General features: G+C 72.1%; 119 protein-coding genes, 4 tRNA genes and 1 pseudogene (1 of these 124 only partly in view). 23 read left to right on the top strand and 101 right to left on the bottom strand.

Annotated features, from left to right (window positions below; genetic code table 11):
- Positions 1–73: 73 nt before the first annotated feature.
- The 57 genes from rpsD to CLT75_RS20855 all read right to left on the bottom strand — a co-directional run bounded on the left by rpsD (position 74) and on the right by CLT75_RS20855 (position 41,793).
- Positions 74–700: a 30S ribosomal protein S4 gene (rpsD, locus tag CLT75_RS20580; RefSeq protein WP_073828936.1), complete on the bottom strand. Its 627-nt coding sequence runs from the start codon at positions 698–700 to the stop codon at positions 74–76.
- Between the two features lie 14 nt (positions 701–714).
- Positions 715–1,122, bottom strand: coding sequence for a 30S ribosomal protein S11 (gene rpsK / locus CLT75_RS20585; RefSeq protein WP_013288613.1), 408 nt, complete (start codon positions 1,120–1,122; stop codon positions 715–717).
- Positions 1,123–1,140: 18 nt separating this feature from the next.
- Positions 1,141–1,521, bottom strand: coding sequence for a 30S ribosomal protein S13 (gene rpsM / locus CLT75_RS20590; protein ID WP_013288614.1), 381 nt, complete (start codon positions 1,519–1,521; stop codon positions 1,141–1,143).
- 211 nt (positions 1,522–1,732) lie between these two features.
- Positions 1,733–1,846, bottom strand: coding sequence for a 50S ribosomal protein L36 (gene rpmJ, locus CLT75_RS20595; RefSeq protein WP_012184307.1), 114 nt, complete (start codon positions 1,844–1,846; stop codon positions 1,733–1,735).
- Between the two features lie 91 nt (positions 1,847–1,937).
- Complete coding sequence (gene infA, locus CLT75_RS20600) at positions 1,938–2,159, bottom strand: translation initiation factor IF-1 (protein WP_007073013.1); 222 nt, start codon at positions 2,157–2,159, stop codon at positions 1,938–1,940.
- A 232-nt stretch (positions 2,160–2,391) separates the two neighbouring features.
- Positions 2,392–2,919, bottom strand: a complete 528-nt coding sequence (locus CLT75_RS20605; RefSeq protein WP_135244077.1) for a DUF1707 SHOCT-like domain-containing protein — start codon at positions 2,917–2,919, stop codon at positions 2,392–2,394.
- A gap of 90 nt (positions 2,920–3,009) precedes the next feature.
- Positions 3,010–3,861: a type I methionyl aminopeptidase gene (gene map / locus CLT75_RS20610; RefSeq protein ID WP_013288617.1), complete on the bottom strand. Its 852-nt coding sequence runs from the start codon at positions 3,859–3,861 to the stop codon at positions 3,010–3,012.
- A gap of 97 nt (positions 3,862–3,958) precedes the next feature.
- Positions 3,959–4,612, bottom strand: coding sequence for an adenylate kinase (locus tag CLT75_RS20615; RefSeq protein ID WP_013288618.1), 654 nt, complete (start codon positions 4,610–4,612; stop codon positions 3,959–3,961).
- Positions 4,613–5,941 (bottom strand): preprotein translocase subunit SecY, encoded by a 1,329-nt coding sequence (gene secY, locus CLT75_RS20620; protein ID WP_135242069.1) that lies wholly within the window; start codon positions 5,939–5,941, stop codon positions 4,613–4,615.
- Positions 5,942–6,177: 236 nt separating this feature from the next.
- A complete protein-coding gene (gene rplO, locus CLT75_RS20625; protein ID WP_018784561.1) occupies positions 6,178–6,621 on the bottom strand; it encodes a 50S ribosomal protein L15 in 444 nt (147 codons plus the stop codon).
- Positions 6,621–6,803 (bottom strand): 50S ribosomal protein L30, encoded by a 183-nt coding sequence (gene rpmD / locus CLT75_RS20630; protein WP_013473693.1) that lies wholly within the window; start codon positions 6,801–6,803, stop codon positions 6,621–6,623. The genes rplO and rpmD overlap by 1 nt, the downstream gene beginning before the upstream one ends.
- A complete protein-coding gene (gene rpsE / locus CLT75_RS20635; protein ID WP_135242070.1) occupies positions 6,803–7,417 on the bottom strand; it encodes a 30S ribosomal protein S5 in 615 nt (204 codons plus the stop codon). The genes rpmD and rpsE overlap by 1 nt, the downstream gene beginning before the upstream one ends.
- 33 nt (positions 7,418–7,450) lie before the next feature.
- Positions 7,451–7,840, bottom strand: a complete 390-nt coding sequence (gene rplR / locus CLT75_RS20640) for a 50S ribosomal protein L18 (protein ID WP_135242071.1) — start codon at positions 7,838–7,840, stop codon at positions 7,451–7,453.
- A complete protein-coding gene (rplF, locus tag CLT75_RS20645) occupies positions 7,837–8,379 on the bottom strand; it encodes a 50S ribosomal protein L6 (protein ID WP_013288623.1) in 543 nt (180 codons plus the stop codon). Before rplF ends, rplR begins: the two co-directional genes overlap by 4 nt.
- A 16-nt stretch (positions 8,380–8,395) precedes the next feature.
- Positions 8,396–8,803: a 30S ribosomal protein S8 gene (rpsH, locus tag CLT75_RS20650; protein WP_013288624.1), complete on the bottom strand. Its 408-nt coding sequence runs from the start codon at positions 8,801–8,803 to the stop codon at positions 8,396–8,398.
- A 98-nt stretch (positions 8,804–8,901) separates the two neighbouring features.
- Positions 8,902–9,087, bottom strand: a complete 186-nt coding sequence (locus CLT75_RS20655) for a type Z 30S ribosomal protein S14 (protein ID WP_007073023.1) — start codon at positions 9,085–9,087, stop codon at positions 8,902–8,904.
- Between the two features lies 1 nt (position 9,088).
- Positions 9,089–9,658, bottom strand: a complete 570-nt coding sequence (gene rplE / locus CLT75_RS20660) for a 50S ribosomal protein L5 (protein ID WP_135242072.1) — start codon at positions 9,656–9,658, stop codon at positions 9,089–9,091.
- On the bottom strand, positions 9,658–9,978 hold the full coding sequence (gene rplX, locus CLT75_RS20665; RefSeq protein ID WP_013288626.1) for a 50S ribosomal protein L24: 321 nt from the start codon (positions 9,976–9,978) through the stop codon (positions 9,658–9,660). Before rplX ends, rplE begins: the two co-directional genes overlap by 1 nt.
- Positions 9,975–10,343 carry a 50S ribosomal protein L14 gene (gene rplN, locus CLT75_RS20670; protein WP_007073026.1) on the bottom strand — a complete coding sequence of 123 codons (369 nt, stop codon included), beginning with the start codon at positions 10,341–10,343 and terminating at the stop codon, positions 9,975–9,977. The genes rplX and rplN overlap by 4 nt, the downstream gene beginning before the upstream one ends.
- A 98-nt stretch (positions 10,344–10,441) precedes the next feature.
- On the bottom strand, positions 10,442–10,717 hold the full coding sequence (rpsQ, locus tag CLT75_RS20675; protein ID WP_135242073.1) for a 30S ribosomal protein S17: 276 nt from the start codon (positions 10,715–10,717) through the stop codon (positions 10,442–10,444).
- Positions 10,714–10,950, bottom strand: a complete 237-nt coding sequence (gene rpmC, locus CLT75_RS20680; RefSeq protein WP_013288628.1) for a 50S ribosomal protein L29 — start codon at positions 10,948–10,950, stop codon at positions 10,714–10,716. The genes rpsQ and rpmC overlap by 4 nt, the downstream gene beginning before the upstream one ends.
- Positions 10,950–11,375 carry a 50S ribosomal protein L16 gene (rplP, locus tag CLT75_RS20685; protein WP_007465292.1) on the bottom strand — a complete coding sequence of 142 codons (426 nt, stop codon included), beginning with the start codon at positions 11,373–11,375 and terminating at the stop codon, positions 10,950–10,952. The genes rpmC and rplP overlap by 1 nt, the downstream gene beginning before the upstream one ends.
- A gap of 3 nt (positions 11,376–11,378) precedes the next feature.
- On the bottom strand, positions 11,379–12,266 hold the full coding sequence (gene rpsC / locus CLT75_RS20690; protein WP_013473694.1) for a 30S ribosomal protein S3: 888 nt from the start codon (positions 12,264–12,266) through the stop codon (positions 11,379–11,381).
- On the bottom strand, positions 12,266–12,715 hold the full coding sequence (rplV, locus tag CLT75_RS20695) for a 50S ribosomal protein L22 (protein WP_013288630.1): 450 nt from the start codon (positions 12,713–12,715) through the stop codon (positions 12,266–12,268). Before rplV ends, rpsC begins: the two co-directional genes overlap by 1 nt.
- Before the next feature lie 40 nt (positions 12,716–12,755).
- A complete protein-coding gene (gene rpsS, locus CLT75_RS20700; RefSeq protein ID WP_007073032.1) occupies positions 12,756–13,037 on the bottom strand; it encodes a 30S ribosomal protein S19 in 282 nt (93 codons plus the stop codon).
- Between the two features lie 12 nt (positions 13,038–13,049).
- Entirely contained in the window at positions 13,050–13,889 is an 840-nt protein-coding gene (gene rplB, locus CLT75_RS20705; protein WP_013288631.1) for a 50S ribosomal protein L2, read from the bottom strand.
- Positions 13,890–13,901: 12 nt separating this feature from the next.
- Positions 13,902–14,204 (bottom strand): 50S ribosomal protein L23, encoded by a 303-nt coding sequence (rplW, locus tag CLT75_RS20710; protein WP_013288632.1) that lies wholly within the window; start codon positions 14,202–14,204, stop codon positions 13,902–13,904.
- The gene (gene rplD, locus CLT75_RS20715; protein WP_135242074.1) at positions 14,201–14,866 is read right to left on the bottom strand and encodes a 50S ribosomal protein L4; all 666 of its coding nucleotides are present in this window, start codon (positions 14,864–14,866) and stop codon (positions 14,201–14,203) included. The genes rplW and rplD overlap by 4 nt, the downstream gene beginning before the upstream one ends.
- Complete coding sequence (gene rplC / locus CLT75_RS20720; RefSeq protein ID WP_135242075.1) at positions 14,863–15,528, bottom strand: 50S ribosomal protein L3; 666 nt, start codon at positions 15,526–15,528, stop codon at positions 14,863–14,865. The genes rplD and rplC overlap by 4 nt, the downstream gene beginning before the upstream one ends.
- Before the next feature lie 11 nt (positions 15,529–15,539).
- Complete coding sequence (gene rpsJ / locus CLT75_RS20725) at positions 15,540–15,848, bottom strand: 30S ribosomal protein S10 (RefSeq protein WP_007073037.1); 309 nt, start codon at positions 15,846–15,848, stop codon at positions 15,540–15,542.
- 355 nt (positions 15,849–16,203) lie between these two features.
- Positions 16,204–17,397, bottom strand: coding sequence for an elongation factor Tu (tuf, locus tag CLT75_RS20730; RefSeq protein ID WP_013288635.1), 1,194 nt, complete (start codon positions 17,395–17,397; stop codon positions 16,204–16,206).
- Between the two features lie 223 nt (positions 17,398–17,620).
- Positions 17,621–19,717, bottom strand: a complete 2,097-nt coding sequence (gene fusA, locus CLT75_RS20735; RefSeq protein WP_128137685.1) for an elongation factor G — start codon at positions 19,715–19,717, stop codon at positions 17,621–17,623.
- Between the two features lie 75 nt (positions 19,718–19,792).
- Positions 19,793–20,263, bottom strand: coding sequence for a 30S ribosomal protein S7 (gene rpsG / locus CLT75_RS20740; RefSeq protein ID WP_013288637.1), 471 nt, complete (start codon positions 20,261–20,263; stop codon positions 19,793–19,795).
- A gap of 1 nt (position 20,264) precedes the next feature.
- Positions 20,265–20,639 carry a 30S ribosomal protein S12 gene (rpsL, locus tag CLT75_RS20745; protein ID WP_007465318.1) on the bottom strand — a complete coding sequence of 125 codons (375 nt, stop codon included), beginning with the start codon at positions 20,637–20,639 and terminating at the stop codon, positions 20,265–20,267.
- A gap of 500 nt (positions 20,640–21,139) precedes the next feature.
- The gene (locus CLT75_RS32890; protein ID WP_194801541.1) at positions 21,140–21,511 is read right to left on the bottom strand and encodes a hypothetical protein; all 372 of its coding nucleotides are present in this window, start codon (positions 21,509–21,511) and stop codon (positions 21,140–21,142) included.
- A gap of 345 nt (positions 21,512–21,856) precedes the next feature.
- Complete coding sequence (locus tag CLT75_RS20755) at positions 21,857–22,225, bottom strand: hypothetical protein (protein WP_167796934.1); 369 nt, start codon at positions 22,223–22,225, stop codon at positions 21,857–21,859.
- A 97-nt stretch (positions 22,226–22,322) separates the two neighbouring features.
- The gene (locus tag CLT75_RS20760; RefSeq protein ID WP_135242077.1) at positions 22,323–26,210 is read right to left on the bottom strand and encodes a DNA-directed RNA polymerase subunit beta'; all 3,888 of its coding nucleotides are present in this window, start codon (positions 26,208–26,210) and stop codon (positions 22,323–22,325) included.
- A gap of 80 nt (positions 26,211–26,290) precedes the next feature.
- The gene (gene rpoB / locus CLT75_RS20765) at positions 26,291–29,722 is read right to left on the bottom strand and encodes a DNA-directed RNA polymerase subunit beta (RefSeq protein ID WP_013288641.1); all 3,432 of its coding nucleotides are present in this window, start codon (positions 29,720–29,722) and stop codon (positions 26,291–26,293) included.
- 575 nt (positions 29,723–30,297) lie between these two features.
- On the bottom strand, positions 30,298–30,684 hold the full coding sequence (rplL, locus tag CLT75_RS20770; protein ID WP_135242078.1) for a 50S ribosomal protein L7/L12: 387 nt from the start codon (positions 30,682–30,684) through the stop codon (positions 30,298–30,300).
- Between the two features lie 54 nt (positions 30,685–30,738).
- Complete coding sequence (gene rplJ, locus CLT75_RS20775) at positions 30,739–31,284, bottom strand: 50S ribosomal protein L10 (RefSeq protein WP_018784544.1); 546 nt, start codon at positions 31,282–31,284, stop codon at positions 30,739–30,741.
- Between the two features lie 332 nt (positions 31,285–31,616).
- On the bottom strand, positions 31,617–32,306 hold the full coding sequence (locus CLT75_RS20780; protein WP_135242079.1) for a hypothetical protein: 690 nt from the start codon (positions 32,304–32,306) through the stop codon (positions 31,617–31,619).
- Positions 32,303–33,190, bottom strand: a complete 888-nt coding sequence (locus CLT75_RS20785) for an ATP-binding cassette domain-containing protein (protein WP_135242080.1) — start codon at positions 33,188–33,190, stop codon at positions 32,303–32,305. Before CLT75_RS20785 ends, CLT75_RS20780 begins: the two co-directional genes overlap by 4 nt.
- A gap of 82 nt (positions 33,191–33,272) precedes the next feature.
- Positions 33,273–33,989 carry a 50S ribosomal protein L1 gene (gene rplA, locus CLT75_RS20790; RefSeq protein WP_135242081.1) on the bottom strand — a complete coding sequence of 239 codons (717 nt, stop codon included), beginning with the start codon at positions 33,987–33,989 and terminating at the stop codon, positions 33,273–33,275.
- A gap of 88 nt (positions 33,990–34,077) precedes the next feature.
- A complete protein-coding gene (rplK, locus tag CLT75_RS20795) occupies positions 34,078–34,509 on the bottom strand; it encodes a 50S ribosomal protein L11 (RefSeq protein WP_013288647.1) in 432 nt (143 codons plus the stop codon).
- Between the two features lie 187 nt (positions 34,510–34,696).
- Positions 34,697–35,419, bottom strand: coding sequence for a transcription termination/antitermination protein NusG (gene nusG, locus CLT75_RS20800; RefSeq protein WP_135242082.1), 723 nt, complete (start codon positions 35,417–35,419; stop codon positions 34,697–34,699).
- 35 nt (positions 35,420–35,454) lie between these two features.
- Positions 35,455–35,847: a preprotein translocase subunit SecE gene (gene secE, locus CLT75_RS20805; RefSeq protein ID WP_013288649.1), complete on the bottom strand. Its 393-nt coding sequence runs from the start codon at positions 35,845–35,847 to the stop codon at positions 35,455–35,457.
- A gap of 213 nt (positions 35,848–36,060) precedes the next feature.
- Positions 36,061–36,133: transfer RNA gene (locus CLT75_RS20810), tRNA-Trp, on the bottom strand.
- 127 nt (positions 36,134–36,260) lie between these two features.
- Complete coding sequence (locus CLT75_RS20815) at positions 36,261–36,653, bottom strand: MaoC family dehydratase (RefSeq protein WP_091426432.1); 393 nt, start codon at positions 36,651–36,653, stop codon at positions 36,261–36,263.
- A 4-nt stretch (positions 36,654–36,657) separates the two neighbouring features.
- Positions 36,658–37,104: an FAS1-like dehydratase domain-containing protein gene (locus CLT75_RS20820; RefSeq protein ID WP_135242083.1), complete on the bottom strand. Its 447-nt coding sequence runs from the start codon at positions 37,102–37,104 to the stop codon at positions 36,658–36,660.
- A gap of 119 nt (positions 37,105–37,223) precedes the next feature.
- Positions 37,224–37,391: a 50S ribosomal protein L33 gene (rpmG, locus tag CLT75_RS20825; protein ID WP_013288652.1), complete on the bottom strand. Its 168-nt coding sequence runs from the start codon at positions 37,389–37,391 to the stop codon at positions 37,224–37,226.
- Positions 37,392–37,523: 132 nt separating this feature from the next.
- Positions 37,524–37,596 (bottom strand) — tRNA-Met (locus tag CLT75_RS20830).
- 25 nt (positions 37,597–37,621) lie between these two features.
- Positions 37,622–37,694, bottom strand: a tRNA-Thr gene (locus CLT75_RS20835).
- A gap of 96 nt (positions 37,695–37,790) precedes the next feature.
- On the bottom strand, positions 37,791–40,313 hold the full coding sequence (locus tag CLT75_RS20840; RefSeq protein ID WP_135242084.1) for a bifunctional diguanylate cyclase/phosphodiesterase: 2,523 nt from the start codon (positions 40,311–40,313) through the stop codon (positions 37,791–37,793).
- Positions 40,314–40,363: 50 nt separating this feature from the next.
- Complete coding sequence (locus tag CLT75_RS32710; protein WP_162959301.1) at positions 40,364–40,501, bottom strand: hypothetical protein; 138 nt, start codon at positions 40,499–40,501, stop codon at positions 40,364–40,366.
- Positions 40,502–40,922: 421 nt separating this feature from the next.
- Positions 40,923–41,180 carry a hypothetical protein gene (locus CLT75_RS20845; RefSeq protein ID WP_486485233.1) on the bottom strand — a complete coding sequence of 86 codons (258 nt, stop codon included), beginning with the start codon at positions 41,178–41,180 and terminating at the stop codon, positions 40,923–40,925.
- A gap of 63 nt (positions 41,181–41,243) precedes the next feature.
- Complete coding sequence (locus tag CLT75_RS20850) at positions 41,244–41,603, bottom strand: hypothetical protein (RefSeq protein ID WP_135242085.1); 360 nt, start codon at positions 41,601–41,603, stop codon at positions 41,244–41,246.
- A 106-nt stretch (positions 41,604–41,709) separates the two neighbouring features.
- A tRNA-Tyr gene (locus CLT75_RS20855) sits at positions 41,710–41,793 on the bottom strand.
- A gap of 147 nt (positions 41,794–41,940) precedes the next feature.
- On the opposite strand from CLT75_RS20855, the gene CLT75_RS20860 reads away from it, so the two are divergent.
- The 5 genes from CLT75_RS20860 (at position 41,941) to CLT75_RS20880 (ending at position 45,690) form a co-directional block, all read left to right on the top strand.
- Entirely contained in the window at positions 41,941–42,435 is a 495-nt protein-coding gene (locus CLT75_RS20860) for a YajQ family cyclic di-GMP-binding protein (RefSeq protein ID WP_135242086.1), read from the top strand.
- Positions 42,436–42,657: 222 nt separating this feature from the next.
- Positions 42,658–43,101, top strand: a complete 444-nt coding sequence (locus CLT75_RS20865; RefSeq protein ID WP_135242087.1) for a YunG family protein — start codon at positions 42,658–42,660, stop codon at positions 43,099–43,101.
- Between the two features lie 120 nt (positions 43,102–43,221).
- Complete coding sequence (locus CLT75_RS20870) at positions 43,222–44,622, top strand: MFS transporter (RefSeq protein WP_135242088.1); 1,401 nt, start codon at positions 43,222–43,224, stop codon at positions 44,620–44,622.
- Positions 44,623–44,687: 65 nt separating this feature from the next.
- Positions 44,688–45,194, top strand: coding sequence for a SigE family RNA polymerase sigma factor (locus tag CLT75_RS20875; RefSeq protein ID WP_135242089.1), 507 nt, complete (start codon positions 44,688–44,690; stop codon positions 45,192–45,194).
- Positions 45,175–45,690 (top strand): hypothetical protein, encoded by a 516-nt coding sequence (locus CLT75_RS20880; protein WP_135242090.1) that lies wholly within the window; start codon positions 45,175–45,177, stop codon positions 45,688–45,690. Before CLT75_RS20875 ends, CLT75_RS20880 begins: the two co-directional genes overlap by 20 nt.
- Before the next feature lie 4 nt (positions 45,691–45,694).
- On the opposite strand, the gene CLT75_RS20885 is transcribed toward CLT75_RS20880, so the two are convergent.
- Positions 45,695–46,954, bottom strand: coding sequence for an MFS transporter (locus tag CLT75_RS20885; RefSeq protein ID WP_135242091.1), 1,260 nt, complete (start codon positions 46,952–46,954; stop codon positions 45,695–45,697).
- A gap of 193 nt (positions 46,955–47,147) precedes the next feature.
- Here CLT75_RS20885 and CLT75_RS20890 point away from each other — a divergent pair, with 193 nt between their 5' ends.
- Both CLT75_RS20890 and CLT75_RS20895 read left to right on the top strand, forming a co-directional pair.
- Complete coding sequence (locus tag CLT75_RS20890) at positions 47,148–47,519, top strand: hypothetical protein (RefSeq protein ID WP_135242092.1); 372 nt, start codon at positions 47,148–47,150, stop codon at positions 47,517–47,519.
- The gene (locus CLT75_RS20895; protein WP_135242093.1) at positions 47,516–48,706 is read left to right on the top strand and encodes an MFS transporter; all 1,191 of its coding nucleotides are present in this window, start codon (positions 47,516–47,518) and stop codon (positions 48,704–48,706) included. The genes CLT75_RS20890 and CLT75_RS20895 overlap by 4 nt, the downstream gene beginning before the upstream one ends.
- A 102-nt stretch (positions 48,707–48,808) precedes the next feature.
- Here CLT75_RS20895 and htpX read toward each other — a convergent pair whose 3' ends face one another.
- From htpX to CLT75_RS20935, 8 genes are all read right to left on the bottom strand, one after another.
- Positions 48,809–49,687 (bottom strand): zinc metalloprotease HtpX, encoded by an 879-nt coding sequence (htpX, locus tag CLT75_RS20900; protein ID WP_135242094.1) that lies wholly within the window; start codon positions 49,685–49,687, stop codon positions 48,809–48,811.
- 149 nt (positions 49,688–49,836) lie between these two features.
- Positions 49,837–51,303, bottom strand: coding sequence for a proton-conducting transporter transmembrane domain-containing protein (locus CLT75_RS20905; RefSeq protein ID WP_135242095.1), 1,467 nt, complete (start codon positions 51,301–51,303; stop codon positions 49,837–49,839).
- The gene (locus CLT75_RS20910) at positions 51,300–52,805 is read right to left on the bottom strand and encodes an NADH-quinone oxidoreductase subunit M (RefSeq protein ID WP_135242096.1); all 1,506 of its coding nucleotides are present in this window, start codon (positions 52,803–52,805) and stop codon (positions 51,300–51,302) included. The genes CLT75_RS20905 and CLT75_RS20910 overlap by 4 nt, the downstream gene beginning before the upstream one ends.
- Positions 52,802–54,727, bottom strand: a complete 1,926-nt coding sequence (locus CLT75_RS20915; RefSeq protein ID WP_135242097.1) for an NADH-quinone oxidoreductase subunit L — start codon at positions 54,725–54,727, stop codon at positions 52,802–52,804. Before CLT75_RS20915 ends, CLT75_RS20910 begins: the two co-directional genes overlap by 4 nt.
- A complete protein-coding gene (gene nuoK, locus CLT75_RS20920) occupies positions 54,724–55,104 on the bottom strand; it encodes an NADH-quinone oxidoreductase subunit NuoK (protein WP_135242098.1) in 381 nt (126 codons plus the stop codon). Before nuoK ends, CLT75_RS20915 begins: the two co-directional genes overlap by 4 nt.
- Positions 55,101–55,649: an NADH-quinone oxidoreductase subunit J gene (locus CLT75_RS20925; RefSeq protein WP_135242099.1), complete on the bottom strand. Its 549-nt coding sequence runs from the start codon at positions 55,647–55,649 to the stop codon at positions 55,101–55,103. The genes nuoK and CLT75_RS20925 overlap by 4 nt, the downstream gene beginning before the upstream one ends.
- On the bottom strand, positions 55,646–56,236 hold the full coding sequence (locus CLT75_RS20930) for a NuoI/complex I 23 kDa subunit family protein (protein WP_013473729.1): 591 nt from the start codon (positions 56,234–56,236) through the stop codon (positions 55,646–55,648). Before CLT75_RS20930 ends, CLT75_RS20925 begins: the two co-directional genes overlap by 4 nt.
- Before the next feature lie 73 nt (positions 56,237–56,309).
- A complete protein-coding gene (locus CLT75_RS20935; protein ID WP_135242100.1) occupies positions 56,310–56,732 on the bottom strand; it encodes an ester cyclase in 423 nt (140 codons plus the stop codon).
- A gap of 95 nt (positions 56,733–56,827) precedes the next feature.
- Here CLT75_RS20935 and CLT75_RS20940 point away from each other — a divergent pair, with 95 nt between their 5' ends.
- Entirely contained in the window at positions 56,828–57,874 is a 1,047-nt protein-coding gene (locus CLT75_RS20940) for a glutathione S-transferase family protein (RefSeq protein WP_486485234.1), read from the top strand.
- A 177-nt stretch (positions 57,875–58,051) separates the two neighbouring features.
- On the opposite strand, the gene nuoH is transcribed toward CLT75_RS20940, so the two are convergent.
- Together nuoH and CLT75_RS20950 are read right to left on the bottom strand one after the other, a co-directional pair.
- Positions 58,052–59,014, bottom strand: a complete 963-nt coding sequence (gene nuoH, locus CLT75_RS20945) for an NADH-quinone oxidoreductase subunit NuoH (protein WP_013288672.1) — start codon at positions 59,012–59,014, stop codon at positions 58,052–58,054.
- The gene (locus tag CLT75_RS20950; RefSeq protein ID WP_135242102.1) at positions 59,014–59,922 is read right to left on the bottom strand and encodes an NADH-quinone oxidoreductase subunit C; all 909 of its coding nucleotides are present in this window, start codon (positions 59,920–59,922) and stop codon (positions 59,014–59,016) included. Before CLT75_RS20950 ends, nuoH begins: the two co-directional genes overlap by 1 nt.
- Positions 59,923–60,025: 103 nt before the next feature.
- On the opposite strand from CLT75_RS20950, the gene CLT75_RS20955 reads away from it, so the two are divergent.
- Entirely contained in the window at positions 60,026–61,072 is a 1,047-nt protein-coding gene (locus CLT75_RS20955; protein ID WP_209310361.1) for a glucose 1-dehydrogenase, read from the top strand.
- A gap of 31 nt (positions 61,073–61,103) precedes the next feature.
- Here the strand turns inward: CLT75_RS20955 and CLT75_RS20960 are convergent, their stop codons facing one another.
- A complete protein-coding gene (locus CLT75_RS20960) occupies positions 61,104–62,420 on the bottom strand; it encodes a DUF2252 domain-containing protein (protein WP_135242104.1) in 1,317 nt (438 codons plus the stop codon).
- A gap of 36 nt (positions 62,421–62,456) precedes the next feature.
- Entirely contained in the window at positions 62,457–63,017 is a 561-nt protein-coding gene (locus tag CLT75_RS20965) for an NADH-quinone oxidoreductase subunit B (protein ID WP_013288676.1), read from the bottom strand.
- Positions 63,018–63,194: 177 nt separating this feature from the next.
- On the opposite strand from CLT75_RS20965, the gene CLT75_RS20970 reads away from it, so the two are divergent.
- On the top strand, positions 63,195–64,121 hold the full coding sequence (locus tag CLT75_RS20970) for a hypothetical protein (protein ID WP_135242105.1): 927 nt from the start codon (positions 63,195–63,197) through the stop codon (positions 64,119–64,121).
- A 52-nt stretch (positions 64,122–64,173) separates the two neighbouring features.
- On the opposite strand, the gene CLT75_RS20975 is transcribed toward CLT75_RS20970, so the two are convergent.
- The 3 genes from CLT75_RS20975 to CLT75_RS20985 all read right to left on the bottom strand — a co-directional run bounded on the left by CLT75_RS20975 (position 64,174) and on the right by CLT75_RS20985 (position 68,741).
- Positions 64,174–65,751 (bottom strand): D-glucuronyl C5-epimerase family protein, encoded by a 1,578-nt coding sequence (locus CLT75_RS20975; protein WP_135242106.1) that lies wholly within the window; start codon positions 65,749–65,751, stop codon positions 64,174–64,176.
- A gap of 105 nt (positions 65,752–65,856) precedes the next feature.
- Entirely contained in the window at positions 65,857–67,335 is a 1,479-nt protein-coding gene (locus tag CLT75_RS20980; protein ID WP_135242107.1) for a pyridoxal phosphate-dependent decarboxylase family protein, read from the bottom strand.
- Between the two features lie 32 nt (positions 67,336–67,367).
- Positions 67,368–68,741: an MFS transporter gene (locus CLT75_RS20985; RefSeq protein ID WP_135242108.1), complete on the bottom strand. Its 1,374-nt coding sequence runs from the start codon at positions 68,739–68,741 to the stop codon at positions 67,368–67,370.
- A 122-nt stretch (positions 68,742–68,863) separates the two neighbouring features.
- On the opposite strand from CLT75_RS20985, the gene CLT75_RS20990 reads away from it, so the two are divergent.
- Both CLT75_RS20990 and CLT75_RS33405 read left to right on the top strand, forming a co-directional pair.
- Complete coding sequence (locus CLT75_RS20990) at positions 68,864–69,220, top strand: hypothetical protein (protein WP_135242109.1); 357 nt, start codon at positions 68,864–68,866, stop codon at positions 69,218–69,220.
- Positions 69,220–69,354, top strand: coding sequence for a hypothetical protein (locus CLT75_RS33405; RefSeq protein ID WP_486485235.1), 135 nt, complete (start codon positions 69,220–69,222; stop codon positions 69,352–69,354). The genes CLT75_RS20990 and CLT75_RS33405 overlap by 1 nt, the downstream gene beginning before the upstream one ends.
- 47 nt (positions 69,355–69,401) lie before the next feature.
- On the opposite strand, the gene CLT75_RS20995 is transcribed toward CLT75_RS33405, so the two are convergent.
- Together CLT75_RS20995 and CLT75_RS21000 are read right to left on the bottom strand one after the other, a co-directional pair.
- Positions 69,402–69,713 carry an MGMT family protein gene (locus CLT75_RS20995; RefSeq protein WP_135242110.1) on the bottom strand — a complete coding sequence of 104 codons (312 nt, stop codon included), beginning with the start codon at positions 69,711–69,713 and terminating at the stop codon, positions 69,402–69,404.
- 21 nt (positions 69,714–69,734) lie between these two features.
- A complete protein-coding gene (locus tag CLT75_RS21000; RefSeq protein ID WP_135242111.1) occupies positions 69,735–71,174 on the bottom strand; it encodes a D-glucuronyl C5-epimerase family protein in 1,440 nt (479 codons plus the stop codon).
- Positions 71,175–71,323: 149 nt separating this feature from the next.
- Between CLT75_RS21000 and proB the strand changes: the two genes are divergently transcribed.
- Positions 71,324–72,481, top strand: a complete 1,158-nt coding sequence (proB, locus tag CLT75_RS21005; protein WP_013288683.1) for a glutamate 5-kinase — start codon at positions 71,324–71,326, stop codon at positions 72,479–72,481.
- Between the two features lie 26 nt (positions 72,482–72,507).
- Positions 72,508–73,749: a glutamate-5-semialdehyde dehydrogenase gene (locus CLT75_RS21010; RefSeq protein ID WP_135242112.1), complete on the top strand. Its 1,242-nt coding sequence runs from the start codon at positions 72,508–72,510 to the stop codon at positions 73,747–73,749.
- Positions 73,750–74,191: 442 nt separating this feature from the next.
- Here the strand turns inward: CLT75_RS21010 and CLT75_RS21015 are convergent.
- From CLT75_RS21015 to CLT75_RS21040, 6 genes and pseudogenes are all read right to left on the bottom strand, one after another.
- Positions 74,192–75,109, bottom strand: a pseudogene (locus tag CLT75_RS21015) (hypothetical protein); the annotation flags it as partial.
- Between the two features lie 58 nt (positions 75,110–75,167).
- Positions 75,168–76,415, bottom strand: a complete 1,248-nt coding sequence (moeZ, locus tag CLT75_RS21020) for an adenylyltransferase/sulfurtransferase MoeZ (protein ID WP_030269268.1) — start codon at positions 76,413–76,415, stop codon at positions 75,168–75,170.
- Positions 76,416–76,456: 41 nt separating this feature from the next.
- On the bottom strand, positions 76,457–77,284 hold the full coding sequence (locus tag CLT75_RS21025) for a DUF3152 domain-containing protein (RefSeq protein WP_135242114.1): 828 nt from the start codon (positions 77,282–77,284) through the stop codon (positions 76,457–76,459).
- 78 nt (positions 77,285–77,362) lie between these two features.
- Positions 77,363–78,226 carry a DUF3152 domain-containing protein gene (locus tag CLT75_RS21030; protein ID WP_135242115.1) on the bottom strand — a complete coding sequence of 288 codons (864 nt, stop codon included), beginning with the start codon at positions 78,224–78,226 and terminating at the stop codon, positions 77,363–77,365.
- 5 nt (positions 78,227–78,231) lie between these two features.
- Positions 78,232–79,311 carry an alpha/beta fold hydrolase gene (locus CLT75_RS21035; RefSeq protein WP_135242116.1) on the bottom strand — a complete coding sequence of 360 codons (1,080 nt, stop codon included), beginning with the start codon at positions 79,309–79,311 and terminating at the stop codon, positions 78,232–78,234.
- Positions 79,312–79,351: 40 nt separating this feature from the next.
- Positions 79,352–82,216 (bottom strand): hypothetical protein, encoded by a 2,865-nt coding sequence (locus CLT75_RS21040; protein ID WP_135242117.1) that lies wholly within the window; start codon positions 82,214–82,216, stop codon positions 79,352–79,354.
- A gap of 149 nt (positions 82,217–82,365) precedes the next feature.
- Between CLT75_RS21040 and CLT75_RS21045 the strand changes: the two genes are divergently transcribed.
- Entirely contained in the window at positions 82,366–83,004 is a 639-nt protein-coding gene (locus CLT75_RS21045; protein ID WP_013288691.1) for a TetR/AcrR family transcriptional regulator, read from the top strand.
- Positions 83,005–83,069: 65 nt separating this feature from the next.
- Positions 83,070–83,297, top strand: a complete 228-nt coding sequence (locus CLT75_RS21050; protein ID WP_013288692.1) for a DUF3107 domain-containing protein — start codon at positions 83,070–83,072, stop codon at positions 83,295–83,297.
- A 46-nt stretch (positions 83,298–83,343) separates the two neighbouring features.
- On the opposite strand, the gene CLT75_RS21055 is transcribed toward CLT75_RS21050, so the two are convergent.
- Entirely contained in the window at positions 83,344–83,985 is a 642-nt protein-coding gene (locus CLT75_RS21055; protein WP_135242118.1) for a ferritin-like fold-containing protein, read from the bottom strand.
- 282 nt (positions 83,986–84,267) lie between these two features.
- On the opposite strand from CLT75_RS21055, the gene CLT75_RS21060 reads away from it, so the two are divergent.
- Positions 84,268–85,938, top strand: a complete 1,671-nt coding sequence (locus CLT75_RS21060; RefSeq protein WP_135242119.1) for a DEAD/DEAH box helicase — start codon at positions 84,268–84,270, stop codon at positions 85,936–85,938.
- A gap of 198 nt (positions 85,939–86,136) precedes the next feature.
- On the top strand, positions 86,137–87,285 hold the full coding sequence (locus CLT75_RS21065; protein WP_135242120.1) for a class I SAM-dependent methyltransferase: 1,149 nt from the start codon (positions 86,137–86,139) through the stop codon (positions 87,283–87,285).
- Positions 87,286–87,321: 36 nt separating this feature from the next.
- Here the strand turns inward: CLT75_RS21065 and CLT75_RS21070 are convergent, their stop codons facing one another.
- On the bottom strand, positions 87,322–87,750 hold the full coding sequence (locus CLT75_RS21070) for a hypothetical protein (RefSeq protein ID WP_135242121.1): 429 nt from the start codon (positions 87,748–87,750) through the stop codon (positions 87,322–87,324).
- Positions 87,751–87,930: 180 nt separating this feature from the next.
- Here CLT75_RS21070 and CLT75_RS21075 point away from each other — a divergent pair, with 180 nt between their 5' ends.
- Positions 87,931–88,350 carry a helix-turn-helix domain-containing protein gene (locus tag CLT75_RS21075; protein ID WP_026268433.1) on the top strand — a complete coding sequence of 140 codons (420 nt, stop codon included), beginning with the start codon at positions 87,931–87,933 and terminating at the stop codon, positions 88,348–88,350.
- 20 nt (positions 88,351–88,370) lie between these two features.
- On the opposite strand, the gene CLT75_RS21080 is transcribed toward CLT75_RS21075, so the two are convergent.
- From CLT75_RS21080 to CLT75_RS21095, 4 genes are all read right to left on the bottom strand, one after another.
- Positions 88,371–89,429, bottom strand: coding sequence for a hypothetical protein (locus CLT75_RS21080; protein ID WP_135242122.1), 1,059 nt, complete (start codon positions 89,427–89,429; stop codon positions 88,371–88,373).
- A complete protein-coding gene (locus CLT75_RS21085) occupies positions 89,422–89,652 on the bottom strand; it encodes a heavy-metal-associated domain-containing protein (RefSeq protein WP_135242123.1) in 231 nt (76 codons plus the stop codon). Before CLT75_RS21085 ends, CLT75_RS21080 begins: the two co-directional genes overlap by 8 nt.
- A gap of 164 nt (positions 89,653–89,816) precedes the next feature.
- Positions 89,817–91,934 carry a DEAD/DEAH box helicase gene (locus CLT75_RS21090; RefSeq protein ID WP_209310363.1) on the bottom strand — a complete coding sequence of 706 codons (2,118 nt, stop codon included), beginning with the start codon at positions 91,932–91,934 and terminating at the stop codon, positions 89,817–89,819.
- Positions 91,931–93,760, bottom strand: coding sequence for a BTAD domain-containing putative transcriptional regulator (locus tag CLT75_RS21095; RefSeq protein ID WP_135242124.1), 1,830 nt, complete (start codon positions 93,758–93,760; stop codon positions 91,931–91,933). Before CLT75_RS21095 ends, CLT75_RS21090 begins: the two co-directional genes overlap by 4 nt.
- Before the next feature lie 180 nt (positions 93,761–93,940).
- Here CLT75_RS21095 and CLT75_RS21100 point away from each other — a divergent pair, with 180 nt between their 5' ends.
- Positions 93,941–94,726 (top strand): hypothetical protein, encoded by a 786-nt coding sequence (locus CLT75_RS21100; protein ID WP_486485236.1) that lies wholly within the window; start codon positions 93,941–93,943, stop codon positions 94,724–94,726.
- 58 nt (positions 94,727–94,784) lie between these two features.
- Here CLT75_RS21100 and CLT75_RS21105 read toward each other — a convergent pair whose 3' ends face one another.
- The 8 genes from CLT75_RS21105 to CLT75_RS21140 form a co-directional block, all read right to left on the bottom strand.
- Entirely contained in the window at positions 94,785–95,534 is a 750-nt protein-coding gene (locus tag CLT75_RS21105) for an SDR family oxidoreductase (protein ID WP_135242126.1), read from the bottom strand.
- Positions 95,535–95,678: 144 nt separating this feature from the next.
- Complete coding sequence (locus tag CLT75_RS21110; RefSeq protein ID WP_135242127.1) at positions 95,679–96,797, bottom strand: branched-chain amino acid ABC transporter permease; 1,119 nt, start codon at positions 96,795–96,797, stop codon at positions 95,679–95,681.
- A complete protein-coding gene (locus CLT75_RS21115; RefSeq protein WP_135242128.1) occupies positions 96,794–97,684 on the bottom strand; it encodes a branched-chain amino acid ABC transporter permease in 891 nt (296 codons plus the stop codon). The genes CLT75_RS21110 and CLT75_RS21115 overlap by 4 nt, the downstream gene beginning before the upstream one ends.
- A complete protein-coding gene (locus CLT75_RS21120; protein WP_120573026.1) occupies positions 97,681–98,409 on the bottom strand; it encodes an ABC transporter ATP-binding protein in 729 nt (242 codons plus the stop codon). Before CLT75_RS21120 ends, CLT75_RS21115 begins: the two co-directional genes overlap by 4 nt.
- Complete coding sequence (locus tag CLT75_RS21125; RefSeq protein ID WP_013288706.1) at positions 98,410–99,153, bottom strand: ABC transporter ATP-binding protein; 744 nt, start codon at positions 99,151–99,153, stop codon at positions 98,410–98,412. It lies immediately after the preceding gene.
- 3 nt (positions 99,154–99,156) lie between these two features.
- The gene (locus CLT75_RS21130; RefSeq protein WP_135242129.1) at positions 99,157–100,359 is read right to left on the bottom strand and encodes a substrate-binding domain-containing protein; all 1,203 of its coding nucleotides are present in this window, start codon (positions 100,357–100,359) and stop codon (positions 99,157–99,159) included.
- Positions 100,360–100,575: 216 nt separating this feature from the next.
- Positions 100,576–100,821, bottom strand: a complete 246-nt coding sequence (locus CLT75_RS21135) for a hypothetical protein (RefSeq protein ID WP_064446649.1) — start codon at positions 100,819–100,821, stop codon at positions 100,576–100,578.
- The gene (locus CLT75_RS21140; protein WP_135242130.1) at positions 100,818–101,120 is read right to left on the bottom strand and encodes a DivIVA domain-containing protein; all 303 of its coding nucleotides are present in this window, start codon (positions 101,118–101,120) and stop codon (positions 100,818–100,820) included. Before CLT75_RS21140 ends, CLT75_RS21135 begins: the two co-directional genes overlap by 4 nt.
- Positions 101,121–101,403: 283 nt before the next feature.
- Between CLT75_RS21140 and CLT75_RS21145 the strand changes: the two genes are divergently transcribed.
- The gene (locus tag CLT75_RS21145) at positions 101,404–101,631 is read left to right on the top strand and encodes a GntR family transcriptional regulator (RefSeq protein WP_013288708.1); all 228 of its coding nucleotides are present in this window, start codon (positions 101,404–101,406) and stop codon (positions 101,629–101,631) included.
- 279 nt (positions 101,632–101,910) lie between these two features.
- On the opposite strand, the gene CLT75_RS21150 is transcribed toward CLT75_RS21145, so the two are convergent.
- Positions 101,911–103,068: a glycerophosphodiester phosphodiesterase gene (locus tag CLT75_RS21150; protein WP_135242131.1), complete on the bottom strand. Its 1,158-nt coding sequence runs from the start codon at positions 103,066–103,068 to the stop codon at positions 101,911–101,913.
- Between the two features lie 106 nt (positions 103,069–103,174).
- Here CLT75_RS21150 and CLT75_RS21155 point away from each other — a divergent pair, with 106 nt between their 5' ends.
- Together CLT75_RS21155 and CLT75_RS21160 are read left to right on the top strand one after the other, a co-directional pair.
- A complete protein-coding gene (locus CLT75_RS21155) occupies positions 103,175–104,509 on the top strand; it encodes a potassium transporter TrkG (protein WP_135242132.1) in 1,335 nt (444 codons plus the stop codon).
- Complete coding sequence (locus CLT75_RS21160; RefSeq protein ID WP_135242133.1) at positions 104,499–105,167, top strand: potassium channel family protein; 669 nt, start codon at positions 104,499–104,501, stop codon at positions 105,165–105,167. Before CLT75_RS21155 ends, CLT75_RS21160 begins: the two co-directional genes overlap by 11 nt.
- 86 nt (positions 105,168–105,253) lie before the next feature.
- Here CLT75_RS21160 and CLT75_RS21165 read toward each other — a convergent pair whose 3' ends face one another.
- From CLT75_RS21165 to CLT75_RS21185, 5 genes are all read right to left on the bottom strand, one after another.
- On the bottom strand, positions 105,254–106,873 hold the full coding sequence (locus CLT75_RS21165; RefSeq protein ID WP_135242134.1) for a serine/threonine-protein kinase: 1,620 nt from the start codon (positions 106,871–106,873) through the stop codon (positions 105,254–105,256).
- Between the two features lie 71 nt (positions 106,874–106,944).
- Positions 106,945–108,501 (bottom strand): fused MFS/spermidine synthase, encoded by a 1,557-nt coding sequence (locus CLT75_RS21170; protein ID WP_135242135.1) that lies wholly within the window; start codon positions 108,499–108,501, stop codon positions 106,945–106,947.
- A gap of 36 nt (positions 108,502–108,537) precedes the next feature.
- Positions 108,538–109,575 (bottom strand): VldE C-terminal domain-containing protein, encoded by a 1,038-nt coding sequence (locus CLT75_RS21175; RefSeq protein ID WP_135242136.1) that lies wholly within the window; start codon positions 109,573–109,575, stop codon positions 108,538–108,540.
- 184 nt (positions 109,576–109,759) lie between these two features.
- Positions 109,760–110,569, bottom strand: coding sequence for an inositol monophosphatase family protein (locus CLT75_RS21180; RefSeq protein ID WP_135242137.1), 810 nt, complete (start codon positions 110,567–110,569; stop codon positions 109,760–109,762).
- A protein-coding gene (locus CLT75_RS21185) for a response regulator (protein WP_135242138.1) crosses the window boundary here: on the bottom strand, positions 110,562–110,695 show its final stretch. Its footprint extends 319 nt past the window's final position; 134 of the gene's 453 nt are visible here — the last part of the coding sequence; its start codon lies beyond the right edge, outside the window; the stop codon is at positions 110,562–110,564. Before CLT75_RS21185 ends, CLT75_RS21180 begins: the two co-directional genes overlap by 8 nt.

The following is a 110,695-nucleotide window of genomic DNA, read 5'->3' on the forward strand; positions in this document are numbered from 1 at the left end:
GCCCGCTATTTGACGCCCACGACACAACTGTTCCGGTGGCCCGCCCCGGAGGACGGGCCACCGCAACGAGCCCTTACTTGGAGTAGAGCTCGACGATCAGCTGCTCCTGGACCTGGGTGTCGATCACCTGGCGGGCCGGGAGCGAGTGCACGAGGATCTTCATCTGGCTCGGGATCGCCTCCAGCCACGCCGGAACGGTCCGCGAGCCGGCCTCACCCTGCGCCACGAGGAACGGGGTGAGCTCCTTGCTCTTCGCACGCACCTCGACGATGTCGTGCTCCTTGACGCGGTACGACGGGATGTCGACCTTCTTGCCGTTCACCGTGAAGTGGCCGTGCTTGACCAGCTGACGGGCCATGTCCCGGGACTTGGCGTAGCCGGCCCGGTAGACCACGTTGTCCAGCCGCGACTCGAGGATCTGCAGCAGGACCTCGCCGGTCTTGGCCTCCTTGCTCACGGCCTCTTCGTAGTAGCCGCGGAACTGCTTCTCCAGCACGCCGTAGACACGACGGGCCTTCTGCTTCTCACGGAGCTGGAGCAGGTACTCCGTCTCCTTCGTGCGGCCGCGGCCGTGCTGCCCGGGCGGGAACGGCCGGGACTCGAACGGGCACTTCGGACCATCGCACTTGCTGCCCTTGAGGAACAGCTTCATCTTCTCCCGCCGGCAACGGCGGCAGTCAGCACCGGTGTAACGAGCCATCTCTCTCTAACCTCTCAGACCCGGCGACGCTTCGGCGGACGGCACCCGTTGTGCGGCTGCGGCGTGACGTCGGAGATCTGCCCGACCTCGAGGCCGACGGCCTGCAGCGAACGGATGGCGGTCTCCCGGCCGGAGCCGGGGCCCTTGACGAACACGTCGACCTTGCGCATGCCGTGCTCCATCGCGCGGCGCGCGGCGGCCTCGGCGGCGAGCTGCGCGGCGAACGGAGTCGACTTGCGGGAGCCCTTGAAGCCCACCTGGCCGGACGAGGCCCAGGAGATGACCGCACCGGTCGGGTCCGTGATGGACACGATGGTGTTGTTGAAGGTGCTCTTGATGTGCGCCTGCCCGTGGGCGACGTTCTTGCGTTCCTTGCGCCGGACCTTCTTGACGGCGGCTCCGGCACGAGCCTTCGGTGGCATAAGTCTGTGCGCTCCTAGTTACTTCTTGCCGGGCTTCTTCTTGCCGGCCACGGTCCGCTTCGGGCCCTTCCGGGTCCGCGCGTTGGTCTTGGTGCGCTGGCCACGCACGGGCAGACCGCGGCGGTGCCGGATACCGGCGTAGCAGCCGATCTCGACCTTGCGGCGGATGTCAGCGGCGACCTCGCGGCGCAGGTCGCCTTCAACCTTGTAGTTGCCCTCGATGTGGTTCCGGAGCTCGACGAGCTCCTCGTCCGTGAGGTCCCGAACGCGCTTGTCCGGCGAGATGCCGGTCGCGGCGAGCGTCTCCAGGGCGCGGGTGCGACCGACCCCGAAGATGTAGGTGAGCGCGATCTCCATCCGCTTCTCGCGGGGGAGATCCACGCCGACTAGACGTGCCATGTGCGGGCGTACTCCTCGTGATGTTGTGGCGGAGGTGTGGACCCGTCCCACCCCGCTACCGGCCGTCCCTGTCCTTCCGGCGTCAAGAACGCCGGCGACCGGGATCGGTCGCTGCCCGAGCGGGCCCCGGCCTCCGACCGGGGGTCAACCACGAGGGGGTACGCGCTGCGCACCCGACCGCGGCTGGGACGAGCTGGTGATGTGTGGGGCGTCAGCCCTGGCGCTGCTTGTGGCGCGGGTCGGTGCAGATGACCATGACCCGGCCGTGCCGGCGGATCACCCGGCACTTGTTGCAGATCCTCTTGACGCTCGGCTTGACCTTCACGGTTGCCTTACTTCCCATCTGGCCCGACCCGCGACACAGCGCGACCCGGACGTCGAAGACGGACACGGAAACGTCCCGGCCGCCGTCAGGCTTACTTGTAGCGGTAGACGATGCGCCCGCGGGTCAGGTCGTACGGCGAGAGTTCGACGACGACCCGGTCCTCCGGCAGGATGCGGATGTAGTGCTGCCGCATCTTGCCGCTGATGTGAGCCAGCACCTTGTGACCGTTCGCGAGCTCCACCCGGAACATGGCGTTCGGCAGGGGCTCGATGACCCGACCCTCGATCTCGATGGCTCCGTCTTTTTTCGGCATGTCCTCCGCTGTCCTGACGTCGGTTACTCCGGACGGCCCACAACGTCTTACACGGGTGAACTGACCAAGATCAGGAAACCCGCGCCAGCCGCGGCTCCGACTCCCACCGAAGCGCAGGGTGGGCATGGCGGAGTGGACGCTGTGCGCCGATCAGAAAGTGTACGCCGACCCGCACGTGCTCGCCAAACCGACCGGCGCGACAGTCACCCGGACGGCTCGGATATGACGCAGGTCACGTCTCCGGAAGCTCGCGCTTCGCCCGCCGGCGGGCCTCCCGCTCGACCCGCTTGCGCCGCCGGCGCTCGGCGTCCTTCTCCGGTGCGCCGGACGCCAGCCCCTGGACTGTCTGGTAGAGCACCACCGCGCCCCACGGGCCGAGCACCCAGATCGGCCAGTAGTCGTCGAACTCGAACTCGCCCTCACCCAGCTGCGAGACGAACCAGATCGCGGTGAGGATCAGGGCCACCTTCAGCCAGGGGCCCCAGACCCCCAGCAGCCAGGCGCTGCGCGCCCCGCTCACGACCTCCGGGCCCGGGACCGCCACCCCGCCCTCCCCGGCCGCGCGCGGCGCCGGCAGGGGGCGCCCGGCCGGTCCGGTGCCGGGCAGGTCGGTCAGCAGCTCGTCCAGCTCGCCGTAGGTCTTCGACCCGTACGCCCGGCGCAGCCGGTCGTCGTACTCGTGCAGGTCGAGCCGGCCCTCGTTCAACGCCGCCCGGAGTCGCTCCGCGGTGGCCTCACGGTCCGCGTCGGCCGCCCGCATGCGGTTGCGCTCCTCCATGGGAGCAAGCATGTCACCCGATCGCCAGCCCGGCACGGCGTGGCCGGTCATCCGGCGCGGCCGGGGCCCCGATCAGGCCGGGGAGTCCACCGACGTCTGCCGCTTGGTCACCAGGTCGCCCAGGCGGGCCCGTCCGCCGTCCTCGGCGGTCAGCACCCACACGCCGTCGTCCAGCAGCGCCATCGAGTGCTCGACGTGCACCGCCATCGACCCGTCCCGGGTCACCACGGTCCAGCCGTCGGACAGCTCGACAGTACGCGGCGAGCCCATCGTGATCATCGGCTCGATGGCGAGCGCCAGGCCCGGCACCAGGCGCGGCCCCTTGCCGGGACGCCCGTGGTTGAGCACGTGCGGGTCCTGGTGCATCTCGGTGCCGATGCCGTGGCCGCCGTAGCCGTCGACGATGCCGTACCGGCCGCCCTTGCGGACCGCCGTCTCGACCGCGTGGGAGATGTCGGTGAGCCGGCCCTTGCCGGAGGCCGCCCCGCGCGCCGCGGCAGCGATCCCGGCCCACATGGCGTCCTCGGCCACCGCCGTCATCCTCAGCAGCGCCGGGTCGACCTCGCCGACCGGCACCGTGACCGCCGCGTCGCCGTGCCAGCCGTCCAGCACCGCGCCGCAGTCGATGGAGATCAGGTCGCCCTCGCGCAGCACCTGCTCGGCCGACGGGATGGCGTGCACCACCTGCCGGTTGACCGAGGAGCAGATCGACGCCGGGAAGCCGTGGTAGCCCTTGAACGACGGCACGGCACCCGCCTCGCGGATGGTCGACTCGGCGATCGCGTCCAGGTCGGCCGTCGACACGCCCGGCGCCACCGCCTCCCGCATCCGGCGCAGGGCGCGGGCGACGACCAGACCGGCGGCCCGCATCAGCTCGATCTGCTCGGGGGTCTTCAGCTGGATGTCCAGCTGGGGACGGCGCATGGTGGTGGTTACCTTTCGTCACGCGTACGCGGAGCAGCGGGGCACGTCGCACGTACCCCGCTGTTCGCACTCTATCCGCCGGGTGGCGGGTCGGACCTCAGCCGCCGTACGAGCGCAGCGCGTCGATGGCGCGGACGGTGACGTCCTCCACCGGGCCGGTCGCGTCGATGCCGACCAGCTTGCCTTGGGCGCCGTAGTAGTCCACGAGCGGCGCGGTCTTCTCGGCGTACTCCCGCAGCCGGGCGGCGATGGTCTCCGGCTTGTCGTCGTCGCGCTGGAACAGCTCGGCGCCGCAGCGGTCGCAGACGCCCTCCCGGCTCGGCGAGTCGAACTCGACGTGCCAGATCTTGCCGCAGCCGCGGCAGGTGCGCCGGCCGGACAGCCGCCGGATCACCTCGTCGTCGTCGACGACCAGCTCCAGCACCAGGTCCAGCGCGGTGCCGAGGTCGGCGAGGAGCTTGTCCAGCGCGGCGGCCTGCGGAGTGGTCCGCGGGAAGCCGTCGAGGAGGAAGCCCTCGCTCGCGTCCGGCTCGGCGAGCCGGTCCCGCACCATGTTGATGGTGACCTCGTCCGGGACCAGCTTGCCGGCGTCCATGTACCGCTTGGCCTCGACGCCCAGCGGCGTGCCCTGGGAGACGTTCGCCCGGAAGATGTCACCGGTCGAGATCTTCGGCACCGAGAGGTGCGCGGCGACGAACTCCGCCTGTGTGCCCTTGCCCGCGCCCGGCGGGCCAACCAGAACGAGTCGCATCTACCGCAGGAACCCTTCGTAGTTCCGCTGCATGAGTTGGCTCTCGATCTGCTTCACGGTCTCCAGACCGACGCCGACCATGATGAGCACAGCGGTGCCGCCGAACGGAAAGTTCTGGAACTGCTGGTTGTCGAGCCAGATGAAGAAGAAGTTCGGCAGGATCGCGACGATGCCCAGGTAGAGCGCGCCCGGCAGGGTGATCCGGCTGAGGATGAAGTCGAGGTACTCGGCGGTCGGCTTGCCGGGGCGGATGCCCGGCACGAAGCCGCCGTACTTCTTCATGTTGTCCGCGACCTCGGTCGGGTTGAACGTGATCGACACGTAGAAGTACGTGAAGAAGATGATCAGCAGGAAGTAGATCGCGATGTGCTCCGGCGCGCTCGCCTTCACGATGTGGTTCTGGATCCACGCCTGGACCTTGCCCGGGTCGGTCTGATCGAAGAACTGGAGCGCGAGCTGCGGCAGGTAGAGCAGCGACGAGGCGAAGATGACCGGGATGACACCCGCCTGGTTCACCTTCAGCGGGATGTAGGTCGACGTCCCGCCGTACATCCGCCGGCCGATCATGCGCTTGGCGTACTGCACCGGGATGCGGCGCTGCGCCTGCTCGATGAAGGTGACAGCGGTGATGACCAGCAGCACCAGGGCGATGACGAGGAGGAACATCCCCCAGCCCTTTGTGGTCTTGATCTTCCAGCCCTCGCTGGGGAGCCGGGCCGCGATCGAGGTGAAGATCAGCACGGACATGCCGTTGCCGACGCCCCGGTCGGTGATCAGCTCACCGAGCCACATCACGACGCCGGTGCCGGCGGTCATGGTCATGACGAGGATGGTCAGGGTCAGCCAGTCCGGGATGCCGGTGCCCTGGGGCACGATCGGGAACTGGTCGCACTGGTTGTTGAACAGCTGGCCGGAGCGGGCCAGCGCCACGAACGCCGAGGACTGGAGGATGCCCAGGCCCAGCGTCAGGTAGCGGGTGTACTGCGTGATCTTGGCCTGCCCGGCCTGGCCCTCCTTGCGGAGCTGCTCCAGGCGCGGGATCACCACCGTCAGCAGCTGCAGGATGATCGACGCGGTGATGTAGGGCATGATGCCCAGCGCGAAGACCGAGAGCTGGAGCAGCGCGCCACCGGAGAAGAGATCCAGCAGGTTGAGCACACCGGTGCTTCCACCCTGGATCGTGTCGAGGCACTTCTGCACGTTGCCGTACGAGACGCCCGGGCTGGGCAGCGTGGCGCCCAGCCGGTAGACCGCGATGATGCCTACTGTGAACAGCAGCTTCTTGCGCAGGTCAGGCGTACGGAACGCACTGAGAAAGGCGGACAGCAACTTCTTCCTCCTGCGCGACGCGGGCCGCCGGTGACGAATCCCTGGCGGGGCGGGGTGGTGCCGGACGGAGTGCCCGGTATCCATGGCTGGGAACGGACTCTAACAGCCCTGTCCCCGTCCGGGCAGATGCGCCCGGCTACATAAAACGAATCCGATGTTACCCGGCGCACACGTGGCCGGTAGACCATGGCGCCCGCCCAGTTGCGAACAACTGAGCGGGCGCCATGAACTTCGCCTTACAGCTCGGTGACCGAGCCACCGGCGGCGGTGATCTTCTCCTTGGCCGACGCGCTGAACGCGTGCGCCGACACCTGGAGAGACACGCCGCCGAGGTCGCCGGTGCCGAGCACCTTGACCGGGTGGCCCTTGCGGACCGCACCGGCCTCGACCAGCTCGACCGGGCCGACCTGGCCGCCGTTGGGGAACAGTTCGGCCAGCCGGTCCAGGTTGACCACCTGGAACACGACCTTGAACTTGTTCTTGAAGCCCTTCATCTTCGGCAGGCGCATGTGGATGGGCATCTGCCCACCCTCGAACGCCGGCGAGATGTTCTTCCGGGCCTTGGAACCCTTGGTACCGCGACCGGCCGTCTTGCCCTTCGAGCCCTCACCGCGACCCACACGGGTCTTGTCGGTCTTGGCGCCGGGAGCCGGACGCAGGTGGTGCACCTTGATCGTCATTACTCGACCTCCTCGACCTTCACGAGGTGGTTGACCGTGAAGATCATGCCGCGGATCTCCGGCCGGTCCTCCTTGACCACCACGTCGTTGATCCGCTTGAGACCGAGGGAACGCAGCGAGTCACGCTGGTTCTTCTTGGTCCCGATCTCGGACCGGACCTGGGTGACCTTCAGGCGTGCCATCAGGACGCCACCCCCGCCCGCGACGCCAGCATGGCGGCCGGCGCGACGTCCTCGACCGGCAGACCACGACGGGCCGCGACCTGCTCCGGGGACTCGAGCCCCTTCAGGGCCGCCACCGTGGCGTGCACGATGTTGATCGGGTTGGACGAGCCGAGGCTCTTGGAGAGCACGTCGTGGATGCCCGCGCACTCCAGCACGGCACGCACCGGACCACCGGCGATGACACCCGTACCGGCGGAGGCCGGCTTGAGCAGCACCACACCGGCCGCCGCCTCACCCGTCACCGGGTGCGGGATGGAGGACGCGATGCGCGGCACCTTGAAGAAGTGCTTCTTGGCCTCCTCGACACCCTTGGCGATCGCCGCGGGCACCTCCTTGGCCTTTCCGTAGCCCACACCGACGGTGCCGTCGCCGTCGCCCACGATCACCAGGGCGGTGAAGCTGAAGCGACGACCACCCTTCACGACCTTGGCGACGCGGTTGATCGCGACGACCCGCTCGAGGTGCGGGGTCTTCTCGACGGGCGCGTTTCCGCGGCCGCCCTCACGGCGGTTGTCGCGGCGACCACCCTCGTTGCCACCGGACCCGCCGCCACGGCGCTGTTGACCTGGCATCAGCAGCCTTCCTTCTCTCTCGTGACGGGGTTTCTAGAACTCGAGCCCGGCTTCGCGGGCGGCGTCGGCAAGCGCGGCGACACGCCCCGCGTACCGGTTGCCACCGCGGTCGAAGACGACCTTCGAGACGCCGGCGGCCTTGGCGCGCTCGGCGAGCAGGGCGCCGACCTTGCCGGCCAGGGCGCTCTTGTCGCCCTCGGCGCCGCGCAGCGAGGCGTCCATGGTCGAGGCCGACGCCAGGGTGTGACCCTTGGTGTCGTCCACGATCTGGGCCACCACGTGGCGCAGGGAGCGGGTGACGACCAGGCGGGGACGCTCGGCGGTGCCGCTGACGTTCTTGCGGACCCGGAAGTGCCGACGCGCACGCCCGACGGCACGCTTGGCGGCGACGCCGCGGCGGCGCTTGAGCAGCGTGGCGCTCACTTCTTACCTGCCTTTCCAGCCTTGCGGCGGATGACCTCGCCCTGGTACTTCACGCCCTTGCCCTTGTAGGGCTCCGGCGGACGGATCTTCCGGATGTTGGCGGCGACCTCGCCGACCTGCTGCTTGTCGATGCCGGCCACGTGGAACAGCGTCGGCTTCTCGACCGTGAAGGTGATGCCCTCCGGCGCCGGCACCAGGACCGGGTGCGAGAACCCGAGCGCGAACTCGAGGTCCTTGCCCTTGGCGGTCACGCGGTAACCGGTACCGGCGATCTCCAGGCTCTTGCGGTAGCCCTCGGTGACACCGACGATCATGTTGGCCACCAGCGTACGGCTCAGGCCGTGCAGCTCCTTGGCCTTGCGCTCGTCGTTGGGCCGGTTGACGTGCAGCTCGCCGTCCTCGCCCCGCTCCGCCGTGATCGGCTCGGCCAGCACGTGGCTCAGTTCGCCCTTGGGGCCCTTGACCTTGACGGTCCGGCCGTCGATCGTGATGTCGACGCCGGCAGGCACCGGGATCGACTTACGTCCAATACGCGACATTTCTACCTGTCTCCCGTTACCAGACGAAGGCGAGGACTTCCCCGCCAACGCTCCGCTTGCGGGCCTGCCGGTCGGTGAGCAGCCCCTGGGACGTCGAAATGATCGCCACGCCCAGCCCGCCGAGCACCCGCGGGAGCCCGTCCGACTTGGCGTACACCCGGAGACCGGGCTTGGACACGCGCTTGATGCCGGCCAGGCTCCGCTCGCGGTTCTGGCCGTACTTCAGCTCGACGACCAGTCGCTTGCCGACGGCGCCCTCCTCGGGCTCCTCGACCGACCAGGTGGCGATGTAACCCTCGGCCTTGAGGACCTCGGCGATGTTCGCCTTGATCTTCGAGTAGGGCATCGTCACCCGGTCGTGGTACGCCTGGTTGGCGTTACGCAGACGCGTGAGCATGTCTGCGATCGGGTCGGTCATCGTCATGAAAACTCGTCAACCTTTCTCGCCGGGGTTCCCCGGGCCAGGCCCGGGGCCTACGGCGAAGAGACAGTTCAGCTGACGCGCCGGAGCGCGCCGGGCTATTACCAGGAAGCCTTGGACACGCCGGGCAGCTCACCGCGGTGGGCCATCTCCCGGATGCACACCCGGCAGAGACCGAACTTGCGGTAGACCGCCTTCGGACGCCCGCACCGCTGGCAGCGGGTGTACGCGCGAACCGAGAACTTCGGCTTCGCGGCCGCCTTGAGGATCAGCGCCTTCTTGGCCATCTCAGTTCTCCTTGAACGGGAAGCCCAGGAGCTTGAGCAGCGCCCGGCCCTCGTCGTCGGTCGTGGCGGTCGTGACCACCGTGATGTCCATGCCCCGCTGGCGATCGATCTTGTCCTGATCGATCTCGTGGAACACCGACTGCTCGGTCAGGCCGAACGTGTAGTTGCCGTGCCCGTCGAGCTTGCGCCCGTCCAGGCCGCGGAAGTCACGGATACGCGGCAGCGCGATCGAGAGCAGCCGGTCCAGGAACTCCCACATCCGGTCGCCGCGAAGGGTGACCTTCGCGCCGATCGGCATGCCCTCGCGGAGCTTGAACTGCGCGATGGACTTGGTGGCCCGCCGGACCTGCGGCTTCTGGCCGGTGATGGTGGCCAGGTCGCGGACTGCCCCGTCGATCAGCTTGGCGTCGCGAGCGGCCTCGCCGACACCCATGTTGACGACGATCTTGACCAGCCGCGGCACCTGCATCGGGTTGCCGAACTCGAACTGCTTCTGCAGCTCGGCCACCACCTCGTTGCGGTACCGCTCCTTGAGGCGCGGCAGGGTCTTGGTTTCGGTAGCCGTGGTCATCAGAGGTCCTTACCGGTGCTACGCGCGATGCGGACCTTCTGGCCGTTGTCGTCGATCCGGTAGCCGACGCGGGTCGGCTTGCCGTCGGAGTCCAGGACCATCACGTTCGAGACGTGGATCGGGGCCTCCTGGGTGACGATGCCACCGGTCTTGGCGCCACGCTGGGTGGTGCTGATACGGGTGTGCTTCTTGACCCGGTTCACGCCCTCGACCAGGACCTTGTCCTGCCGCGGGTAGGCCGCGATGACCTTGCCCTTGGCACCCTTGTCCTTGCCGGCGATGACGACGACCGTGTCGCCCTTCTTGACCTTCACGGTCACAACACCTCCGGCGCGAGAGAGATGATCTTCATGAACCGCTTGTCCCGCAGCTCCCGGCCCACCGGGCCGAAGATACGGGTACCGCGCGGGTCCCCACCGTCCTTGATGATGACGGCGGCGTTCTCGTCGAAGCGGATGTACGACCCGTCCGGCCGCCGCTTCTCCTTGGCGGTCCGAACGACGACGGCCTTGACGACGTCGCCCTTCTTCACACCGGCACCGGGGATCGCGTCCTTGACGGTCGCCACGATGACGTCGCCGATGCTCGCGTAGCGCCGACCGGAGCCGCCGAGCACCCGGATGCACAGGATCTCCCGGGCACCCGTGTTGTCGGCGACGCGCAGTCGCGACTCCTGCTGAATCACGTCTATCTCCTATGTCTGCCGGTTCTCCGGCCGCTCGGGGCGGCCGGAGCCTGGCGGAACCTGCGCCCGACCGAGACCCGGCCGAGCTCGAGCCTTCGCTACTTGGCCTTCTCGAGGATCTCCACGAGCCGCCAGCGCTTGGTGGCGGACAGCGGCCGGGTCTCCATGATCAGGACCCGGTCGCCGATGCCGGCCGAGTTCTGCTCGTCGTGCACCTTCAGCTTGCGCGTACGGCGCATGATCTTGCCGTACAGCGCGTGCTTGACGCGGTCCTCGACCTCGACCACGACGGTCTTGTCCATCTTGTCGCTGACCACGAGGCCCTCGCGAACCTTGCGGCGGGCCCGCGCGGGGGCGGTGGTGTTCTCACTCATGATGCAGTCACCTCAGTCGGCGCGGCCGAGAGACCCAGCTCACGCTCACGCATGATCGTGTAGATCCGGGCGATCTCCCGACGGATGACCTGCAGCCGCCGGTTGTTGTCCAGCTGCCCGGTTGCGGCCTGCACGCGGAGGTTGAACAGCTCCGCCTTCGCCTCGCGCAACTTCGTGACCAGCTCCTCCTCGGAGAGCTCACGCAGCTCGGAGGGCTTGACGCCCGCTGCCATCAGGATTCACCCACTTCGCGCGTAACAATGCGGCACTTCATCGGGAGCTTGTGGATCGCGCGACGCATCGCCTCTCGCGCGATCTGCTCGTTGGGGAAGGACATCTCGAAGAGAACCCGCCCCGGCTTCACGTTGGCGACCCACCACTCGGGCGAACCCTTACCGGAACCCATCCGGGTCTCGGCCGGCTTCTTGGTGAGGGCCTGGTCCGGGAAGATCGTGATCCAGACCTTGCCGCCACGCTTGATGTGGCGGGTCATCGCGATACGCGCCGACTCGATCTGGCGGTTGGTCACGTACGCCGGCTCGAGAGCCTGGATCCCGAACTCGCCGAACACCACCCGGTTACCACCCTTGGACGCGCCACTGCGGTCCGGGTGGTGCGGCTTGCGGAAGCCCTTCGGGGGCTTGCGCGGCATCAGCATCTGTCAGCCCTCCTGCTGCGTTTCTGCCGGCTGGTTACCGACCGGAGCCGAGGCGGCGGCGGCGACAGCGCTGCTGTCGACCGGCTCACCGGCCGGCGTCTCCGCCTGCTGCGCGATGGTGGTCGCGGCAGCCCGGCCGGCCTCGGTGCCACCGGCGGTCGTACCGGACGAGCCCGAGCGGCCACGGCGCGGCCGGTCCGGCCGGTCGCCACGGTCACGGCGCGGGCCGCGCGACGGGGCAGCCTCGGCCGGGGCCTCGCGGCCCGGGACGGCGTCGCCCTTGTAGATCCAGACCTTCACGCCGATCCGGCCGAAGGTGGTACGGGCCTCGAAGAAGCCGTACTCGATGTTGGCCCGCAGCGTGTGCAGCGGAACCCGGCCCTCGCGGTAGAACTCGGTCCGGCTCATCTCGGCGCCGCCCAGACGGCCCGAGACCTGAACCCGGATGCCCTTGCAGGCGGGGTTCTTCATCGCGGACTGCATCGCCTTGCGCATGGCCCGACGGAAGCTGACCCGGCTGGACAGCTGCTCGGCGACGCCCTGGGCGACCAGCTGCGCGTCCGACTCGGGGTTCTTCACCTCGATGATGTTCAGCTGGACCTGCTTGCCGGTGAGCTTCTCCAGCTCGCCGCGGATCCGGTCGGCCTCCGCACCCTTACGGCCGATGACGATGCCCGGCCGGGCGGTGTGGATGTCGACGCGGACCCGGTCGCGGGTGCGCTCGATGTCGACCTTGGAGATGCCGGCGCGCTCGAGGCCCTTGGACATCATGCGGCGGATCTTGACGTCCTCGCCGATGTAGTCCTTGTAGAGCTTGTCCGCGAACCAGCGGGACTTCCAGTCGGTCGAGATGCCGAGCCGGAACCCGGTCGGGTGAACCTTCTGACCCATTACTCGGCACCCTCCGTCGTGCTCTGCTCCTCAGCGGCCGGCTTGGCCGGAGCGGCCTTCTTCGCCGACTTCTTCGGCGTGGCCGCCGCGACCGCCTCGACCGCCACGGTGATGTGGCACGTGCGCTTGCGGATCCGGTACGCCCGGCCCTGCGCCCGCGGCCGGAACCGCTTCATGGTCGGGCCCTCGTCGACGAACGCCTCGCTGACGAGCAGCGCGTCGGGGTCCAGCCGCTCGTTGTTCTCCGCGTTGGCGATCGCGCTCGCGAGCACCTTGTACACCTGCTCGCTCGCAGCCTGCGGCGCGAACTGCAGCACCGTGAGCGCCTCCTTCGCGGGCAGGCCGCGGACGAGGTTGACCACCCGGCGCGCCTTCATCGGCGAGATGCGCACGTGCCGCGCAACCGCCCGCGCGCCCGGAAGCACCGGAGCGTCGCCCTTTCCTGGCATCGCTGTAACCCCTTGTTCCTCTATCCGTATGCCCGCGGCGTCAGCGCCGGCGGCTCTTCCGGTCGTCCTTCTCGTGACCCTTGAACGTGCGGGTCAGCGCGAACTCGCCGAGCTTGTGCCCGACCATGGCCTCGGTCACGAAGACCGGGACGTGCTTACGTCCGTCGTGCACGGCGATCGTGTGACCCAGCATCTCCGGGATGATCGTCGAGCGGCGCGACCAGGTCTTGATGACGTTCTTCGAGCCCTTGTCGTTCTGCGTCTCCACCTTCTTGAGCAGGTGGTCGTCGACGAACGGGCCCTTCTTCAGGCTGCGAGGCATGTCTTATCTCCCTCAGCCGCGCTTACGCGTGGCGTAGCGGCGGCGGACGATCAGCCGGTCGCTCGGCTGGCCCTTACGACGGGTGCGGCCCTCGGGCTTACCCTGCGGGTTGACCGGGTGGCGACCACCGGAGGTCTTACCCTCACCACCACCGTGCGGGTGGTCGACCGGGTTCATCGCGACACCACGGACGGTCGGGCGCTTGCCCTTCCACCGCATCCGGCCGGCCTTACCCCAGTTGATGTTCGACTGGTCGGCGTTGCCGATCTCGCCGATGCTGGCGCGGCAGCGCACGTCCACACGCCGGATCTCACCGGACGGCATACGCAGGGTCGCGTACGCGCCCTCACGGCCGAGCAGCTGGATGCCGACGCCGGCCGAGCGGGCCAGCTTGGCGCCGCCACCCGGACGCAGCTCCACGTTGTGGATGGTGGTACCGACCGGGATGTTGCGCAGCGGCAGGTTGTTGCCCGGCTTGATGTCGGCGCCCGGACCGGACTCGACGCGGTCGCCCTGCTTCAGGTCCTTCGGCGCGATGATGTAGCGCTTCTCGCCGTCGGCGTAGTGCAGCAGCGCGATGCGCGCGGTGCGGTTCGGGTCGTACTCGATGTGAGCGACCTTCGCCGGCACGCCGTCCTTGTCGACCCGCTTGAAGTCGATCAGACGGTACTGGCGCTTGTGGCCGCCACCGTGGTGCCGCGTGGTGATCCGGCCGTGGGCGTTGCGTCCGCCCTTCTTCGGCAGCGGAGCCAGCAGCGACTTCTCGGGCGTCGACCGGGTGATCTCGGCGAAGTCGGCAACGCTCGAGCCACGCCGGCCCGGCGTCGTCGGCTTGTACTTACGGATAGCCATTGTCTACACCCCTCAGCTGACCGGGCCGCCGAAGGCCTCGATACGGTCACCGTCAGCCAGCTTCACCATCGCGCGCTTGGTGTCCTTGCGCTTGCCGAACCCGGTACGGGTCCGCTTGCGCTTGCCCTCGCGGTTGAGCGTGTTGACCGTCAGGACGCGGACGTTGAAGATCTGCTGGATAGCGATCTTGATCTCGGTCTTGTTGGCGTCCGGGTGCACCAGGAAGGTGTACCAGTTGCGGTTCAGCTCGCTGTAGCTCTTCTCCGAGACGACCGGCGCGACGATGACGTCACGCGGATCGGCGATCGTGCTCACTTGCCATCCTCCTCGGTGGTCTCGGCGGGAACGCCCAGGAACTCGTCCAGGGCCTCCTTGGTGAAGACCACGTCGTCGGCCACCAGCACGTCGTAGGTGTTGAGCTGGCCGGCCTCGATCAGGTGCACCCGGCTGTCCCGCGCGTTGCGCAGGTTCCGCAGCGACACCCAGTTCAGCTCGTCGGTGCTGCTCAGCACGACCAGGACCCGACGGGCCTCGGTGAGCTTGGTCAGCGTGGCCAGGGCCGCCTTGGTGGACGGCTTCTCGCCGGAGACGAACGCCTCGACGACGTGCACCTGGCCGGCGCGGGCCCGGTCGGAGAGGGCGCCACGCAGGGCGGCGGCCTTCATCTTCTTCGGGGTGCGCTGGCTGTAGTCGCGCGGCACCGGGCCGTGGACCACGCCACCGCCGGCGAACTGCGGCGCGCGGGTCGAGCCCTGGCGGGCACGACCGGTGCCCTTCTGCTTGTACGGCTTCTTGCCTCCACCGGAGACCTCGCCGCGGGTCTTCGTCTTGTGCGTACCCTGACGGGCCGCCGCGAGCTGGGCCACCACGACCTGGTGCATCAGGGCGATGTTGGCCTGCGCGTCGAAGATGTCGGCCGGCAGCTCGACGGAGCCGCTCTTGGCGCCTTCGACGTTGATGACGTCAACGGTGGTCACTTGGCCGCACCGCCCTTCTTCACCTTCGCCTTGGCCGCAGTGCGGACCAGGACCAGCGCGCCCTTCGGGCCGGGGATGGCGCCGCGGACGAGCAGGAGGTTGTTCTCGGTGTCGACCGCCTGGACGGTCAGGTTCTGGACGGTGTAGCGCACGCCACCCATCCGGCCCGCCATCCGGGTGCCCTTGAAGACGCGACCCGGGGTCGCGCAGGCGCCGATCGAGCCGGGCGAGCGGTGCTTGCGCTCGACACCGTGGCTGGCACGCAGACCGTGGAAGCCGTGCCGCTTCATCGGGCCGGCGTAGCCCTTGCCCTTGGTCTTGCCGGTCACGTCGATCACGACGCCGGCCGGGAACTCCTCGACCGTGACCTCCTGGCCCGGCGCGTAGTCCGTGGCGTCGGAGGTGCGCAGCTCGACGATGTGCCGGCGCGGCGCGACGTCCGCCTTGGCGTAGTGCCCGGCGAGCGGCTTCTTGACCTTGCGCGGGTCGATGACCCCGTACGCCAGCTGGACCGCGGAGTAGCCGTCCTTGTCGGCGCTACGAACCTGGCTCACGACGCACGGGCCGGCCTGAACCACGGTCACGGGCACAACCTTGTTGTTGTCCCAGACCTGGGTCATGCCGAGCTTGGCGCCCAGGATCCCCTTGACTTGCCTGTCCATTTGTCCGGTCCCTACAGCTTGATCTCGATGTCGACGCCAGCCGGCAGGTCGAGGCGCATGAGCGAGTCGACCGTCTTCGGGGTCGGGTCGATGATGTCGATCAGACGCTTGTGCGTACGCATCTCGAAGTGCTCGCGCGAGTCCTTGTACTTGTGCGGCGAGCGGATGACGCAGAAACGGTTGATCTCCGTGGGCAGCGGCACCGGGCCAGCGACCTGCGCCCCGGTACGCGTCACCGTCTCGACGATCTTCCGAGCCGAGGAGTCGACGACCTCGTGGTCATAGGCCTTGAGCCGGATGCGGATCTTCTGTCCCGCCATGGTGGCTTCTGTTCCTTCTCTCGATGCCGCTGTGTTGCGGGCGGCTGTACCGGCTGGCACAGGCCCACTTCCGCCGACCCCCGCGGTCGGGCGTGTCGCGCCCGTGGGCCAGGCTCCGCCCCGGGACTCCGGAGCGATTCTCTGACCGCGCGGTGGGTCATGGCGCCGATCGCGGGGACCGCGACCTGGACGCCGCGCGAGGGTGGTTGACCGCCGATGGCGATCAACCACCCTACGCGAGACAGTCTGACTCCCGGAGGTCCAGCCTCAACCGGACGCAGGCGACCGACCGTCGTTACGCAACCTGACTAGTATGCCGCACGACCGGCGGCGACGCTAATCGGGGTTACCCAGCTCACTTGATGATCTTGGTGACGCGACCCGCGCCGACCGTACGACCACCCTCGCGGATCGCGAACTTCAGGTTCTCCTCCATGGCGATGGGCTGGATCAGCTTCACCGTCATCGAGGTGTTGTCGCCCGGCATGACCATCTCGGTGCCCTCGGGCAGCGTGACGACGCCGGTGACGTCCGTGGTCCGGAAGTAGAACTGCGGGCGGTAGTTCTGGAAGAACGGGGTGTGCCGGCCGCCCTCCTCCTTGGAGAGGATGTAGACCGTCGCCTCGAACTCCGTGTGCGGGGTCGTGGTGCCCGGCTTGATGACGACCATGCCGCGCTCGACGTCCTCGCGCTTGATGCCGCGCAGCAGCAGACCGACGTTCTCACCCGCGCGGGCCTCGTCGAGCAGCTTGCGGAACATCTCGATGCCGGTGCAGGTGGTCTTCATCGACTTCTCACGGATGCCGACGATCTCCACCTCCTCGTTCGGCTTGAGGATGCCGCGCTCGGCGCGACCGGTCACCACGGTGCCGCGACCGGTGATCGTGAAGACGTCCTCGATGGGCATGAGGAACGGCTTCTCGGTCTCGCGCTCCGGCTGCGGGATCGCGGTGTCCACGGCGTTCATCAGGTCCAGGAGCTTCCCGGTCCACTCCGGGTCGCCCTCGAGGGCCTTCAGCGCCGAGACCCGGACGACCGGCAGGTCGTCACCCGGGTACTCCTGCGAGGAGAGCAGCTCACGGACCTCGAGCTCGACGAGCTCCAGGAGCTCCTCGTCATCGACCATGTCGCTCTTGTTGAGCGCCACGACGATGTACGGCACACCGACCTGACGGGCCAGCAGCACGTGCTCGCGGGTCTGCGGCATCGGGCCGTCGGTCGCCGCCACCACCAGGATCGCGCCGTCCATCTGCGCGGCACCGGTGATCATGTTCTTGATGTAGTCGGCGTGACCGGGGCAGTCGACGTGCGCGTAGTGACGCGCCTCGGTCTGGTACTCGACGTGCGCGATGGAGATCGTGATGCCGCGGGCCTTCTCCTCCGGCGCCTTGTCGATCTCGTCGAACGGCGTGTACGGGTTCAGGTCCGGGTACTGGTCGTGCAGGACCTTGGTGATGGCCGCCGTCAGCGTCGTCTTACCGTGGTCGATGTGACCAATGGTGCCGATGTTGACGTGCGGCTTAGTCCGCTCGAACTTCGCCTTCGCCACTGGTGTCCTCCTGTGGACTTTCTTGGTTCGTTCGCCCCGGCGCGCCGTTCGGCGCTTAGGACTCTGTCGACAGCCTTTCCGGCCGGAAGGCCGGAGAGCTTTTGTGGGTTCTGCGGCGATGAAGCCTACAGGCCCGGTCTCACGCAACCCGATCGAGGTGGCCGCGGGCGGGAGAACCCTCCCGCGACCGCCCTCGCGTCATCGGATCAGCCGAGGGTGAGTGTCACTCACCCGTCGACTTGGCGATGATCTCCTTGGCCACCGAGGCCGGAACCTCGGCGTAGGAGTCGAACTGCATGCTGTAGCTAGCCCGGCCCTGGGTCTTCGACCGCAGGTCGCCGACGTAGCCGAACATCTCCGACAGCGGCACCAGAGCCCGGACGACGCGAGCGCCGCTGCGCTCCTCCATCGCCTGGATGATGCCACGCCGGGAGTTGAGGTCGCCGATGACGTCACCCATGTTCTCCTCAGGAGTGGTGACCTCAACGGCCATCATCGGCTCGAGGAGAGCGGGGTCGGCCTTGCGGGCCGCCTCCTTCATCGCCATCGAGCCGGCGATCTTGAACGCCATCTCCGACGAGTCGACCTCGTGGTACTGGCCGTCCACCAGGGTGAGCTTGACGCCCACCAGGGGGAAGCCGGCGAGGATGCCGTACTGCATGGCGTCCTGCGCGCCCGCGTCCACCGAGGGGATGAACTCCCGGGGGATGCGGCCACCGGTCACCGCGTTGGCGAACTCGTACGTCGGGGCGTCGTTGCCCAGCGGCAGCGGCTCCACGCTGATGATCACGCGGGCGTACTGGCCGGAACCACCGGTCTGCTTCTTGTGGGTGTACTCGACCTTCTCCACCTTGCGGCGGATGGTCTCGCGGTACGCCACCTGCGGCTTACCGATGTTCGCCTCGACGTTGAACTCGCGGCGCATCCGGTCGACCAGGATGTCCAGGTGCAGCTCGCCCATGCCGGAGATGACCGTCTGACCGGTCTGGTCGTCCAGCTTGACGCGGAAGGTCGGGTCCTCCTCGGCCAGCCGCTGGATGGCGGTGCTGAGCTTCTCCTGGTCGGCCTTGGTCTTCGGCTCGATGGCCACCTCGATGACCGGCTCCGGGAAGGTCATCGACTCCAGGATGACCGGGTTCGCCGGGTCGCACAGGGTGTCACCGGTGGTGGTCTGCTTCAGACCCTGCACCGCGATGATGTCGCCGGCCTGGGCGGAGCTGCGCTCCTCCCGCTTGTTGGCGTGCATCTGGTAGATCTTGCCGATCCGCTCCTTGCGGTCCTTGGTGGAGTTGATCACCTGAGAACCGGACTCGAGCGTGCCGGAGTAGATCCGGACGTACGTCAGCTTGCCGAGGTGCTTGTCGGTCTGGATCTTGAAGGCCAGGCCGGAGAACGGCTCGGAGACCGAGGGCTTCCGCTGCAGCGGGGTCTCGCCGTCGGTGGCCGTACCCTCGATCGCCGGGATGTCCAGCGGCGAGGGCAGGTACGCGACGACCGCGTCCAGCATCGGCTGGATGCCCTTGTTCTTGAAGGCGGTACCGGTGAGGACCGGGTTGGCCTTGCCGGCGATGGTGGCCCGGCGGATGGCGGCCTTGATCTCGTCGACCGAGATCTCCTCGCCCTCGAGGTACTTCTCCATCACCGAGTCGTCGACGTCGGCGAGGGTCTCCATCAGCTTCTCGCGCCACTCGGCAGCCGAGTCGGCGAGGTCGGCCGGGATCTCCTCGACCGCGTAGTCCTCGCCCTTCTGGGTCTCGCCGCGCCAGGTCAGCGCACGCATCTCGACCAGGTCGACCACGCCGATGAAGTCGGACTCGGCGCCGATCGGGATCTGGAGGACCAGCGGGGTGGCGTTGAGCCGGTCGATCATCATCTGCACGCAGCGGAAGAAGTCGGCGCCGGTCCGGTCGAGCTTGTTGACGAAGCACATCCGGGGGACGTTGTACTTGTCCGCCTGCCGCCAGACGTTCTCCGTCTGGGGCTCCACGCCGGCCACGCCGTCGTAGACCGCGACCGCACCGTCCAGAACACGCAGCGACCGCTCGACCTCGACCGTGAAGTCGACGTGGCCGGGCGTGTCGATGATCTGGATCGTGTGGCCCTTCCACTCGCACTTGGTGGCGGCGGAAGTGATGGTGATACCGCGCTCCTGCTCCTGCTCCATCCAGTCCATGACGGCGGCGCCCTCGTGGACCTCACCGATCTTGTACGTGATGCCGGTGTAGAACAGGATTCGCTCGGTGGTAGTGGTCTTACCGGCATCGATGTGGGCCATGATGCCGATGTTGCGTACGTTGGCGAGCGCGTCTGCGGCGGCCACTTCAATCCCTACTTATCGTCGTCTCGACACAACTGGTGGCGGTTCCGGCGCCGGTGGGCGCCGGAACCTCAGGTGTTACCAGCGGTAGTGCGCGAAGGCCTTGTTCGACTCGGCCATCTTGTGCGTGTCCTCACGCCGCTTGACGGCGGCGCCGAGGCCGTTGCTCGCGTCCAGCAGCTCGTTCATCAGCCGCTCGACCATGGTCTTCTCGCGCCGCGCCCGGGAGTAGGTCACCAGCCAGCGCAGACCGAGCGTGGTCGCGCGGGACGGCCGGACCTCGACCGGAACCTGGTAGGTGGCGCCACCGACACGGCGGCTGCGCACCTCGAGGGTCGGCTTGACGTTGTCCATCGCGCGCTTGAGCGTGACGACGGGGTCGGTGCCGGACTTCTCGCGGCAGCCCTCCAGGGCGGCGTACACGATGCGCTCGGCGAGCTGACGCTTGCCGCGCAGCAGGATCTTGTTCACCAGCTGGGTGACCAGGGGCGAGTTGTACACCGGGTCAGCGACCAGCGGCTTCCGCGGAGCGGGTCCCTTACGCGGCATGTCAGCTCTTCTCCTTCTTCGCGCCGTAGCGGCTGCGAGCCTGCTTGCGGTTGCGGACACCCTGGGTGTCCAGCGAACCGCGCACGATCTTGTACCGCACGCCCGGGAGGTCCTTCACACGACCGCCGCGCACGAGCACGATCGAGTGCTCCTGGAGGTTGTGGCCGACGCCCGGGATGTAGGCGGTCACCTCGATCTGGCTGCTGAGCTTGACACGAGCGACCTTGCGCAGCGCCGAGTTCGGCTTCTTCGGGGTGGTGGTGTACACACGGGTGCACACGCCGCGCCGCTGGGGAGACCCCTTGAGCGCCGGGGTCTTGGTCTTGGTCGTCTTGGCCTGACGGCCCTTTCGGACCAACTGCTGAATGGTGGGCACCGGGTTTCTCCGCTCCCTTCGGCCGCTGCGAGGCGACCGCGCCGTCTGCTCCAGCCGTCCGGATGGGCGGCTCTCCTACATTCCAACCAGGGCCGCCTGACGGCTCCCCAGCACCCGCGGTCGGGCGTGTCGCCCGAGTCACGGTTCCGGTGCCGGCCGCTGACGCGTCGTACCGGATCTTCTGGTCTTGGTGGTGCGACCGCGCGATCACCGGTTGACCGGTTCCAGCGCACGCACGCATTGCCCGGGCGGGCCCGGGCACAAGGGGAAAGAGTACCTACCACAGCCGCGCCGGTCAAAACGGATGGGTCGGGAAGGACCGCTGTGCGGTCCGCCGCCCGGTCTCCGGGTCGCCGATGCGCCGGTGATGGGCACCTACAGTGACAAGTGTACCGGCTCGTCCGCCGCGCGACCCGGCGGCCCCGACACCGCCCGGCCTTCGGGCACCCGGACATACCGCACAAACCATGTCACCGGCCGCAGGCGTCGCAGACGCGGCGTCACGTGATCTGCACCACCAGGGCCAGCGCGAGCCCGATCAGTCCGAACAGCAGGCCCGCCGCGCCACAGGAGATCCCCGCCACGGCCAGGCCGGCGCCGGTGAACCGGACCGACGGCGGCGGCGCCGGGCGCCGGATCTGCCGCCGGGCGAGCAGCCCGGCCACCATCGCGCCGACGCCGATCAGCCCGCCCAGCACGGTGAACGCGCCCGCCGCCCAGGCGCCGCCGACGTTGCGGCCGGCCAGGCCGAAGCACAACACCAGCAGCGACACCCCGATCGCGGCGATGCCGGCGACGAGCGACCCGATCGCCAGGCCGGAGGTGACAGGCGGCACGTCGAGGTGGACCACGCCGAACGGCGTACCCGGCACCGCGTCGACCCGCTTCGGCGGCCGCGGCGTCTCGGCCGGCGGCGGCGGAAGCGCCGGCCCGCCGTGCGGACCCCAGCCGCCGTGGCCGGGCGCGCTCCCCGGCGCCGGCCACCCGCCGCCGTGCGCCGGCGGACTCCCCGGGTACGCCCCGAACGCCGGCCCGTGCGTCGGCGCGGACGCGGGACCCGGCGGGTACGGCCCGGGGCGGGTCGGGTCGCCTCCCGGCGCGGCCGGTTCCGTCACGGGGTCCTCCTGTCCACACGCCCGCCGCGCGGCGGACACCGGCCAGGCTACCGCCGCCGATCACGGCGGGGCGGGCGGGCGCGGGCCCGCTCCCCCACCGGGTCAGTCGAAGTTCGGCGCGAAGTCGTGGCCGAACGAGGCGTCAGCGGCCCGGACCACGCCGATCACCACCGCCGCGACCACCGCGGCGGCGGTCAGCACCAGGCCGGTCCGCGCCATCTGCTCGCCGCGCCGCAGCCAGTCCGCGCCGGTGAGATAACCACCCGACGCGTACGCCTCCCGGCGGGCCTGCCGAGCGAGCACGAGCGCGATGGTGGCCGGTACCGCCCCGCCGATGAAGAACCCGGTGAGCGCGCCGATCAGCCCGAGCGCGAAGACGGCGCGGGCCTTCGTGGAGCGGACCGGTTCCGGATCGTGCGGATGGCGGTACGCCTGCGGCACGACGGGCGCCTGCCCGGGCACGGTCGTCATGCCCTCCATCATGCCCCGGATCCGCTCCCCCGGTCCCGGCACTCCGGACGCGACGAGGCCCCCGGCGGATGCCGGGGGCCTCGTCGTTGCCTACTGCTTAGCGGTACGACCCGAAGTCGAAGTCGTCCAGCGGAACCGCCTGGCCGCTGGCCGGCCCGAAGCCGTAGTCGGTCTCCGGGTAGCCGGTCATCGAGTAGACCTTGGCCTTCGCCTCCTCGGTCGGCTCGACCCGGACGTTGCGGTACTTGCTGATGCCCGTACCGGCCGGGATGAGCTTACCGATGATCACGTTCTCCTTGAGGCCGATCAGCGAGTCGCTGCGGGCGTGGATCGCCGCGTCCGTCAGCACCCGGGTGGTCTCCTGGAAGGAGGCCGCCGACAGCCAGGAGTCAGTGGCCAGCGAGGCCTTGGTGATACCCATCAGCACCGGGCGACCGGCGGCGGGCTCGCCACCCTCGCCGACGAGCCGGCGGTTCTCCGACTCGAACAGCGCCCGGTCGACGAGCACACCCGGCAGGAACTCGGTCGAGCCGGAGTCGATCACCGTCACCCGCTTGAGCATCTGGCGGATGATGATCTCGATGTGCTTGTCGTGGATGAGCACACCCTGCGAGCGGTAGACCTCCTGGACCTCCTGGGTCAGGTGGACCTGGACCGCGCGCGGGCCGAGGATGCGCAGCAGCTCGTGCGGGTCGATGGTGCCCTCGGTGAGCTTCTCGCCGACCTCGACGTGGTCGCCGTCGTGCGCCCGGAGCCGGACCCGCTTCGAGATCTTGTCGTAGACGATCTCGTCGCTGCCGTCGTCCGGGATGACCACGATCTTGCGGGACCGCTCGCCGTCCTCGATCCGGATGCGACCCGGGGTGTCGGCGATGGGCGCCTTACCCTTCGGCACCCGGGCCTCGAAGATCTCCTGGACACGGGGCAGACCCTGGGTGATGTCCTCACCCGCGACACCACCGGTGTGGAAGGTACGCATCGTCAGCTGCGTACCCGGCTCACCGATCGACTGGGCGGCGATGATGCCGACCGCCTCGCCGACGTCCACGGTCTTGCCGGTCGGCAGCGAGCGGCCGTAGCACGCACCGCAGACGCCCAGCTTCGACTCGCAGGTGAGCACGCTGCGCACCCGCACCGTCTCGGTACCGGCGGCGACGATCGCGTCCACCAGGATCGAGTTGATGTCCTGGCCGCGGTGGGCCACCACGGTGCCGTCCGGGCCCTTGATGTCGTCGGCGAGCGTCCGGGCGTGCACGCTGGTCTCGGCGTGCTCGTGCACGACCAGCTTGCCGTCGATGCGCTCACCGATCTGCATCGGGATGGCGCGGTCGGTGCCGCAGTCCTCCTCGCGGATGATGACGTCCTGCGAGACGTCCACCAGACGCCGGGTCAGGTAACCCGAGTCGGCGGTACGCAGGGCGGTGTCCGCGAGACCCTTACGGGCACCGTGCGTGGAGATGAAGTACTCCAGCACGGACAGACCCTCCCGGTAGCTGGCCTTGATCGGCCGCGGGATGATCTCGCCCTTCGGGTTGGCCACCAGACCACGGATCGCCGCGATCTGCCGGAGCTGGAGCAGGTTACCGCGGGCACCCGAGTTGATCATCTTCCACAGCGGGTTCTCCTGCGGCAGCGCGGTGTCCATCTCCTTGGCGACCTCGTTGGTCGCCTTGGTCCAGATCTCGATGAGCTCGCCGCGGCGCTCCTCGGCGGTCATCAGACCACGCTGGTACTGCTTGTCGATCCGGTCGGCTTCCTTCTCGTACCGCTCCAGGATCTCCCGCTTGCGCGGCGGAGCGATGACGTCCTCCATGCCGATGGTGACGCCGGACCAGGTGGCCCAGTGGAAACCGGCCTCCTTGAGCCCGTCCAGGGTGGCCGCCAGGGCCACCTTCGGGAAGCGCTCGGCGAGGTCGTTGACGATCGCGGAGAGCTGGCCCTTGCGGATCTCGTAGTTCACGAAGCGGTAGCCCGGGGGCAGCGTCTCGTTGAACAGGACCCGGCCCAGCGTGGTCTCCACGGTCACCGGCTCGCCCTCGGTCCACCCCTCGGGGGCGGTCCACGGCTCGGCGCCGGCGCCGTTGTCCACACCGACCACGTCGCGCAGCCGGATCCGGACCGGAGCCTGCAGGTGCAGCTCGCCGTTGTCGTACGCCATCCGCGCCTCGGCGTCCGAGCTGAACGCCCGGCCCTCGCCCTTGCCACCCGGAGTGAGGTGGGTCAGGTGGTAGAGACCGATGACCATGTCCTGGGTGGGCATGGTGACCGGCTTGCCGTCGGCCGGCTTGAGGATGTTGTTCGACGACAGCATCAGGATCCGCGCCTCGGCCTGGGCCTCGGCGGACAGCGGCACGTGGACCGCCATCTGGTCACCGTCGAAGTCGGCGTTGAACGCGGTGCAGACCAGCGGGTGGATCTGGATGGCCTTGCCCTCGACCAGCTGCGGCTCGAAGGCCTGGATGCCCAGACGGTGCAGGGTCGGCGCGCGGTTCAGCAGCACCGGGTGCTCGCCGATGACCTCTTCCAGCACGTCCCACACGACCGGCCGCTGCCGCTCGACCATCCGCTTGGCGGACTTGATGTTCTGCGCGTGGTTGAGGTCGACCAGCCGCTTCATCACGAACGGCTTGAACAGCTCCAGCGCCATCTGCTTGGGCAGGCCGCACTGGTGCAGCTTGAGCTTCGGGCCGACCACGATGACCGAACGGCCGGAGTAGTCGACGCGCTTGCCCAGCAGGTTCTGGCGGAACCGGCCCTGCTTGCCCTTGAGCATGTCGGACAGCGACTTCAGCGGCCGGTTACCCGGGCCGGTGACCGGACGACCACGGCGGCCGTTGTCGAACAGCGCGTCGACGGCCTCCTGGAGCATCCGCTTCTCGTTGTTGACGATGATCTCGGGCGCGCCGAGGTCGATCAGCCGCTTGAGGCGGTTGTTCCGGTTGATCACACGCCGGTACAGGTCGTTCAGGTCGGAGGTCGCGAAGCGGCCACCGTCGAGCTGCACCATCGGGCGCAGGTCCGGCGGGATGACCGGGACGCAGTCCAGCACCATGCCGAGCGGCGAGTTGCGGGTGTTCTGGAACGCCGCGACGACCTTGAGCCGCTTGAGCGCCCGGATCTTCCGCTGGCCCTTGCCGGAGCGGATGGTCTCGCGCAGGTTCTCCGCCTCGGCCTCCAGGTCCATGTTCTGGACCAGGGCCTTGATCGCCTCGGCGCCCATGCTGCCGGTGAAGTACTCACCGAAGCGGTCGCGCAGCTCGCGGTAGAGCAGCTCGTCGGTGACCAGCTGCTTCGGCTCCAGCTTGCGGAAGGTGTCGAGGACCTCGTCGAGGCGGTCGATCTCGCGCTGGGCCCGGTCGCGGATCTGGCGCATCTCGCGCTCTCCGCCCTCCTTGACCTTGCGCCGGACGTCCGCCTTCGCGCCCTCGGCCTCCAGCTCGGCCAGGTCGGCCTCCAGCTTGGCGGCCCGCTTCTCGATCTCCGAGTCGCGGCTGTTCTCGGCCTGCCGCTTCTCGGCCAGGATCTCGTTCTCGATGGTCGAGAGGTCGCGGTGACGCGCTTCGGCGTCCACGCTCGTCACGACGTACGAGGCGAAGTAGATGATCTTCTCGAGGTCCTTCGGGGCGAGGTCCAGCAGGTAGCCCAGCCGGCTCGGCACGCCCTTGAAGTACCAGATGTGGGTCACCGGAGCGGCCAGCTCGATGTGACCCATCCGCTCCCGGCGAACCTTGGAGCGGGTCACCTCGACGCCGCAGCGCTCGCAGATGATGCCCTTGAAGCGGACCCGCTTGTACTTACCGCAGTAGCACTCCCAGTCCCGCTGCGGACCGAAGATCTTCTCGCAGAAGAGCCCGTCCTTCTCCGGCTTGAGGGTGCGGTAGTTGATGGTCTCGGGCTTCTTGACCTCGCCGTGGGACCACTGACGGATGTCGTCAGCGGTGGCGAGGCCGATGCGCAGCTCGTCGAAGAAGTTGACGTCGAGCACTATGTCCCCTATGTCGTCGTCTGTACTGCTAGCTAACGAGTGGGATCCGGGGCAGGGTGACCCTGCCCCGGATCACCACCTCAGACCTCTTCGACCGAGCTCGGCTCGCGCCGGGACAGGTCGATGCCCAGCTCCTCCGCCGCCCGGAACACCTCGTCGTCGGTCTCGCGCATCTCCAGGGCCACACCGTCGCTGGAGAGCACCTCGACGTTGAGGCACAGCGACTGCAGCTCCTTGAGCAGCACCTTGAACGACTCCGGGATGCCCGGCTCGGGGATGTTCTCGCCCTTGACGATCGCCTCGTAGACCTTGACCCGGCCCAGGACGTCGTCGGACTTGATGGTCAGCAGCTCCTGCAGGGCGTAGGCGGCGCCGTACGCCTGCATGGCCCAGCACTCCATCTCACCGAAGCGCTGGCCACCGAACTGCGCCTTACCACCCAGCGGCTGCTGCGTGATCATCGAGTACGGGCCGGTCGACCGGGCGTGGATCTTGTCGTCGACCAGGTGGTTGAGCTTCAGGATGTAGACGTAGCCGACCGCGATCGGGTCGGGCAGCGGCTCGCCGGAACGACCGTCGAACAGCTGCGCCTTGCCGCTGCCGCCGATGAGCTGGTTGCCGTCCCGGTTGGGCAGGGTCGACGCCAGCAGACCGGAGATCTCCTCCTCGCGGGCACCGTCGAAGACCGGAGTGGCCACGTTGGTGTCCGGCTCGGACTCGTGCGCGTTGATCGAGCGGAGCTGGCGCTTCCACTCGGCGTCGTCGCCGTCCACGCTCCAGCCGGTCTTGGCCACCCACCCGAGGTGGGTCTCCAGGACCTGGCCGATGTTCATCCGGGACGGCACACCGAGCGGGTTCAGCACGATGTCGACCGGGGTGCCGTCCTCCAGGAACGGCATGTCCTCGATCGGCAGGATCTTGGAGATGACGCCCTTGTTGCCGTGGCGGCCCGCGAGCTTGTCACCGTCCTGGATCTTGCGCTTCTGGGCCACGTAGACCCGGACCAGCTCGTTCACGCCCGGGGGCAGCTCGTCGCCGTCCTCGCGGGAGAAGGTACGCACACCGATGACCGTGCCGGTCTCGCCGTGCGGCACCTTCAGCGAGGTGTCCCGGACCTCGCGCGCCTTCTCGCCGAAGATCGCGCGGAGCAGCCGCTCCTCGGGGGTCAGCTCGGTCTCACCCTTCGGGGTGACCTTGCCGACCAGGATGTCGCCGGGGACGACCTCGGCGCCGATCCGGATGATGCCGCGCTCGTCGAGGTCCGCGAGCATCTCCTCGCTGACGTTCGGGATGTCGCGGGTGATCTCCTCCGGGCCGAGCTTGGTGTCCCGGGCGTCGACCTCGTGCTCCTCGATGTGGATCGAGGTGAGCACGTCCTGCTGCACGAGGCGCTGCGACAGGATGATCGCGTCCTCGTAGTTGTGGCCCTCCCAGCACATGAACGCCACCAGCAGGTTGCGTCCGAGCGCCATCTCGCCCTCGTCGGTGCACGGACCGTCGGCGATGACCTGACCGGCCTCGACGCGGTCGCCCTCGAAGACGACCGGCTTCTGGTTGACGCAGGAGCCGGCGTTGGAGCGGCGGAACTTGTGCAGCAGGTACGTCCGGCGGTGGCCGTCGTCCTGGTGGACGGTGATGTAGTCCGCGCACAGGTCCTCGACCACACCGCCGACCTCGGCGACGACGACGTCACCGGCGTCGACCGCGGCGCGGTACTCCATGCCCGTACCGACCAGCGGGGCCTCGGCCTTGACCAGCGGCACCGCCTGACGCTGCATGTTCGCGCCCATGAGCGCGCGGTTGGCGTCGTCGTGCTCCAGGAACGGGATCATCGCGGTGGCGACCGAGGTCATCTGCCGCGGCGACACGTCCATGTAGTCCACGGCGCCCGGCGCGACGTCCTCGGTCTCGCCGCCCTTACGGCGGACCAGGACGCGGTCCTCGGCGAAGGTGCCGTCCGACTTCAGCGGGGCGTTCGCCTGCGCCTTGACGAACCGGTCCTCCTCGTCCGCGGTCAGGTAGTCGATCTGGTCGGTGACCCGGCCGTCGATGACCTTCCGGTACGGCGTCTCGATGAAGCCGAACGGGTTGACCCGGGCGAACGTGGACAGCGCGCCGATCAGGCCGATGTTCGGGCCTTCCGGCGTCTCGATCGGGCACATCCGGCCGTAGTGGGACGGGTGCACGTCGCGGACCTCGAAGCCGGCCCGCTCGCGGGACAGACCACCCGGGCCGAGCGCGCTCAGCCGGCGCCGGTGGGTCAGGCCCGCCAGCGGGTTGGTCTGGTCCATGAACTGGGACAGCTGCGACGTACCGAAGAACTCCTTGATCGCCGCCACCACCGGGCGGATGTTGATCAGGGTCTGCGGCGTAATCGCCTCGACGTCCTGGGTGGTCATCCGCTCGCGGACGACCCGCTCCATCCGGGAGAGACCCACCCGGACCTGGTTCTGGATCAGCTCGCCCACGGTACGCAGGCGACGGTTGCCGAAGTGGTCGATGTCGTCGGCCTCGTAGCCCTCCTCACCGGCGTGCAGCCGGCAGAGGTATTCCACGGTGGCGACGATGTCGTCCTCGGTGAGCGTGCCGGTGGTGATCGGCACGTCCAGCTCGAGCTTCTTGTTGAACTTGTAGCGCCCGACCTTGGCGACGTCGTACCGCTTCGGGTTGAAGAAGAGGTTGTCGAGCAGGGTCTGGGCGTTCTCACGGGTCGGCGGCTCGCCAGGGCGGAGCTTCCGGTAGATGTCGAGCAGGGCCTCGTCCTGGCCGGCGATGTGGTCCTTCTCGAGCGTGGTCATCATGAGCTCGGACCAGCCGAACTTCTCACGGATGCGCTCGGCGGACCACCCGATGGCCTTGAGCAGGACGGTGACGGCCTGGCGGCGCTTGCGGTCGATGCGAACGCCGACCGTGTCGCGCTTGTCGATGTCGAACTCCAGCCAGGCACCCCGGCTCGGGATGACCTTGACGCTGGAGAGGTCGCGGTCGGAGGTCTTGTCCGGCTGCTTGTCGAAGTACACGCCCGGCGAGCGGACGAGCTGGCTGACCACGACGCGCTCGGTGCCGTTGATGATGAAGGTGCCCTTCGGCGTCATCATCGGGAAGTCACCCATGAACACCGTCTGGCTCTTGATCTCGCCAGTGGTGTTGTTGGTGAACTCCGCGGTCACGAACAGCGGCGCGCAGTAGGTCAGGTCCTTCTCCTTGCACTCCTCGATCGAGGCCTTGACCTCGTCGAAGCGCGGAGCCGAGAAGGAGAGCGACATGGTGCCGGAGAAGTCCTCAATGGGACTGATCTCGTCGAGGATCTCCGCGAGACCCGAGCGTGCGTGCGGGTCGTCCGCCGACCGGCCCTGCCAAGCCTCGTTGCCGACGAGCCAGTCGAAGGACTCGTTCTGGATGGCGAGGAGGTTGGGGACCTCGAGGTGTTCGGTGATCCGACCGAAAGAAACTCGGCGGGGCGCGAATGCGCTCGACGTACGACTGGTCTTCGCAGGGCGGGAAGCTGCCAAGATGCGTCCTTCCGAGGACCGGTGCTGCAGAACGGCTGGTACGCGTGCACTCCAATGACCCCACCAGAAATATCCACAATCGGACATTTCCGAGCAGGGGTCAAGTCGGAAGGCAGCGCAAACTAGCAGTGTAGCCGAGAGGCTAACCGCTGTCCAGCCCACCCCGCAGGTCGTCGCGGAACAAGCCCTGGGACCTCGAAAAACCGGGTCGACCGGGCCGCTCGGAACGCGACGCTCCTGCCGGTCCGCTCGGGAGCCGCGGCGGCGGTGCTGCCGTTGCCCTTACCCGAGAGGCGGCCGTTGCAAGCGCGGAAGGTCTTGCTGATGTTCAGCGTGCCTGGCAGGCCGGTGCCGCGTCAAGGGCCGGTTACCGCTCGGGGTGTCTTTCCCACCGACGGGCTACCGACAGACGTCGCTGACCGGCCGATGAGAGGACGCTGTACGCCCTGCTCACGCCGTTCGCCGGTGGGTGGCACCAACACGGCGGGCGGTGACCCGGTCTCCCGGATCACCGCCCGCCGCGACGCGATGTGCCCCGGCTCACGTGAGCCGGACGCGCGTCAGGTGGAGCAAGGTCACTTGAGGGTGACCTTGGCGCCCTCGCCCTCGAGCTTGGCCTTGGCCTTCTCGGCGGTCTCCTTGTTGGCCTTCTCCAGGACGGCCTTCGGAGCGGCCTCGACCAGGTCCTTGGCCTCCTTGAGGCCCAGGCCGGTCAGCTCGCGCACGACCTTGATGACCTGGATCTTCTTGCCACCGTCGGCGTCGAGGATGACGTCGAACTCGTCCTTCTCCGGCTCGGCCTCGGCGGCCGGGGCACCCGGACCGGCCGGGCCGGCCATGGCGACCGGAGCGGCGGCGGTGACCTCGAAGGTGTCCTCGAACTGCTTCACGAACTCGGAGAGCTCGATCAGCGTCATCTCCTTGAACGCGTCGAGCAGCTCTTCGGTGCTGAGCTTCGCCATGTCTGGCGTCCTTTCTCGCAATGAAAACTAAGAACGTGGGTGCGCCGGGTGGCCTCAGGCCGCCTCGGCGCCCTCCTTCTCGCGCTTGTCCTGCAGGGCGGCCGCCAGACGCGCGGTCTTGGCGAGCGGAGCCTGGAACAGGGCCGCGGCCTTGCTCAGGTTGCCCTTCATGGCGCCGGCCAGCTTGGCCAGCAGCACCTCGCGGGACTCCAGGTCGGCGAGCTTCGTGACCTCGGCCGCGGAAATGGCCTTGCCCTCGAAGACACCGCCCTTGATGACGAGCTTCGGGTTGGCCTTCGCGAAGTCGCGAAGCCCCTTCGCCGCCTCGACGACGTCGCCCGAAACGAAAGTCAGCGCGGTAGGACCGGAGAACAGCTCGTCGAGCCCGGAGATGCCCGCATCGGCCGCGGCACGCTTCGCCAGCGTGTTCTTCGCGACCGTGTAGCTGGTCTCCTTGCCGAGCGAGCGCCGCAGCTGGGTGAGCTGCGAAACCGTGAGCCCGCGGTACTCGGTCAGCACGGTCGCTCCCGCGTTGCGGAAGCTCTCGGTCAGCTCGGCGACGGCCGTGGCCTTGTCGGCCCGGATCGGCTTGTCCGCCATGTCCCTCCTCTCTCGTTGCTCGGAGCTGGTACGCCGGCGGCGAGCCGAGGCTCGACGACGGCGGCGGAGGCATCACGACAACGAAAAAGCCCCGGCGCAGGGCGCACGGGGCGAGGGCCGGGACACGGGCACAGTCGGCGGACCGTGCGTGACACCGAGTTTCGCTTACCGCCCTGCGCGGGTCGCCCGTCGTCGCGGGACCTTCGACCGTGCCGGAGCACGGTGACCAGCGGTCTTTGGGTGGAACTACCGCACCAGGTTACGCGACGTACGCCGCAGCACCAAATCGCGCCGAGTGCTCCCGGTCACCCACCGCTCAGGTCACCCACCGGTCACGGCCGGGTACGCCGCGCCCAGGCGTAGCCGGTCAGCGCCACCGCCGCCCAGAGCGCCGCCCAGCCGGTCAGCAGCAGGCCCTCGCCGGCCGCGACCGGCCCGGTGAGCGCCCGCGCGGTCGCCATCACCGGCGGGGCCAGCCACGGCACGACCGAGCCGGAGAGCCCGAGCACCACGACCCCGACCGCGCCGGTGACCAGCACCGCCACCCCGTAGCCGGCGCTGCGCGTCACCGCCCGGCTGGCGAGCGCGCCGAGCGCCACCGCCGCCGGCAGCGCGAGCAGGTGCGCCCAGAGCCCCAGGGCCACCCCGGCGAGCACCGGCCGCTCCCCCGGCCCGACGGCAGCGGTGACCCCGCCCAGCGCCCACGGCAGGGCCAGCGCGAGCAGCACCACGGCGAGCCCCGCCACCAGCGCCGCGATCAGCCCGGCCGCCCGTTCCCGGGCCGGGCCGGCCACCACCCGGGCCATCCGGCGCTGCACGTCGGGTTCCACGTCCAGCAGGATCTTGGTCTGCCAGGCCAGCACCGGGAACAGCACCACGGCGGAGACGCCGTAGGCCTCCGCCGGCCGGGCCCGGCCGCCGCCGTAGAGGACGCCGAGGACGAGCAGGCCGGCCAGCACCGGCGCCAGCGCCCGTCCGGTACGCACGAAGCCGGCCAGCCGCAGCCGGACCAGCGCGATCACCGGGCCACCTCCGGTGCCGGCCCGGGGCGGGCGGAGTCCCCGGCCTCGGCAGCGGCCTGGTCCGGGGAGCCAGCGGCGGACGCGCCGCCCGGCCCGCCGGTGCCCGACGGGCCGGCGGAGGCCGGCACCGGGTGCGTGGCCGGGGGCGGGACGGCGTGTTCGCGTACCCGAAGGATCTGGTGGCCGTCGGCGCGCAGGCGGGCGACGGCGGCGGCCAGCCCGGCGGCCGGCACCGCCAGCTCGACCACGGCGACGGCCGCGCCGCCCGACGACGCCTCCTCGGTCACCGTGCCGTCGGTGACCGACAGGTGCCGGGCGCCCGGGAGCCGGACCGTCTCGCCCCGGTGGTCGCTGACCAGCACCGCGCCGCCGCCGGCCAGCACCTCGCCGATGATCTCGGGGACCGCCTCGCGGGCGGTGGCGTCCAGCCCCTCCCAGGGCTCGTCGAGCACCAGCAGGCCGGGCGGGCGCAGCAGCGCCTGCGCCAGGCCGACCTTCTGCGCGGTGCCCTTGGACAACCGCGGCAGGCGTACGCCGTGGAAGGGAGTCAGGCCCAGCCGCTCCACCCAGTGGCGCACCGCCCGGTCGGCGGCGGGACCGGGCACGCCGGCGACGCGGCCCATCGCGGACAGGTAGGCCCCGACGGTGAACGGCTGGTCGGCGGGGAAGCGCTCCGGCACCCAGCCGACGACCGGCGGCCGGTCGGTCACCCGGCCCCGGCTCGGGCGCAGCACCCCGGCGGCGAGCTGGAGCAACGTGGACTTGCCGGCGCCGTTGCGGCCGAGCACCACCGCCGCCTCACCCGGGCCGATCGCGACGTCGACCTGCCGCAGCACCCACGGGCTGTGCCGGTGGTAGCGGAGCCAGACGCCGTCGAGCCGCATGCGCCCGAGCGTGCCACACCGGACGGACGGACGGGGCCCCGCCACAACGTGGTGGCGGGGCCCCGTCCGGGAGTACGCGTGCTCAGCCCTCGGCCGAGCCCTCCTGGAAGTTCTTCACGACCTTCGGGTCGACCGGGACGCCCGGGCCCATCGTGGTGGTGAGGGTGACCTTCTTGAGGTACGTGCCCTTGGCCGCGGACGGCTTGGCCCGCAGCACCTCGTCCAGCACCGCGGCGTAGTTGTCCACCAGCTGGTTCTCCGAGAAGGAGGCCTTGCCGATGATCAGGTGCAGGTTGGAGTGCTTGTCCACCCGGAAGGTGATCTTGCCGCCCTTGATGTCCGAGACGGCCTTGGTGACGTCCATGGTCACGGTGCCGGTCTTCGGGTTCGGCATCAGACCGCGCGGGCCCAGGATCCGCGCGATCCGGCCGATCTTGGCCATCTGGTCGGGCGTGGCGATCGCCGCGTCGAAGTCCAGCCAACCGCCCTGGATACGGGCGACCAGCTCGTCGGTGCCCACCTCGTCCGCACCCGCGGCGACGGCCTCCTCGGCCTTCGCGCCGGCGGCGAAGACGATCACGCGGGCGGTCTTACCGGTGCCGTGCGGCAGGTTGACCGTGCCGCGGACCATCTGGTCCGCCTTGCGGGGGTCGACGCCGAGGCGCATCGCGACCTCGACCGTGGCGTCGAACTTGGTGTTGGTGGTGTCCTTGGCCAGCTTGACGGCCTCGACGGGGGTGTAGAGCTTCGACCGGTCGATGACCTCGGCGGCCTTGCGGTAGCTCTTGCTGCGCTGCATTTCTGGTGACTCCTGTGGTCTCTGGCGGGCGCGCGGCGTGCGCGGCCCTCCCACGAACAGAAAGATCGGGTGGAGCGGTGGAGCGAGATCAGTCGGCGACGGTCAGGCCCATCGACCGGGCGGTGCCGGCGATGATCTTCTCGGCCTGGTCGATGTCGTTGGCGTTGAGGTCCGCCATCTTCTTCTCGGCGATCTCGCGCAGCTGAGCGCGGGTGACCGAGCCGACCTTCTCCTTGTGCGGGACGCCCGAGCCCTTCTGCACACCGGCGGCCTTGATCAGCAGCCGGGCGGCGGGCGGGGTCTTCAGCACGAAGGTGAACGTGCGGTCCTCGTAGACGCTGATCTCGGCGGGGACGATGTCGCCCCGCTGGGACTCGGTCTGCGCGTTGTAGGACTTGCAGAACTCCATGATGTTCACGCCGTGCTGGCCGAGCGCGGGGCCGACCGGCGGCGCCGGGGTGGCCTGGCCCGCCGGGAGCTGAAGCGTGAACGTCTTGACGAGCTTCTTCTTCGGAGGCATGTCTCTTCCTGGGGCTTGGAACTGGGATTCTCGCCGGTCCGCGGGCGCGCACGGTCAGCACGGTGCGGACAGCCGACGTTCTAGGGTAGCGCAGCCGTCGGCCACCCTCCGCGCCGAGGTCGGCGGGCGGCGAAACGGCGCACCGGCGGCCACCCCCGGAGGGGCGGGCCGCCGGTGCCGACGTACGTCAGATCTTGGCGACCTGGTTGAAGTTCAGCTCGACCGGCGTCTCCCGGCCGAAGATCGACACCAGCACCTTGAGCTTCTGCTGGTCGGCGTTGATCTCGCTGATCGTCGCCGGCAGCGACGCGAACGCGCCGTCGGTGACGGTGACCGAGTCGCCGACCTCGAAGTCGAGGACCTTGATCTCGGGCTTGGCCTTCTTCTGCTCGGTCTCGACCGCCGGGGCCAGCCACTTGAGAACCTCGTCGAGGCTCAGCGGCGCCGGCCGGTCGGCCCGGTCGGTGGCGCCGACGAAGCCGGTGACCCCGGGGGTGTTCCGGACGCAGGAGTAGGACTCGGCGGTCAGCTCCATCCGGACCAGGATGTAGCCCGGGAAGACCTTCGCCTGGACCTGCGACCGCTTGCCGTTCTTGACCTCGACCTCTTCCCGGGTCGGCACCTCGACCTGGTAGATGAAGTCCTCCATGTCGAGGGAGGTGATCCGGGTCTCGAGGTTGGTCTTGACCTTGTTCTCGTAGCCGGCGTACGAGTGCACCACGTACCAGTCGCCGGGCGCGTAGCGCAGCTTCTGGCGCAGCTCGGCGACCGGGTCGAAGTCCTCGTCCGGGGCCGGCTCGGTGGTCGGGAACTCCGGCTCGCTGGCGGCCTCGACCGACTCGTTGTTGGCCGCCGTCGCCACCGTGGACTGGTCGTCCGGGGTTCCGGCGGTCTCGTCGTACTCAGGCACGCTCGCTCACTTCCGTCAGTATCGCTGTCCGCAGGTCAGCTGGACTCGCCGAAGACCCACAGCACCGCCTTGGCGAAGCCGTAGTCCAGGCCGGCCACGATCGCCAGCATCACCGCGACGAAGGTGACCACCACGGCCGTGTAGGTCAGCAGCTCCTTGCGGGTCGGCCAGATGACCTTACGCAGCTCGGCCACGACCTCGCGGAAGAACCGCGCGATGCGGGCGAACAGCCCGATCCGCTCGGTGTCCTTGCGGGTCTTCCGGCCCTCGGCCGGCTCGGCCTGCGCCCGCTTACGGGTCGCGGTGCCACCCCGGGCGACCGGCTCGTCCGCGTCGGTGGCGTCGTCGTCGGCCACGTCGTCGACGGTCGCGTCGTCGTTCAGACGCTCGTCGCCGTCGTCCTCGCCGCGGCGCTTGCTCTCGGCCACTTCGCCCTCCGTGCGGGTATGGGGTCGCACGCCGGGCGGCGTGCGCGGCGTGTTGGTCACGCCGGCCGGACCAACCGTCCCGCGACGGGCCGCGGCCGGCGGACCGGCCGGGAGGGCCCGAACGCCTCGGAACCACCCCACCGGTGCCACCACCACGGGCCGGACGCCACCGGTGAGGGTGGCGCGACCCACGGAACGGTCAGGCCTGAGGCGCAGGGGTGACAGGACTTGAACCTGCAGCCTGCGGTTTTGGAGACCGCTGCTCTGCCAATTGAGCTACACCCCTGTGCGGCAACTCACCTCCACCCGGACACGCTGTGCCGAGCGGGGGTCACTTGCCCCACGGCGGACCAGTGTACGGGTAGTCGTGCGACTTTCCCAACCGGTCTGCCCCTCGCGCGTCGGGCGAACCCTCAGCGCGTCGCGCGGATCAGTGCCCGAGCCTGCGACAGCACCTTCTCGCCCTGGCAGGTGGCGGTGATGTCGAGCCTGGTCAGGCCCTCTTCGGTGACCTCCTTGACCACCGCCGACACCTCGATCTCGGTGCCCTCGTCGGTGTCCGGGACGACCACCGGGCGGGTGAACCGGACGCCGAAGTCGACCACCGCGTCCGGCGCGCCGGCCCAGCCGGCCACCGCCCGGCCGACCAGCGCCATGGTGAACATGCCGTGGGCGATGACGCCCGGCAGGCCCACGCCGGTGGCGGTGCGGTCGCTCCAGTGGATCGGGTTGAAGTCGCCCGAGGCGCCCGCGTAGCGGACCAGGTCCGCGCGGGTCACCCGGTACGTCTGGGTGGGCAGCTCCATGTCCTCAGCCCTCTCCGCGTACGACGATCTTGGACCACACGGCGACCACCGGCTCACCGTCCACGGTGCTCACGTCCGTGCGGGTGGTCAGGAAGCCGTGCCCGCCCCGGGTGGTGACCTCCTCGATGGTGTTCACGCACACCAGCTCGTCCCCGGCCACCACCGGCCGGGTGTACGCGAACCGCTGGTCGCCGTGCACCACACGGCTGTAGTCGACGCCGAGCGCCGGATCCTCGACGATCTGCCGGTTCGCCGCCATCGTGACGACCACGGGGAACGTCGGGGGCGCCACCACGTCGCGGTGGCCCAGCGCCCGGGCCGCCTCGGGGTCGTGGTGGGCCGGTTCGGTGGCACCGACGGCGGTGGCGAACTCGCGGATCTTTTCTCGGCCCACCTGATAGGGGGCGGTCGGCGGGTACGTCCGGCCGACGAAGGACGGGTCCAGGGACATGCCGCCGAACCTACACGGAAAACACGAACGCCGATCCGCCCGGTCGGGCGGCCCGGAGGCCACCCGTCAGGTGGATCGGCGTTCGAGAAGCTGCTGCGAACCGGCTGCGCCGGCAGCGGTCAGCGGGTCTCGCGGTGGACGGTGTGCTTGCCGTCCCGGGGGCAGAACTTCTTCAGCTCGATGCGGTCCGGGTCGTTACGGCGGTTCTTGCGCGTGATGTAGTTGCGCTCCTTGCACTCCACACACGCCAAAGTGATCTTCGGCCGGACATCGGTCGCCTTCGCCACGGCGGAGTGCCTTCCTCGCTCACGGATATCAACTACGGCGTGTCAGCGTACGCGCTGACGACGCGGACATGCAAAGTGGGCGCCTGTGGCGCCCATCCCACCGGCCACCGGGCTGGGCCCGGAGGACGAGAGTAGCGGTGGCCGGACTTGAACCGGCGACACAGCGATTATGAGCCGCTTGCTCTGCCATCTGAGCTACACCGCCGTGGCGGGTCCAGCCGGACCCTCTGAGCCCCCTTACGGAATCGAACCGTAGACCTTCTCCTTACCATGGAGACGCTCTGCCGACTGAGCTAAGGGGGCCTGCCCGATCACCCCGGGGGGTGTCGCGCAGGGGAAACAGTACACGACCGCGTCGCGCAGGTGAAATCGGATCCCCCGGGTGCGTGTCCGCCCTGGTCAGGGCACCACTCGCAGGCGCGGCAGCTCCCCCGCGACCACCGTCTCCGGGTCGATCTGGGCGCCGAACCAGGCCTCCAGCCGCTCGTACGGCAGAGGGCGGCTGAACAGGAAGCCCTGGCCGATCTCGCAGCCGATGTCCTGGAGCAGCTCCAGCGTCAGCTCACTCTCCACGCCCTCGGCCACCACCGCCAGGCCGAACTGCTGGGACAGCGTCACCACCGCGTTGACGATCGCCAGGTCGCCCGGGTCGGTCGCCATGCCCTGCACGAACGACCGGTCCACCTTCACCTCGTGCACCGGCAACCGGCGCAGTTGCGCCAGCGACGAGTTACCGGTGCCGAAGTCGTCCACCGAAAGGCGGACACCGAGGTCACGGAGGCTGCGCAGGGTCGGTATGGGACGTTCGGTCCCGTCCAGGACACCCGCCTCGGTGACCTCCAGCGTCAACCGCTGCGGCGGTACGCCGTACTCGGCCAGCAGATCGCGTACCAGCGCCGGGAAGTGCTGGTCGGTGAGCGTACGCGCGGCGAGGTTGACCGCGACGGACAGCGGCTGTTCGCCGTGGCTCCAGTCGCGGCTGCGCCGCAGGCTCTCCCGGAGCACGAACTCGGTGAGCCGGCCGAGCTGGCCGGTGTGCTCGGCCACCGCCACGAAGTCGTCCGGGGCGACCGTGCCGTGCGCCGGGTGCTCCCACCGGGCCAGGCACTCCACGCCCACCAGGCGGCGGTCCCGCAGCGTGACCTTGGGCTGGAAGTAGACCTCCAGCTCGCCCTCGTCCAGCGCCCGTTGCAGGTCGCCGGCGAGGCCGAGCCGCCGCAGTGACCGCGATTCCAGCGCCGGGCTGTAGAGCTGGATGCTGCCGGGTACCGACTTCGCCGCGGTGGCGGCCAGGTCGACGCGTTGCAGCAGCGCCACCGCGTCACTGCCGTGATCCGGGTGGACGGCCACCCCGACGACAGTGTCCACGTCCAGGGTGAGCGCGTCGAAGACCATCTCGTCGCGGATCTGCTCCCGGATCTGGTTCGCCAGCTCCAGGGCCGCCTCGGTGCTCTCCAGCCGGAGCGTCACCAGGAACTCGTCACCGCCGGCCCGGCCGACGAGTGCCGAGGAGGGCGCGCAGGCGCGCAGCCGCTCGGCCACCTCGACAAGCACCTTGTCACCCGCGGCGTGGCCCAGCGACTCGTTCACCTGGCGGAGCCGGTCGACGTCGAAGAGCAGCAGCGCCACCACCTCACCCGGGGCGCGGATCTTGACCGCCTCCGCCACCGACGAGGTGAGGCGCCGCCGGTTGGGCAGCCCGGTGAGCGCGTCGTGGTCGGCGTCGTGCCGCAGCCGGTCGACCAGGCGGGAGTTCTCCAGCGCCACCGCGGCGTGCGCGGCCACCGTCTCGAAGACGGGGATGTCGCCGGGGGCGAAGTGACCGATGTCGCTGAGCCGGTTGGTCACCTCGAGCGTGCCGATCACGGCCTGGCCGGAACGCAGCGGCACGACGATGGCGTCCTTGACCCGCTCCTCCCCCGCGGCCTGCCGCAACGCGGGATCGCCGCCGAGCCAGCGGCCGATCGAGAGGGTACGACCCTTCTTGCGCACCTGCTGCCGCAGGCTCGCCGGGGTCGGCGCCAGGTCCAGCAGACCGGGGGTGTCCACCCGGGCGGTGAGCAGCACCTCGGGATGCCGGCCCTGGGCGGGGAGCCAGAGCGTCGCGTACTCGGCCTGCATCAGCGCGCGTACCCGGTCGAGCAGGATGTCGGCGAGCGACCGCTCGGTGCCGGAGGCGAGGAGACGGGTGAGCTCGTACATCCCGGCCAGCGTCCGATGCTGGCGGAAGAACTGGGAGTAGGAGCGGTAGACCAGGACCAGGCCGCTGAAGAGGGCGGCGAGCAGCAGGGCCGACCACCACGTCGTCTTCAGGGCGATCAGGACGAGCAGGCCGATCGCCACGTTGATGGCGGCGGTGAGCAGCGCGGTCGGCATGCTGCGCAGCGCGTCCCGCCCGGCCTGCCAGCCCTGGAGCAGCACGTGCACACCGACCACGCTCACGAGGCTGACCAGCGTCACGACACAGACGGCGAGGAACAGGGAGCCCCAGGTCCCCGGCCCGACACCATCCAGCGGTGGCAGCGCCAGGAGCACGAGGCTGGCCAGCGAGGTGGCGGCAGCGGCCTTGGCGGCGTTGAACCAGAGCTTCGCCGCGCCGAAACGGTGCGAGGCGCTCCAGATCAGCACCGAGAGTGTGTAGATCAGGACGACACTCAACGGGGGCAGGAAGTAGAGCGCCACGATGAGTGGCACCTCGGTCAGCGTCACGCCCACCGACTGGCGCCGGACGTAGACGTTCAGCACCGCGAAGCTGATCCCCGCCATGACGACGAAGAACGCGAAGGCGAGCGGCCACTTGCCGAACGGTTGATCGGCAACCAGCGCGACGCAGGTGCTGCAGACCACCGCCAGCAGCGCCAGAGGGGCGGTGACGAGCCAGGCACGTTCCGTCGACCTACGAGGTCGGCCCTGGCCTGCCATGCCCCTCCTACCCGAGACGCCGTCCGCCGGGCGGCGGACGGCTCGATGATTCAGCGTGGGGCGTCCATCGTCCAGACGATGTCGGCGAGTTGCGCGCTACCAGTGCCGGGGATGATGCCGAAGGCGCCTGCGATGGCGGCGAGCACGAGGAGCGAGCCAAACAGCCGGCCCAGCGTTCGACCAGACATGATTGCTCCTGTCGGGAGATTGCCACAGGGATGGTGAAGGTTTCCCGATCGTGCCACAACGCCGGGGAGCAGAAAAGCGGAGAGGACCCGCCCAGCCCGAGTAGCTGTCAGGTTCCGCCGTTCGGCCCGGCCACCCACGACACGCAGCCAGGTCATGGGGGTGAAGGGACATCCGACGGTTCGTCCACTGCGGATTCCCACCTTCACCCACGAAGGGGATCAAGTCACGCGAAACCCCATCCCACCTACCCCGGGCCACCCGGCCGGCTCCGCCGGGCCGAGCCGTCCGGTGGATCGCCACCGGACCCGCGGGCATTGACCACCATACCTGCCCCTGTCATGAACGCCAGAGGATGATTCCCTCATTCACGCCGGAACAGCTCAGTGGGCTCACCAGGGGCCTCCAGCGCCTCGGCGTACGTCACCTGAGCATGTCCGCCTCGCCGGTGTCCGGGTCGACCGCCACGCTGAGCTTGAAGTGTCCCCGGGCTCGGGCCTCGCCACGGGGGACGAAGTCGACGACCAGCAAGCGCTCGGTTCCGCGGAGTCCTCGCACCTGCGCTTCGTACGGCTCGGAGATCTGCCAGTCGTCGAGTTGGAACCCGCCTCGGGGCTTGCCGGCGCGCATCCGTCTGGTGAACTCGGCGGTCGCCAGCACCCGAACCTCATCCTGATCCACGACCCAGTATCGATCTACTGTCCCGTCCGCCGGAGGACGCGGCCCGGCGGACCGGTCGCGCGGCTACTGGCCGAAGGTGTACCGCAGATTCGCGTTGATCAGCTCGTTCAGCCGCTTACGCAGATGCCCGATCAGCGAGGGATCAGGTAGAGGCTCAGCGAGCAGCAGCGTCCACCGAAGCAAGGTGCCCTGATGCCCGTCGGACGCAAGATCGAAGCGCACCTGCGCGTCGGGGCGCTTCGACCACAGCGATGACCAGACGACCAGGTTCGGGCGTTCGCGGCGCAGGATCTGCGGTCGCTGTTCGTCGTCCAGCAACCGCAGCCACGGGCGTGCCGGGTCGCGATCGGGCTCGCTCAGCGCCTCGAAGACGACGGCCGGCGGAGGCGCTTGGCCGCGCATGCGGCTGCCCGCTTCGATCATGGCTCAGCTTAACGGCGCAAGCCGACAGGGCTGACGAGTACCGCACCGCCTGAACGAGAATGGCCCCGGAGCGCGTTTTCGCAGCTCACGGGGCCGTTCTTGCACCTGGTGGCGGGTAGAGGATTCGAACCTCTGTAGCTTTCGCGACGGATTTACAGTCCGCTCCCATTGGCCGCTCGGGCAACCCGCCAGGGCACACCACCGCGTCGCAACGCGGCGGCGGAAGCAAGGATAGCGGTTGCCCCCGGCACTGCCGCAACCGGGTACCGTCAGGAGGTCCCACGCTGGTCAGCGCGGGACGGACCAGGACAGACCGCCGGACAGCAGGAGCATGAGCATGGCAGCGAACCCGTCGTTCGACATCGTGAGCAAGGTCGACCGGCAGGAGGTCGACAACGCCGTCCGCCAGTCGGAGAAGGAGCTCGCGACGCGGTTCGACTTCCGCGGCACCGGCGCGGAGATCTCCTGGTCGGGGGAGGAGGCGATCAGCCTCCAGGCGGAGACCGAGGAGCGCGTTCGGGCCGCGCTGGACGTCTTCAAGGAGAAGCTGGTCAAGCGGAACATCTCGCTGAAGTCGCTCGACGCCGGCGAGCCCCGGCAGTCGGGCAAGATCTTCAAGATCGACGCCAAGGTGGTGCAGGGCATCGACTCGGACAAGGCGAAGGCGATCAGCAAGAAGATTCGCGACGAGGGCCCGAAGGGCGTGCAGGCGCAGATCCAGGGCGACCAGCTCCGCGTCACCGGCAAGAAGAAGGACGACCTCCAGGCCGTCATCGCCCTGCTCAAGGGCGAGGACTTCGGGCTGGCCCTCCAGTTCACCAACTACAGGTAAGGCTCGGCCATCCGGGCAGGTCAGGGATACGGTCACGCCTTCTGGCCTCGCGCGCCTCGTCGCCATGGTCGTCGTTCGTCACTACCGTGTGGCGGCCGACGGCCGGGCGACGGCCCGGCACGCACCGACTCGGGTAAACCGATTCGGCCGACTATCGGTTCTACGTTCGGCTGGCGGACTGGCTCTTGACTCTCGACCCGGTCGAGGGCTGACCCTTCCCGGATGACGCCTGAAGAGCCCGCCCAGCAATCAGCCCTGCTCGCGATCGACCTGGAGATGCTGCGGCCGGTACTTCGCAGCGGCTGGGGAGCGGACACCTGCGACCCAGTTGATGTGCAGGATTGGCACGCCGGCAACCCGGCCCGTGGTCAATGCGGAGTGACCGCCTTGATCATTCAGGACCTGCTCGGCGGAGAGCTGATCCTGGGCGAGGTCCTCGCCGGAAACGCCAAGATCGGCTACCACTACTGGAATCGACTGGTCGACGGGCGCGAGGTCGACCTGACATCTGACCAGTTCCAGCCGCCGGAAGTCGTCGTCGGCGGTCAGGTCCAGCAACGCCCGCCGGGCCCACCTGGGCGATGCCGCCGGCAGTACGAGATTCTGCGGCACCGCGTCTTCGCAGCCCTCTACGGCGGCGAACCGACCCGGCCCACTCAACCGTGACGGTGGGCGTCGCGACAGACCGCGGTCCAGCCACGACCGGCGGGCCGGAACGCCGCGGCGTCTTCTGCCGTCAGGCGACTTCCTTGGGGTACGGGCCGGTCGTGAGGTCGGCTGGGAACCATGACCTGCGCGATGCTCCTCCCCTATCGCCCGGTGCTCGGTCAACCGGTACTGCGTCGGCTGCTGCCCGGGCTCGCGACCTCCGCTCTCGGTGACGGGCTCGCCCTTGTCGCGGTGACGTGGCTGGCTCTGCAACTCGCCCCCGCCGGGCAGCGCGGCACCTGGACCGCGTTCGCGGTGGCCGCGTACACGCTGCCGGGCGCGGCCGGCACGCTACTGCTCGGGCGGTGGCTTGGTGGACGGAGCGGGGCCCAGCTCGCCGGCTGGGACGCGACGGTGCGGGCCGCCGCGTTGGGGGCGATCCCCGTCGCCCACCTCGCCGGGGTGCTGGACGTCGGTCTCTACGTCGCCTTGCTCGCGGTGTCCTCGCTGCTGCACCCGTGGGGGTCGGCCGGTCGCTTCACGCTCGTGGCGGAACTTCTGCCGCAGCGGCACCACCTGGCCGCGAACGCGCTGCTCGGCGTGTTCGGCCAGGCCGCGACGATCGTCGGCCCACCGCTGGCCGGCGTCCTCATCGCCTGGATCGGCCCGGTGTGGGTGATCGCCGTCGACGCCGCGAGCTTCGCCGTGCTGGCCGCCAGCTACCGCCTGGTCGTCCGCGATCGAGAAGCCGCGGCCGTCCGGTACCGGAACGCCCCGGCCGGGTCGCGGCCGTCGCGTACGTCGGGATTCCGGATCATCGGGCGGGACCGGTCGCTGCTCGGACTGCTGGCGCTGACCTTCGCGTTCTTCTTCCTCTTCGGACCGTTCTACGTCGCCATGCCGGTGCACGTCACCGAGGATCTGCACGCCTCCGCCGGGACGCTCGCGGCCTACTACACCGCGTTCGGCGTCGGCTCGCTGCTCGGCGGGCTGTTCACCGGTCACCTGCGCGGATGGCCGCTGCGGACCACGCTCGCCGGCATCGTCGCGCTGTTCGGCGCCGCGCTGCTCCCGCTCGGCCTGGGCGCGCCGGTCGTCCTGTCGCTGCCCGCGTTCGCGCTCGCCGGTCTGGTCTGGGCGCCCTACCAGCCGACCGCGACGGCGTTGTTCCAGCGCCGCGCCGGCGCCGTGGACCTCCCCCGCGTGCTGGCGGCGAACGGGGCGGTCACCGTGCTCGCGGTGCCGCTGGGCACGATGCTCGGCGGTCCGGCGACCGCCGCGTTCGGGGCACGCCCCACGCTCCTGGCGTGCGCGGTGGCGATCCTCGCGCTGGGTCTGGTCGCCGCAGCGTCCGCCGCGCGCCCCGGCCCCGGAGCGCGGAACACAGAGCGGACCGGGCCGGCGGGCCCGCACGACCAGCCCGGCCCGCACGACCAGGCCGAACCGCACGACCAAGCCGAACCGCACGACCAGGACGGACCGCACGATCGGCCCGGCCGGGTGAAGGCGCCCGATCGGGTACGACCCGGAGCGACCTGATCCGGGTGCAACCGGCGGAGTCGCATCGGGGTGTCGTGTGGTGAGAGCGGACACGGGAGGTGGGCATGGACGGCCCCGAGGACTTCGACGCCTTCTACACGGCGACCGCGCGGCGGGTCGTGCACCACGTCTACGCCCTCTGCGGCGACCTGGCCGAGGCCCAGGACGTGACGCAGGAGGCGTACGCGCGGGCCTGGCAGCGCTGGTCGGCAGTCGGGGCGTACGAGGATCCGGAGGGCTGGGTGCGGACGGTGGCCTGGCGCCTGACGGCCAACCGGTGGCGCGGCCTGCGGCGTTGGTTCGCCGCGCGGGCCCGGCTGGGCCGGGAGACTCCGGCGCCCGGGCCCAACCCGGACCGGGTGGCGTTGCTGGCGGCGTTACGGCGACTGCCCGACGCGCAACGGCTGGTCGTCGTCCTGCACCACCTCCACGACCTGCCGGTGGCGGAGATCGCCCGGACCACCGGCATGCCGGAGGGGACTGTCAAGTCGTACCTGTCCCGGGGCCGCGCCGCGCTCGCCGTTCTACTGACCGACGACAAGGAGGAAGTCGATGTCGGCACGCATTGGTGAGGCTCTGCGGGAGTTGGAGCAGGACATGACCGGGCTGCGGCTCAGCCCAGCGGCCGAGGTGCGCGCACGGGGGCGCGCCAGGAGCCGGCGACGGGCCGCGGTTCTGGCGGGGGTGGCCGCGGTGACGGTCGCCGGCGGCGCCGCGACCACGGCGGCGCTGTCCGGACCGGCGACGCCGATGCCGGCCGCCGGCGGCGCGGCCACCCCGTCCGCCACGGCGCCGGCCACGTGTCAGGCCGACCCTCCGGTACGGCTGGACGTCGTCTTCCGGCCGGGCGCCGGCTCGCCGCAGATCGGGGAGGTCGACTACCGGATCGGGCAGGCGCGCGGGGACACCGGGCTGCGCTGCGGTGGCAGGACGGTCGCGGCCCGGCCGGACGGCGACGGCCGGGTCGTCCTGTCGGTGCTGCTGGCGCAGGGTGAGGACCCGGCGCCGATCCGGGCCGCCGTGGAGAAGCTGCCCGGGGTGGAGCGGGTGGTGACCGCCGGCGGGTGAGCGGTCAGGCGGCGAGCGTCTGCTCGGCGCGTACCGCTATGGCCTCGGCCCGGGCGATCGGGCCGCCGGGCAGCGCGGCGACCGCGGCCCCGACGGCGACCGCCACCCCGGCGAAGACGAACGCCCAGGGGACGCCGCCGGCGTGGTCGATGATCAGGCCGGCGATCGAGCCGCCGGCGGCGCTCGCCGCGACCGACATGGTCACCACCCAGGTGTACGCCTCGTTCAGCATGCCGGCCGGGGTGATCCGCCCGACGAGCGTGTTCTCCAGGGTGAGCGCGGGGGCGATGGCCGCGCCGCCGAGCACCAGCGCGACGCCGAGCGCGGCCGGGCCGGGCATCACCGCGAAGACGGCGAAGCTGGCCGCGACGGTGCCGAGCAGCCAGGCGAACTGGCGGGTCATGTTGGCGGCGGGCTTGCGTACGCCGAACCAGAAACCACCGATGGCGCTGCCGATGCCCCAGACGGCGAGCAGCACGCCGGCCAGGCTCTCCGGGTCGTCGGCGCCGGAGTTCCCGGCGAAGGCCGGGACGATGACGCCGGAGGCGCCGAACGCGATGCCGAGGCTCGCCACGCAGAGCAGCAGCGCGGGGAAGCCGCCGAGCCGCAGCGGGCCGAGGCCCCGGGCGTGGTGCTCGCGCGCGTGCGGGCGCCAGCCGCGCATGACCCGGCCGAGCGCGACGGTGGCGGTGCCGACCAGGGTGACCACCGCGGCGCCGACGAGCGCGGCGGAGGCGTCGGCGAACAGTACGAAGCCGGCCACCAGCAGCGGGCCGATCACGAACACGACCTCGAAGAGGGTGGTCTCGGCGGCGAGCGCGGTGTTGCGCAGGTGCGCCCGGCCGGTGGCGGGGGCGGTGAGGTCGTTCCAGGCGCCCCGGATCGCGGCGGTGAGCGGCGGGTACGTGGCTCCGGCGACGCCCGAGGCCAGGTAGATCAGCCCGAGGTTGCCGCTGTCGGAGCGGGTGGCGACGAGCAGCCCGATCAGGGCGAGCGGGTGGGTGACCGCGGTGAGCAGCAGGACGGGGGTGGGTCCGACCCGGTCGGCGATCCGGCCGGCGACCGGGCTGAGCGCGGCGCCGGAGAGCGCGTAGATGCCGCCGGCGACGGCGGCCAGGGAGTACCGGCCGGTGACCTGCTCGACGACGAGCAGCAGCGCCAGCGGGGTCATGCCGATCCCGAGCCGGCCGATGATGCCGAGGACCAGCAGCATCGGCGCGCCGGGGATCCGCCAGACGCCCTGGTACTGGCGCAGTGCGGCCACTGTGTGCACCTCCGGGAAGTAACGAGTGAGTCAGCCTTCGACCCTAACGCTCCTGCTGGGCGGGGCGGTGGTCGAGTCGGTCACATCGGGCTGCCGGCGCGGGGCTGCCTTACCCGCCGTTAACGAGTAGGTTCGGTGATCGAACGGAGTCCATGCCTACGGCGGGTCGGCCGCCGCCGTGATCGGAGGTCGGATGAGCGGCATGGCTGTCGCGCCGCTACGGGTCGAGATCTACTCGCTGTACGGCGACGCCCGGCCCGCCGAGCCCGCGTCCGCCACCCTCCGGGGTTCACTGCCGGTCCGCGCGGTCCAGCAGTGCCCACCGGTGGCCGCCGGTTCCGGTCTCGGGTGGTACGTCTACCCGCCCGCCGACGCCGAGCTGGTCACCGGGCAGGGTGTCGCGGAGTGGCCGGACGACCTGTGGGAGGACCTGGTGGCGCTGCGCCGCCGCCGGCAGGATCCGCAGATCCGCAGCAGCTACCGGCGGGAGCAGGCTCGCCGGAGACGTGAACGGGCCGACTACGAGCCGGTCGGCGTCGAGGAAACGGACCCGTCGGATCGATGACCGAGACCGCGACGCCCGCGCCCGGCTACCGGGCCCTGTTCCGGCATCCGGTCGCGGCCCGGTTACTCGTCGCCCGGGGTGTCTCCGAGCTGGGTGACTTCGTCGGGCTGGCGGCCCTGCTGCTGCTCGCGTACGACCGGACCGACTCGGTCCTCGGCCCGGCCGCCGTGTACGCCGCCCGCACGGTGCCCGCCCTGCTCGTCGCGACGGCGTTCAGCGGCTGGCTGGACGTGCCGGCCCGGCGCACCATGCTGGTCGGGCTCTCGCTGGCCGGTGCGGTGCTCATCGCCGTACCGGCGGCGGTGCCCGAGCCGGTGCCGGCGATCGTGGCGGCCGGGCTGCTCGGCGCGGTCCGGGCCGCGTACGCGAGCGTGCACGTGGCGATCACGGCCGAGGCGGTGGAGCCGCCGCTGCGGCTGCCGCTGTTCGGGCTCTCCGCGTTCGCCAATCAGAGCGGTCAGGTCGTCGGCCTGCTCGCCGGCGCCGGTGTGACGGTGGCGCTCGGTCCCCGGGTGGCGCTCGTGATCGACCTGGTCTCGTTCCTGCTCGCGGCGGTGGTCCTCGCCGGCCTTCCGGTACGCCGGCAGGAGCACCGGGGTCCACGGCCGCCCGCGACCGCCGGTATCCGGATCATCGCCGCCCATCCGGTGCTGCGGGGTGTGGCGCTGCTGACCCTGGCCACCGTCGTGTCCGGCGGGCTGCCGGAGACGCTCGCCCCGGACCTGGCCGCCGGGGGGTGGCGGCCGGTCGTGCTGGCGGCGTCGTCGTTCGGCGGCGCGGTGTTCGTGCTCGTGGTCGGGCGGCGCGGCTGGCTGGCCCGGGTGACCGGTCAGGTGGTGGCGGCGAGCGCGCTGGGCGCCGCGCTGCTGCTGGCCGGTCTGCTGGTGGCCCTCGACGCCCCGGCGTGGGCGCTCGCCACAGCGAACGCGCTCGTCGGCGCGGGCGGCGGGTGGCTGATCGGCGCCCAGGCCACGTTCGCGCGGCTGGCGCCGCGGGAGCGGATGGGGCAGGTGGAGGCGACGATCGTGGCCGGCAACATCGTGCTGTCCGGGGTCGGGATCTTCCTGCTCGGCGGTGTGGCCGTACTGCTCGGCCCGGCCGCCGCGTACCTGGCGGCGGGGGCGGTCCTGCTCGCCGTGGTACTGGCCGTCCGGCCGGACCGGGTGCCTGAGCCGGCCGCGTCCTGACGCCCGGCCGGAGCCGCCCGAGCCGGCGGGGCCTGAAGCAGTGCGCAGACACGAACGCCGCCCGCGTCCGGGTGGACGCGGGCGGCGTTCGTGTCACGCGGGTCAGCGCTGGAACTGCACCGGCCCGGAGTTGCGGGCCATCTGCTCCAGGCGGGCCACCCGCTGCTCCATCGGCGGGTGGGTGGCGAACATCGCGGCGATGCCGCCGCCCCGCTTGAACGGGTTGTCGATCATCAGGTGGGCGGTGCTGGCGAGCTGGCCCTGCGGCGCCAGCGGACGCGCCTGCGTACCCAGGTGGATCTTGCGGAGGGCACTGGCCAGGGCCAGCGGGTCGCGGCTCAGCTCGGCGCCGGACTGGTCGGCCTGGAACTCCCGGCTCCGGCTGATCGCGAGCTGGATCACCGTGGCGGCGATCGGGCCGAGGATCAGCGTGAGCAGCAGCACGGCCGGGTTCGGGCCGTCCTCGTCGTCCGACGAGCCCAGCGGGATGAACCAGGCGAGGTTCGCCAGCATGGTGATGATGCCGGCCAGGCCGGCCGCCACGCTGGAGATCAGGATGTCCCGGTTGTAGACGTGGGACAGCTCGTGGCCGATCACGCCACGCAGCTCCCGGTAGTCCAGGATCTCCACGATGCCCTGGGTGACGCAGACCGCCGCGTGCTCCGGGTTACGACCGGTGGCGAACGCGTTGGGCTGCGAGGTCGGGCTCACGTAGAGCCGGGGCATCGGCTTGCCGGCCTGCGTGGAGAGCTCCCGCACCATCTGGTACAGCTCGGGGAACTGTGCCTCGCTGACCGGTTGCGCCTTCATCGAGCGCAGTGCGAGCTTGTCGGAGTAGAAGTAGGTGACGCCGTTCATCAGCAACGAGACGACGACGGCGATGACGAGACCGCCGCTACCGCCGAACCAGTAGCCGATCGCGAGGATCAGCGAGGTCAACAGGCCGAGCAGCGCTGCGGTCTTGAGACGGTTGTGATGCACGATCTCTCCTTCGGTGCACGGGCCCTTGCGGGAGGCCCGCTGACCGGTTCAACACACCGGTACCCGTCAACCATCCGGCTCATGGCTGAAAGTTGGCTGGATGTTGCTGTGCGCAGGCTGAAGCGGTCGCCCATCCGGGCAGGAACCGGTCAGCGCGCCGCCACGTCCAGCACGAGCTGCGGTGCGAGACCGATCACTACCGCGGCGACCGTGGCCACGCCGAGCGCCAGCACCACGGTCCGGGCGGGCCGGACCGTCGCCACGCCGGTCGGCGTCGCGTAGAGCGAGGCGGTGACCCGCAGGTAGTACGCCAGGCCGATCACCGCGTTCAACGCCACCACCAGCGCCAGCCACCCCGCGTGCCCGGCCAGCAGCGCGCGTACCACTGTCACCTTGGCGAACAGCCCGGCCAGGCCCGGCGGCAGCCCGGCCAGCCCGATCAGCGCCAGCGCGAACGCGCCGCCCACCCAGGGGTGCCGCCGCGCCGCGCCGTGCAGGTCGGCGAGCGTGCCGCCGTCGCCGTCCGCCGGGCGCAACGCCACCACAGCGGCGAACGCGGCCAGCTCCAGCAGCACGAAGAAGATCGCGTACGCGACTGCTGCGGCGTACGCGGCCGCCCGCGCGTCGCCGGTGCGGCCCGCGGTCAGCGCCAGCGCGCCCAGCGGGGCCAGGATGTACCCCGCCTGGGCCACCGACGACCAGGCGAGCAACCGCACGGTACGCCGCTGACGCAGCGCCACCAGGTTGCCGACGGTCATGGTCAGCACCGCCAGCGCCGCCAGCACCGGACCGGTCAGGTCACCCGGCAGCGCCCGCTGCACCACCGCCAGCAGCGCCACCACGCCACCGAGCTTCGAGGCGGTCGACAGGTACGCGGCCACCGGCAGCGGCGCGCCGTCGTACGTGGCGGGGGCCCAGGCGTGGAACGGCACGGCGGCGACCTTGAACGCCAGCCCGGCCACCACGAGCGCCACCGCGACTGTGGTCAGCGGCAGATCGGTCAGGTCGTCGCGGGCGGCCAGGGTGGCGCCGAGCCGGTCCAGGTGCAGCGTGCCGGTGACCGCGTAGAGCAGCGCCGCGCCGAGCAGCGTCACTGTGGTGGCGACCACGCTGACCACGAAGAACGTCACCGCCGCCTCGGCGCCGGCGAGGCTGCCCCGGCGCAGGCCGACCAGCACGTACAGCGGAAGCGTCAGCGTCTCCAGCGCCACGATCAGCGTGATCAGGTCACCGGCGGCGCCGAGCACCACGCCACCCGTCATCGCGCAGGCGAGCAGGAAGCAGTACTCGCCGACCGGGGTCCGCCCGGCACGCAGCAGCGGGCCGGACAGCGCCAGCACGCCGAGCGTGAGCAGCGCGATCACGGCCCCGACCAGCGCGGCCCGGCCACCCCACACCCAGGAACAGTCCGCGCCCACGCAGAACGTGCGCCGCTCACCGGCCGCCCCGACCAGTGCCGCGCCGGCCGCGGTGCCGGCCGCGCCGAGCGCCGCCACCGCCACCGTGACGGCGGGCCGGGCCACCAGCAGGTCGAACAGGAGCACCAGCACGGCCGTGCCGGCGGCCAGGTACGCAGGCAGCATCGCCAGGTTGTCGACAGGCTGCACCAGGCTCATGGGACGACCCCCAGCAGCGCCTCCACCGGACCGGAGGCGTACGACAGCACGAGCGCCGGGGCCAGGCCGACCGCGAGCGCGAGCAGCACCAGCGGCGCCCAGGCGGTCAGTTCCGCCCCGGCCAGCCCGGGTGCGAGCCCCGCCACCGCCGGGCTGGGCCGCCCGTGGGTGACCCGGCGCAGCAGCCGCAGGAAGTACGCGGCGGTGAGCGCCCCGCCCAGCGCGGCCAGCACGGCGAGGGTCAGCCAGAGCGGGCCGCCCCGCTGCACGGCGGCGACCACGGCGAACGCCTCACCCCAGAACCCGGCCAGACCGGGCAGCCCCAGCGAGGCGACAGCCGCGAAGCCGAGCAGCCCGGCCAGCCGGGGCGCGGTCTCCCGCAGCCCGGACAGCTCAGCCAGCGAGCCGGTGTGCGCGCGGTCCTTGACCGCCCCGGCCAGGAAGAACAGCAGGCCGGTGATGACGCCGTGGGCGATGTTGCCGATCAGCGCGGCCTGGATCCCGGTGGCGGTGAGCGTGGCGACCCCGAGCAGCACGAAGCCCATGTGCCCGACGCTGGAGTACGCGATCAGCCGCTTCAGGTCGTCCTGCGCCAGGCAGACCAGGCCACCGACCAGGATCGCGGCGACGGCGAGCACGCCGAGCACCGGCGCGGCCCAGCGGGCGCCCTCCGGGGCCACCCCGACGGCGACCCGGATCAGCCCGTACGTGCCCATCTTGAGCAGCACCCCGGCGAGGATCACGCTGCCGACGGTGGGCGCCTGGGTGTGCGCGTCGGGCAGCCACGAGTGCAGCGGCCAGAGCGGGCTCTTCACCGCAAACGCGAGCGCCAGCAGCGTGAACGCGGCGAGCTGCGTGCCCCGGGACAGCCCGGCACCGCCGGTGAGCGCAACCAGGTCGGCGGTGCCCGCGGCGGCCACCACCACGTAGACGCCGACCAGCAGCAGCACCGAGCCGAACAGCGTGTAGAGCGCGAACTTGCGGGCCGCCCGACGACGGTCCGCGCCGCCCCAGCCGGCGATCACCGCGTACATCGGCAGCAGGACGACCTCGAAGAACAGGAAGAACAACACCAGGTCGAGCGCGAGGAACGTGCCGAGGATGCCCACCTCGACCACCAGCAGCAGCGCCACGAGCGCCCGCCCGCTGCCGCCGCCGGACGGCACCCGCCACAGCGTGTACGCGCAGCACAGCAGCGTGAGCAGCGCGGTCAGCACCACCAGCGGCCAGGAGATGCCGTCCACGCCGAGGTGGAAGCGCAGGTCGAGCCCGGGCACCCACTGCAGGTCGAGCTGGTGCCACGGCTGCACCGCCGGGCGTGGCCCGTACCCGAACCAGCCGTGGTCGCCGGCGACCAGCGGCAGCGCCGCCAGCAGCGTCACCGCGGCGGCGACGGTGCCGACCACCCGGCCGGCCCGGTCACCCGGCACGAGGGCGGTGGCCAGCGCGCCGAGCGCCGGCACCGCGACCACCGCGACCAGCAGGACCTGCCCGAACGTCATGAGGTCACTCCGATCAGCGCGACCGCGAGGCCGATCAGCAGCGCGCCGGCCAGCACGCCGGCCGCCGCGCGCGGCAGCGCCGCCCGGTGCAGCGCGGCCAGGCCGCCGCCCACCTCGACCGCCGCCCGGCCGCTGCCCTCGACCAGCCCGTCCACGCCGAGTTCGTCACCGGTACGCACGACCCGCGCGAGCGCGCCCGCCGGGCGTACGACGAGGGTGTGCTGGACGTCGTCGAGCCGGAACGCGCGGGCGAACACCGGCCGCAGCGGACCCAGGAAGCGGGCCGGGTCGGCGGCCGGGTCGCGGCGCCAGCCCGCCCAGGCGACGCCCGCGCCGACCAGCAGCAGCAGGAACGGCAGGATCAGGTTCGGCGCGAGGTGCACCAACTCGACCGCCTCGGCGGTGTCGTCGCCCGGCACGCGCAGCCGGTCGGCGAACCAGGGCGCGAACGCGGCCAGGCCGAGCAGCGCGGCCGGGACCGCGAGCAGCAGCACCGGCAGGCGCAGCAGCGCGGGCGGGTCGTGCGGACGCAGCAGCGGCGTACGCGTCCGGCCGAGGAACGTGCGCAGCAGGAGGCGGGTCGCGTACCAGGCGGTCACCGCGACGCCGACCAGCCCGGCCAGCCAGACCAGCCAGCCCACCCAGGCCGCGCTCGGCCCGGCGCCGTCGAGCGCGGCCGCCTCGGCGGCGGCGAGCACGCCGTCCTTGCTCCAGAAACCCGAGAGCGGGGGTACGCCGGCGAGCGCGCCCAGGCCGACCACCATGCACCAGAACGTCACCGGCATGGCGGTACGCAGGCCGCCCATCCGGGACATCAGCGTGGTGCCGACGGCGTGGATCACCGCACCGGCGGCGAGGAACAGCAGCGCCTTGAACGCGGCGTGGGTGAGCAGGTGGAACAGCGCGGCGGCGGGTGCGCCGACCGCCAGCGCGCCGGTCATGTAGCCGATCTGGGACACCGTCGACCAGGCGAGCACGCGCTTGATGTCGTCCTGCGCGGTCGCGGCGAACGCGCCGAGCAGCATCGTGATCGCGGCCATCACGCCCAGCACAGCGAGCGCGGCCGGTGCGCGCTCGAACAGCGGGAACAGCCGGGCCACCGCGTACACCCCGGCGGCGACCATCGTGGCGGCGTGGATCAGCGCGGACACCGGCGTGGGACCGGCCATCGCGTCGGGCAGCCAGGTGTGCAGCGGGAACTGGGCGCTCTTGCCGGCCACCCCGGCGAGCAGCAGCAGGCAGGCCGCGGTGAGCGTGCCGGTGCCGTAGTCGTGGGCCAGCACGTCGGCGATCCGGAAGCTGCCCGCGCCCACGCCCAGCAGCGCGATGCCGAGCAGGAAGCCGACGTCACCCACGCGGGTGACCAGGAACGCCTTCACCGCCGCGCCGGGTGCCTCGGGCAGCCGCCGGTCGTGGGCGATGAGCAGGTACGAGCAGATGCCCATCACCTCCCAGCCGACCAGCAGCATGATCAGGTCGCCGGACACCACCACCGTGAGCATGGCGGCGGTGAAGAGGCTCAACTGCGCCGCGTACGGCGGGTAGCGGTGGTCGACGTCCACGTCGTCGTGGGGGCCCCGGCGCAGGTAGCCGATCGAGTAGACCTGCACGGCGAGCGCCACAGCGGAGACGGCGGTGGCGACGAGCACCGCGACGCCGTCCAGGCGCAGGCCCAGCGTGACCCGCAGCCCGCCCAGGTCGACCCAGGTGGTGGACGCCTCGACCGGGGCGTCCACGCGGACCAGCAACGCCAGCGCCGCCAGCAGCGACACCGCCGCCCCGGCCACGCCCAGCGCGACAGCCGACCGCCGGGCCGTCGCCCGGTCCTGACCCGGGGCGGGCGGCAGCAGCAGGCCGAGCAGCCCGGCGACCAGCGGCGCCGCCGGCAGCACCGCGGCGAGCCACAGCGTCGGCGTGCTCACCGGACCGCTCCTTCCGTGCCCGGCGCCTGCGGCGTCGGCAGCCCGACCGGGGCCGCCGCGACCACGGGTGCCGGCTCGGCCAGCGGCACGTCGTCGACTGTGACGCTGGCGCGCAGCCGGTAGAGCTGGAGCACGATGGCGAGCCCGACACCGATCTCGGCAGCGGCCAGCACGATCACGAACAGCGCGAACACCTGCCCGGAGTGCGGCAGCACGGCCTTGACGGTGGTGTCGGCGGTGACCAGCACCAGGTTCACCGCGTTCAGCATCAGCTCCACCGCCATCAGCACCAGGACGGCGTTGCGGCGGCGCAGCACGCCGTACACGCCGAGGCCGAACAGCAGCGCGGCGGTGACGTACGGGATGACCGGCCTCACGGGCGCCCGCCCTCGTCGGCTGGTTGCGCGGCGCTGGTGTCGGTGGACCGGCGGCCGATGTCGGGGCGGGAGAGCACGATCGCGCCGACCAGCGCGGCCAGCAGCAGCACCGACAGCACCTCGAACGGCAGCACCCACGAACGGAACACCTGCTCCCCGAGGCGCTCGGCGGTGCCGGCGGCGGGCAGGTCCACCCGGGACCAGCGGAACGCGTCGATCAGCAGCACCGCCAGGCCGAGGCCGCTGCCCGCGCCGACGAGCGCGGCGGCCCAGCCCGGCCGGTCCAGGTCGTCCGACGGGCCGATCGGCGCGCGGGTCAGCATCACCGCGAACAGCAGCAGCACCACCACCGCGCCGACGTAGATGAGCACCTGCACCCAGGCCACCAGCTCGGCGGTCAGCACCAGGTAGTCACCCGCGAGCGCGCCCAGGCAGACCACCAGCCACAGCCCGGCCCGGACCAGGTGACGGGTCGCGACCACCAGCGCACCAGCGCCCACCGCCACCGCGCCCAGCGCCAGCAGCAGGACGTCCGCACCGGTCATGAGGCGGTGCCTCCGCCCGGATCGGTGGCGGCGTCGGGGCGTACCCGGGAAGGAGCCGGACGGGCCGACGGACCCGCCGCCTTCCGGGCGGCGGTGGTCTCCTCCTTGGAGGGGTCGCCGAGCGGGTCGTGGGCCGGCGGCGGCGGCACGGTGGCCATCCACTCGCCCAGGTGGTCCTTGTCGTGCAGCAGGTTCTTGATGTCGTACTCGGCGTACTCGAACTCAGGTGACCAGTAGAGCGCGTCGAACGGGCAGACCTCGACGCAGATGCCGCAGTACATGCAGAGCGAGAAGTCGATGTCGAACTTGTCGAGCACGTTGCGCTGGCGGGGGCGGGCGGCGCCGGGCACCGCCACCTCCTCCTTGTGCGAGTCGATGTAGATGCACCAGTCCGGGCACTCGCGCGCGCAGAGCATGCAGACGGTGCAGTTCTCCTCCAGCAGCGCGATCACGCCACGGGAGCGGGGAGGCAGCTCAGGCTCGACATCCGGGTACTGCTGGGTGGTCGAGCGGCGGGTCATCGTCTTCAACGTGACCGCCAGGCCCTTCACCAGGCCCCCGCCGGGCACTCCACCGTGCTCGCTCATGCCGCCCATCCTGCCCTGTGGCCCGGGCGCGCGCGACCACCACCCGGCGCTTTGGCCCGCGCGGGCGGCCGGATCACGCCTCGCCGGGTGTGAGCGGGGGAAGCATCTCCACGCCGAGCTGCTGGAGCATCTGGAACAGCTCGTTGACACTCCACACGTCCACGACCCGCCCGTCGTCGTCGAAGCGCAGGAACGTCGCGCCCGAATAACTGACCACGCGGCCGGTCGCCGGCACCGGGCCGAACTGCCCGGCCTGGGTGCCGGCGGCCCGCCAGCGCACCGCCACCCGCGTACCTGTCGCCACCACGTCGACGATCTTGTAGCGCAGGTCGGGGAACGACGCCCGCCGGTCCCGGTGCCACGCCAGCATCGCCGCCGGGCCGGTGCCGCCCAGACCCGGGCAGTCCGCCGCCACCAGCTCGTACGCGCTCTCCTCGCGCCCCGCGTTCCACACGTCGGCGACGAAACGCCGGGCTGCCGCCTCCACATCGGTCACGGCGGGCAGCCTATGCCCCTCTCCGGGGTACTCGCCCTGCCGGGAGCCGCCGGAGCGACCATGATGGGAACGAGAAAGCGAACTCGGAGGTGGGTGTGGGCGGCAGCGACGACGAGGTCCTGGACCGGACCGGCGGCAAGTACGTGGAGCCGGGTGGCGAGTTCACCCGGGACCAGCGCTACATCGCCACCCGGATCACCGCGGACGAGCGGGACGGCTGGCCGGTGGAACCGGGGCGCTACCGGCTGGCGGTCAGCCGGGCCTGCCCCTGGGCCAACCGGCTGATCATCGTCAGGCGCCTGCTCGGGCTGGAGGACGCCATCTCGATGGCCGTGGCCGGGCCGACCCACGACAAGCGGAGCTGGACGTTCGACCTCGACCCGGACGGCAAGGACCCGGTGCTGGGCATCGAGCGTCTGGCCGATGCGTACTTCGCCCGCTTCCCCGGCTACGAGCGCGGCATCACCGTGCCGGCGCTCGTCGACGTGCCCACCGGCCAGGTGGTGACGAACGACTACGCGCAGATGAGCCTGGACCTCACGACCGAGTGGACGGCGCACCACCGGCCGGGCGCGCCGGACCTCTACCCGGAACCGCTGCGCGCCGAAATCGACGAGGTCAACCAGGTCGTGTTCGCCGACGTCAACAACGGGGTCTACCGGTGCGGCTTCGCCGGCAGCCAGGAGGCGTACGACAAGGCGTACCACAGGCTGTTCGACCGGCTGGACTGGCTGAGCGAGCGGCTCGCCGGGCAGCGGTACCTGGTCGGCGACACGATCACCGAGGCGGACGTACGGCTGTTCACCACGCTCGTCCGCTTCGACCCGGTCTACCACGGGCACTTCAAGTGCAACAGGCAGAAGCTCAGCGAGATGCCGGTGCTGTGGGCGTACGCGCGGGACCTGTTCACCACGCCCGGCTTCGGCGACACGATCGACTTCGACCACATCAAGCGGCACTACTACGAGGTCCACCGGGACATCAATCCGACGGGCATCGTGCCGCTCGGCCCCGACCTGAGCAACTGGCTGATCCCGCACGGCCGCGAGGAGTTGGGCGGCCGCCCCTTCGGCGACGGCACCCCACCCCCGCCCCCACCCGAGTCCGAGCGGGTAGACCCGACCCACACCCCCTTGCGCTGACCCCGCCCCCGCCCCCGCCCCCGCCCCCGCCCCGGCCCCGGCCCCGGCCCCGGCCCCGGCGATCTTGCACTTTGGGTCCTGAACCTGGACGCTTTGCCCCTTTCGCCGGGGCAGAAAGTGCAAGATCGCCGGGGAGAGGGGGCGGGTGGGGACGGGGAGGGAGGGACGGCGGGTGGGCTACAGGGCCAGGCGGACTGCGGCGGTCAGGACGAGCTGGGCCAGGGCCAGGGGGACCAGGACCAGCCAGCAGAGGCGCTGGAGCTGGTCCTCGCGAAGCCTCGGGTAGCTCACCCGCAGCCAGATGATCACGAAGGCGACGGCGAAGACCTTGAGCAGCGTCCACAGCCAGCCGAGCTGCGCGTCGGCGAACGGGCCCTGCCAGCCGCCGAGGAACAGCACAGTGGTCAGCGCCGCGATCACCACGATGCCCACGTACTCGGCGAGCAGGAAGAACGCGAACCGCAGGCCGGTGTACTCGGTCATGTAGCCGAAGACCAGCTCGGAGTCGGCCACCGGCATGTCGAACGGCGGGCGGCGGATCTCCGCCAGCCCGGCCACGAAGAAGATCACCATGGCCGGCGCCTGCCACAGCAGCCACCACGGCTGCCACGCCTCCACGATCCCGGGCAGGCTGAGCGTGCCGGCCGCCATCGCCACCGAGGCGGCGGCCAGCACCAGCGGCAGCTCGTACCCGAGCAACTGGGCCGCGCCGCGCAGCCCGCCGAGCAGGCTGTACTTGTTCGCCGACGCCCACGCGGACATGAGCACGGCCAGCACGCCGACGCCCACCACGGCGAGCACGAAGAACAGGCCGATGTCCAGCGGCTGGGCGACCAGGTCACCCGGCCCGAGCGGGATGACGAGCAGCACCAGCAGGTACGGCACCAGCGCCACCGCGGGCGCCAGCCGGAACACCGGCCGGTCCGCGTCGCGCGGGGTGACGTCCTCCTTCTGCACGAACTTGATGCCGTCGGCTACCAGTTGCGCCCAGCCGTGGAAGCCGCCCGCGTACATCGGGCCCAGCCGGCCCTGCATGTGCGCCATCACCTTGTGCTCGGCCTGGCCCACGATCAGCGGCAGCGTGAGGAACGCGACGAGCACCCCCGCCACGCGCAGGACCAGCTCCAACCAGTCCGGCATCAGCTCTCCCCCGCCGCGCCGGGCTCCGGCTCCTGGCGGGGCGGCCCGGTCGGTCGCTCCCCCGGCAACGGCCGCCCGAGCGGACCCGCCTCATCGGCCGCCGGAGCACCAGCGGACCCTGCCTCGGCCTCCCCGGCAGCAGGCCGCTCCGAGGCCTCCCCGGCAGTCGGCCGCGCCGGGCGCTCACCCGGAGCGGGCCGCGCCGGGCGCTCAGCGGCAGCAGGCCGCGCCGGGCGCTCACCCGGAGCCGGCCGCGCCGGGCGTTCCCGGGCCGGACGCGCCGGCGTACCCCCTCGGGGGCCCTCACCGGCGCCCGCCGCACCCGCCGGCGTGGGCGTCGTGCCCCACTCACCCGGCGCGGGCACGCCCGGCGGCCGGACCGGCCGGCGGCCGCCGCCCGCCTCCGACTCGCCCGGCTCCTTCGCGCCGGGCCACGGCTTGGCGACCCGGGAGGCGAGGACGAACTCCTTGCGCAGCGGGTGCCCCTCGAACTCGGGCGGTAGCAGCAGCGGACGCAGCTCGCCGTGGCCGGCGAAGTCGATGCCGAACATCTCGTGCGTCTCGCGCTCGTGCCACGCGGCGCCGGGGAACAGGTCGACCACCGACGCGACGACAGGCGTGTCCCGGGGCACCCGGGTGCGCAGCAGCAGTCCGTGCCGGTGCCGGACCGACCAGAGGTGCAGCACCACGTCGAAGCCGTCGGCCAGCTCGTCCACCGCCGACAGCCAGTCCAGGAAGTCGAGATCCAGCTCGGCGTCGTCGCGTGCCGCGCGCACCGCGTCCGCCCAGCTCGCCGGGGGTACGTCGACGGTGGCGCGGGCGTACCCCTGACCGCCGGACACGGACGCGGTGGCCTCGACGGGCGCGAGCAGCGCGACCACTCGGCGGCCGACCTCTTCCGGAGTCATGCGCTGATCCTATGGCGGACGGCTGCCGACCGGGTCGGGCCGTCCGTGCCGGGATCGCCGCTTTGCCGGACGGACGGCGGCAGCGCGCGGAAAGATGAGGTCCGTGCGCGCTGTGACTGTGACCCCCGGTGTCCCGGATTCGCTGCGGCTCGCCGAGGACTGGCCCGAGCCGCCGCCCGAGGAGGGCGCGATCCTGGTCGAGGCGCTGGCGGTGGGTGTCTGCGGCACCGACCACGAGATCGTGGCCGGCGAGTACGGCGAGGCGCCGCCCGGCCAGGAACGGCTGGTGCTCGGGCACGAGTCGCTGGGCCGCGTGCTGGAGGACCCGACCGGCACGTTGCAGGCCGGGGACCTGGTCGCCGGCGTGGTCCGCCACCCCGACCCGGTGCCGTGCGCGAACTGCGCGGTGGACGAGTGGGACATGTGCCGCAACGGTCGGTACACCGAGCACGGCATCAAGGCGTTGCCCGGTTTCGCCAGGGAACGCTGGCGGTTGCAGCCCAAGTTCGCCGTCGGGCTGGACCCTGCGCTCGCGTCGGTCGGCGTGCTGCTGGAACCGACGAGCGTGGTGGCGAAGGCGTGGGACCACATCGAGCGGATCGGCCGCCGGGCCGAGTGGAAACCGATGACGGTGCTGGTCACCGGCGCCGGGCCGATCGGGCTGCTGGCCGCGCTGCTGGGTAGCCAGCGTGGGCTGTCGGTGCACGTGCTGGACCGCAACACCACCGGGCCGAAGCCGGAGCTGGTCCGGGCGCTGGGGGCGACGTACCACACGACGACGGTGCCCGAGCTGGACGTGAAGCCGGACGTGGTGATCGAGTGCACCGGCGCGCCCACTGTGGTGCTCGACGCCATGTGCAAGGCCGCGCCCACCGGCATCGTCTGCCTGACCGGCGTCTCCAGCGGCGGCCGGACGATCAACTTCGACGCCGGGGCGCTCAACCGGGAGCTGGTGCTGGAGAACAACGTGGTGTTCGGCTCGGTGAACGCCGGGCGGCGGCACTGGGAGATGGCCGCCGAGGCGCTCGCCCAGGCCGAACAGTCGTGGCTGACCTCGCTGATCACCCGCCGGGTGCCGCTGTCGAACTACCGCGAGGCGTACGCCTCGGTCGGTGAGGACATCAAGGCGGTGCTGGACTTCACGCAGTGAGGCGGGGCGCCGGACCCGGCGCCCCGGCCCCTCAGATGCCTGGTAGCCGGCCGTTGCGGAACAGGTCCACGAAGAGCTGGTGGTCCTCGCGCGCCCGGATCCCGTACCGGTGCCCGAAGTCGACCAGGTAGTCGACGAACGCCTCCGGGTCGGCGTCGACGACCGCGACGATCGCCTCCTCGGTGGAGTAGTCGACCAGGTCGTGGCTGGACTCGTCGTCGGCAACCGAGTGCATCCGGGCCACCGCCCGGCCCAGGTCGGCGAGCACGCCCGCCAGTTCCTCCGGCTCGTTCACGTCGGCCCAGTCCAGGTCCGCCGCGTACGGGGACACCTCGGCGACGAGCTGCCCGACGCCGTCCAGCTCGGTGAAGCCCAGCCACGGGTCGGCGTGCGCCTGCAACGCGCGCTGCGACTCGGCGGTGCGGTGCCCCTGGTGCCGGAAGTACGACCGGACCCGCTCGTCGTCGACGTACCGCGCCACGGCCGGCACCTGCGCCTGCTTCATGTAGATGACGACGTCGTTCTCCAGCGCCTGGGTGTGCCCCTCCAGCAGCAGGTTGTACGACGGCAGCCCGGCCGACCCGATGCCGACGCCCTTACGCAGCACCACGTCCTTGATGCCGGCGGCCACCGGGCGCATCCGGGTGGTCGAGTCCGGCAGCGTGTGCAGGTAGTCGGCGAACGCCGCGCAGACCTTCTCCCGGGTGGCGTCGTCGATCTCGTGCACGCCGTCGCCGAGGGAGAACCGGCGCTCGTAGTTGTCGATGGTGGTCTGCGCGGCGAGCAGGTCCACCCGGGTGTTCAGCCGCGCCTGCTGGAGCACCCGGCGCAGCACGCCGTCGGCGTTGTCGAGCGTGATCGAGCCGATCGCGTCGTCCCCGCCCGCGGCGATGGCCCGCAGTTCGGCCAGGTACGACCGGGCGAAGCCGGTCACCAGCTCGCCGATCACCCGGTCGGAGAGCGCCTTGGCGTAGCCGATCAGCGCCACGCTCGCCGCCAGGCGCTTCAGGTCCCAGGTGAACGGCCCGACGTACGCCTCGTCGAAGTCGTTGACGTTGAACACGAGCTGCCCGGAGGCGTTCATGTAGGTGCCGAAGTTCTCGGCGTGCAGGTCGCCGTGGATCCACACCCGGCTGGTCCGGCCGTCGAGGAACCGGTCGCTGCCGAAGTCGCCGCGCTGGTCGGCGTAGAACAGCGCGGCGCTGCCCCGGTAGAAGGCGAACGGTGACGCCGCCATCTTGCGGAACTTGCGGCGGAACGCCGCCGGGTCGATCGCCATGGACGCGCCGAACTCCTCGGTCAGCACGTCGATGATGAATGCGGAGCGCTCCTCCGCGAGGTCGGTCATGAGCCGCAGGCTAGCCCCGCGCCGCCACCCGGCGGTTCAGCCGACCGGCGGACGTACCGGGGGTGCGGTGAGCGCCTCGACCGGCCGCGCGACGGCGTCCGCCGGTGAGGTGAGCGCGTCCGGCCGGGGTACGCCGCCGATGCCGGACTGCTCGGCGGCGATCTTCTCCTGAAGACGCAGGATGCCGTGCAGCAGCGCCTCCGGCCGGGGCGGGCAGCCGGGCACGTACACGTCGACCGGGATGAGCTGGTCGACGCCCTTCGTCACCGAGTAGGAGTCCCAGTACGGGCCGCCGCAGTTCGAGCAGGCGCCGAACGAGATCACGTACTTCGGCTCGGGCATCTGGTCGTAGAGCCGCTTGACCGCCGGGGCCATCTTGTCGGTGACGGTGCCGCTGACCACCATGAGGTCGGCCTGCCGGGGCCCGTGGGCGAACGGGATCACGCCGAGGCGCATGAAGTCGTGCCGGCCCATGCTGGTGGCGATGAACTCGATGGCGCAGCAGGCCAGGCCGAAGTTGAACACCCAGAGCGAGTAGCGGCGGCCCCAGTTCAGCACGAACCGGATCGGCTCGCCGAGCACGGCCGGCACCTGCATCTCTGGCCTCCCTCGCAGAACCCCGAGGTGCCAGTCAACCACAGCGTCCGCGGCCGCGTTCCGGTGTCGTACCCCCGACAGGGCACCCGCGCAACGATCAGCGGTGCCGGCGTGTGTCACCACTGTCGGGCGGACGGAACCACCGCCGCCCATCACGGGGATCACGGAGGACCTGTCATGACCACACGGACCACACGAGTGGCCGCCGCGCTGCTCGCCGGGGCGGCGGCGCTGTTCGCGCCGGCCGCGCCCGCCGCTGCGGCCGGCGGCACCACGGCGCGGCTGACCGTCGACACCGAGACGCTGGTGCTGACGCCGACCGACAAGGGGTACGTCGGGACGCTGACCACGACGATCAGCAACCGGGGCCGGGCCGACGCCACCGCCGGCCTGCGCATCACCGAGCCGGCCGGTGGCTCCTTCACCGGCCTCGACAACGGCTCGCCCTGGTTCACCGTGGGGATGGAGCAGAACCGCCGGGTCGTCGAGAGCTACGGCGGCCGGGTCGCGGCCGGCGGAAGCGTGACCCTCCGCCTCGACTTCCAGGTCTGGACGACAGCGCGCGCCTACCCGATGACCGCTCTGGGCGGCTCGGTCGCGGTGGTGCCGGACGGCGGCACCCGGGTGTCGGACCGGGACTCGTTCCGGACCGTGTTCCGGTCCATCTCGGGCAGCGTCCGCAACCCGCGCGTCTACCGGCAGGCCACCGAGACGGACCTGACCATCAGCGGTGGCGACGTGACGCTCACCCGCCAGGCCGACGGGGCCCTGCTGGGCCGGATGCCGGTGACAGTGCGCTACGGCAACGACGCCCCGTCGTTCCGGCTCGACGTGCGGGCGAGCCTGCCCGCCGGGGTCGAGGTGTGGGCCACCGACCCGCAGGACCTGCCCAGCTTCCCGGACTGGTTCGACGTCCCCGGCGGCCGGTTCATGCCGGGCGAGGAGCGCACGTTCGACGTCGTCCTCCGGGCTCCGGCCGGGACCCCGGCCGGCGCGCTGGGCAGCGGCTCGTTCACCGTGGAGGCCGTCTACGAGAGCGAGCCGGTCGCGGATGTCGACCCGGCGGACGACACCACGACGTTCAGCGTCCGCGCGACCGACTGAGCCACCGCACACCGCGGCCCGCCCGGAGTCCGGGCGGGCCGCACATGCCATCTCAGGTGAACGCCAGTCCGGTGGTGTGGGGCAGCCAGTAACCGACGTACGCCCCGGCGGTGACCTGGTAGCTGAGCCGGCCGTTCACCCAGGCGGTGGCGCCCAGCGGCGCTACCGAGGCGGCCGGGAACGTGAGCCGCTTGGAGCCGGTCACGTTGCCCGCCGCGTCGTACGCGTACCCGGTGTAGGTGCCCGGCTGGAAGGAGAGCGTCCGGGCCGGTTCGTAGCGGTGCTCGACCGCCTTGCCGAGCAGCACGCGCTGCCCGTACGCCTCGGGGACGAGGTAACCGGCGAGCGCGCCGTTGGCGATCTGGTAGTAGATGCCCCGCCCGTACACGCGGACCCGCTGGCTCGCCTGGGCGCCGGAGGCCCGGGCGAGCTTGAGCGTCTTCTGGCTCTTGACGGCCCCGGTGCTGGAGAAGGTGTAGCCGACGTGGGTGCCGGCGGCGAACGACACGGCGCCGTTGACGGCGGGCGCCGGGTAGTCCGAGCGCAGCAGGTACGCGTACGTGGCGAAGACGGCCGACGTGGTCATCTCGTAGAGCTTGAGGTTCTGCGCGGTGTGGACCTGGTGGTACTTCACGTGCGGCTGCGCGCAGCCCATCGAGTACTTGCTGGCCCACCGGGTGACCCGGAAGTGGGTGGGCAGGTACCGCCGGACGGTGCTGGCCGCGCCGTCGAATACGGCCACCGCCCGCTCGTCGCCGGTGAGCCGCCAGTAGTCGTACACGCCGTAGAGGGCGAAGGTGTGCCCGTTGAGGACCCGTTCCCCGGTGGTGCCGAAGGTCACCGGGTACTCCTCCAGCCACAGGTAGCCGTTGGGGTCGACCCAACTCGCCCAGGGCGCGTTGGCGGCGACCGGCAGCGTCAGGCTGAGGAACGTGTTGTCCGCCGCCGTCCGCCACTTCGCCGCGCCGGTGATCTCGGCCAGGCCGACGAAGAGGCTGAGCATCTCGCCCTGCGCCATCCCGCTGTACCAGGGGGCGCGCAGCAGCGGGCGGCCCGCGCAGCGGCTCAGGTCGAAGTCGTACGGGTACCACCAGGCGCCCCGCGACTCGACCCGGCGGTCGATGTTGCGCTGGGCGTTGGCGACGGCCCGGTCGAGGAACCGCTTGTCGCCGCTGGTCCGGTAGGCGGCCAGGTTGCTCAGGCCCCACTGCGCCTGGCCGACCGGGTGGTTCCAGGTCTTCCCGGCGAAGCTGAACATGCGGACGCCCTGCGCGTCGTGCAGTCCCCTGTCGACGAGCGGCGCCGGGTTGCTGTTCGTGGGCTGGGCGGCGAGCGGCAGCGGCTTCGGCAGGTGCCCGTCGCGGGCGTACGCGGCGGCGGCGGTGGCGCCGCTCGCCCGCTCCCGCCGCTGCTGTTCCTTGGTCTTCGCCACGTCCCGCGAGGGCAGCTGCGGCACGCCGTCGGTCAGCGGGTCGGGCGCCCACCCGGGGTCCACGACGGAGACGTCGGCGCTGCGGTCCGGGCCCGGTGGCGCGGCCGGGGCGGTACCGGCCGGCGCCAGGCCGACCATCGCGCCGGCCGCGACCACTGCGACGAGCCGGCGGGCAGGTGGTGACTTAGCGGTGATCATGAAACACTCCCCGTGTCATCGATGTGCCCTGATGCTAGGCAGGGACGGGCACGGGTTCCGGGCGCCGAAACGCCCGACTTCTACGCCGAACGGACGAGCTTCCCGTCACCAGGCCGGGCGCTGGAGCAGCCCGACGAACTCGGCGAGCAGCCGTTCCCGCAGCCGCGCCGGGGCAGCGTCGAGCAGCGTGTTCACCATCGCCATCCGGTCCGGCACACCGGCGCCGCCGGCCAGGCCGAGCCCGCCCGCCAGCCCGGCCACCAGATCCGGGGTGAGCGCCTCCGGCGTGAGGCTGCCGGCCAGCGCCAGCAGCTCCGGCGGCAGCACCACCGGCCCGGCGGCGCGGGCCGCCGCGACCGCCCCGGCCAGCGCCGGGCCGAACTCGGCCACCCGGGGCGCCACCGCCGCGGTCACCGTGAGGTGGACGCTGGCCGGCAGATCGGCGTACGTGAGCTGGGGCTGGGTGTGCCAGCCACGCGCGGTCAGCTCGTCGACGAGCACGAACAGGTCGAGCCCGGGATCGTCACTGGTGAAGCAGACCACTGTGGTCTCCGGTTCGGCCATCAGCCGCAGGCCGCCGGTGGCCCGTACCGCGCCGGCCAGCCCGGCGACCGCGTCCCGGGTGGCGGCGGCCAGCCGCAGGTAGCCGTCCTCGCCGAGGTGGCGGAGTGTGGCGTACGCGGCGGCGATCGGCCCGCCGGACCGGGTCGAGGCGATCACCGGGTTGACCATCGTGTAGCCGGGCCAGTCCGCGTACGCGAAGAACTGCGGCGCGCGCAGCGCCGGATCGCGGTGCAGCAGCACCGAGACGCCCTTCGGCGCGTACGCGTACTTGTGCAGGTCCACCGAGATCGAGGTGACCCCCGGTACGGCGAAGTCGAACGGTGGCACCGGCGCGCCGAGCCGGCGCAGCCAGGGCAGCGCCCAGCCGCCGAAGCAGGCGTCCACATGGCAGCGCAACCCGGCGGCCTGCGCGACGGCGGCGATCTCGGTCACCGGGTCGACCACGCCGTGCGCGTACGACGGCGCGGACGCCACCACCAGCACGGTCTCCGGGCGGATCGCGGCGGCCACCGCCGCCACGTCCGGGCGCAGCGTCACCGGGTCGACGGGCACGGTGTCGAGCGCGACCCGCAGGTAGTGCGCCGCCTTGGCGAACGCCGCGTGCGCGGTGGCCGGCGCCACGATCCGCGGCTCGGCGAGGTCGGGGCGGGCGTCCCGGGCCGCCTTGACGGCGAGCAGCAGCGACTCGGTGCCGCCGCTGGTGACGCTGCCGACGACATCCGGCGCGCCGGTGCCGGGCCCGCCGCCGAGCAGCCGGGCGGCGGCGCCGACGAGCGCGTTCTCCATCGCCAGCAGCGACGGGAACGCGGTCGGGTCGAGGCCGTTGACGTGCGCGCTCTCCGCGTACGCGGCCTGCGCCAGCGCGTCCAGCCCGGCCACGCCGGGGTCGTAGACGTACGCGAACAGCCGCCCGCCGTGCGTCGGGCGGTCGGCGGCGCGCAGCGCGCGGACCTCGTCGAGTACGTCTTCCGCGGGCATCCCCCGCGCGGGCAGCGCGCCCACGCTTGCCGTGTCGGTCATCGGGTGGTTCCTCTCGTGGACGGTTCCGGTGCTCACGCCCGCGCGGCCGGTGCGGCGCCCTCGGGTGCCCCGGCCTCCGGCGCGGCGGCCAGCTGGGCCGGGGTCAGGGTGTAGCCGCGCAGCAGCACCAGCGGGATCGCCACCAGCAGCGCGGGCAGCACGGTGAAGCCGAGCAGCACGCCGAGACGTGCCGTGTCGGACTGGACGGCGGCGGTACCGGTGGACGAGGAGACGTAGCCGGAGAGCTGGAGCACCAGCCCGTAGATGCCCGGCCCCAGCGCCAGCCCGAACGTCTCCCCGGCGGTCCACAGCCCGGTGAACACCCCGGCCTGCCGGCGCCCGGTGCGCACCGTGTCGTACGCGATGCAGTCCGGCAGCATGGCCAGCGCGAACACCTGCTGGCCCGCGTACCCGACGCCGATCACCGCGACCACCGCGTAGGCCGCGGCGGCGGGCAGAGCAGGCGCGGCGACCAGGGCCAGCGCGCCCACCGCGAAGATCAGCGACGCGGCGACCAGCGAGGCCCGCTTGCCCAGCCGGGCGCCCGCCCGGGACCACAGCGGCATGACCAGCAGCGCGGGCGCGACGAAGCAGGCGAACAGCAGCGTCGGGCCGCTGTCCGGCTCGCGCAGCACCTGGTCGGCGAAGTACTTCACCCCGGCCAGCACGGTGGCCACCCCGGCGGACTGGATCACGAAGCAGATCAGCAGCACCCGGAACGGCCGGTTGCCGGTGGCGACAGCGAGCTGCGCACGCAGGCTCGGCTCGCTCTCCCCGACGGTCCCGGTCGGCGCCGACCGGGTGCCCAGGAACACGCCGACCGTGCCGGCGACGATCAGCACGGCGACGAACAGGCCCATCCACCGGTGGCCGGGCACACCGTCGCCGCCCGCGCTCACCACCGCCGGGGCCACCGCGCCGGAGACCAGGATGGCCAGCGCCAGCACCGCGATCCGCCAGGTCATCAACCGGGTACGCTCCGCCGGGTCGGCGGTCAGCTCGGCCGGCATGGCCACGTACGGCACCTGGAAGAACGCGAACGCGGTGGCCGTCGCCAGGAACGCCAGCGCCACGTACGCGGCGGCGGCCGGACCGTTCGCGAACGGCGCGGCGAAGATCGAGGCGAACAGGACGGCGAGCGCCAGTCCGCCGCCGAGGAGATACGGACGGCGCGCGCCCCAGCGGGAGCGGGTCCGGTCGGAGATCCGCCCGGCGACCGGGTTGACGAGCACGTCCCACGCCTTCGGCAGCAGCACCAGCAGCGCGGCCAGCCCGGCGGCGACGCCGAGCGTGTCGGTGAGGTACGGCAGCAGGAGCAGCCCGGGCACGGTGCCGAACGCGCCGGTGACCAGGGAACCCAGCGCGTACCCGAGGTGCACCCGGCGGGGCAGGCCCGAAGCTGTCATGGAGCCGAATGCTACTCACGTTATGGCCCGCGTCACATCCCCTCCCGGGTGCTGCTCGTCGATGCCGACAGGCGCTCGCGAGTCGCGGTGAGGCGCAGGTCGGCACCGCTACCCTGTAGGGCATGGACCCGGCCCGATCCGTCCGCAGCTCGCGGGCACCGTACGAGGCCCGCCCCGGCCGTCGTGCGGTCGTGGTCCCCGACCTGAGCGAGTTGCAGGGCCCGGTCGCCGGTGTGGTCGAGCTGCCCCACCGGCTGTTCTGGCAACCCGACCGGCACGTCGACCTCGACGTGCCGGGGCTGCTCGCGTGGATGTACGAGACGGTGCTCACCGAAGCCGTTCATCCCGACGAGCTGCGCGCCTGGCTCCACGGACCCACCCTCGTCCGGCTGTGGCCCGAGCTGTACGTGCCCCGCGGTGTCCGCCGCGCCTGGGAAGAGAACCACCCGGTGCTGCGCGCCCGGGACGTCGCCGCCTGATGTCACCGGCGCCGGACCCGTTCCAGCACGAGGTCGCCCGTATCGCGTCGGCCGACACCGTCTTCGCGCTCTACCGCCTCACCCCGGCCGAGATCCGCGACCTCCGCCACGCGTTCTCGGACTGGTCGCGATGAGGCACCGTCGCGGTTGAACGCCCGGCCGCCTCCGACGCGATCGGGGGTCACCCCTCGTCCGGCGACCAGGACGCCGCCGCCAGGTCCACCCGGTCCCCGCGAAGCGGGCACCCCTCGGCGAGCAGCCGCTCCCGCGCCTTGCGCTCGTGCCCCGGCGGCATCCGGCCGGCCGCGTTCACCACCCGGTGCCACGGCACCCCGCCACCGTGCCGGGCCATGATCGAACCGACCAGTCGCGGCGACGCCCGTCCCGAGCGCTCGGCCAGCGCGTCGGCCACCGCCCCGTACGACATCACCCGCCCCGGCGGGATCCGCTCGACCAGCGACAGCACCGCCTCGACGTACTCGTCAGGTGTCACGGGAAGCCACGATAAGGGGCCTCAGCCGGCGAGCGTGGCGATGGCGAGGTCTCCCCGCGCCGCCAGCCAGTAGCCGCCCAGCTCACCACCGCTCACGTGGTAGCTGAATTCCCCGTTGACCCAGGCGGTGCCGCCGAGCGTCAGCTCCGTCACGGCGGCGAAGGTGACCTTCCGGGCGTCGAGCACCGCGCCGTTGCGGTCGTAGGTGTAGCCGGTGTACGTGCCGGGCTGGGCGGTCAGCACGCGTGCGGGCTGGTAGCGGTGCTCGACCGCCACCCCGAGCAGGACCCGCCGGCCGGGCTCCTCGGGCACCAGGTAGCCGGCCAGCGGACCCTCGGTGATCCGGTAGTGGATGCCGCGACCGCGCACCCGGATGCGCTCGTCCGCCGCGAACCGACTCGGCCGCTCCAGCGTGACGGCGCGTCGGCCGGTGACGGTGCCCTTGGCGTCGTACGTGTGTCCCACGTGTGTCCCGGGCTCGAACTGCACGGTGCCCGTCAGGTCCGGCACCGGGTAGTCCGCCCGCAGCGTGTCGGCGTACTCGGCGAAGGCGGTGGCGTGGGTGACCTCGTACAGCTTGAGGGTCTGCCGGGTGTGGACCTGGTGGTACTTCGGGTGGAAGTGCCGGCAGTTCATGGAGTACCGGCTGGCCCAGTTCTCCACCCGGAACCTCGTCGGCAGGTAGCGGCGCACTGTGGTGGCGGCGGCGTCGAAGATCTCCGCCGCCCGCTCGTCGCTGGTGAGCCGCCAGTAGTCGTAGACGCCGTACAGGGAGAAGATGTGCCCGTTGAGCACCTGCTCGCCGCGCGGGTCGTCGTTCTCCGGGTACTCCTCCAGCCACAGGTAGCCGCCGCGATCGGTCCAGGTGGCCCACGGCTCGCCGGCCCGGGCGGGCAGGGTGAGGCTCTGGAACGTCCGGTCCGCGGCGGTCCTCCACTTCTCGTCACGCGTCTCCTCGTACAGCCCGACGAAGAGACTGAGCAGCTGGCCCTGCGACATGCCGCTGTACCACCTGGGCTTCAGCAGCGGACGTTTCTTGCACCGGGTGAGCTCGAAGTCGTACGGATACCACCAGGCGCCGCGCGACTCCACGCGACGGTCGACGTTGCGCTGCGCGTTCGCTGTCGCCCGGTCCAGGTAGATCCGCTTGTGGGTGGCCCGCCAGCCGGCCAGGTTCTGCAGACCCCACTGGGCCTGCGCCACCGGATGGTCCCAGGTCTGATCGTGCATCCGGAACATCCGGACGTTCTCGGCGTCGTGCAGCCCGGCGTCCACCAGCGGCGCGACCCCCTCGCGCGACGGAATCGCCGCGAGCGGCACCGGATGCGGCCGGTAGCCGTCCCGCCGCACGGCCGGCGCCGTCTCGTCGCGGAGACCGGCCACCACCGGTGTCAGCCCGGCGACGAGGCCGACGGTGACGAGCAGCGCCAGCCACCAGGCACGATGAATCCTCGGAATCATCACTGCCAACCCCCGTTCGTGATGAACGAGACGCTATGCAGCGGAATCCTCGGGTGTGTGCCGCTGACCGGACGATCAAAACTGTTCGTTCGACGAGCAACCGATTTCGTGTGAGCTCCGTCGGGCCACCGGTCGCGAGCTGCCACGATATGGGAACGCGCCGCGGCGCGGCAGACCGCAGCGCGCAGAATGGTCGGGTGCGCGAAGCAGTCACCTCGGCCCGGCGGATCGTGGTCAAGATCGGTTCGTCCTCGCTGACCACCGCGACGGGCGGCCTCGACGACGCCCGGGTCGACGCGCTCGTCGACACACTCGGCGGGCTCGCCGCCTCCGGACGCGAGGTGGTGCTGGTCTCCTCCGGCGCGATCGCCGCCGGGCTCGCCCCGCTGCGGCTGCCCCGGCGCCCGCGCGACCTGGCCACCCAGCAGGCCGCCGCCAGCGTCGGCCAAGGGCTGCTGATCGGCCGGTACGCCGCCGCGTTCGCCCGGCACGGCCGCACCGTCGGGCAGGTGCTGCTCACCGTGGACGACGTGACCCGGCGCGCGCACTACCGCAACGCGTACCGGACGCTGCGCAAGCTGCTCGACCTGCACGCCGTGCCGATCGTCAACGAGAACGACACGGTGGCCACCGAGGAGATCCGGTTCGGCGACAACGACCGCCTGGCCGCGCTCGTCGCCGCGCTCGTCGACGCCGACCTGCTGGTGCTGCTCTCCGACGTCGACGCGCTCTGGACCGGCGACCCGGCCCGTCCGGGCAGCACCCGGATCACCGAGGTGCACGGCGAGGGCGACCTCGCGGGCGTGGACGTCGGCGGGGCCGGCCGCGCCGGGGTGGGCACCGGCGGCATGGTGACGAAGGTCGAGGCGGCCCGGATCGCCACCGGCTTCGGCATCCCGGTGGTGCTGACCGCCGCGCCACTGGCCGCGCCGGCGCTGGCCGGGGAGCCGGTCGGCACGTACTTCCACCCGAGCAGCCGCCGCCCCGCCGCCCGCCTGTTCTGGCTGGCGCACGCCACCGCCCCCCGCGGCCGGCTGCACCTCGACCCGGGCGCGGTGCAGGCGGTGGTGGGCCGCCGCAAGTCGCTGCTGCCCGCCGGCATCACCGCCGTCGACGGCGCGTTCACCGCCGGCGATCCGGTGGACCTGGTCGACACCGCCGGGGCGCCGGTGGCCCGGGGACTGGTCAACTATGACGCGGTGGAGCTGCCCGGCCTGCTCGGCCGGTCCACCTCCGAACTCGCCGCGGCGCTCGGCCCGGCGTACGAACGTGAGGTCGTCCACCGCGACGACCTGGTCCTGCTGTGAGCCCCACCGGTGAAGGAGTACGCACGATGAGCGTCGTCGAGCAGGCCCGGCGAGCCCGGGACGCGGCGGAAGCCCTGGCCACGGCCACCCGTACCGTCAAGGACACCGCGCTGCACGCGATGGCCGACGCGCTCGTGGCGCGTACCCCGGAGATCCTGACCGCGAACGCGGCGGACCTGGCAGCCGGGCGCGACGCCGGGCTGTCCGCGGCCGTGCTGGACCGGCTCGCGCTCGACGAGGGCCGGGTGGCGGCGATCGCCGACGCGCTGCGCCAGATGGCCGCGCTGCCGGACCCGGTGGGCGAGGTGGTACGCGGCTCGACGCTGCCCAACGGCCTGGAGCTACGGCAGGTGCGGGTGCCGTTCGGGGTGGTCGGCATCGTCTACGAGGGCCGGCCCAACGTGACAGTCGACGCCGCCGGGATCTGCCTGAAGTCCGGCAACGCGGCGCTGCTGCGCGGCTCCTCGTCGGCCGCGCACTCCAACGCGGCGCTGGTCGCGGTGCTGCGCGACGCGGTCTCCGGCGCCGGGCTGCCGGCGGACGCGGTGCAGCTGCTCGACTCCAGCACGCGCGACTCGGTCAAGGAGCTGATGCGCGCCCGTGGCCTGGTCGACGTGCTGATCCCGCGCGGCGGCGCGTCGCTGATCCGCGCCGTGGTCGAGGAGTCGACGGTCCCGGTGATCGAGACCGGCGTGGGCAACTGCCACGTGTACGTGGACGCCGCCGCCGACCTCGGCAAGGCCCTGGCGGTCACGCTGAACGCCAAGACCCAGCGCCTGTCCACCTGCAACACCGCCGAGTCGCTGCTGGTGCACCGGGACGTGGCGGACGCGTTCCTGCCGGCCGTGCTGGCCGCGTTCGCCGAGGCCGGGGTGACTGTGCACGGCACGCCCGCTGTCGCCGCCCACTCCGACGCCGTGGTGCCGGCCACCGAGGAGGACTTCGGCACCGAGTACCTCTCCGCCGACATCTCGGTGGCGGTGGTCGACTCGCTCGACGCGGCGGTCGCGCACATCCGCCGGTACGGCACCGGCCACACCGAGGCGATCGTCACCGACTCGCAGCGGGCGGCCCGGGAGTTCGTGGCCCGGGTGGATTCGGCAGCGGTCATGGTCAACGCGTCCACCCGCTTCACCGACGGCGGCGAGTTCGGCTTCGGCGCGGAGATCGGCATCTCGACGCAGAAGCTGCACGCGCGCGGCCCGATGGGCCTGCCGGAGCTGACCAGCACCAAGTACGTGGTCACCGGCGACGGTCACGTGCGCTGATCCGCCCGGCCGGCTACGTGAGCGGGAGTGGGTCCCCGTCCGCCGAGGTGGACGGGGCACCCGGCGCCGTGGGCGGTACGACGAGCGGGGGCAGGCCCGGGGACACCAGCGCGGACGAACCGTCGTCCACGCCCAGGTCGGGCAGGACCGTCCAGGCCGACCACGGCGCGGGCCCGGCGTCCGGACCGGCCGGCGACTCGGGCCCGCCGTCCGGCTCCGCCGGCAGAACGGGTCCGAGACCCGGGCCGGACGACGGCTCGGTCCCGAGGCCGGACGGCGGGACGGCAGGAAGCGGCGGAACGACGGGCGGCGGAGGCACGGCGGCCGGCGGCGGGGCCGCGGCCGGCCGGCGCGGGATCGGTACGGCCGGCGGCGCGGGCAGCTCGGCGGTCTGCGGCACTACGAACGGTGCCCCGGAGACCGGCGCCTCGGGCGTGTGCGGGCGGCAGGCGCGGATCGCCCGCAGCGTGGTGTGCACGTCGAACTGGTGGCCGTCGTCGCTGTCCCAGCCGCCGTCGCTGCGCTGCGTCTCGGCGAGCCGCCTGCGCGCGGAGACCAGCAGCCACTGCTCCTCGCCCACGTCGACGCGGCGCAGTGTGGCCGCGAGCCAGGCCACGTCGGCCGGGGACATCCGGGGGATCCGGTCGGCCAGCACCGCCTGGATGCGGGCGGACTCGTAGTACATCTGCTGGCGGTGCAGCACCGCGGCGGCGAGCCACCCGGCCGGCAGGAACGACGGCCAGCTGCCGTCCGGGGCGAGCTGCGCGGCGAGCGCCTGGGCCGCCGCCTGCACCACACCGGCGTACGCGCCGCCGACCCGGTGGTCGAGCGGACCGGCGGCCCGCGCGTCCAGCCCGGCCACGGTCAGCCAGAACCCGGCGTTGGCGGTCTGGTAGAGCCGTGCCTCGGGATCACCGGGGGTGGCCCACTCGGGGGCGAGCCCGGCCAGCGAGGGGTCCTCGTCCCAGCCGCCGTCGGGCAGTTGCCGGGCGGCCAGCCAGTCCAGCGCGTGCCGGGCGGCCGGGCGGCCCAGCGCGCCGAGGTCGTCCAGCTCGCCGAGGCGGAAGCAGGTCGCGTCGATCGAGGCGACCTCGCCGTCGAGGACGGCGGGCCAGCCGCCGCCCGGCGCCTGCCCGGACTCGGCGGCGTCGAGCACCTCGGGCGGCACCGGAGCGCCGGTGCGCAGCCGGGAGAGACGGGCCCGGTCCACCGCGTCACCGTGAGCGACGACGAATCCGATCGCCGCGTCCAAGTCCACCACGGCACTGACGGTACTGGCGCGGCCGACGTTACGCCTCGGTAGCTCGGTCAGGACCACCCGGCCCAGCGGTCGCCGCGATCGGGCGTATGCCCACGCCAGGGGCCCCGGAGAGCACGATGGGCCCGCCCGGAGCACCGGACGGGCCCATCGACACGACTCAGTACGCGGGCAGCGACGGGTCGACCTGCTTGACCCAGGAGAGCACACCGCCCTGGAGGTGCACCGCGTCGGAGAAGCCGGCCGCCTTCAGGGCGGCCAGCGCCTCGGCGGAGCGGACGCCGGACTTGCAGTGCAGCACGATCTGCCGGTCCTGCGGGAACTTCGCCAGCGCCTCGCCGGACAGGATCTCGCCCTTGGGGATGAGCGTCGCGCCGGGGATCCGGACGATCTCGTACTCGGCGGGCTCGCGCACGTCGACCAGGAAGATGTCCTTGCCGGAGTCCTGCCAGTCCTTCAGCTCCAGCGCGGTGATGGTCGAGTCGACCACCGCCTCCTGCGCCTCGTCGGAGACGGCGCCGCAGAAGTCCTCGTAGTCCTCCATCAGGTCGGTGAGGGTCGGGTTCTCACCGCAGAGCACGCAGTTCGGGTCCTTGCGGACCTTGATCTTGCGGTAGCTCATCTCCAGGGCGTCGTAGACCATCAGCCGGCCGACGAGCGGCTCACCGATGCCTGCGAGCAGCTTGATCGCCTCGTTGACCTGGATCGACCCGATCGACGCGCAGAGCACGCCGAGCACGCCGCCCTCGGCGCAGGAGGGGACCATGCCGGGCGGCGGGGGCTCCGGGTAGAGGCAGCGGTAGCAGGGGCCGTGCTCGGCCCAGAACACCGACGCCTGGCCGTCGAAGCGGTAGATCGAACCCCAGACGTACGGCTTGCCGAGCAGCACCGCCGCGTCGTTGACCATGTAGCGGGTGGCGAAGTTGTCGGTGCCGTCGACGATCAGGTCGTACCGGGAGAAGATGTCCCGGACGTTCTCCCGGTCCAGCGCGGTGTTGTGGATCTCCACGTTGACCAGCGGGTTGATCTCGCGGATCGACGCCGCGGCGGACTCGGCCTTGGACCGGCCCACGTCGGAGACGCCGTGGATGACCTGGCGCTGGAGGTTCGACTCGTCGACGGTGTCGAAGTCGATGATGCCGAGCGTGCCGACACCGGCCGCGGCGAGGTAGAGCAGGGCCGGCGAGCCGAGGCCACCGGCGCCGACACAGAGCACCCGGGCGTTCTTCAGCCGCTTCTGCCCCTCCACCCCGACGTCCGGGATGATCAGGTGGCGCGAGTAGCGGCGGATCTCGTCTACGGTCAGCTCGGCGGCGGGTTCGACGAGCGGGGGCAACGACACGGTGGACTCCCCGGGATCGGCGGTGTGACCGCGCCATTGTCGCTCGCCCGGGCGGGGATCGGCCATGATGAGGGACACTCGGCCCGAACTGCGGGACCGGGAATAACTCAGACGCCGTCGGTGGGCTCGCCGGAGTACCGCATCCCCCCGACGTACGGCCAGGCGTTGGGCAGGCAGCCGTCCAGTCCGTACGTCTGCTGCTGCATCACCGGGGCGGGCGCGCCGGGCTCGGGGCACGCCTCGTGCAGTTCGCCGAACTCGTGCCCGACCTCGTGGTTGATCACGTAGGTGCGGTAGACCTCCAGCGGGGCGCCGTAGTCGGGCACCGCCGTCATCCACCGGGCCAGGTTGAGCACGACCCGGCCGGGCAGCCGGCAGGAGGTGTACCGGTCGGTGCGCAGGCCGCCTTCGGCGCACATCCGCTCGGAGGTGACCGGGGTGGCGAGGTAGACGGTGAAGTCGGCCGCGGCGGCCTCGGGCACCCGCTGCACCCGCAGGTCGCCGGACGCGATCCAGCTGCGCGGGTCGCCCAGCACCGCGTCCACGGTGGCGGCGAACTCGTCGGCGTCCTGACCCGTGCCCTGCTCGACCTCGACCCGGTAGCGGCGCAGCGGGCCCTCCTGTCCGCGTACCGGAGACCGGCCCTGGGCCACCGCGAACGTGCCGGGGCCGGCGGTGGGATAGCCGGTCGGCGCCGGGGCCGGGACGTCGGCCTCGCCGGCGCCGCGCGCCAGCGACGGTTCGGCGGCGAGCGACGTCCCGCCGTGCCCGGACGGCGGCGCGCTCAGCCGGGTGATGCCGACCGCGCCGCTGACGGCCGCGAGCAGCATCGCCAGCAGCAGCACCGAGCGGCGGCGGCGCCGGCGCATCCGGCGCAGGGTGGGACGCTCGGGCGGCGGCGCGGCGGGGTTGTCGTAAGGGGACGACGACGTCATGACCTCAGCGTGCCATGCAATTCGGGCATTTAGCTGCTTTTACCGCCTATGCCGCGAATGTTCTTCACAAACCGGTGCTCAGAGAGCCGGCCCGGTGTACCGCTTCCCACCCACGTAGGGCCACGGGTTCGGCCGGCAGCCCTTGAGGAACAGCGTCTGCTGCTGCATCACGGGCGCCGCCCGGCCCGCGCCCGGGCACCCCTCGTGCCGGTGCCCGAGCTGGTGGCCCACCTCGTGGTTGACCACGTAGAGCCGGTAGTCGTCCAGCGGCATCCCGGCGGCGACCAGGTGCGGCGCCGAGGTCCGCCACCGGGCCAGGTTGATCACCACCTTGCCCGGCACGCGGCACGACGTGTACGGCACACCGCCCACCCGGATGTCGATCCCGCCCGCCCCGCACAGCCGCCCCGCCGTGTCGCGGGTGGCCAGGTAGATCGTGAAGTCGTACCGGTCGCCCGGACCGACCCGCTGCAACCGCAGCTTGCCGCCGTCGACCCAGCTGCCCGGGCCGGCCAGTGCCCGCTGCACCGCCTCGCCGAAGGCGGGGACCTCCTCGCCGGAGCCGTTCTCCACCGCCACCCGGTAGCGGCGCAGCGTCCCCGAGCGGCCGAGCACACCGCCGGTCCGCTCGTCGTACGCGAAGGTGCCCCGGCCCTTCGCCGGCCCCGGGCCGGACAGCGTCAGCACCGGCGCGGCCGGCGAGCTGGGCGTCACCGGAGGCGGCGGCGAGACGCTCGGCGTGGACGGCGCCTGCGTGGGGGCCGGGGGCTGGGCGACGAACCCGTCGGTGATCCGGGTCCCCGCGCCCGCCGACGGCAGTTGCACCGCCACGCCGACACCGACCGCGGCGGCGGCGACGAAGGCGCAGACCACGAGCGCGGTGCGCCAGTGACGGAACGAGGAACGGGAGCGGGCGGCACGAGGACGGCGGGAGCTGGGCATCCGGCTCAGCCTGCCATGTCACGCTCCGTTCCGCTCTCCCCCGTTCCGGCCGCCAGCGCTGCGGCCTGCGCATTCTCCCGTTCCGGCCGCCCGGCGCCCGGCGCGTCGCCCGACGACACGCCCGCGCCCGCCGCCTGCTCCGGCTCCGCCTCGGCGAGCAGCCCCAGCACCGCCCGCGCCACGGTCCGGGGCACCTCCAGCTGGGCCACGTGCCCGACGCCGTCGAGCATCAGCAGTCGGCTGTCCGGGATGACCCGGGCCGCCTGCGGCGCCACCCGCACGTCGACCAGCCGGTCCTGCCGCCCGCCCACCACGAGCGTGGGCGCGCGTACCGCAGCCGCCTGCCGCCAGAGCGCGCCCTCCCCCGGCAGGTACGAACGCAGGAAGCTGCCGACCAGGCCCCGGAACGTCCGCACGTACGCGGCGGCGTAGTGGGCCGCCTCGTACCGGACCCGGATCTCGTCGATCGCCTCCTGCCGGCGCTGCTCGCTGATCCGGGTCAGGTCCGCCACGCACGCCTCCATCACCTGCTGCGCGGTCACCTCCGGACTGAACTGGGCCAGCCGCCAGGCGGCCAGCCGTTCGCCCCGGGGGATCGCCAGCAGCGGGAGCATCCGCCCCTGCAACGAGCGCCGGAAGTCCAGGAACGGCAGGGCGGGCGAGACCAGTGTGAGCGTGCGGACCAGTTCGGGGCGCAGCGCCGCCACCCGGACCGAGATCGCACCGCCGAGCGAGTTGCCGAACAGGTGCACCGGCCCCCGGTCGCTGTGCTCGATCCAGCGGATCACCCGCTCGGCGAAGGCCGGGATGGTGTAGCGCGGCCCCGGCTCGCTGCGCCCGAACCCGGGCAGGTCGATCGCCTGGCCGTCGAGCCGGTCGGCGAGCAGGCCGGCCAGGTCGGTCCAGTTCTGCGCCGACCCGCCGAGGCCGTGCACGTACAGCGCGGGCTCCGCGCCGGGACCGGTGGCCGGGGTGTCGCGGACGTGCACGAGCGTGCCGTCGAGGCGTACGTGCCGGCCGGGCCAGGGCGGCGGGACGTGGTGTGCGGGAAGGCTGTGCTCCGGCCACAGTGCGGCGCGCTTCATGTCTCCAGTCTTCCCCGGACGGGCCGTACCGCACACCGGCTCAGGAGAGCAGCGCCTCCAGCCGCCGGTTCACCGCCGCGAGCGTCGCACGCACGACCGCCTGCCGGGGATCCCCGGCCACCAGCGCCGAACCGGCCAGCTGCTCCACCCAGCCGTCGCAGACCAGCAGCACCACCACAGTGGCGACCTCGCAGTTGCCGAACGGCACCACGGCGGCGTGCTCCACGAAGCACCGGCCGTGGTCGCCGGCCGGAACGCCCCGGCCGAGCAGCTCGTCCACCGCGGCCGCCGCGGCCACCGCGCAGAGCCGCAGCACGTACCCGTCCACGGCCGGCCCGGTCGCGTGCCCCTCGGCCGTGCGGTCGCCCGCGACCAGACGGACCTCGGTGGTGGCGTCCAGGCCGAACGTGCTCACCAGGACGTGCTCGATCACCACCCGGGGCCCCGGCACGCCGCCGGTGTCCAGCGGTCGCGACGGCGCGGTCTCCGTCGTGGTCATCTGACCACCCGAGTACGACGTCCCGAGCGTCACCGGGCTGCCGGTGGACATGCCGGTCGGCGCGGCGGCCAGCGACGTCTCGTCGACTGCGGCGCGCCCCCGGTGGGTGGCCTGCCGGCGGCGGCGCGGCGGCTCGTCGGCGTCGCCGGGCGCCTCGGCCGGACGCGTGGCGCGGTCCGCGCCGAACCGCGCGTCGCCGGAGCGGTTCGCGGCCGGACGGATCACACCGGTCCGCGCCGGCATCTCGTCGCCGCCCGTCTCGTCACCGTTGCGGGCCTCGACCGGCTCGGGCTGCGCGGCGCGGGTTTCGACCGGCGCAGGCGGCGCGCCGGGTGGCCGGTTCTCGCCCGTACGTGGCTCAGCGGAGCGCTCCAGCCGGGCCGACCGGCGGCGCAGCGGGGCCGGCGGCGGCACGGCGGGCGCGCCGGGCAGGTTCTGCGGGGCGGCGGCCAGGCCCATCCGCTCCTGGAGCAGCCGGGCCACCAGGCGGCTCACCTCGGCCGGGTCCGCGCCGTCGGCCAGGTCGAGCCGGAGGCTGTGCGCGCCGGCCGGGGTACGGCGCAGCGCGGCGTCGCGTACGCCCGCCACCTCGCGGACCGCGTCGAGGATCGCGTTGACGTCGAAGCCCTCCGGCCGCTCCCGCAGGGGCGCGGGTTCGTCGTCGCGGCGCAGGTGGGTGGCGATGCGGGCGAGTTCGGGGGTCTCGGCGGACGGTTCCACTGCCGGTGGCTCCGGCACGACTGGCACGTCCGGTTCCGAGGGGACGCGCTGCGGCAGCACGGGGGACGGTTCCTCCGGTCGGGGCTCGGCGACCGCGTCGGCGGCCGGCACCGGTTCCGGTGCGGACCGGCGGGCCGCGTAGGGAGGGGCGCTCGTCGGGTGGGGCGCGGCGGTGGGGTCGAACCGCGGCGGGCCGCTCGTGGCGGGCACGCCCGAGGTCGGCGGGGCGGGGACGGCCGCCTCGGCCGGCGGCGCCGGGGCGTATCCACCGGCCGGCGCGGGCGGGGCGCCGGCTGCCGGCGGTGCGCCAGGCGCGGGCGGGGCACTCGTCGGCGGGGGGCCCGGGGGCGTGATCAGCGGCGCGACCGGCACCGGCGGCCCGGCCCAGGAGGGCCGCTCGTAGCCGTGCGGCGGTTCGGCGTCGCCCCGGGCCAGCCGGAACGGCCGGGTCGCCTCGGGCGTCGGCTCCGGCGCGGCCGGTGGCTCGTAGCGGCGTGCCGGCTCCGGCCCGGCACCCGTCTCGTACGGCCGGGACGCCTCGGGCTCGGCGGGCGGCGGGTACTGCCGCGTCGCCTCGGGGCCGGGGGCCGGTTCGGCGCGCAGCGGCTCGTACGGCCGTACCGGCTCGGGCCGGGGTGGCTCGTAGGCGGCGGGCGGCTCGACGCGGGCCGGCTCGTACGGCCGCACCGGCTCGGGCGCCCACTCGGCCGCGCGGTCCTCGCGGACGGTGCGGTGGACGGCGCTGTCGTCCTCCCACTCCCGGCGCTCGGCGGCAGGCTCCTCGGCCCGGCGTGCGGGCGGCTCCTCCGCGCCCCGGGCCGGCGGCTCCTCGGCCCGGCGGGCCGGCGGCTCGTCGGTGCGGGCCCACGGCGGGGCCCAGCCGTCACCCCAGCTCGGACGGTTCCAGGACGGCCCGGACCAGTCCGGTTCGGCGGCCCTCGGGTCGTCGGCCGCCGGCGGGTCGGCGGCGGCCCGCGGCTCGGCGGCGGCTGTCCGGCCCTCGGGCGGGTGCACCTCGCCCGGTGCGTGCTCCGCACGGCTCGCGGCCGGCGGCGGGGTGACCGGCCGGTCGGCCCAGCCGCGGGACAGCGACGGGGCGGATTCGGTGTTCGGCGCGTGGAAGCCCGGCGGCACCTCGAACCCGGATGCGGCGGCGCCGACCGGCGGGACCTGGAGCGCCGGTGGTGCGGAGGTCGGCCCGCTCTCGGCCCAGCGCGGGGCCCGGGCGGCCGGGTCGTCGGCGGCGTGCCGGGAACCGGCGGTCTCCCCCGGGTCGGTCGGCTGCTCGATCGTCGGCGCCGGGCGCGGGGCCGGCACGGCCAGCCGTTCGCCGTCGGTGGGCCGGGGCGGCTCGTCCGCGGGCGGGGCACTGACCGGCGCCTGGCGGGTCACTGGCGACTCCTCCCCGGCGTGGTGCACGCCGTTGACGTGACGGCCGTTGACGCGGCCCGGTTCCGGCGCGAAGTGGCCGGGCAGCGGGGCCGGCAGGTCGCCGTGCCGGGGCGAGGAGGCGGCCCAGCCGCCGAGGTCGCCGTAGGGCCAGCCGCCGGGCGCAGGAGCACCGCGGGACCAGCCGTTCGGCGGGGGCGCCCAACCGCCGCCGGTACGGGCCGGGTCGTCCTGCTGGCCCGTCCCGTCGCCGTGCTCTCCCGGGGTGGCGGCTCCGGGTTGCCCTGTTTCACTCACCGCGCGCTCCTTGGTCGCCCCCGCTGAGGCTACCGTGTGGTGACAGTGGCGATAAGTTACAGCGGCGGGCCAATTCCGCGACGGGTTCACGAACCCGGACCGGTTCGGGTGATACGTGCCGGCTCGTACGCAGATACTCGGAGGATCCGATGACCGCAGTGGGGAACGGTGCACAGACCGCCGGTCGGCCCACCCGCCTGCCCCGCTCGGCGCGCCGTAAGCAGCTGCTCGCCGCCGCTCAGGAGGTGTTCGTCGCGCAGGGCTACCACGCCGCCGCGATGGACGACATCGCCGAGCGGGCCGGTGTCTCCAAGCCGGTGCTCTACCAGCACTTCCCCGGGAAGATGGAGCTCTACCTCGCGCTGCTGGACACGCACTGTGACGCGATAGTGGCCAATGTGCAGGACGCGATGAGCGGCACCAACGACAACAAGGAGCGCGTCGGCGCCGCGGTGCGCGCGTACTTCGACTTCGTCGACCACGAGAGCGAGGCGTTCCGGCTGGTCTTCGAGTCGGACCTGCGTAACGACCCGGCGGTGCGGCAGCGGGTGGAGCGGGTCGAGCAGGGCTGCATCGCGGCCATCACCGACACGATCATCTCGGACACCGGGGTCAGCCGCTCGCACGCCGAACTGCTCGCCTCGGGCCTGGTCGGCGCCGCCGAGACGGCCGCCCAGTTCTGGCTCGCCGGCGGCCGCCAGGTGCCCAAGGCGGAGGCCGAGGCACTGGTCGCGGCCCTGTCCTGGCGGGGCATCGCCAGCTTCCCCCTGCAAGGTGAGTCAGCCTGAACATCGGGCCGCCGGATCGGATAGCCTTCCCACGGTGGCTTTTTCGCCCCAGTTGAGGAGGCACAGTGGAGGTCAAGATCGGCGTGCAGTACGCGCCGCGGGAGCTGGTCCTGGAGAGCGCGCAGTCGCCGGCCGAGATCGAGCAGATCGTGACCGACGCCTTCGCCAAGAGCGAGGGCACGCTCTCCCTGACCGACGAGAAGGGCCGGCGCGTGATCGTTCCGGTCGGCAAGGTCGCCTACGTCGAGATCGCCGAGGCGTCGCCCCGCGCGGTCGGGTTCACCGTTCGCTGATTCCCGCGGCACCGGCCGCCGTGGCGGGCCTCCCCGCCACGGCGGCTCAGTTGTTCAAGCCGACTGCTGTCATCCGCGCGGTGTGCGCCTCGGTCAGCCGGCGCAGCAGCCCCGGCACGTCCCCGCCGGTCCGCCCGATCAACGCGACGAGCGCGCCCCGGTCGGCGGCGGCCACCCGGCCCGCCTGGGACAGCGCCTCACCGAGCAGCCGCCGCGCCCACATCGACAGCCGTCCGGCCGCCCGGGGATCGGCCTCGATCGCGGCCCGGATCTCGGCCGCGGCGAAATCGGCGTACCGGGAGTCGTGCAGCACGTCCAGCAGCAGCGTCCGGTCCGGCCCGTCCAGGCCGCCGGCGATCCCGCGCAGGAAGTCGTCGGTGATCGCATCGCCCACGTACGCCTTCGTCACCGCCTCCGCCCAGTCCCGCGGCTCGGTCGAGTCGTGGTACGCCCGCAGCGCCTCGACGTAGGGAGCCATCGCCTCCTCCGGGGTGACGCCGCGGGCGGCGAGCCGGTCGGTGAGCCACCTGTAGTGCGCGATCTCGGTGGCGGCCATCTCGCTGAGCGCGGCGCGGCGGCGCAGGTCGGGTGCGAGGCGCGCGTCGGCGGCGAGGCGGTCGAAGGCGAGCAGTTCGCCGTACGCGACGAGCCCGAACAGATCGACGGCGGCGGGGTCGGGGGCGGACACGAACGCAGGCTACCGGCGCCATCGGTGTGACTCAAGTCACAACAACCCGCCCCGCGCGCACGGCCACCACCTGGGAATCGGGACGACTCAGGGACCGTTCAGGTACGATGAGACAGTTGCCGTGGGCACCGAATCGGTCACTTGCTGATCAACGCCGGTCCCCGACGCGCGTGCGGCCCGGTCCGGCTCGGCGAATTCGCCCCTGACCGCGTGGCCCGCGCCATACCGATCGCGCCCTGAGGACTTGAGGGGCGCACCACGAGAGGGCACCCCCAAATCCATATGAGCGAGCAGATTTCCGGCCAGCCACTGGCCCCCACCGCCCCGGTCCCCCCGGAGGCACCCACGTTCGCCGCGCTCGGCGCGCGGCAGGAGACCGTCGAGGCGCTGGCCGCCGCCGGCATCACCCGCGCCTTCGCCATCCAGGAGTACGCGCTGCCGATCGCGCTGCGCGGCGTCGACCTGATCGGGCAGGCGCCGACCGGCACCGGCAAGACGCTCGGCTTCGGCATCCCGCTGCTGGAGCGCGTGTTCGCCCCGTCCGAGGGCAGCGACGGCGTGCCGCAGGCACTCGTCGTCGTACCGACCCGCGAGCTGGGCATCCAGGTCGCCAAGGACCTCGACGCCGCCGGCCGTACCCGGGGCGTCCGGGTGCTGCCGATCTACGGCGGCGTGGCGTACGAGCCGCAGATCGAGGCGCTGCGCAAGGGCGCCGAGATCCTGGTCGGCACTCCGGGCCGCCTCCTGGACCTGCAGAAGCAGAAGCACCTGCGGCTCGACCGGGTCCGCGCGCTCGTCCTCGACGAGGCGGACCGCATGCTCGACCTGGGCTTCCTGGACGACGTCGAGAAGATCCTGGCGATGCTGCCGGAGGACCGGCAGACCATGCTGTTCTCGGCCACCATGCCGGACCCGATCGTCGCGCTGTCCCGGCGCTTCCTGCGCCGGCCGGTGACCATCCACGCCGGGCACACCGCCGAGACCGGTCCGTCGCCGCAGACCAAGCAGCTCGCGTACCGCACGCACTCGCTGAACAAGGTCGAGATCGTGGCGCGCATCCTCCAGGCCGAGGGCCGCGGGCTGACCATGATCTTCACCCGTACCAAGCGGGCCGCCGACCGGGTCGCCGAGGACCTCGACTTCCGCGGGTTCGCCGTCGCCGCCGTGCACGGTGACCTCGGCCAGGGCGCGCGTGAGCGGGCGCTGCGGGCGTTCCGGGCCGGCAAGATCGACACCCTGGTCGCCACCGACGTGGCGGCCCGGGGCATCGACGTCACGGGCGTCACGCACGTGATCAACTACGACTGCCCCGAGGACCAGGACACCTACACCCACCGCATCGGCCGTACCGGCCGGGCCGGGGCCACGGGTTCCGCCGTGACGTTCGTCGACTGGGACGACATGCCCCGCTGGCGGATCATCGACAAGACGCTCGGGCTGGACATGCCCGAGCCGCCGGAGACGTACCACACCTCCGCGCACCTCTACACGGACCTGGACATCCCGACGGACGTCAGCGGCACGCTGCCGACCGCCGAGCGCACCCGGGCCGGCCTGTCCGCCGAGGTCGAGGAGGACCTGGGCGGCGGCAGCCGGTCGCGCCGGGGCGCGCGGCGCGGCGACAGCCGGGGCCGCGAGCGCGGCGACCGTGACCGTGACCGTGACCGCGGTCGTGGCCGGGGCGGCGAGGGCGGTTCGTCCGCCGTTTCGCCCTCCGCGCAGTCCGACGCCGGGGACGACGAGGCCCCGCGTACGCCGCGTCGGCGTCGTCGCCGCCGGGCCGGCGAGACGGTGGCCGGAGAGCCGACCGCGGTGATCGGCACCGAGGGCGCTGCCGAGACCGCCGCCGCACCGCAGGCCGCGGAGGGTGAGGCGGCGAGCAAGCCGCGTCGCCGTCGCCGTCGCCGCAGCGGCAGCACCGGCGCGCCCGCCGAGGCCTCGAACGCCGACTGACGAACACCAACGGATACGGCCTCCCGGACCCTGGTCCCGGAGGCCGTCCCCATCCCCGCCCCTCCCCGCTCACCCTCTTACTGGAACGATCATGAGGTTGGCGGTGGCCCGCACGGCGTGTCGCGCCGTCAACTTCATGATCGCCGGGCCGGGCTCCCCGGGCGGGCGGTGAGGGCGGGCCAGGAAAGGTAGGTACTGATGCCGGAAGCGCTGGACTCGGCACTCGCCGAGGTGCGGGCGCTGCTGCTCGCGCCGGGGCTGACCCGCGCGGTCGCCGCCGGGCGCCGTCGTGGGCAGCGCCCCTCGGTGGTACGCGCGGAGCTGCGCCCGGTCACGCTGAAGGCCGGCCCCCGGTTGCAGATCGCCGTCTCCGACGGATCACGGCCGCACACCCGCAACGTGGCACCGGGTACGGAAGCAGGCGCGGCGGTCGACGAACTGCTCGCCGAGCCGTTCGGCAACTGGCACGTCGAAACAGCCGACGCCACGCTCCAGCTCCGGGTCACCAAGTCCGGCGAGGCGCAGGTGCACCGCGCGGCCGCCAGCCGTCCGGCCGCCGAGCCGGGCGGGCACGACCGGGCCAAGGAGTGGCTGCTCGACCCCGGTGACCCCCTGTTCCGGGAGATCGGCGGCTCGGCCGCCAAGCGCCGCCAGGTCGACGCGTTCCTGCGCGCGCTGGCGGCCACGCTGCCCGACGACCTCACCGGCCCGCTGCGGGTGGTGGACCTGGGCTGCGGCAACGCGTACCTCACCTTCGCCGCCTACCGCTACCTGGTCCAGCGCGGCCTGGACGTGACGCTCGTCGGGGTGGACGTCCGCGAGGACCAGCGCCGCCGCAACACCGAGCTGGCCGAGCGGCTGGGCTGGGCCGACCGGGTCGGCTTCGTGGCCGGCACCATCGCCGAGGCGCCCGTCGACCCGGCGCCCGACCTGGTGCTGGCGCTGCACGCCTGCGACACCGCCACCGACGAGGCGCTGGCCCGGGCGGTGCGCTGGGGCGCCCGCTGGGTGCTCGCCGCGCCCTGCTGCCACCACGACCTGGCCGCCCAGCTCCGGGCCGGTCAGGCGCCCGCGCCGTACGAGCTGCTGACCCGCCAGGGCATCCTGCGGGAGCGGTTCGCCGACGTGCTCACCGACTCGCTGCGGGCCGCGCTGCTGCGTCTGCACGGCTACCGCACCGAGGTGGTGGAGTTCGTCGACTCCCAGCACACGCCGCGCAACCTGCTCATCCGGGCACGGCGGACGGCGGGCGCGCCTACCGACGGGCAGCGCGCGGAGTATCGCGACCTGGTCGGCCAGTGGGGTGTCACGCCCCGGCTGGAGACGCTGCTGGCCGAGGCGCGCTGAGCCGAGGCGCGCTGAGGAGCGCCGAGCGCGGCGGTCCTACCGCCCGCGCTCGCCCCGGTTGCGGTCGCCCCGGTCCAGCACCGACACCCGCTCACCGCGGTTCGATGCCCGCTCGCCGTCGTGCGACGACGCGCTCGGGAACGGCACCACCTTCCCGGCATGCTCGGCGTTGCCGGCGGCGGCGAAGGCGTTCCACGAGATGTCCACGAGCAGCCGCTTCACCTCGGCGTGCCGGACGGCGGCGTTGCGCTGCAACGCCATCCGCGCGCCGAGCACCACCGCGGCCAGTGTGGTGCAGATCGCGCCGGTCGCGGCGATCAGGTGTACGCCGGTCGCGTCGCCTCCGCGTACCGCCAGCACCAGCAGCCAGATCCAGAAGCCGAGCGCGAACACAGCGGCCTTGGCCACGAAGAAGAGGCTCACCGCGCCGGGGCGATGCGGTACGGGACGGTCCGGCTCGGCCATGCTGCTCCTCCATCGACATCCAGGATTTCCTCAGCTTAATTGACCGGCGGCAACTTTCCGTAGTCGGGCGGTCCCGCCAATGAGACCTCCGGACCGATCAGTCAGTTACTTCTCCGGTCCGGCGTACTAGGCTCGGTGCGCGAGCCGGGCCACCGGAGGAAGGGGACAGATCCACCAGGGATGGGTTCCGCAGACGTTTCGCCACAGATGGCCTTCGCGCGCTTCGTACGACGGGCGATCGACGCCGCGCGCGAGGAGCGCGGCTGGACGGTGACCGACCTCGCCACCCACACCGGTGTCGGCCGTTCCACTGTGTTCCGCTGGCTGGCCGGCGACTGGCAGGACTACCCCGAACTCGCGAAGGTCCGCGGCTTCTGCGCCGCCCTCGACCTGCCCGTGGCTGCGGCGTTCCGCGCGCTGGGCCTGCCCGACGCCGGGCCGGTGCCCCGCCGCCGGGGTGCCGAGGACGGCCCGGTGGAGGCCGACGTGCGGGTCATCCTGGATCGGCTCGCCGACCCGAACGTGCCCGCCGAGGAGAAGCACCACATCCGCGATCTGCTCCGCTACCTGGCCCGCCGCCCGGTCCGCCGGGCCGGCTGAGCGCCCGGCCGGCAGCGGGCTCAGGCCACCGTCAGCGTGAACTCGGCGGTCCGCACCACGCCGCCCACCTGGAAGTCCAGGAACATGCGGTAGCTACCCGGCCCCGGCGCGGTCAGCCAGAACGTCACGTCGTCGCCGTCGCGCACCGGCTCCGGGTGCACGTGCAGGTAACCGAGGTCGCCGTCGCGCAGCGCCACCAGGTGCCCGTACGCCCCGAGGTACGGCTCCAGCGCCGCCGCCGTGCCGTCCGCGCCGGTGACCCGGAACCGCAGCGGCACCGACTTCCCCACCTCCGGCGTGCCCGCGTACCCGACGGTGAATCCGTCGACGGTGGCCGACGTGGCGGCGGCGGGCAGCGGCCGGGGCCGGTACGCGCCGGACGCGGTCAGGTCGGCGCCCAGCACCACGGCGACCTGGCGGCCGTCGTCGGCCACGGCGGTGAAGTCCGCGTACATCCGCCAGGGGCCCGCGTCCGGCGCCGTGATCGGCACCGACCAGGTGCCGTCGGCGGCCATCGTCGGGTGCAGGTGCCGGTAGCCGCTGAGGTCACGCCGGACCATGATCACGTGCATCGGCTTGTCGTGCACGACGGCGAACCGGGTGACCGCCCGGCGCTGGTCGTCGCGGATCTGGAAGCGCAGCTCACCGGCGCGGCCCGCGACCAGCTCGGTCGACGGCACCAGCGTGTAGCCGGCCGAGGTGATCGACAGCCCGGTCGCGCCGTCGCCGCCGCCCTGGGTGACCGTGGCGCCGTCGTGCGTGTGCGCGCCGGTGCCGGGTGAGTGGGCGTGCGCGCCGCCGTCGGTGCCGCCCGTGGTGGCGGCCCCGCCGGCAGTCGTGGGCCGGGCCGGGTCGGCCGGCGCGTTCATCCGCCCGAGGCCGAAGCCGAGCAGGACGGCGAGCACCAGGCCGCCCACCACCAGGGCAAGCCGCAGCGTCTCCCGGTCCACAACGACGGGACCGGCCGCAGCCGCCCCGCCCGCACCGTCCCCGGACCGCGCCGCGGGAGCGTCGGAACCGGCATCGGAGTCGTCGGGGACGACGCCGGTGCCGGACGTGACGGACGACGACTCAGGCACCGCCGCCGACCAGCTCGTAACCCGCCTCGTCCACAGCGGCACGCACGGACTCGACGGGCAGCGGCGCCGCGCTGGTGACAGTCGCGGTGCCGCTCGTCAGATCGATCCGGACCTCGTCGACGCCGGGCAGCGCGGACAGCTCCTCGGTCACCGCCTTGACGCAGTGTTCGCAGGTCATCCCGGTCACGGTGTACGTCTGGACGACGGGTCGCTGCTCGGTCATGACCCCACGGTACCGCCGCCCGGGTGCGGGCCCGACGACGGTCCGCCGACGGTGGTGACAGTCGCATTCCGCCCGGCCCGGGAACTTTTCGCGCAGGCCGGGAACTCCCGCGCCGACCGGCGGCATGCCACGCCGGCATCCCGCCACGCGGGCCGAGGGACGGGTCAGCCGGCCACCGCGAGCGCCAGCGGCAGCACGTCCGGCGCGCCGGCCCGGCGCAGCAGCCGCGCCACCATGGCCATCGTCCAGCCCGAGTCGACCAGGTCGTCCACCAGCAGCACCGGCCCGTCCAGCCCCGGCAGCGCGCCGGCCAGCTCGTCGGGCACGCGGAAGGCGTCGTGCAGCGCGCGTACCCGCTGGGCGCTGTTGCCGCGCGGCCCGCCACCGCCAGGCCCGGCCGGGACGACCCGGCCGAGCAGCGGAAGCCGGCCCACGGCGGCGATCCGCTCGGCCAGCGAGCCGACGAGCAGCGGTCGCGTCCGGGAGCCGACCGCCACCACGCCCACCGGCCGCCGGGGCCACGGGTCGTTGCCGTGCGCCCACGCCTTCAGCACCTCGACCACGGCGGCCACCACGTCGTCGGGCACCGGGCCGTCCGGCGCCTCCGGCCCGACCAGCCCGCGCAGCCGCCCGCCCCACCCCAGGTCGGACAGGCGCCCCACGGCCCGGCCGGGCAGCGTCTGCTCCGCCGGGGGGATCCGGCCCTTCAGGGGTACGCCGACCGACTCCAACCCGGTGGGCCAGAGCTTCTTGGGCGGGATCGGCACGCCGGGGCGGCCGAGGAAGGTCTGCGCGGCGGTCAGCGCCTGGTCGGAGACGGCGGCGTCGAACAGCGGGCCGGCGCAGTTGTCGCACCGCCCGCAGTCCTGCGCCCCGGTGTCGTCCAGCCCTTCCCGCAGGTAGCGCATCCGGCAGCCGGACGTCGAGGCGTACTCCCGCATGGCCCGCTGCTCGGCGGTGCGCGCGTCGGCGACGCGGCGCAACCGGGCCTCGTCGTAGACCCAGGGCTCGCCGGTGGCGAGCCAGCCGCCGCGCACCCGGCGGACGGCGCCGTCCACGTCGAGCACCTTGAGCATCAGCTCCAGCCGGGCCCGGCGCAGGTCGACCACCGGTTCGAGGGCCTGGGTGGAGATCGGCCGGTCGGTGTCCAGCGCGGCGAGCACGGCGCGGACCTGCTCCTCGGGCGGGAAGGCGAGCGAGGCGAAGTACCGCCAGATCGCCGCGTCCTCCACGCCCGGCAGCAGCAGCACCTCGGCGTGCTCGACGGCCCGGCCGGCGCGGCCGACCTGCTGGTAGTAGGCGATCGGCGAGGGCGGCGCGCCCAGGTGCACGACGAAGCCCAGGTCGGGCTTGTCGAAGCCCATGCCGAGCGCGCTGGTGGCGACCAGCGCCTTGATCTTGTTGTCCAGCAGGTCCTGCTCGGCGGCCCGCCGGTCGGCGTCCTCGGCCTGCCCGGTGTAGGAGGCGACCGACCAGCCCTGCCCGCGCAGGAAGTCCGCCGTCTCGGTGGCCGCGGCCACGGTGAGCGTGTAGACGATCCCCGAGCCGGGGAGCCGGTCCAGGTGGTCGGCCAGCCAGGCCAGGCGGTGGGCCGGGCTCGGCAGATCGAGTACGCCGAGGCGCAGCGACTCCCGGTCGAGCGTGCCGCGCAGCACCAGGGCGTCGCCGAGCTGCTCGGCCACGTCCTGCGTGACCCGGGCGTTGGCGGTGGCGGTGGTGGCGAGCACCGGTGTGCGTTCGGGCAGGTTCGCCAGGAACGTGCGCAGCCGCCGGTAGTCCGGCCGGAAGTCGTGCCCCCAGTCGGAGACGCAGTGCGCCTCGTCGACCACGAGCAGCCCGGTGGTGGCGGCGAGCTTCGGCAGTACGCCGTCGCGGAAGTCCGGGTTGTTCAGCCGCTCCGGGCTGATCAGCAGCACGTCGACGGCACCGGCGTGGATCTCGGCGGTGATCTCGTCCCACTCGTCCAGGTTCGCCGAGTTGATGGTGCGTGCCCGGATGCCGGCCCGGGCGGCGGACTCGACCTGGTTGCGCATCAGCGCCAGCAGCGGCGAGACGATCACCGTCGGCCCGTGCTGATTCCCCTCACGCAGCAGCGCGGTCGCCACGAAGTAGACGGCCGACTTGCCCCAGCCGGTGCGCTGCACGCAGAGCACCCGCCGCCGGTCGACCACCAGCGCCTCGATCGCCCGCCACTGGTCCTCGCGCAGCCGGGCGTGGTCACCCGCCAGCCGCCGCAGCACCGCCTCGGCACGCTCCCGGACGGCCATCCGATCCTGGCTCATCCGGCATTTCTACCAGGGAGGGCGGACGACTCCGGCGGGCCGGACGGTGACGTGGGCGTCGGTGCGGGCGTCGGTGCGGGTGGCAGGAAGATCAGCAGCTCGCGCAGCGCGTCAGTCGCCGCCGCCGGCAGCAGGCACCGTGAGGCCAGTTCCTCCATCGACGTGTACGGGCCGCGCATCCGCCGGTCGACCACCACGTGCTGCGCCTGCGACCGGGTCAGTCCCGGCAGCCCGGCGATCACCTGGTCCGGCACCGAGTTGACGTCCACCAGTCCGCCGTCGTCGTACGCGCGGGGCAGGTCGGGGCGCCCGATGCGCAGGTCGTCCCGGGCCGACGGGTACTGGTAGAGCAGGTAACGGGCGTACTCCCGGCGCAGCCGGTTGCGATCGGCGTACGGCCGCCCCCGCCAGAGGCCGCGCAACCAGGCGAGCAGCCGGCCGTTGAGCAGCACCACGTGCGGGACGCCCGCCGCCCAGGTGGTCAGCCAGATCACTATCAGGGTGGCCTCGGGTCCGCTGACCTCCTCGGTCTCGCTGCTGCCCAGGACCACCACGAACGTCACGGCCACGGCCAGGTAGTAGATCGCGGCGGCGACGCTGCCCCAGCCCCGGCGCCAGACCCCGTAGAGCAGCACCACCAGCCACGTGAGCATGCCGAACGAGAACAGGGCGATGAGCGCGCCGCCCACAGTCGCGACGACGCTCAACCAGCCGGGCACGCCGGATGGACGCCGGGACGGCGGCACGGGGCCGATCAGCGGCGCGACAGGGGGCGAGACCCAGGGCGGCAGGCCGGTCGGCGACTCACCGGCCGGTGGCGGCGGAAACGGACCACCCGGCTGCGCCGAGACGGTGAACTGCACCGGAACGGTGAGCTGCGCCGAGACCGTGGGCTGGGCCGGAGCGGTGGGCTGGGGCGGCACCGTGGGCGGAAATGGGCTCTCGGCCGGGCTGGTGGGCAGCGGCCGGGCCGGTGCCTCGGCGGGGGCCGGAAACGGCTCCGGGCCGCCCGCCCACCTCTCGCCGGGTCCGACCGGACGACGCGGCGCCTGCGCCAGGAGGTCCGGGTCGGCGCGCAGGATGCGCCGGTGCAGATCCTGGAGCGGCTCGCCCGGCTCGATGCCGTACTCGTCGCGGAGCAGCCCGGCGTAGTCGCGGTAGGCGGCCAGCGCCTCGGCCTGCCGTCCGCTGCGGTGCAGCGCCAGCATGAGCTGGTGGCGCAGCCGTTCCCGGACCGGGAACTCGGCGACCAGCTCGACCAGTCGGCCGACCAGCTCGCCGTGCCGGCCGTCGGCCAGTTCCAGGTCGACACGCGTCTCCAGGGCGACCGCGCGCAGCTCCACCAGCCGGTGCCGGGCCGCGTCGAAGTACGGCCCGGCGAACCCGGTGAACGGCTCCCCCTGCCACAGCTCCAGCGCGGCGCCCACCTCGGCGAGCGCCTCCTCCGTACGCCCCGCGACCTGTGCCGACCGCGCACGCCGCACGCCGCGCTCGAAGCGCACCGCGTCCACCGCCTCGGGCGGCACCTGCAGCAGGTAGCCGGCGTCGGTGAGGGTGAGCACCCGGGCCGGCGTACGCGGCGACCGGTCGGGTTCCAGCACCCGGCGCAGACCGGCCACGTGCTTCTGCACCACGTTGGGGCCGTTCACCGGTGCCTCGTCCGGCCAGACCGCTTCGACGATCTGCCCGCTCGGCACGGGACGGCCGGCGGCGAGCAGCAGCACGGCCAGCACGGCTCGCTGCTTGGCCGGGCCCAGATCGATCTGACGGTCGGCGTACCAGGCCCGCTGCGGGCCGAGGAGTTCGAAGCGCAGCGCCTCTGACATGCGAGTTTCCGCCCCCGTGTCGGCTGCCGTCGCCCACGGTGGCCGACAGCAGTCGGACGGCAGCATATCGGCAGCGAGACGGCCGTGACGTCTGACGATACTTACCCGGCAACAATCACCTGGGAAAGTGAGTCGAACACCATGACGCAGCGAAACGGTTCCGCCGGCAGCCTCCGGCGGATGGCGGCTCTCGCGACGGCCGTGCTGGCCACCACCGTCCTGTCCGCCGGGTGCGGGACCGGGGACGCCGCCGAGAGCACCGGACCGGCGCCGAGCCCGTCGGCCGACCCGAAGGCCACGCTGCTGGCCGCCGTGCCGGACGAGAAGGACCCGGCCTTCCGGTTCTCCACCATCGAGGGCGCGGACAAGTTCGACGGGGTGGTCGACCCGGCGACGCGCGGCCTCGAGCTGTCCATGTCGGAGAAGAGCCAGGATCCCGAGTTCACCATGGGGATGACCTTCCGCGTGATCGAGGACGACATCTGGATGCGGGTCAAGATCACCGGCATGGCCGGTCTGCAGGACATGATGAAGCTGCCCAAGCGCTGGATGCTCCTGGACCGCACGAAGCTCGACGACGCCTCGGACGTGCCGGTCTACCAGAACGCCGACCCGGCCAACATGGCCGCTGTCATCCGGACCGCGGAGACGGTCGAGGACCGGGGCGACGGCACGTACGCCGGGTTCGCCGACCTGACCGCGAACGCCGACATCCGCGAGAGCTTCACCACGGTGGACGTGGCCGCGCTGGGTGAGGCGGCGAAGAAGGTGCCGTTCACCGCCGTCGTCGGGCCGGACGGGAACCTCACGTCGCTGACCCTGGACGTGCCGGCCGCCGGCAAGACGAAGGCGATGAAGCTGGTCGCCAAGTACTACGACTTCGGCAAGGCGCCGAAGATCAGCGCGCCGACGGGCTCGCAGGTGCAGAAGGCGCCGGCGTCGGCGTACGAGATGCTCAACGGCTGACCACGACGTGAGCGCGAGGGGCGGTGGCCACACGGGGGGCCGCCGCCCCTCGCGCATGTCAGCGGCCGAGCACCGATCCGCCGTTGACGCCGAGCACCTGCCCGGTGACGTACCCGGCGGACGGGCCGGCCAGGTAGCGCACCGCCGCCGCGATGTCGTCCGGCACACCGGCCCGGCCGACGAGCGTGGCGGCGACCCGCTTGGCGTGCCCCTCCGGCGTCATCCGGTCGCCGAAGAACTCGGTCTCCGCCACGTAGCCGGGGCTGACCACGTTCACGGTGATCTGGTCCGGTCCGAGCTGGGCGGCGAGGTCGTACGCCCAGCCGTGCAGGGCGGCCTTCGCGGCCGAGTACGGCCCGGCGCCACCGCGCTGCGCGGCGATCGAGCTGAGCAGGACCACCCGGCCGCCGGGGCGTCGCAGGGCGGGCAGGAGCGCCTCGGTGAGCAGGACGGCGGTCAGCACGTTGGCGTCCAGGTTGGCCCGCCACCAGTCCGCCACCCCGCCGAGCGAGTCGGTCGACCCGCCGAGGTAGCCGCCGGCGTTGTTGACGACGGCGTCCACGGCGCGCTCTCCGACGGTGTCCACCACCGCGCCGACCTGTGCCGGATCAGTCAGGTCGGCGACGACAGGCGTGACCGCCCCGTCCCGCCCGCTCTCGGCACAGATCCGCCGCGCAGCCGATTCGAGCACGTCGCCCCGCCGCCCCACGACGATCACGTCGAACCCGTCGGTCACGAGCCCGTGCGCCACCGAGGCCCCGATCCCGGTCCCACCCCCACTGACCACAGCCAGCCGCCGCTCCCCCATGACCGTCCCCTTCCCGCCAACCCGTTGATCAAGGAGTTTGCGTCATCCTAACCGCGGAATCAGGACACAAACTCCTTGATCAACGGGCCGGGAGAGGGCCCGGAGGGGGCCGGGAGAGGGCCGGGAGAGGGCCCGGCGCGAGGGTCAGCGGGAGCGGCGGAGAGCCGTCAGGAGGGGGGTTACGCGGGAGCGCAGGCTGGCCAGGCCGCCGGGGAAGAAGTAGACGGCCAGGATGAACACCGTGCCCAGGACGAACAAGGGCTGGCTCAGCGGGTGGCTGAGGAAGGCGGGCAGGCTGTTCACCGCGTCGCTGCTGCCGAACGCGGTGAGCCGGTGGTCCAGGTACATGTAGAGGACGCCGCCCAGCACCGGCCCCCACCGCGTACCGGGGCCGCCGAGCACCACCATGACCAGCAGTGACAGCGTCAGCTCCGACGAGGTGATGTGCGGGCTGGCGCCGCCGACGATCAGCACGTAGACCACCCCGCCGGCCGACGCGAGGCCGCCGGCCAGCGTGAACGCGACGAGCTTGAACCGGTACGGGTCGAGCCCGAGCACCCCGATCCGCCGCTCGTCGTCGCGCAGCCCGGCGAGCACCCGCCCGGTCGGCGAGGCGCTGACCCGGTGCACCACGAGGACCACGATGGCCAGGTACGCCAGCGCCAGCCAGTACAGGTTCACCGTGTTGGTGACGCCCACCAGAGCAGCCGGCAGCCCCGACACGTCGAGCGGCAGGCCCTCCTCGCCACCGGTGAGGCCGCCGAAGTCGCGGGCCACCAGGATCGCCCCGACCTGCGCGAACGCCAGCGTCACCATGGCGAACGCGATGCCCACGGTACGCAGGGCCACCGCGCCGAGCAGCGCGGCGAGCGTGGTCCCGCCGATCACCGTGAGCACGGCGGCCTGCCACAGCGGCAGCCCGGCCTTGGTGACCAGGATGTCGGTGCCGTACACGCCGGCGGCGAAGTAGAGGGCGTGGCCGAAGGAGAGCATCCCGGTACGCCCGAACAGCAGGTCGTATCCGGCCGCGAGCCCGCCGAAGACCAGGCAGATGGCGAGCAGTTGCAGTGTGCCGGGCGAGTTCAGCGGCCCCTCGAAGATCCCGGGCAGGTGCAGCGTGGAGTACGGCAGGATCGCCGCCACCACCAGCGCCACGAGCGGCAGGTACGGGCGCAGTCCGTGCCAGCGGGCCCGGCCGGGGGTCAGCTCGTCCGGCACCGCCGCCGGGGGTGCGGGCGCCTCGGCGCTCTTGACCTCGGTCATGCGTGAGCCACCTTTCCGGCCAGGCCCTGCGGACGCAGCAGCAGCACCACGGCGAGCAGACCGACCACGCACAGGTCGCCCAGCCCGGACGTGCCGTAGTAGTTGACGAACTGTTGCAGCAGCCCCACCGCGACCGCCGCGTACGCGGACCCGACCACCGAACCCATCCCGCCGATCACCACCACGATGAAGGCGAAGATCAGCAGCGAGCCGCCCTGCCCCGGCGAGACGGTGCCGAAGTAGACGCCGCCGAGCGCGCCGGCCAGCGCGGCGGCGGCCCCGCCGATCGCGAAGACCAGCGTGAACGCCTTGCGCACGTCGATGCCGAGCGCCGTCACCATCTCCCGGTTCTCCACGCCGGCCCGGATGATCAGGCCGTACCGGGTCCAGCGCAGGAACGCCAGCAGCGCCCCGAGCACCACAGCGGCGGCGACGATCAGCAGCAGCCCGGCGTTCGGCACCTGCGCGCCGAGCACCGATGTCACGCCCCGGCTCCAGTCCGGACGCGGGAACGGGCGCGGGTCGGCGCCCCAGGTGGCCTGGAGCAGCGCCACACCGGCGAGCGACAGGCCGACGGTGACGAGCACCTGCTCGATGGTGCGGGAGTACAGCGGCCGGATCAGCACCAGCTCTACCAGCACCGCGACGAGCGAGCCGGACAGCACACCGAAGACGACGGCGAGCACGAAGCCGAACCCGTCCGGGCCGGCGCCGGGCAGGTTGCCCGCCGCCCACCACGTCGCGTACGCGCCGACGCCGAGGAACAGCCCGTGCGCGAAGTTGAGCACGTCGGCGAGGCCGAACACGAGGGACAGGCCGGAGGCGACGAGGAAGTACAGCGCCGCCAGGCCCAGCCCGGTCAGCGTCAGCAGGACGACCGTGTTCATGAGTGCACCTCCGCCGAACCCACACCGAGCAACGACTTGGTCAGCGCGGTCTCCAGCAGCAGCTCCTGGGCGTCGCCGGTCCAGGCGACCTTTCCGGCGGAGAGCACCACCGCGTCGGTCGCCAGCCGCCGTACCACCGCCAGGTTCTGCTCGACCAGCAGCACCGGCACCGATTCCGCCACCCGTTCCAGCACCTCGGCCACCTCGGTCACCACCTTCGGTGCCAGCCCCTTCGTCGGCTCGTCGACGAGCAGCAGCCGGTTGTCGTTCAGCAGCACCCGCCCGATCGCGAGCATCTGCTGCTGCCCGCCGGACAGCGAGCCGGCCCGTTGCCGTCCGCGCCGCTCCAGCTCCGGGAAAAGAGCGAAGACCTTGTCGTACGCGGGCGTGACGCCCCGCCGTTCGGCCAGCCGCAGGTTCTCCGCGACGGTGAGCGCGGCGAAGACGCAGCGGTCCTCCGGCACGTAGCCGAGGCCGTCGCGGACCAGCCGGTGGGTCGGGCGGGCGAGCAGGCTGCGCGCACCCATGCGTACGCTGCCGCGCACCTCGCCGCCGCGCGGCGTCAGCCCGACGATCGCGCGCAGCGTGGTGGTCTTGCCGACGCCGTTGCGCCCGAGCAGCACGGTGACGCCGGTCGGCGCGACCTCGAAGGACACCCCCTGGAGGATGTGCAGCCCGGCGATCCGCACGGACAGGTCCGCCACGGACAGGACAGGTTCGGTCATTTAGAGTGCCTCCCCCAGGTACGCCTCCTGCACGGTGGCGTTCGCCATCACCGTGTCCGGGGTGTCGCACGCCAGCAGCGCGCCGTGGTGCATCACGGCGATCCGGTCGGCCAGTTCCAGGATCACGTCCATGTGGTGTTCCACCATGAGCACCGCCCGGCCGCTGTCGCCGGTCAACGACTTGATCACGCTGACCAGCTCGGGCACGTCCTCGGCGCTCACCCCGGCCATCGGCTCGTCCAGCAGCATCACCCGGGGTTCACCGGCGAGCAGCAGCGCGATCTCCAGCTTGCGCTTCTCACCGTGGGCCAGGGTGCCGGCGAGCGCCGTACCCCTGTGGTGCAGGCCGACCCGGTCGAGCGCCGCGTCGGCGGCGGCGGCCACCTCCCGGTCGGCCGCCGCCCGCCGCCACAGCTTCATCGAGCCACCCCGGTGTGCCTGTACGGCGAGCCGGACGTTCTCCCGCACGCTCAGCGAGCCGAAGACCGAGGACGCCTGGAAGGTACGCCCCAGTCCGAGCCGGGCACGCCGGTGCGGCGGAAGCGCGGTGATGTCCGCGCCGTCCAGCAGGACCGTGCCCTCGGTGGGCCGGCGCAGGCCGGTGATCAGGTTGAACAGGGAGGTCTTGCCGGCGCCGTTGGGCCCGATCACGCCGAGGAACTCCCCCGGCGCCAGATCGAGGTAGACGGAGTCGACGATGGCGACCTCACCGATCCGCCAGGTCAGACCGCGGGTGGCGAGCACGGGTCAGCCCTTCATCTGCGCGACGGGCGGCGCGCTCTCGTCACCGGTGAGCGACTTCTGCGCGGTGGCGGTGAAGGTGGTGCCGCTGCCGGTGAGCTTGGCCTGGTACATGGGCTGGAGCAGGGCGTGGTCCTCGGCGCGGATCTTCATGGCGCCCTTGACGCCCTCGAACTCCCAGCCCTCCAGCGCCTTGACCATCTTCTCCACGTCGTCGCCGCCCTCCTGCACGGCCCGGACGACCATCTGCGCGGCAGCGAACCCGTCCGGGTGGAACAGGTCGAGCGTGCCGCCCGGCACCTTCGCCTTCGCGGCCTTGGCGGCCTCGGTGTCGCTCGCGCCGTCGAAGTAGTGCGACAGGAACGAGATCTTGCTGCCCGCCGCGCCGAACGTCGGCCACGAGGCGCGGATGTCCAGGCCGGTGACGACAGTGGTGGAGGCGAGGACGCCCTGCTGGTCGAGCGTCTGCCACATGGCGCCGGCGGTGGTGCCGGCCCAGGCGACGAAGAGCAGGTCCGGCTTGGCGGCCTTGATCTGGCTGGCGAACGGCGTGAACTCGGTGGCACTGGCCGGGGCCCGGACGCTGCTCACGTTCGCGCCCGCGCCGCCGATGACGGCCTTGACGGCGGCCTCGTTGGCGTCGCCGAACGCGCCGTCCTGCGCGAACACGACGACCTTCTTGCCGCCCGCGTCGCCGATGAACGACCGGGCGGTCACCACGTCCTGCCAGGACTGCCGGCCGGAGCGGAACGTGTACTTGTTCGCGCCGGTCACCGCGTCGGTGGCGGCCGGGCCGGAGATGAACAGCACCTTGTTCTGCGCGGCGATCGGCGCGACCTGCAGCGCCACCCCGGAGGAGGTGGACCCGGCGATGATCTTCGTACCCTTGCCGATCAGGTCCTTCGCGGCGGACACGGCCTTGGCCGGGTCGCCCGCGTCGTCGGCCTCGGTCACCTCGATCGTGCGGTCACCGACCTTGCCGGTGCCCTTCGTGGCGAAGTCGAGGCCGGCCTTGAAACCCTCGATGTACTGCTTGCCGTAGCTGGCGAGCGGCCCGGACTGGGAGTAGACCAGACCGACCTTGACCGGGGCGGCGTCGCCGCCGCCGGATGCGGTGTCCTGCGGGCTGCCACAGGCCGTGGCGGCCAGAGCGACCGCCACCGAGGTGGCGGCGGTAAGGAACACCCGTCGCGTGTGCCGGATCGTCATTGCGACTCCAGGTGAGGACAGGGGGAATGTCAGTTGTCGGCTCACGCTAGAAGTGACGTCACCCACGGGCTATGTGGTCGGCGCACACAAGTACCCGTGACGGGATGGCCGCACGTTACAACGCCGGACATCGCCACGTAACCGCATCGATCCGGGATGGCCACACCCACCACGCGCACCTCGCCGGCGATGTCGTCCCACGCCATCGCGCGCCGGTCACCGCCCGCCGCACTCCCCGTCGTGGTCGGCCGCCCGTGCGCACCGCCGCCCGCCGTCGCGCGGGCGGTCACACCAGACCCAGTGGCGTACGGACTGCTCGTCCTCCCGTGACACGGTGGTCCCGGCGCGCTCCACATCGGCCAGGAACCCGAGCGCCCGGCAGATGGCCCGCGCGAACCCCCGCGCGCCGTCGAGGTCAGCCGCGAGCACCGGCAGGTGTACGACGAACCGCTCCCGGCTCACCGCTGCGTACCCGGCGTGAACCGGGACTGCCAGCTCTTGAGCGCCTGCTTGATGCGCGTGTTCTCCTCGGCGTACCGGGACGCGTCGCGCCGGGCCAGCGCCAGGTCACCCGCCACCCGGTAGAGGAAGGCGTGCACCTCCGCCGGGTCGAGCCCGCGCCGCACCGTGCGGAACCGCCGCTCGCGGATCTGCCCGACGCTCAGCGGCCGGCACGAGTCCGAGCGGTACCAGCCCTCGTTCGGCAGCCTCCCGGGGCGGCTTCGCCGCGCCGGCTGGAACAGGTTGAGCACGTTGCGCACGCCGATCCTCCTCACCGAGCCGTGGAGGCGACCCGCCCGCAGACAGGGGACGCGGGCGGGCCGCCGACCCCGAGACCGCAGCCCGTTCGGCGGTACGACCCCGGAGCCCAATCCGGGTCCGACTCCCGAGGTTTGCCGAACCAACCGGAGCCGGACGCGACTCAACCTACACCAGTATCTGGTTATGCGCGAGCCTCCACCCTCGACGTGCCGAGCAACTTGTTGCAGTTACTTGTGCAGGTAGGGCAGGATCGGATTCGCCGAACCAACCGGAGTCCCCACCATGCCCACAGCAGAAGCACCGTTCCGCCGTATCGCCAACGACATCGCTGCGAAGATCAAGAGCGGCGAGCTGAAGCCGGGCGACCGGCTGCCCTCCACCCGCGAGTTGGCCGAGACCTACGGCGTCCACATGAACACGGCCTACCGCGCGATGTCGCTGCTGCACGATCGCGAACTGATCACCGGCCAACCCGGCCGCGGCACCTACGTAGCCGAACCCCCGAGCTGATCAACTCAACTACGCCGAAGTGGCGGCGTCATCGCGCCCGGAAGCAGCCACTCCCCCGAAGCACCGCCCGCCCCGCGCGACAAGCCCCGCCCGCCACCGCCCGCCACCGTCGATCTTGGAGTTGTGGCGCCCAGGATGTCGGACTGAGGACGATTCGTGAGGTGCCACAACTCCAAGATCGGCGAGGCAGCCCCTCCACGCGGGGAGAGCGCGACGGGACCCGGGCAAGCGGACGGGGTGCCCGCCGGGACGGCGGGCACCCCGTTACAGGAGCAGCGGTCAGCGGCCGGCTCGGGCGGCCACCGCCGTGTCGGGGTGGTCGCTGAACACGCCGTCCAGGCCCAGGTCGAAGAACAGCTCGTACTCGGACGTGATGTCACCACGCGCGTTCGGGTCGGTGCCGATACGGAAGTCGACAGGCAGGAACTCGTTCTCGGCCCGGAACGTCCACGCGTGCACCACCAGCTTCTGCCGATGCGCGTCGCGGATCACCGACGTCGGCGCGAGCAGCCGTCCGGCGGAGTCCCGGGGCACGATCAGGTTCTTGTTCAGGCCCACGCCGTCGGCGTACCGGGAGATCCAGGCCAGTCCCGCGGGCGTGGCCAGGTCCGCGTAGGTCCGCTTGTCGCCGCCCGCGACGAAGTCGTAGGGCGCGCCGCTCGCGTCCATGAGCTGCACCAGCCGTACGTCGATCATCTTGTCGAGCTTGCGCAGGTTGGCCGTCTCGAAGCTCTGCACGAACACCGGGTCGGCGCGGTGGGTGAGCCGGTTGCGGCGCAGCACCGCCACGAGGGGCTCCTCCAGCGGGCGGCCGATCGAGGCGAAGTAGGTGGGGTGCTTGGTCTCCGGGTAGACGCCGATGGTCCGGCCCCGGGCCTTCGACTCGGTCCGCGCCAGGTCGATGACCTCCTGGAACGTTGGGATCTCGAACGTGCCGTCGAACGCGGTGTTGGCGACCCGCACCTGCGGCAGCCGCTCCTTGGCCCGCAGCGTCTTCAGCTCGGCCAGCGTGAAGTCCTCGGTGAACCAGCCGGTGACGGTCACCCCGTCGATGGTCTTCGTCGCCTTGCGGCCGGCGAACTCGGGGCGGGCGGCCACGTCCGTCGTACCGGAGATCTCGTTCTCGTGCCGCGCGACCAGGACACCGTCCTTCGTCGCGACCAGGTCCGGCTCGATGAAGTCGGCGCCCTGGCGGATGGCGAGCCGGTAGGCCTCAAGGGTGTGCTCCGGGCGGTAGCCGCTCGCGCCGCGGTGACCGATCACGATCGGCCGCTGGGGCGCGCGGGCCTGCTCGGCGCGGTGGTCCGGGCCGGCGGCACGGTGGTCGGGGCCGGCGGCGCGGTGGTCGGGGCCGGCCTGGGCGGCCACGGCCGGCACCACCACAGCGGCCGCGAGCAGCGCGCCGGCCACGCCGAGGGCGGAAAGGGTACGTCGCAACGCCGTCTCCTGTCGTCGATGGGTACGCACAGCAGACCGGGCGTGGTTGACCGCCAGTTGGTCGGTTCCTGACCTGCCGGTGAATCTCCGGACGGAAGATGACGGGATGCGCCGCCTGCTCCGGAAGCCCGTACGGCTGGTGCCGTTGGGGTTCCTGGCGGTGATCCTGGTCGGCACCGGTCTGCTCATGCTGCCCTGGGCCACCAGCGAGCAGCGGTACACCCCGTTCGTCACCGCGCTGTTCACGTCCACGTCGGCGGTGTCGGTGACCGGGATGGCGGTGACCGACACGCCGAACTACTGGAACGGCTTCGGCCTCGTGATGATCACCGTGCTGACGCAGCTCGGGGGTCTGGGCATCCTGACCGGGGCGTCGCTGGTGATCCTGGCGGTCTCTCGTCAGCTCGGCCTGCGTAACCGGTTGCTCGTGCAGGCGGAGACCGCCGAGTTCGGCCTCGGCGACGTACGCCGCCTGCTGCTGCGCATCGCGGCGACCGTCTTCGTCACCGAGGCCCTGATGACGGCGGTGATCGCCACGCGCCTGTTCCTGGCGTACGACTACCGGCCGGGCCGGGCGCTCTGGTCGGCGGTGTTCCACTCGGTGCAGGCGTTCAACAACGGCGGGTTCGCGCTCTACTCCGACGGCCTGATCGCGTTCTCCCGCGACGGCTGGGTGGCGCTGCCGCTCAGCATCGGCGCGATCATCGGCGGGTTGGGCTTCCCGGCGCTGTTCGAGGCGGTACGCGAGTGGCGGCAGCCGACACGCTGGGCGGTCGCCACGAAGCTGACCGTCTGGGGCAGCGTGGTGCTGACCGTCTTCGGCGTCGCCTACCTGCTGACGGCCGAGTGGGCCAATCCGTTCACGATCGGCACCTACGACGTGCGGGGCAAGCTGCTGGCGTCGTTCACCCAGATCGCGTTGAGCCGTACCGGCGGCTTCGACGTGGTGAACGTCGGGCACCTCACCGACGAGAGCTACCCGATGCTGATCGGCCTGATGTTCATCGGCGGCGGCAGCGCCAGCACCGCCGGCGGCATCAAGGTCTCCACGTTCTTCCTGCTCGGCTTCGCCATCTGGGCCGAACTGCGGGGCGAGCCGGACACCACTGTCGGACACCGCCGGGTGGCGGCGGCGAGCCAGCGGCAGGCGCTGACCGTGGCGCTGCTGAGCGTGGCGCTCGTGGCCGGCGGGACGGTCGGCCTGATCGCGCTCACCTCGCACATATCGTTCTCGGCCGCGTTGTTCGAGGTCACCTCGGCGTTCAGCACCACCGGCCTGACCGTCGGGGTGTCCGGTCAGCTCTCGCCGCCGGGCCAGTACGTGCTGACCGCGCTCATGTACATCGGCCGGGTCGGGCCGCTCACCTTGGGCTCGGCCATCGCGTTGAACACCCGTCACCGGCTGTACCGCTACCCGGAGGAGCAACCCATTGTCGGCTAGACATCCGGAGGAGACCGGCATCGCGGTGATCGGCCTGGGCCGGTTCGGCGCGCGCCTGGCGGACTCCCTGTCCCGGCTCGGTTACGAGGTGCTGGCGGTCGACCGTGACCCGAACCGGGTCCAGCACTGGTCGGCCGACCTCGACCGGGTGGTGCAGGCGGACAGCACCGAGGAGGTGGTGCTGCGCCAGCTCGGGCTGGCGGACTTCCGCCGGGTCGTGGTCGCGATCGGGGCGTCGCTGGAGGCGAGCGTGCTCACCGTACTGGCGCTGGCCGAGCTGGGGATCGAGCAGATCTGGGCGCGGGCCACGTCGGAGAAACACGCGAAGATCCTGCACTCGGTGGGCGCGCACCACGTGGTCTTCCCCGAGGCGGAGACCGGCGAGCGGGTGGCGCACCTGATCGTCAGCCGGATGCTCGACTTCATCGAGTTCGACGACGACTTCGCCATCGCGAAGATCAAGGTGCCGGCGCCGCTGGTCGGGCGGTCGCTGCGCGACGTCGCACCGCAGGACCGGTACGGCGTGATGGTGGTCGGCGAGAAGCAGCCGGGCGAGCCGTTCCGCTACGCCGGTCCGGACACGGTGCTGACGCCGGACAGCGTGCTCATCGTGGAGGGCGGCATCACCCAGGTGCAGCGCTTCTCCGCGCTGACGTGACGACGGCACCGACGTGACGACAGGTCTCACCTGTCAGCCCTTCTTCGGACCCTTGCCCTTGCCGGGCCCACCCCCCTTCGGCCGGTCTACTGTGCTTTTCCCTTGCCGTTCTCCTTGCCCTTGGGCTTCGGCGCGGCCTTGGGCTTCGGTTTCGCCGGCGCCGGCTTGGCCTTCGCCGGCCCGCTCTTGGCGGTGGTCTTGGTGGCCGGCTTGACCGGCGTCTTCACCGGCGGCGCGGTGGTCGGCGCCGAACCGGCGATGCCGGAGACCTGCACGCCGCAGGTGCTGCCGCCGAGCGTGAACTCCACCGGCAGCGTGTTGCTCCCGGTGTAGCGGCCGGCCAGTGTCAGCTTCGTCGACGCGCCGGGCGCCAGCGCCGGGTCCGTCGCCGGTGCGGCGATCGAGACGGTACGCCCCACCTGACGTGCCGCCGGCTGGGCCGTGGTGACCGTCTGCTTGCCGGGGAACGTGAAGCTCATGGTCCAGCCGCGCAGTTCCCGGTCGCTGGTGTTGGTGAGCGTCAGCTCGGCGGAGAAGTCCTTGCCGGTGTCGCGGCGCAGCGAGTAGTCGACGGCGCAGGGGATGGGCTCGGGCATGCTCATCCGCGCCTCGGTCGGCTCCACCCCGCCGCTGGCCGGGCTCCGCGACGTCAGCCCCCACATCGTGGCGGTCACCGCGACCAGGCCGACGGCGGCCACGCCCGCCTCCACCTTGCGCCGCCGCGCCACCGCCCGCCTCGTGCGGGTACGCACCACCGAGAACGGCAGCGCGTCCGTCTCCGCCGACCACGGCAGGATCGTGGTACCGGCGTTCTCGGCCAGCGCCGGGTCCATCCGGCCGAACGCCGGTGACACCGGCACGATCGCCGCGATACCCGCGGCCTCGGCGAGCGTACGGGCCACCTCGGCGGTCGCCGGGCGGTCCTCGGGGCGCTTGGCCAGGCACCGCTGCACCAGCGCGGCGACCGACTCGGGCAGGCCCGGCACGGCGGGCATCGGGTCCGGGTCGCGGTACATGTGCGCGCGCAGCATCTCGGTGGTGGTGCTGGCCTGCCACGGCAGGCGGCCGGTGAGCATCCGGTAGAGCAGCAGCCCGACCGCGTACACGTCGGTGGCGGGCGAGACGTGGCCGTTGTCCAGCCGCTCCGGAGCCAGGTACGCGGGCGTGCCGAGCAGCGCGCCGTCCGGCCCCTTGTCGCTCTCCCCCACGAGCGCCGAGATACCGAAGTCGACGACCTTCACCCCGGTCGGGGTCAGCATGACGTTGCCCGGTGTGACGTCCCGGTGCACCACACCGCGGGCGTGCGCGGCGGCCAGCGCCGAGGCGACCTCCGCGCCGATCGTCATGGCCTCCCGCCAGGGAAGCTGCCCGTCGCGGCCGAGCCGCCCGCTGAGCGGACCGCCGTCGACCAGCTCCATGACCACGTACGGCACGGTCAGGCCGACCTGCACGGACTCGCCGTAGTCGTACACGTTGGTGATGTTGGGGTGGCACAGCCGCGCGGCGGCCTGCGCCTCCACCCGGATCCGGTGCCGGAACGCCTTGTCGCTGGCCAGCCGCGAGGCCAGCACCTTGACCGCCACCTGGCGGCCCAGCACCTCGTCGTAGCCGCGCCAGACGACCGACATGCCGCCCGCACCCAACTGCTCGACGAGTCGATATCGCTCGCCGAGCAGTTGCACGCCGTTCCTGACCGGTCCACCCATGGTCGGTCCTGTTGCCCGAAGTGGGCCCCGGTACACCTCAGCGGTCGGAATCGGTCAGGAAAGTCACCCGTTCAGGCGGTCGCGAGCAGTTGGTCCACCGGCGCGTAGTCGTCGGTGAGCACCATCGCGTCACCCACCCATGCGGTCACCGCCGCCTCGTCCATCAGCGAGGCCGGCTCGGGCAGCAGCTTCAGGCCGGGCGGGATCGCGGCGAGCGGCAGCGGCGCGTCCGAGGCGACGATCACGAAGTTGGCGCCCTGCTTCCCGTCGATCGCGCCGGGCGGGGCGATCAGCGCGACGTGCGCGAACACGGCCTTCACGGTGGCCAGCTCGGCCCGGATGAACCGGCCCGGCGGGTAGTCGATGACGTTCTGCACGTAGATCCCGTCCGGGCGCAGCACCCGCCGGATGTCGGCGGCCATCTCCCGGGTCGCCAGGTGCCACGGCACGACCAGGTGGCCGAACGCGTCGCCGACGATGAAGTCGCGGCTGTCGGCCGGCTCGCCGCGCAGCAGCACCCGCGCGTCCCCCACCTCGGCGCGCATCCCCGATCCGGTACGCAGGCCCAGCTCCCGCCGGTCCAGCTCGACCAGGCCACCGTCGAGTTCGAACACCAGGTTGTCGGTGCCGGGCCGGGTCGCGGCCAGGTAGTGCGGCACGGTGAAGCCGCCGCCGCCCAGGTGCAGCGCGTCCATCGGCTGCTTCGCCGGCCGCGCCACGTCCGCGACCAGGCCGATCCACTGCGTGTACGCGTACTTCAGGTGGGTCGGCTCGCCCAGGTCGACGTACGAGTGCTCGGCCGAGTTGAGGTAGAGCGTGCGTCCCTGCGGCCACGACGGGTCCACCTCGACCCGGGCGCAGTGGTACGCGGTCTCCACGTCGCACGGGTTCGGCGCCGCCGCGGTGAGCCCGGCGGCGGCCAGACCGAGCAGCGCCAGCGCGGCCTTGACCCGGCCGGGCGCGGACAGCCCGCTCGGGCCGGCCTGCCGGCGCAGCCAGACGCCGAGCGCCAGCCCGGTCACGCCGAGCACGGCGGCCAGCCCCAGCACGATGACGGTGCTGGACAGCGCCGCCACCAGCACGAAGCCGGTGCCGAGCGTGGCGGTGATGCCGCCGAGCGTCCCGATGCCGGACAGCTTGCCCACCACCTGCCCGGTCCGACGCAGGTCGGCGAGCTGGAGCTTCACCACGAGCGGGGTGATCCCGGCCAGCAGCGCGGCGGGCAGCAGGACGGTCAGCGCGGTCAGCAGGAGGACCGCGCTGGCCGCGCCGCCGCGCAGCGCCTCACCGGCGTACCTGACGATCGGCAGCGTGACCGCGGTGGCGATGCCGGCCAGCACCAGCGCCGGGGCGAGCAGGGTGCGCGGGTCACGCCGGTCGGCGAGCCACCCGCCGAACCACGCCCCGTACGCGATGGCGGCCAGCGCCATGCCGATCACCGAGCTGGTCACCTGGAGGGTCACCCCGACGTACGGGCCGACCAGGCGCAGCGACACGGTCTCCAGCACCAGCACGGCCCCGCTGGAGAGGAAGACGAGGAACGCGGCGAGCCCGTTGGGCAGCGCCCGGGGCGGGACCGGGGCGTCGGCCGCCGGTCCCGCGATGACGTCTGACGATGTGCTGCTCACCGTGGCGATGCTACGCAGCGCTCGCGGCGGGCCGGGTCAATACATCGAGATGTGAACATGGTTTGTGTGGTCCGCTGCCGGGCTGCCGCCGCCGCTGTACGCGCGCCAGCCGGTGTTCGGCATCCAGATCTGCCGATACCAGATGACGTACATGATGCCGAGCCGGTTGGCGTTGTTCTTCGCCCAGGCGGCGAGGCTGTCGCCGTACGCCTTGTCGCCGCCGGTGGCGGTCTTGTCCTCGAACCCGCCGCTGGCGGCGGAGAAGTCGCAGGCCCGGCCCTTGGGGTGCTCGCCGCCGCCACCGCTGCGGTGACACGAGGCGTAGCGCTTGTAACCGGCCGCCTTGGCCTGCTGGAGCATGTGCAGCGTGCGCGGCGTGATGCAGCCGGACGCGGGCGTCGGATCGTCGACCGAGCAGGACTCCGACGGCCACGAGCCGTCCGAGTTGCGCGGGGCGGGCTTCGCCGACGAGGAGGTGCCGTTGAAACCGGACCCGGCGCCGGAGCTGACCTTCGCCAGCGCCACCTCAGCGTCCTTCTTCTTGCGGGCCTGCACGGCGACCTGCTTGGCCTGCTCCCGCACCTCGGCGTCGATGGCGAGCTTCGCCTCGGCCGCCTGCGCCTTCGCGTCGGCCAGTTCCCGCAGCCGCTTGCTGTCCCGCTGGGCCATCACGTCCAGCTCGGCCGCGCGCTTGAGGAAGTCGTTCGGGTCGGAGCTGGCCAGGAGCATCGACGTCGCGGTCAGCCGGCCCATCCGGTACGACTGCGCGGCGACCTCACCGGCCTGCGCGCTGAGCGCGACGAGGCGTACCTCGACGTCCTTGAGCTGGGCGGCGAGCGCCTTCTGCCGGCGCCTGGAGTTCTCCAGCTTGTTCTGGGCCTCGATGTGGCCCTTCGCCGCCGCCTCCAACGCCGCCCGCAGCTGCTTGCTGCCGCCCTCGTTCGGGGCGTTCGGGCTGGGTACGGCGGCGGCCGGGCCGGCGGCCACGCCGGAGCCGAGCAGCACGGCCACCGCGGCGAACGCGGCGAGCAGCGACCGCCGGACGCGCCGGCCGGTAGGGCTGGTCCTGGGCACGTGTTGGTCCTTCCGTCGACCGCCGGCCCCCGTACACCGAGCGGCGTCTCCGCCGGCGCCGGACGGCGGCCTGCTGGCGGAGACCGCCGGTCACGATACCGGACCACGCGCGACGCGCCAGGCCGGCGACGACGTACGGCGTCCGACGTCGACGCAGCGTGCCATGCCCGTCGCGCAGCGCCGCTCAACCGCCCAGCAGGGCGGCGCTCACCTCGTCCCAGATCTCCGGGCTCGACGCCACGAGCAGTCCCCGGCCGTCGTCGGCCGGGTGGTAGTCGGCGCCGTCGAACCGGCGGGCCACGCCACCGGCCTCGCGCACCAGCAACGTGCCGGGCGTGTGGTCCCACGGCAGGGTGCGCCAGAACAGCACGAACTGCTGCGCGCCGGTGAGCACGTCCAGGTATTCCCGGCCGGCGCAGTGCTGGCCGGGCAGCAGCTCACCGATGCGGCGGCCGCCCTCCTCCACCCGGCGGCGGAAGTCCGGCGGCAGGAACTTCGTCGCCGCGGTGCCGCGCAGCGCGCCCACCCGCGGCTCGGCCTGCGGCGCGCTCAGCGACGCCCCGTCCAGCTCGGTGCCGGCGCCGAGCCGGCACGCCGCCATCGTGCCGTCGAGCGGGTCGTACACCCAGGAGGCCACCGGTACGCCGTCGGTGAGCAGCGCCGCCATCAGCGCGAACGGCCGGCGGCCGGCGGCGAAGTTGGAGGTGCCGTCGACCGGGTCGACGAGCCACACGTCGCCGCTGCCGCGCAGGTGCCGCAGCAGGTCCGGGTCGTCGGCGACGGCCTCCTCGCCGACCACCACCGAGCCGGGACGCAGCCGCCGCAGGCCCTCGGAGATCAGCACCTCGGCCTCGCGGTCGGCGACGGTGACCACCTCGCCCGGCGCCTTCTCGGAGATGTCGGACGCGTCGAGCCGGCGGAACAACGGCACGACGACCTTGGCCGCCGCCTCCTTCAGCAGCGCGCCGACGTCGTCCAGCAGCGGGTCAGCCACGCGGAGGCAGCTTGACCACGCTGACGAAGAACTCGTCGATCTGGCGGACCACCGAGATGAAGCGCTCGAAGTCCACCGGCTTGGTCACGTAGGCGTTGGCGTGCAGCTGGTAGCTGCGCAGGATGT

Source organism: Micromonospora sp. CNZ285 (assembly GCF_004637285.1).

What these genes read in the sequence shown, in the direction of transcription:
- CLT75_RS21065 (WP_135242120.1), top strand. Translation starts at nt 86,137, where the DNA reads ATGCCGGAAGCGCTGGACTCGGCACTCGCCGAGGTGCGGGCGCTGCTG.
- rplC (WP_135242075.1), bottom strand. Translation starts at nt 15,528, where the DNA reads ATGGACAGGCAAGTCAAGGGGATCCTGGGCGCCAAGCTCGGCATGACC.
- CLT75_RS20960 (WP_135242104.1), bottom strand. Translation starts at nt 62,420, where the DNA reads ATGACCGACCTCGCGGAGGAGCGCTCCGCATTCATCATCGACGTGCTG.
- CLT75_RS20785 (WP_135242080.1), bottom strand. Translation starts at nt 33,190, where the DNA reads ATGCGGCTCGACGGCGTCTGGCTCCGCTACCACCGGCACAGCCCGTGG.
- rplB (WP_013288631.1), bottom strand. Translation starts at nt 13,889, where the DNA reads ATGGCTATCCGTAAGTACAAGCCGACGACGCCGGGCCGGCGTGGCTCG.
- CLT75_RS21085 (WP_135242123.1), bottom strand. Translation starts at nt 89,652, where the DNA reads ATGACCGAGCAGCGACCCGTCGTCCAGACGTACACCGTGACCGGGATG.
- CLT75_RS21075 (WP_026268433.1), top strand. Translation starts at nt 87,931, where the DNA reads ATGGGTTCCGCAGACGTTTCGCCACAGATGGCCTTCGCGCGCTTCGTA.
- rplP (WP_007465292.1), bottom strand. Translation starts at nt 11,375, where the DNA reads ATGCTGATGCCGCGCAAGCCCCCGAAGGGCTTCCGCAAGCCGCACCAC.
- CLT75_RS20880 (WP_135242090.1), top strand. Translation starts at nt 45,175, where the DNA reads ATGTCGGCACGCATTGGTGAGGCTCTGCGGGAGTTGGAGCAGGACATG.
- CLT75_RS20950 (WP_135242102.1), bottom strand. Translation starts at nt 59,922, where the DNA reads ATGACTCCGGAAGAGGTCGGCCGCCGAGTGGTCGCGCTGCTCGCGCCC.
- rpsK (WP_013288613.1), bottom strand. Translation starts at nt 1,122, where the DNA reads ATGCCACCGAAGGCTCGTGCCGGAGCCGCCGTCAAGAAGGTCCGGCGC.
- rpsH (WP_013288624.1), bottom strand. Translation starts at nt 8,803, where the DNA reads ATGACGATGACCGACCCGATCGCAGACATGCTCACGCGTCTGCGTAAC.
- CLT75_RS33405 (WP_486485235.1), top strand. Translation starts at nt 69,220, where the DNA reads ATGTCACCGGCGCCGGACCCGTTCCAGCACGAGGTCGCCCGTATCGCG.
- CLT75_RS21155 (WP_135242132.1), top strand. Translation starts at nt 103,175, where the DNA reads ATGCGCCGCCTGCTCCGGAAGCCCGTACGGCTGGTGCCGTTGGGGTTC.
- CLT75_RS20755 (WP_167796934.1), bottom strand. Translation starts at nt 22,225, where the DNA reads ATGACGACCGTGCCCGGGCAGGCGCCCGTCGTGCCGCAGGCGTACCGC.
- CLT75_RS21000 (WP_135242111.1), bottom strand. Translation starts at nt 71,174, where the DNA reads ATGATTCCGAGGATTCATCGTGCCTGGTGGCTGGCGCTGCTCGTCACC.
- CLT75_RS21165 (WP_135242134.1), bottom strand. Translation starts at nt 106,873, where the DNA reads ATGGGTGGACCGGTCAGGAACGGCGTGCAACTGCTCGGCGAGCGATAT.
- CLT75_RS20865 (WP_135242087.1), top strand. Translation starts at nt 42,658, where the DNA reads ATGACGCCTGAAGAGCCCGCCCAGCAATCAGCCCTGCTCGCGATCGAC.
- rplO (WP_018784561.1), bottom strand. Translation starts at nt 6,621, where the DNA reads ATGACGATCAAGGTGCACCACCTGCGTCCGGCTCCCGGCGCCAAGACC.
- moeZ (WP_030269268.1), bottom strand. Translation starts at nt 76,415, where the DNA reads ATGGCCGATCCCCGCCCGGGCGAGCGACAATGGCGCGGTCACACCGCC.
- rpsC (WP_013473694.1), bottom strand. Translation starts at nt 12,266, where the DNA reads ATGGGTCAGAAGGTTCACCCGACCGGGTTCCGGCTCGGCATCTCGACC.
- CLT75_RS21070 (WP_135242121.1), bottom strand. Translation starts at nt 87,750, where the DNA reads ATGGCCGAGCCGGACCGTCCCGTACCGCATCGCCCCGGCGCGGTGAGC.
- CLT75_RS32710 (WP_162959301.1), bottom strand. Translation starts at nt 40,501, where the DNA reads ATGTCTGGTCGAACGCTGGGCCGGCTGTTTGGCTCGCTCCTCGTGCTC.
- rplV (WP_013288630.1), bottom strand. Translation starts at nt 12,715, where the DNA reads ATGCCAGGAAAGGGCGACGCTCCGGTGCTTCCGGGCGCGCGGGCGGTT.
- CLT75_RS20965 (WP_013288676.1), bottom strand. Translation starts at nt 63,017, where the DNA reads ATGCAGGTGCCGGCCGTGCTCGGCGAGCCGATCCGGTTCGTGCTGAAC.
- CLT75_RS21105 (WP_135242126.1), bottom strand. Translation starts at nt 95,534, where the DNA reads ATGGGGGAGCGGCGGCTGGCTGTGGTCAGTGGGGGTGGGACCGGGATC.
- nuoH (WP_013288672.1), bottom strand. Translation starts at nt 59,014, where the DNA reads ATGCCGGACTGGTTGGAGCTGGTCCTGCGCGTGGCGGGGGTGCTCGTC.
- rpsG (WP_013288637.1), bottom strand. Translation starts at nt 20,263, where the DNA reads ATGCCGCGTAAGGGACCCGCTCCGCGGAAGCCGCTGGTCGCTGACCCG.
- rplA (WP_135242081.1), bottom strand. Translation starts at nt 33,989, where the DNA reads ATGCAGCGCAGCAAGAGCTACCGCAAGGCCGCCGAGGTCATCGACCGG.
- rplL (WP_135242078.1), bottom strand. Translation starts at nt 30,684, where the DNA reads ATGGCGAAGCTCAGCACCGAAGAGCTGCTCGACGCGTTCAAGGAGATG.
- CLT75_RS20850 (WP_135242085.1), bottom strand. Translation starts at nt 41,603, where the DNA reads ATGATCGAAGCGGGCAGCCGCATGCGCGGCCAAGCGCCTCCGCCGGCC.
- CLT75_RS20605 (WP_135244077.1), bottom strand. Translation starts at nt 2,919, where the DNA reads ATGCGGGCGGCCGACGCGGACCGTGAGGCCACCGCGGAGCGACTCCGG.
- rpsJ (WP_007073037.1), bottom strand. Translation starts at nt 15,848, where the DNA reads ATGGCGGGACAGAAGATCCGCATCCGGCTCAAGGCCTATGACCACGAG.
- rplE (WP_135242072.1), bottom strand. Translation starts at nt 9,658, where the DNA reads ATGACCACGGCTACCGAAACCAAGACCCTGCCGCGCCTCAAGGAGCGG.
- rpsM (WP_013288614.1), bottom strand. Translation starts at nt 1,521, where the DNA reads ATGGCACGTCTAGTCGGCGTGGATCTCCCCCGCGAGAAGCGGATGGAG.
- CLT75_RS20875 (WP_135242089.1), top strand. Translation starts at nt 44,688, where the DNA reads ATGGACGGCCCCGAGGACTTCGACGCCTTCTACACGGCGACCGCGCGG.
- CLT75_RS20930 (WP_013473729.1), bottom strand. Translation starts at nt 56,236, where the DNA reads ATGAGCGAGCACGGTGGAGTGCCCGGCGGGGGCCTGGTGAAGGGCCTG.
- CLT75_RS21120 (WP_120573026.1), bottom strand. Translation starts at nt 98,409, where the DNA reads ATGACCGAACCTGTCCTGTCCGTGGCGGACCTGTCCGTGCGGATCGCC.
- CLT75_RS21090 (WP_209310363.1), bottom strand. Translation starts at nt 91,934, where the DNA reads ATGAGCCAGGATCGGATGGCCGTCCGGGAGCGTGCCGAGGCGGTGCTG.
- rpsD (WP_073828936.1), bottom strand. Translation starts at nt 700, where the DNA reads ATGGCTCGTTACACCGGTGCTGACTGCCGCCGTTGCCGGCGGGAGAAG.
- proB (WP_013288683.1), top strand. Translation starts at nt 71,324, where the DNA reads ATGGGAACGCGCCGCGGCGCGGCAGACCGCAGCGCGCAGAATGGTCGG.
- CLT75_RS21095 (WP_135242124.1), bottom strand. Translation starts at nt 93,760, where the DNA reads ATGTCAGAGGCGCTGCGCTTCGAACTCCTCGGCCCGCAGCGGGCCTGG.
- CLT75_RS21100 (WP_486485236.1), top strand. Translation starts at nt 93,941, where the DNA reads ATGGCGGCTCTCGCGACGGCCGTGCTGGCCACCACCGTCCTGTCCGCC.
- rpmD (WP_013473693.1), bottom strand. Translation starts at nt 6,803, where the DNA reads ATGGCACGCCTGAAGGTCACCCAGGTCCGGTCCGAGATCGGGACCAAG.
- rplF (WP_013288623.1), bottom strand. Translation starts at nt 8,379, where the DNA reads ATGTCGCGTATTGGACGTAAGTCGATCCCGGTGCCTGCCGGCGTCGAC.
- CLT75_RS20980 (WP_135242107.1), bottom strand. Translation starts at nt 67,335, where the DNA reads ATGACCGACACGGCAAGCGTGGGCGCGCTGCCCGCGCGGGGGATGCCC.
- map (WP_013288617.1), bottom strand. Translation starts at nt 3,861, where the DNA reads ATGCGCCGTCCCCAGCTGGACATCCAGCTGAAGACCCCCGAGCAGATC.
- CLT75_RS20905 (WP_135242095.1), bottom strand. Translation starts at nt 51,303, where the DNA reads ATGAGCCTGGTGCAGCCTGTCGACAACCTGGCGATGCTGCCTGCGTAC.
- CLT75_RS20990 (WP_135242109.1), top strand. Translation starts at nt 68,864, where the DNA reads ATGGACCCGGCCCGATCCGTCCGCAGCTCGCGGGCACCGTACGAGGCC.
- rplK (WP_013288647.1), bottom strand. Translation starts at nt 34,509, where the DNA reads ATGCCTCCGAAGAAGAAGCTCGTCAAGACGTTCACGCTTCAGCTCCCG.
- rpsQ (WP_135242073.1), bottom strand. Translation starts at nt 10,717, where the DNA reads ATGAGTGAGAACACCACCGCCCCCGCGCGGGCCCGCCGCAAGGTTCGC.
- CLT75_RS21030 (WP_135242115.1), bottom strand. Translation starts at nt 78,226, where the DNA reads ATGCCCAGCTCCCGCCGTCCTCGTGCCGCCCGCTCCCGTTCCTCGTTC.
- CLT75_RS21115 (WP_135242128.1), bottom strand. Translation starts at nt 97,684, where the DNA reads ATGAACACGGTCGTCCTGCTGACGCTGACCGGGCTGGGCCTGGCGGCG.
- CLT75_RS21130 (WP_135242129.1), bottom strand. Translation starts at nt 100,359, where the DNA reads ATGACGATCCGGCACACGCGACGGGTGTTCCTTACCGCCGCCACCTCG.
- infA (WP_007073013.1), bottom strand. Translation starts at nt 2,159, where the DNA reads ATGCCGAAAAAAGACGGAGCCATCGAGATCGAGGGTCGGGTCATCGAG.
- CLT75_RS21145 (WP_013288708.1), top strand. Translation starts at nt 101,404, where the DNA reads ATGCCCACAGCAGAAGCACCGTTCCGCCGTATCGCCAACGACATCGCT.
- rpmC (WP_013288628.1), bottom strand. Translation starts at nt 10,950, where the DNA reads ATGGCAGCGGGCGTCAAGCCCTCCGAGCTGCGTGAGCTCTCCGAGGAG.
- CLT75_RS20870 (WP_135242088.1), top strand. Translation starts at nt 43,222, where the DNA reads ATGACCTGCGCGATGCTCCTCCCCTATCGCCCGGTGCTCGGTCAACCG.
- rpsE (WP_135242070.1), bottom strand. Translation starts at nt 7,417, where the DNA reads ATGCCAGGTCAACAGCGCCGTGGCGGCGGGTCCGGTGGCAACGAGGGT.
- CLT75_RS20925 (WP_135242099.1), bottom strand. Translation starts at nt 55,649, where the DNA reads ATGACCGGTGCGGACGTCCTGCTGCTGGCGCTGGGCGCGGTGGCGGTG.
- rpsS (WP_007073032.1), bottom strand. Translation starts at nt 13,037, where the DNA reads ATGCCTCGCAGCCTGAAGAAGGGCCCGTTCGTCGACGACCACCTGCTC.
- CLT75_RS20985 (WP_135242108.1), bottom strand. Translation starts at nt 68,741, where the DNA reads ATGACAGCTTCGGGCCTGCCCCGCCGGGTGCACCTCGGGTACGCGCTG.
- CLT75_RS20820 (WP_135242083.1), bottom strand. Translation starts at nt 37,104, where the DNA reads ATGTCCCTGGACCCGTCCTTCGTCGGCCGGACGTACCCGCCGACCGCC.
- CLT75_RS20910 (WP_135242096.1), bottom strand. Translation starts at nt 52,805, where the DNA reads ATGACGTTCGGGCAGGTCCTGCTGGTCGCGGTGGTCGCGGTGCCGGCG.
- CLT75_RS20860 (WP_135242086.1), top strand. Translation starts at nt 41,941, where the DNA reads ATGGCAGCGAACCCGTCGTTCGACATCGTGAGCAAGGTCGACCGGCAG.
- CLT75_RS20890 (WP_135242092.1), top strand. Translation starts at nt 47,148, where the DNA reads ATGAGCGGCATGGCTGTCGCGCCGCTACGGGTCGAGATCTACTCGCTG.
- CLT75_RS21035 (WP_135242116.1), bottom strand. Translation starts at nt 79,311, where the DNA reads ATGAAGCGCGCCGCACTGTGGCCGGAGCACAGCCTTCCCGCACACCAC.
- CLT75_RS20655 (WP_007073023.1), bottom strand. Translation starts at nt 9,087, where the DNA reads ATGGCCAAGAAGGCGCTGATCCTCAAGGCGGCCGCGAAGCCGAAGTTC.
- CLT75_RS21045 (WP_013288691.1), top strand. Translation starts at nt 82,366, where the DNA reads ATGACCGCAGTGGGGAACGGTGCACAGACCGCCGGTCGGCCCACCCGC.
- CLT75_RS21025 (WP_135242114.1), bottom strand. Translation starts at nt 77,284, where the DNA reads ATGACGTCGTCGTCCCCTTACGACAACCCCGCCGCGCCGCCGCCCGAG.
- CLT75_RS20975 (WP_135242106.1), bottom strand. Translation starts at nt 65,751, where the DNA reads ATGATCACCGCTAAGTCACCACCTGCCCGCCGGCTCGTCGCAGTGGTC.
- CLT75_RS20895 (WP_135242093.1), top strand. Translation starts at nt 47,516, where the DNA reads ATGACCGAGACCGCGACGCCCGCGCCCGGCTACCGGGCCCTGTTCCGG.
- CLT75_RS21060 (WP_135242119.1), top strand. Translation starts at nt 84,268, where the DNA reads ATGAGCGAGCAGATTTCCGGCCAGCCACTGGCCCCCACCGCCCCGGTC.
- CLT75_RS20840 (WP_135242084.1), bottom strand. Translation starts at nt 40,313, where the DNA reads ATGGCAGGCCAGGGCCGACCTCGTAGGTCGACGGAACGTGCCTGGCTC.
- rplJ (WP_018784544.1), bottom strand. Translation starts at nt 31,284, where the DNA reads ATGGCGGACAAGCCGATCCGGGCCGACAAGGCCACGGCCGTCGCCGAG.
- CLT75_RS20615 (WP_013288618.1), bottom strand. Translation starts at nt 4,612, where the DNA reads ATGCGACTCGTTCTGGTTGGCCCGCCGGGCGCGGGCAAGGGCACACAG.
- CLT75_RS20815 (WP_091426432.1), bottom strand. Translation starts at nt 36,653, where the DNA reads ATGGAGCTGCCCACCCAGACGTACCGGGTGACCCGCGCGGACCTGGTC.
- CLT75_RS21110 (WP_135242127.1), bottom strand. Translation starts at nt 96,797, where the DNA reads ATGACCGAGGTCAAGAGCGCCGAGGCGCCCGCACCCCCGGCGGCGGTG.
- CLT75_RS20970 (WP_135242105.1), top strand. Translation starts at nt 63,195, where the DNA reads ATGACCACACGGACCACACGAGTGGCCGCCGCGCTGCTCGCCGGGGCG.
- CLT75_RS21010 (WP_135242112.1), top strand. Translation starts at nt 72,508, where the DNA reads ATGAGCGTCGTCGAGCAGGCCCGGCGAGCCCGGGACGCGGCGGAAGCC.